106 protein-coding genes, 2 tRNA genes and 1 pseudogene (1 of these 109 only partly in view) are annotated in these 115343 nt (G+C 57.1%); 65 read left to right on the top strand and 44 right to left on the bottom strand.

Features of this window, described 5'->3' with window-relative positions; translation table 11 throughout:
- A protein-coding gene (locus tag ACP4CD_RS01900) for a competence/damage-inducible protein A (protein WP_426993190.1) crosses the window boundary here: on the bottom strand, nucleotides 1-550 show its beginning. Its footprint begins 671 nt before the window's first position; the window shows 550 of its 1221 coding nt (coding positions 1-550); its start codon is at nucleotides 548-550; the stop codon falls past the left edge of the window.
- Nucleotides 547-1461, bottom strand: coding sequence for an AEC family transporter (locus ACP4CD_RS01895; protein ID WP_426993188.1), 915 nt, complete (start codon nucleotides 1459-1461; stop codon nucleotides 547-549). The genes ACP4CD_RS01900 and ACP4CD_RS01895 overlap by 4 nt, the downstream gene beginning before the upstream one ends.
- Nucleotides 1462-1719: 258 nt before the next feature.
- Here ACP4CD_RS01895 and ACP4CD_RS01890 point away from each other — a divergent pair, with 258 nt between their 5' ends.
- Together ACP4CD_RS01890 and ACP4CD_RS01885 are read left to right on the top strand one after the other, a co-directional pair.
- Nucleotides 1720-2082 (top strand): NifB/NifX family molybdenum-iron cluster-binding protein, encoded by a 363-nt coding sequence (locus ACP4CD_RS01890; protein WP_064028632.1) that lies wholly within the window; start codon nucleotides 1720-1722, stop codon nucleotides 2080-2082.
- Complete coding sequence (locus ACP4CD_RS01885; RefSeq protein WP_064028630.1) at nucleotides 2079-2453, top strand: hypothetical protein; 375 nt, start codon at nucleotides 2079-2081, stop codon at nucleotides 2451-2453. The genes ACP4CD_RS01890 and ACP4CD_RS01885 overlap by 4 nt, the downstream gene beginning before the upstream one ends.
- Before the next feature lie 75 nt (nucleotides 2454-2528).
- On the opposite strand, the gene ACP4CD_RS01880 is transcribed toward ACP4CD_RS01885, so the two are convergent.
- Nucleotides 2529-3605 (bottom strand): PA0069 family radical SAM protein, encoded by a 1077-nt coding sequence (locus ACP4CD_RS01880; protein WP_426993187.1) that lies wholly within the window; start codon nucleotides 3603-3605, stop codon nucleotides 2529-2531.
- Nucleotides 3606-3974: 369 nt separating this feature from the next.
- Here ACP4CD_RS01880 and ACP4CD_RS01875 point away from each other — a divergent pair, with 369 nt between their 5' ends.
- The 8 genes from ACP4CD_RS01875 (at nucleotide 3975) to ACP4CD_RS01840 (ending at nucleotide 20561) form a co-directional block, all read left to right on the top strand.
- Complete coding sequence (locus ACP4CD_RS01875) at nucleotides 3975-6440, top strand: methyl-accepting chemotaxis protein (protein WP_426993185.1); 2466 nt, start codon at nucleotides 3975-3977, stop codon at nucleotides 6438-6440.
- An 824-nt stretch (nucleotides 6441-7264) separates the two neighbouring features.
- Nucleotides 7265-10084: a methyl-accepting chemotaxis protein gene (locus tag ACP4CD_RS01870; RefSeq protein WP_426993184.1), complete on the top strand. Its 2820-nt coding sequence runs from the start codon at nucleotides 7265-7267 to the stop codon at nucleotides 10082-10084.
- 520 nt (nucleotides 10085-10604) lie between these two features.
- Entirely contained in the window at nucleotides 10605-11201 is a 597-nt protein-coding gene (locus tag ACP4CD_RS01865) for a cytochrome c (RefSeq protein WP_071159302.1), read from the top strand.
- The gene (locus ACP4CD_RS01860; RefSeq protein ID WP_426993181.1) at nucleotides 11201-11404 is read left to right on the top strand and encodes a hypothetical protein; all 204 of its coding nucleotides are present in this window, start codon (nucleotides 11201-11203) and stop codon (nucleotides 11402-11404) included. Before ACP4CD_RS01865 ends, ACP4CD_RS01860 begins: the two co-directional genes overlap by 1 nt.
- Nucleotides 11401-12633 (top strand): DcaP family trimeric outer membrane transporter, encoded by a 1233-nt coding sequence (locus tag ACP4CD_RS01855; protein ID WP_426993179.1) that lies wholly within the window; start codon nucleotides 11401-11403, stop codon nucleotides 12631-12633. Before ACP4CD_RS01860 ends, ACP4CD_RS01855 begins: the two co-directional genes overlap by 4 nt.
- A gap of 201 nt (nucleotides 12634-12834) precedes the next feature.
- Nucleotides 12835-15039, top strand: coding sequence for a methyl-accepting chemotaxis protein (locus ACP4CD_RS01850; RefSeq protein ID WP_426993177.1), 2205 nt, complete (start codon nucleotides 12835-12837; stop codon nucleotides 15037-15039).
- Between the two features lie 243 nt (nucleotides 15040-15282).
- On the top strand, nucleotides 15283-18150 hold the full coding sequence (locus tag ACP4CD_RS01845) for a methyl-accepting chemotaxis protein (RefSeq protein WP_281020752.1): 2868 nt from the start codon (nucleotides 15283-15285) through the stop codon (nucleotides 18148-18150).
- Nucleotides 18151-18320: 170 nt separating this feature from the next.
- On the top strand, nucleotides 18321-20561 hold the full coding sequence (locus ACP4CD_RS01840) for a methyl-accepting chemotaxis protein (protein ID WP_426993175.1): 2241 nt from the start codon (nucleotides 18321-18323) through the stop codon (nucleotides 20559-20561).
- Nucleotides 20562-20850: 289 nt separating this feature from the next.
- On the opposite strand, the gene ACP4CD_RS01835 is transcribed toward ACP4CD_RS01840, so the two are convergent.
- Nucleotides 20851-20926, bottom strand: a tRNA-Phe gene (locus tag ACP4CD_RS01835).
- A gap of 202 nt (nucleotides 20927-21128) precedes the next feature.
- Here ACP4CD_RS01835 and ACP4CD_RS01830 point away from each other — a divergent pair.
- Together ACP4CD_RS01830 and dhaK are read left to right on the top strand one after the other, a co-directional pair.
- A complete protein-coding gene (locus ACP4CD_RS01830) occupies nucleotides 21129-21950 on the top strand; it encodes an HAD-IIA family hydrolase (protein ID WP_426993174.1) in 822 nt (273 codons plus the stop codon).
- A gap of 22 nt (nucleotides 21951-21972) precedes the next feature.
- Nucleotides 21973-22959, top strand: coding sequence for a dihydroxyacetone kinase subunit DhaK (gene dhaK, locus ACP4CD_RS01825; RefSeq protein WP_426993173.1), 987 nt, complete (start codon nucleotides 21973-21975; stop codon nucleotides 22957-22959).
- A 39-nt stretch (nucleotides 22960-22998) separates the two neighbouring features.
- Here dhaK and dhaL read toward each other — a convergent pair whose 3' ends face one another.
- Nucleotides 22999-23625, bottom strand: coding sequence for a dihydroxyacetone kinase subunit DhaL (dhaL, locus tag ACP4CD_RS01820; protein ID WP_313729879.1), 627 nt, complete (start codon nucleotides 23623-23625; stop codon nucleotides 22999-23001).
- Between the two features lie 138 nt (nucleotides 23626-23763).
- On the opposite strand from dhaL, the gene ACP4CD_RS01815 reads away from it, so the two are divergent.
- Nucleotides 23764-25572 carry a putative bifunctional diguanylate cyclase/phosphodiesterase gene (locus ACP4CD_RS01815; protein ID WP_064024441.1) on the top strand — a complete coding sequence of 603 codons (1809 nt, stop codon included), beginning with the start codon at nucleotides 23764-23766 and terminating at the stop codon, nucleotides 25570-25572.
- Nucleotides 25573-25576: 4 nt separating this feature from the next.
- Here the strand turns inward: ACP4CD_RS01815 and ACP4CD_RS01810 are convergent, their stop codons facing one another.
- Entirely contained in the window at nucleotides 25577-26092 is a 516-nt protein-coding gene (locus tag ACP4CD_RS01810; protein WP_231883520.1) for a hypothetical protein, read from the bottom strand.
- A 435-nt stretch (nucleotides 26093-26527) separates the two neighbouring features.
- Between ACP4CD_RS01810 and ACP4CD_RS01805 the strand changes: the two genes are divergently transcribed.
- The 5 genes from ACP4CD_RS01805 to mepA all read left to right on the top strand — a co-directional run bounded on the left by ACP4CD_RS01805 (nucleotide 26528) and on the right by mepA (nucleotide 33230).
- Nucleotides 26528-27700 carry an acetylornithine transaminase gene (locus ACP4CD_RS01805; protein WP_313729877.1) on the top strand — a complete coding sequence of 391 codons (1173 nt, stop codon included), beginning with the start codon at nucleotides 26528-26530 and terminating at the stop codon, nucleotides 27698-27700.
- Between the two features lie 6 nt (nucleotides 27701-27706).
- The gene (gene argF, locus ACP4CD_RS01800; RefSeq protein WP_064024447.1) at nucleotides 27707-28606 is read left to right on the top strand and encodes an ornithine carbamoyltransferase; all 900 of its coding nucleotides are present in this window, start codon (nucleotides 27707-27709) and stop codon (nucleotides 28604-28606) included.
- 47 nt (nucleotides 28607-28653) lie between these two features.
- Nucleotides 28654-29292 (top strand): TIGR04211 family SH3 domain-containing protein, encoded by a 639-nt coding sequence (locus tag ACP4CD_RS01795; protein ID WP_064024449.1) that lies wholly within the window; start codon nucleotides 28654-28656, stop codon nucleotides 29290-29292.
- A 336-nt stretch (nucleotides 29293-29628) separates the two neighbouring features.
- Nucleotides 29629-31479 (top strand): dihydroxy-acid dehydratase, encoded by a 1851-nt coding sequence (ilvD, locus tag ACP4CD_RS01790; RefSeq protein ID WP_426993171.1) that lies wholly within the window; start codon nucleotides 29629-29631, stop codon nucleotides 31477-31479.
- A gap of 893 nt (nucleotides 31480-32372) precedes the next feature.
- Nucleotides 32373-33230, top strand: coding sequence for a penicillin-insensitive murein endopeptidase (mepA, locus tag ACP4CD_RS01785; protein WP_426993170.1), 858 nt, complete (start codon nucleotides 32373-32375; stop codon nucleotides 33228-33230).
- 51 nt (nucleotides 33231-33281) lie between these two features.
- Here the strand turns inward: mepA and ACP4CD_RS01780 are convergent, their stop codons facing one another.
- A complete protein-coding gene (locus tag ACP4CD_RS01780; RefSeq protein WP_426993169.1) occupies nucleotides 33282-33560 on the bottom strand; it encodes a hypothetical protein in 279 nt (92 codons plus the stop codon).
- Between the two features lie 562 nt (nucleotides 33561-34122).
- On the opposite strand from ACP4CD_RS01780, the gene ACP4CD_RS01775 reads away from it, so the two are divergent.
- From ACP4CD_RS01775 to ACP4CD_RS01765, 3 genes and pseudogenes are all read left to right on the top strand, one after another.
- On the top strand, nucleotides 34123-34722 hold the full coding sequence (locus ACP4CD_RS01775) for a DMP19 family protein (protein WP_313730682.1): 600 nt from the start codon (nucleotides 34123-34125) through the stop codon (nucleotides 34720-34722).
- 139 nt (nucleotides 34723-34861) lie between these two features.
- Complete coding sequence (locus ACP4CD_RS01770; RefSeq protein WP_313730683.1) at nucleotides 34862-35116, top strand: hypothetical protein; 255 nt, start codon at nucleotides 34862-34864, stop codon at nucleotides 35114-35116.
- Nucleotides 35117-35648: 532 nt separating this feature from the next.
- Nucleotides 35649-37069 (top strand): annotated as a pseudogene (locus ACP4CD_RS01765) (Nramp family divalent metal transporter).
- Nucleotides 37070-37086: 17 nt separating this feature from the next.
- Here ACP4CD_RS01765 and ACP4CD_RS01760 read toward each other — a convergent pair.
- From ACP4CD_RS01760 to ACP4CD_RS01750, 3 genes are all read right to left on the bottom strand, one after another.
- Entirely contained in the window at nucleotides 37087-38214 is a 1128-nt protein-coding gene (locus tag ACP4CD_RS01760; RefSeq protein WP_426993166.1) for a methyl-accepting chemotaxis protein, read from the bottom strand.
- A gap of 220 nt (nucleotides 38215-38434) precedes the next feature.
- Nucleotides 38435-39493, bottom strand: coding sequence for a hydantoinase/oxoprolinase family protein (locus tag ACP4CD_RS01755; protein WP_426993164.1), 1059 nt, complete (start codon nucleotides 39491-39493; stop codon nucleotides 38435-38437).
- Between the two features lie 8 nt (nucleotides 39494-39501).
- On the bottom strand, nucleotides 39502-40491 hold the full coding sequence (locus ACP4CD_RS01750) for an ATP-grasp domain-containing protein (RefSeq protein ID WP_426993163.1): 990 nt from the start codon (nucleotides 40489-40491) through the stop codon (nucleotides 39502-39504).
- Between the two features lie 10 nt (nucleotides 40492-40501).
- Here ACP4CD_RS01750 and ACP4CD_RS01745 point away from each other — a divergent pair, with 10 nt between their 5' ends.
- Nucleotides 40502-41176, top strand: a complete 675-nt coding sequence (locus tag ACP4CD_RS01745) for a HisA/HisF-related TIM barrel protein (protein ID WP_168029853.1) — start codon at nucleotides 40502-40504, stop codon at nucleotides 41174-41176.
- A gap of 55 nt (nucleotides 41177-41231) precedes the next feature.
- Here ACP4CD_RS01745 and fae read toward each other — a convergent pair whose 3' ends face one another.
- The 5 genes from fae to ACP4CD_RS01720 all read right to left on the bottom strand — a co-directional run bounded on the left by fae (nucleotide 41232) and on the right by ACP4CD_RS01720 (nucleotide 45760).
- Nucleotides 41232-41747, bottom strand: a complete 516-nt coding sequence (gene fae / locus ACP4CD_RS01740) for a formaldehyde-activating enzyme (RefSeq protein ID WP_064024482.1) — start codon at nucleotides 41745-41747, stop codon at nucleotides 41232-41234.
- Between the two features lie 153 nt (nucleotides 41748-41900).
- Complete coding sequence (locus ACP4CD_RS01735; RefSeq protein ID WP_426993161.1) at nucleotides 41901-42707, bottom strand: triphosphoribosyl-dephospho-CoA synthase; 807 nt, start codon at nucleotides 42705-42707, stop codon at nucleotides 41901-41903.
- A gap of 1 nt (nucleotide 42708) precedes the next feature.
- Nucleotides 42709-43596, bottom strand: a complete 888-nt coding sequence (locus ACP4CD_RS01730) for an ATP-grasp domain-containing protein (protein ID WP_426993159.1) — start codon at nucleotides 43594-43596, stop codon at nucleotides 42709-42711.
- 69 nt (nucleotides 43597-43665) lie between these two features.
- Nucleotides 43666-44649, bottom strand: a complete 984-nt coding sequence (gene mch, locus ACP4CD_RS01725) for a methenyltetrahydromethanopterin cyclohydrolase (protein WP_426993157.1) — start codon at nucleotides 44647-44649, stop codon at nucleotides 43666-43668.
- Between the two features lie 4 nt (nucleotides 44650-44653).
- Complete coding sequence (locus tag ACP4CD_RS01720; RefSeq protein ID WP_426993155.1) at nucleotides 44654-45760, bottom strand: ATP-grasp domain-containing protein; 1107 nt, start codon at nucleotides 45758-45760, stop codon at nucleotides 44654-44656.
- 81 nt (nucleotides 45761-45841) lie between these two features.
- Here ACP4CD_RS01720 and ACP4CD_RS01715 point away from each other — a divergent pair.
- Together ACP4CD_RS01715 and ACP4CD_RS01710 are read left to right on the top strand one after the other, a co-directional pair.
- A tRNA-Ser gene (locus tag ACP4CD_RS01715) sits at nucleotides 45842-45932 on the top strand.
- Nucleotides 45933-46517: 585 nt separating this feature from the next.
- On the top strand, nucleotides 46518-46652 hold the full coding sequence (locus ACP4CD_RS01710) for a DUF1156 domain-containing protein (RefSeq protein WP_083385875.1): 135 nt from the start codon (nucleotides 46518-46520) through the stop codon (nucleotides 46650-46652).
- A gap of 297 nt (nucleotides 46653-46949) precedes the next feature.
- Here the strand turns inward: ACP4CD_RS01710 and ACP4CD_RS01705 are convergent, their stop codons facing one another.
- The 9 genes from ACP4CD_RS01705 to ACP4CD_RS01665 form a co-directional block, all read right to left on the bottom strand.
- Nucleotides 46950-49280, bottom strand: a complete 2331-nt coding sequence (locus ACP4CD_RS01705; RefSeq protein ID WP_071157586.1) for an MMPL family transporter — start codon at nucleotides 49278-49280, stop codon at nucleotides 46950-46952.
- On the bottom strand, nucleotides 49261-49821 hold the full coding sequence (locus ACP4CD_RS01700; protein WP_426993154.1) for an outer membrane lipoprotein carrier protein LolA: 561 nt from the start codon (nucleotides 49819-49821) through the stop codon (nucleotides 49261-49263). Before ACP4CD_RS01700 ends, ACP4CD_RS01705 begins: the two co-directional genes overlap by 20 nt.
- 8 nt (nucleotides 49822-49829) lie before the next feature.
- Complete coding sequence (locus ACP4CD_RS01695; protein ID WP_426993152.1) at nucleotides 49830-50261, bottom strand: acyl-CoA thioesterase; 432 nt, start codon at nucleotides 50259-50261, stop codon at nucleotides 49830-49832.
- Entirely contained in the window at nucleotides 50254-51783 is a 1530-nt protein-coding gene (locus tag ACP4CD_RS01690) for an HAL/PAL/TAL family ammonia-lyase (protein ID WP_426993150.1), read from the bottom strand. Before ACP4CD_RS01690 ends, ACP4CD_RS01695 begins: the two co-directional genes overlap by 8 nt.
- Before the next feature lie 42 nt (nucleotides 51784-51825).
- Complete coding sequence (locus tag ACP4CD_RS01685; RefSeq protein WP_426993148.1) at nucleotides 51826-52590, bottom strand: inositol monophosphatase family protein; 765 nt, start codon at nucleotides 52588-52590, stop codon at nucleotides 51826-51828.
- A gap of 73 nt (nucleotides 52591-52663) precedes the next feature.
- A complete protein-coding gene (locus ACP4CD_RS01680) occupies nucleotides 52664-53956 on the bottom strand; it encodes an ammonium transporter (protein WP_426993147.1) in 1293 nt (430 codons plus the stop codon).
- 129 nt (nucleotides 53957-54085) lie between these two features.
- The gene (locus ACP4CD_RS01675; RefSeq protein ID WP_064024330.1) at nucleotides 54086-54424 is read right to left on the bottom strand and encodes a P-II family nitrogen regulator; all 339 of its coding nucleotides are present in this window, start codon (nucleotides 54422-54424) and stop codon (nucleotides 54086-54088) included.
- 182 nt (nucleotides 54425-54606) lie between these two features.
- On the bottom strand, nucleotides 54607-56007 hold the full coding sequence (locus tag ACP4CD_RS01670) for an ammonium transporter (RefSeq protein ID WP_064024328.1): 1401 nt from the start codon (nucleotides 56005-56007) through the stop codon (nucleotides 54607-54609).
- Nucleotides 56008-56031: 24 nt separating this feature from the next.
- Nucleotides 56032-56370 (bottom strand): P-II family nitrogen regulator, encoded by a 339-nt coding sequence (locus ACP4CD_RS01665; protein ID WP_064024325.1) that lies wholly within the window; start codon nucleotides 56368-56370, stop codon nucleotides 56032-56034.
- Between the two features lie 410 nt (nucleotides 56371-56780).
- On the opposite strand from ACP4CD_RS01665, the gene ACP4CD_RS01660 reads away from it, so the two are divergent.
- The 7 genes from ACP4CD_RS01660 to ACP4CD_RS01630 all read left to right on the top strand — a co-directional run bounded on the left by ACP4CD_RS01660 (nucleotide 56781) and on the right by ACP4CD_RS01630 (nucleotide 65948).
- Complete coding sequence (locus tag ACP4CD_RS01660; protein ID WP_064024323.1) at nucleotides 56781-58103, top strand: porin; 1323 nt, start codon at nucleotides 56781-56783, stop codon at nucleotides 58101-58103.
- 147 nt (nucleotides 58104-58250) lie between these two features.
- Nucleotides 58251-59660, top strand: a complete 1410-nt coding sequence (gene glnA / locus ACP4CD_RS01655; RefSeq protein ID WP_064024321.1) for a glutamate--ammonia ligase — start codon at nucleotides 58251-58253, stop codon at nucleotides 59658-59660.
- Between the two features lie 107 nt (nucleotides 59661-59767).
- Nucleotides 59768-60547 (top strand): exodeoxyribonuclease III, encoded by a 780-nt coding sequence (locus ACP4CD_RS01650; protein ID WP_426993144.1) that lies wholly within the window; start codon nucleotides 59768-59770, stop codon nucleotides 60545-60547.
- An 857-nt stretch (nucleotides 60548-61404) separates the two neighbouring features.
- On the top strand, nucleotides 61405-62475 hold the full coding sequence (gene glnL / locus ACP4CD_RS01645) for a nitrogen regulation protein NR(II) (protein ID WP_168029751.1): 1071 nt from the start codon (nucleotides 61405-61407) through the stop codon (nucleotides 62473-62475).
- A 36-nt stretch (nucleotides 62476-62511) separates the two neighbouring features.
- Nucleotides 62512-63930 carry a nitrogen regulation protein NR(I) gene (ntrC, locus tag ACP4CD_RS01640; RefSeq protein ID WP_064024315.1) on the top strand — a complete coding sequence of 473 codons (1419 nt, stop codon included), beginning with the start codon at nucleotides 62512-62514 and terminating at the stop codon, nucleotides 63928-63930.
- Between the two features lie 141 nt (nucleotides 63931-64071).
- Nucleotides 64072-65322 (top strand): hypothetical protein, encoded by a 1251-nt coding sequence (locus ACP4CD_RS01635; protein WP_426993142.1) that lies wholly within the window; start codon nucleotides 64072-64074, stop codon nucleotides 65320-65322.
- 125 nt (nucleotides 65323-65447) lie between these two features.
- A complete protein-coding gene (locus ACP4CD_RS01630; RefSeq protein WP_064024311.1) occupies nucleotides 65448-65948 on the top strand; it encodes a hypothetical protein in 501 nt (166 codons plus the stop codon).
- A 1-nt stretch (nucleotide 65949) separates the two neighbouring features.
- Here ACP4CD_RS01630 and ACP4CD_RS01625 read toward each other — a convergent pair whose 3' ends face one another.
- The gene (locus ACP4CD_RS01625) at nucleotides 65950-66759 is read right to left on the bottom strand and encodes a DUF2066 domain-containing protein (protein WP_426993141.1); all 810 of its coding nucleotides are present in this window, start codon (nucleotides 66757-66759) and stop codon (nucleotides 65950-65952) included.
- Nucleotides 66760-66837: 78 nt separating this feature from the next.
- Here ACP4CD_RS01625 and purM point away from each other — a divergent pair, with 78 nt between their 5' ends.
- Nucleotides 66838-67881, top strand: a complete 1044-nt coding sequence (gene purM / locus ACP4CD_RS01620; RefSeq protein WP_426993139.1) for a phosphoribosylformylglycinamidine cyclo-ligase — start codon at nucleotides 66838-66840, stop codon at nucleotides 67879-67881.
- Nucleotides 67882-67917: 36 nt separating this feature from the next.
- Here the strand turns inward: purM and amrS are convergent, their stop codons facing one another.
- Nucleotides 67918-69000, bottom strand: coding sequence for an AmmeMemoRadiSam system radical SAM enzyme (gene amrS, locus ACP4CD_RS01615; RefSeq protein ID WP_426993137.1), 1083 nt, complete (start codon nucleotides 68998-69000; stop codon nucleotides 67918-67920).
- Nucleotides 69001-69140: 140 nt separating this feature from the next.
- Here amrS and amrB point away from each other — a divergent pair, with 140 nt between their 5' ends.
- From amrB to ACP4CD_RS01560, 11 genes are all read left to right on the top strand, one after another.
- Nucleotides 69141-69920, top strand: a complete 780-nt coding sequence (gene amrB / locus ACP4CD_RS01610) for an AmmeMemoRadiSam system protein B (protein ID WP_426993135.1) — start codon at nucleotides 69141-69143, stop codon at nucleotides 69918-69920.
- On the top strand, nucleotides 69907-70464 hold the full coding sequence (gene amrA / locus ACP4CD_RS01605; RefSeq protein WP_426993133.1) for an AmmeMemoRadiSam system protein A: 558 nt from the start codon (nucleotides 69907-69909) through the stop codon (nucleotides 70462-70464). Before amrB ends, amrA begins: the two co-directional genes overlap by 14 nt.
- Before the next feature lie 193 nt (nucleotides 70465-70657).
- Entirely contained in the window at nucleotides 70658-72124 is a 1467-nt protein-coding gene (zwf, locus tag ACP4CD_RS01600) for a glucose-6-phosphate dehydrogenase (protein ID WP_281020786.1), read from the top strand.
- Nucleotides 72125-72159: 35 nt separating this feature from the next.
- Complete coding sequence (gene pgl / locus ACP4CD_RS01595; protein WP_064024299.1) at nucleotides 72160-72870, top strand: 6-phosphogluconolactonase; 711 nt, start codon at nucleotides 72160-72162, stop codon at nucleotides 72868-72870.
- 42 nt (nucleotides 72871-72912) lie between these two features.
- A complete protein-coding gene (locus ACP4CD_RS01590; RefSeq protein ID WP_426993131.1) occupies nucleotides 72913-73275 on the top strand; it encodes a class I SAM-dependent methyltransferase in 363 nt (120 codons plus the stop codon).
- Nucleotides 73276-73298: 23 nt separating this feature from the next.
- Nucleotides 73299-73526, top strand: coding sequence for a hypothetical protein (locus ACP4CD_RS01585; protein ID WP_426993129.1), 228 nt, complete (start codon nucleotides 73299-73301; stop codon nucleotides 73524-73526).
- A 157-nt stretch (nucleotides 73527-73683) separates the two neighbouring features.
- A complete protein-coding gene (gene edd / locus ACP4CD_RS01580) occupies nucleotides 73684-75504 on the top strand; it encodes a phosphogluconate dehydratase (protein ID WP_426993127.1) in 1821 nt (606 codons plus the stop codon).
- A 36-nt stretch (nucleotides 75505-75540) separates the two neighbouring features.
- Nucleotides 75541-76170, top strand: coding sequence for a bifunctional 4-hydroxy-2-oxoglutarate aldolase/2-dehydro-3-deoxy-phosphogluconate aldolase (locus tag ACP4CD_RS01575; RefSeq protein WP_426993125.1), 630 nt, complete (start codon nucleotides 75541-75543; stop codon nucleotides 76168-76170).
- Nucleotides 76171-76207: 37 nt separating this feature from the next.
- Nucleotides 76208-77029 (top strand): class D beta-lactamase, encoded by an 822-nt coding sequence (gene blaOXA, locus ACP4CD_RS01570; protein WP_426993123.1) that lies wholly within the window; start codon nucleotides 76208-76210, stop codon nucleotides 77027-77029.
- Nucleotides 77026-77991, top strand: coding sequence for an alcohol dehydrogenase catalytic domain-containing protein (locus ACP4CD_RS01565; protein ID WP_426993122.1), 966 nt, complete (start codon nucleotides 77026-77028; stop codon nucleotides 77989-77991). The genes blaOXA and ACP4CD_RS01565 overlap by 4 nt, the downstream gene beginning before the upstream one ends.
- A 71-nt stretch (nucleotides 77992-78062) precedes the next feature.
- Nucleotides 78063-79136: an alkene reductase gene (locus ACP4CD_RS01560; protein WP_071157622.1), complete on the top strand. Its 1074-nt coding sequence runs from the start codon at nucleotides 78063-78065 to the stop codon at nucleotides 79134-79136.
- A 7-nt stretch (nucleotides 79137-79143) separates the two neighbouring features.
- Here the strand turns inward: ACP4CD_RS01560 and ACP4CD_RS01555 are convergent, their stop codons facing one another.
- The 3 genes from ACP4CD_RS01555 to ACP4CD_RS01545 are packed head-to-tail and all read right to left on the bottom strand — an operon-like array spanning nucleotide 79144 to nucleotide 81569.
- Nucleotides 79144-79947, bottom strand: coding sequence for an ATP-binding protein (locus ACP4CD_RS01555; RefSeq protein WP_426994649.1), 804 nt, complete (start codon nucleotides 79945-79947; stop codon nucleotides 79144-79146).
- A 13-nt stretch (nucleotides 79948-79960) separates the two neighbouring features.
- Nucleotides 79961-80962: a histidine kinase dimerization/phospho-acceptor domain-containing protein gene (locus ACP4CD_RS01550; protein ID WP_426993121.1), complete on the bottom strand. Its 1002-nt coding sequence runs from the start codon at nucleotides 80960-80962 to the stop codon at nucleotides 79961-79963.
- Nucleotides 80952-81569 (bottom strand): response regulator, encoded by a 618-nt coding sequence (locus tag ACP4CD_RS01545; RefSeq protein ID WP_426993119.1) that lies wholly within the window; start codon nucleotides 81567-81569, stop codon nucleotides 80952-80954. Before ACP4CD_RS01545 ends, ACP4CD_RS01550 begins: the two co-directional genes overlap by 11 nt.
- Nucleotides 81570-81881: 312 nt before the next feature.
- Between ACP4CD_RS01545 and ACP4CD_RS01540 the strand changes: the two genes are divergently transcribed.
- Nucleotides 81882-82598, top strand: coding sequence for a hypothetical protein (locus ACP4CD_RS01540; RefSeq protein ID WP_426993117.1), 717 nt, complete (start codon nucleotides 81882-81884; stop codon nucleotides 82596-82598).
- Nucleotides 82570-82923 carry a hypothetical protein gene (locus tag ACP4CD_RS01535; protein ID WP_426993115.1) on the top strand — a complete coding sequence of 118 codons (354 nt, stop codon included), beginning with the start codon at nucleotides 82570-82572 and terminating at the stop codon, nucleotides 82921-82923. Before ACP4CD_RS01540 ends, ACP4CD_RS01535 begins: the two co-directional genes overlap by 29 nt.
- A gap of 45 nt (nucleotides 82924-82968) precedes the next feature.
- Here ACP4CD_RS01535 and ppsA read toward each other — a convergent pair whose 3' ends face one another.
- The 7 genes from ppsA to ACP4CD_RS01500 all read right to left on the bottom strand — a co-directional run bounded on the left by ppsA (nucleotide 82969) and on the right by ACP4CD_RS01500 (nucleotide 91720).
- On the bottom strand, nucleotides 82969-85362 hold the full coding sequence (gene ppsA, locus ACP4CD_RS01530) for a phosphoenolpyruvate synthase (RefSeq protein ID WP_426993114.1): 2394 nt from the start codon (nucleotides 85360-85362) through the stop codon (nucleotides 82969-82971).
- A 279-nt stretch (nucleotides 85363-85641) separates the two neighbouring features.
- The gene (locus ACP4CD_RS01525; protein ID WP_426993112.1) at nucleotides 85642-86052 is read right to left on the bottom strand and encodes a general secretion pathway protein GspB; all 411 of its coding nucleotides are present in this window, start codon (nucleotides 86050-86052) and stop codon (nucleotides 85642-85644) included.
- Nucleotides 86028-88022, bottom strand: coding sequence for an AAA family ATPase (locus ACP4CD_RS01520; RefSeq protein ID WP_426993111.1), 1995 nt, complete (start codon nucleotides 88020-88022; stop codon nucleotides 86028-86030). Before ACP4CD_RS01520 ends, ACP4CD_RS01525 begins: the two co-directional genes overlap by 25 nt.
- A gap of 88 nt (nucleotides 88023-88110) precedes the next feature.
- Entirely contained in the window at nucleotides 88111-89619 is a 1509-nt protein-coding gene (locus ACP4CD_RS01515) for a P-loop NTPase fold protein (RefSeq protein WP_426993110.1), read from the bottom strand.
- The gene (locus ACP4CD_RS01510) at nucleotides 89574-90971 is read right to left on the bottom strand and encodes a P-loop NTPase fold protein (RefSeq protein ID WP_426993108.1); all 1398 of its coding nucleotides are present in this window, start codon (nucleotides 90969-90971) and stop codon (nucleotides 89574-89576) included. The genes ACP4CD_RS01515 and ACP4CD_RS01510 overlap by 46 nt, the downstream gene beginning before the upstream one ends.
- Nucleotides 90896-91456: a hypothetical protein gene (locus tag ACP4CD_RS01505; protein ID WP_426993107.1), complete on the bottom strand. Its 561-nt coding sequence runs from the start codon at nucleotides 91454-91456 to the stop codon at nucleotides 90896-90898. The genes ACP4CD_RS01510 and ACP4CD_RS01505 overlap by 76 nt, the downstream gene beginning before the upstream one ends.
- Before the next feature lie 45 nt (nucleotides 91457-91501).
- Complete coding sequence (locus tag ACP4CD_RS01500) at nucleotides 91502-91720, bottom strand: hypothetical protein (RefSeq protein ID WP_139306112.1); 219 nt, start codon at nucleotides 91718-91720, stop codon at nucleotides 91502-91504.
- Between the two features lie 113 nt (nucleotides 91721-91833).
- Here ACP4CD_RS01500 and gspE point away from each other — a divergent pair, with 113 nt between their 5' ends.
- The 19 genes from gspE to ACP4CD_RS01405 all read left to right on the top strand — a co-directional run bounded on the left by gspE (nucleotide 91834) and on the right by ACP4CD_RS01405 (nucleotide 106215).
- Entirely contained in the window at nucleotides 91834-93546 is a 1713-nt protein-coding gene (gene gspE, locus ACP4CD_RS01495) for a type II secretion system ATPase GspE (RefSeq protein WP_426993105.1), read from the top strand.
- A 53-nt stretch (nucleotides 93547-93599) separates the two neighbouring features.
- The gene (locus tag ACP4CD_RS01490; protein WP_281020799.1) at nucleotides 93600-93872 is read left to right on the top strand and encodes a BrnT family toxin; all 273 of its coding nucleotides are present in this window, start codon (nucleotides 93600-93602) and stop codon (nucleotides 93870-93872) included.
- Complete coding sequence (locus tag ACP4CD_RS01485; RefSeq protein ID WP_426993103.1) at nucleotides 93832-94101, top strand: BrnA antitoxin family protein; 270 nt, start codon at nucleotides 93832-93834, stop codon at nucleotides 94099-94101. Before ACP4CD_RS01490 ends, ACP4CD_RS01485 begins: the two co-directional genes overlap by 41 nt.
- A 477-nt stretch (nucleotides 94102-94578) precedes the next feature.
- The gene (locus tag ACP4CD_RS01480; protein ID WP_426993101.1) at nucleotides 94579-95277 is read left to right on the top strand and encodes a toll/interleukin-1 receptor domain-containing protein; all 699 of its coding nucleotides are present in this window, start codon (nucleotides 94579-94581) and stop codon (nucleotides 95275-95277) included.
- A 744-nt stretch (nucleotides 95278-96021) separates the two neighbouring features.
- Complete coding sequence (locus ACP4CD_RS01475; RefSeq protein WP_281020802.1) at nucleotides 96022-96426, top strand: BrnT family toxin; 405 nt, start codon at nucleotides 96022-96024, stop codon at nucleotides 96424-96426.
- Nucleotides 96426-96629, top strand: a complete 204-nt coding sequence (locus ACP4CD_RS01470) for a hypothetical protein (RefSeq protein ID WP_426993100.1) — start codon at nucleotides 96426-96428, stop codon at nucleotides 96627-96629. The genes ACP4CD_RS01475 and ACP4CD_RS01470 overlap by 1 nt, the downstream gene beginning before the upstream one ends.
- A 65-nt stretch (nucleotides 96630-96694) precedes the next feature.
- A complete protein-coding gene (locus ACP4CD_RS01465) occupies nucleotides 96695-96922 on the top strand; it encodes a hypothetical protein (RefSeq protein ID WP_071155534.1) in 228 nt (75 codons plus the stop codon).
- Entirely contained in the window at nucleotides 96919-97317 is a 399-nt protein-coding gene (locus ACP4CD_RS01460) for a type II toxin-antitoxin system VapC family toxin (protein WP_281020804.1), read from the top strand. The genes ACP4CD_RS01465 and ACP4CD_RS01460 overlap by 4 nt, the downstream gene beginning before the upstream one ends.
- Nucleotides 97318-97325: 8 nt before the next feature.
- Nucleotides 97326-98564 carry a type II secretion system F family protein gene (locus ACP4CD_RS01455; protein WP_426993098.1) on the top strand — a complete coding sequence of 413 codons (1239 nt, stop codon included), beginning with the start codon at nucleotides 97326-97328 and terminating at the stop codon, nucleotides 98562-98564.
- Complete coding sequence (gspG, locus tag ACP4CD_RS01450; RefSeq protein ID WP_064028101.1) at nucleotides 98561-98986, top strand: type II secretion system major pseudopilin GspG; 426 nt, start codon at nucleotides 98561-98563, stop codon at nucleotides 98984-98986. The genes ACP4CD_RS01455 and gspG overlap by 4 nt, the downstream gene beginning before the upstream one ends.
- On the top strand, nucleotides 98986-99477 hold the full coding sequence (locus tag ACP4CD_RS01445) for a GspH/FimT family pseudopilin (protein ID WP_426993097.1): 492 nt from the start codon (nucleotides 98986-98988) through the stop codon (nucleotides 99475-99477). Before gspG ends, ACP4CD_RS01445 begins: the two co-directional genes overlap by 1 nt.
- Nucleotides 99464-99880 carry a type IV pilus modification PilV family protein gene (locus tag ACP4CD_RS01440; protein ID WP_064028097.1) on the top strand — a complete coding sequence of 139 codons (417 nt, stop codon included), beginning with the start codon at nucleotides 99464-99466 and terminating at the stop codon, nucleotides 99878-99880. Before ACP4CD_RS01445 ends, ACP4CD_RS01440 begins: the two co-directional genes overlap by 14 nt.
- Before the next feature lie 5 nt (nucleotides 99881-99885).
- Nucleotides 99886-100599, top strand: coding sequence for a prepilin-type N-terminal cleavage/methylation domain-containing protein (locus ACP4CD_RS01435; protein ID WP_426993096.1), 714 nt, complete (start codon nucleotides 99886-99888; stop codon nucleotides 100597-100599).
- On the top strand, nucleotides 100583-101530 hold the full coding sequence (locus tag ACP4CD_RS01430) for a general secretion pathway protein GspK (protein WP_064028093.1): 948 nt from the start codon (nucleotides 100583-100585) through the stop codon (nucleotides 101528-101530). The genes ACP4CD_RS01435 and ACP4CD_RS01430 overlap by 17 nt, the downstream gene beginning before the upstream one ends.
- Nucleotides 101527-102711 (top strand): PilN domain-containing protein, encoded by a 1185-nt coding sequence (locus tag ACP4CD_RS01425; RefSeq protein WP_426993094.1) that lies wholly within the window; start codon nucleotides 101527-101529, stop codon nucleotides 102709-102711. Before ACP4CD_RS01430 ends, ACP4CD_RS01425 begins: the two co-directional genes overlap by 4 nt.
- Nucleotides 102704-103282, top strand: coding sequence for a type II secretion system protein GspM (gene gspM, locus ACP4CD_RS01420; protein ID WP_071155549.1), 579 nt, complete (start codon nucleotides 102704-102706; stop codon nucleotides 103280-103282). The genes ACP4CD_RS01425 and gspM overlap by 8 nt, the downstream gene beginning before the upstream one ends.
- Nucleotides 103279-103911 carry a hypothetical protein gene (locus ACP4CD_RS01415; RefSeq protein ID WP_071155551.1) on the top strand — a complete coding sequence of 211 codons (633 nt, stop codon included), beginning with the start codon at nucleotides 103279-103281 and terminating at the stop codon, nucleotides 103909-103911. The genes gspM and ACP4CD_RS01415 overlap by 4 nt, the downstream gene beginning before the upstream one ends.
- Nucleotides 103901-105916 (top strand): type II secretion system secretin GspD, encoded by a 2016-nt coding sequence (gene gspD, locus ACP4CD_RS01410; RefSeq protein ID WP_426993092.1) that lies wholly within the window; start codon nucleotides 103901-103903, stop codon nucleotides 105914-105916. Before ACP4CD_RS01415 ends, gspD begins: the two co-directional genes overlap by 11 nt.
- Nucleotides 105917-105924: 8 nt before the next feature.
- Complete coding sequence (locus ACP4CD_RS01405; RefSeq protein WP_426993091.1) at nucleotides 105925-106215, top strand: type II secretion system protein GspD; 291 nt, start codon at nucleotides 105925-105927, stop codon at nucleotides 106213-106215.
- Between the two features lie 72 nt (nucleotides 106216-106287).
- Here the strand turns inward: ACP4CD_RS01405 and nqrM are convergent, their stop codons facing one another.
- The 8 genes from nqrM to ACP4CD_RS01365 form a co-directional block, all read right to left on the bottom strand.
- Nucleotides 106288-106494, bottom strand: a complete 207-nt coding sequence (gene nqrM / locus ACP4CD_RS01400; protein ID WP_281020811.1) for a (Na+)-NQR maturation NqrM — start codon at nucleotides 106492-106494, stop codon at nucleotides 106288-106290.
- Between the two features lie 220 nt (nucleotides 106495-106714).
- Complete coding sequence (gene nqrF / locus ACP4CD_RS01395) at nucleotides 106715-107935, bottom strand: NADH:ubiquinone reductase (Na(+)-transporting) subunit F (protein ID WP_064028077.1); 1221 nt, start codon at nucleotides 107933-107935, stop codon at nucleotides 106715-106717.
- A 10-nt stretch (nucleotides 107936-107945) separates the two neighbouring features.
- Complete coding sequence (gene nqrE / locus ACP4CD_RS01390; protein ID WP_064028075.1) at nucleotides 107946-108554, bottom strand: NADH:ubiquinone reductase (Na(+)-transporting) subunit E; 609 nt, start codon at nucleotides 108552-108554, stop codon at nucleotides 107946-107948.
- Nucleotides 108554-109222: an NADH:ubiquinone reductase (Na(+)-transporting) subunit D gene (locus ACP4CD_RS01385; RefSeq protein WP_064028073.1), complete on the bottom strand. Its 669-nt coding sequence runs from the start codon at nucleotides 109220-109222 to the stop codon at nucleotides 108554-108556. Before ACP4CD_RS01385 ends, nqrE begins: the two co-directional genes overlap by 1 nt.
- An 8-nt stretch (nucleotides 109223-109230) precedes the next feature.
- A complete protein-coding gene (locus ACP4CD_RS01380; protein WP_064028071.1) occupies nucleotides 109231-110091 on the bottom strand; it encodes a Na(+)-translocating NADH-quinone reductase subunit C in 861 nt (286 codons plus the stop codon).
- Nucleotides 110084-111283 (bottom strand): NADH:ubiquinone reductase (Na(+)-transporting) subunit B, encoded by a 1200-nt coding sequence (locus tag ACP4CD_RS01375; protein WP_064028069.1) that lies wholly within the window; start codon nucleotides 111281-111283, stop codon nucleotides 110084-110086. The genes ACP4CD_RS01380 and ACP4CD_RS01375 overlap by 8 nt, the downstream gene beginning before the upstream one ends.
- Nucleotides 111284-112630: a Na(+)-translocating NADH-quinone reductase subunit A gene (locus ACP4CD_RS01370; protein WP_426993089.1), complete on the bottom strand. Its 1347-nt coding sequence runs from the start codon at nucleotides 112628-112630 to the stop codon at nucleotides 111284-111286.
- 190 nt (nucleotides 112631-112820) lie between these two features.
- Nucleotides 112821-113549, bottom strand: a complete 729-nt coding sequence (locus ACP4CD_RS01365) for a metallophosphoesterase (protein WP_426993087.1) — start codon at nucleotides 113547-113549, stop codon at nucleotides 112821-112823.
- 99 nt (nucleotides 113550-113648) lie between these two features.
- Here ACP4CD_RS01365 and ispG point away from each other — a divergent pair, with 99 nt between their 5' ends.
- Entirely contained in the window at nucleotides 113649-114869 is a 1221-nt protein-coding gene (ispG, locus tag ACP4CD_RS01360; RefSeq protein WP_071155563.1) for a flavodoxin-dependent (E)-4-hydroxy-3-methylbut-2-enyl-diphosphate synthase, read from the top strand.
- Nucleotides 114870-115343: the final 474 nt, after the last annotated feature.

The raw sequence follows: 115343 nt of genomic DNA, 5'->3' as shown, positions 1-115343 counted from the left end.
GCAACATCACCAAGCGATCCGGCAACAACCTGAAGCGTTGCTGCAACTGCCGCCCCACGTCGGCAAACAGCGTTTTCATTTCCATCGGTACGCCCGGCAAAAAAGCGAACCAACAACGGCCGATTTGCAACGCAAAACCCGGCGCGGTGCCGACCGGATTATCGATGCGCACCGCACCACGCGGCAAATACGCCTGTTTGCGGTTGGCGGCCGGCATGACCCGCTGCCGATTGGCGTAATAGCGTTCGATATGGCTCAGGGCTTGTTCGTCCAGCACCAGCGGCAAATCGGCGGCGATGCCGACCGCTTCGGCGGTCAAATCGTCGACGGTGGGTCCCAGACCGCCGGTGCAGACGCAACAATCGGCGCGGCCGGCGATCTCTCGAACCAACGCTACCAGATCCTCCAGTTTGTCGCCGACCGAGGTGTGCCTAGTCACGCTGAAACCCAGCTCCACCAAGCGTTGCGATAACCAGGCGGCGTTGCTGTCCACCACCTGGCCGGTGACGACTTCCTCGCCTTGCGAAAACACTTCTGCAATGGCCTTCATAACACCTCGAACCAAAACGGCAAACTAAACAAACTCAGTCCAGTCGTGACGGTCACCCCCGTGGCGTACAACGAACTATCCAGTTGGTAGCGGTCGCACAGCACCACGCCCAACACCATGCTCGGCATCGCGATATCCAAAATCGCCGCCGCCCGAAACGGATTTTCGAGCTGCAAGACATCCGCGATGTAAATGCCGGCCCACGGAAACCACATTAATTTAATAAGCACCACCGGCGGGATATAGGGCAGATTGCGCCACCTTACCGCTCGCCAACTCAAGGCCAATCCCAACGAAAAGATCATCAGCGGCGCCACCGCGGCCGACAGCATCGTCAGCAATCCGGCCAACCACAACGGTGCCGGCAGGTGATTCAAATTCAAAACCACCGCCAGCAAGGCCGCCCAAAACGGCGGCGCGTTAAAAAATCCCAGCCGGGACTTGGGCTGGTCAGTTTCGGCGGCGCCGTAGTGGCGCGCCAGCAGGATACCGACCGTGAACACCATCGGCGCCGCCGCGAACAAGTCCATCTGTATCACCACCGAGCGCGACCACCCGCCGTAGGCTTGCTCCAGCACCGGCAATCCCAGATAAGTCGTGTTCGGAAACGCCGCGGCAAGTATCATCGCACCGGTCTGGGGCCGCTGGAAACGGAGCAGCTTGGCGATCAACCCGCTGACGAAAACCGCCAACAAGATGCTGGAACAACCCAACAGGCTGAATTTCAACGACTGCCAGCCGATGTCGGCCTTCCACAGTACCTCCAGCACCATGGCCGGCAATAAAAAATAATAAACGACGCTGGTCAACACCAGCCGGGTTTGATCGGCCGCGAGTTTATTCGGGCACAGGACTCTCCAGGCCGCGCCGCACAGCATTAGCACGGTCATCTGGATCAAAGTGGTCGTCATTTAGGGATTTAGTTCGATGGGCAATGCCGGCAGTATAGGCAAAAACCCCTTCCGAATCGAACGCCGCAGCAACTTGTCGCAAACCCGACATTTGTCGAGACCGCCACGCGCCGGCACCCGGCAAACCTCGGCAAATCAGCATTCCCGCGCTTGGTATCGCTCTTGCTTAATCGCTAATAATTTGTGTACTCCCGGAATCGCCATGACAAACCGCCCAACTCACCGCCGCGCGACCACCTCGGCCCCTGGAGTTCGCCGATGAGCGCGACGCCGCTGCAAATCGCCGTCGCCACCAAGGACGGCATCTCTATCAACGAACATTTCGGTCACGCCAAACACTTTGCGATCTATCGCTTGACGCCGGACCATTGCGAGCACCTGGAAAGCCGCGACGTCGATCATTACTGCCACGGCCAACACGGCGATCAGAACGCGCTGGCCGGCATACTGGAAACCATCAAGGACTGCGACGCCGTGTTCGTGGCGCGCATCGGCGACGGCCCGACCGCCAAGGTGAACGCCATCGGCGTCGCGGCGGTCGCCGACTACGCCTATATGGCGGTCGAGGAGTCGTTACTCGATTACGCCAAACGGCTGGCCGCCGGCGAGGCCGTCGGATGACGCCGGAAACCGTTGCCGCCTGGGTGGCGGCGCACCCGCTGACCCCGCTGCATGTCGATTGCGCGGTGACGGTGATGCTGAAAATCATCGACGGCAAATGCAAAATGCGCGCCGACGAAAAAGTCGTGATGAGTTTGTTGTACGACCAAATCCGCGACCTGCCCGGTCAGTTGTTGGAGCCGGAGTTGCATGCATTGATCGCGACGGCCCGCGCCGCGCCGGACGACGAAGATCTGAAGAACCGAATCTACGAAAAGCGCTTGTTCGCCGAAACGGCGCTCTCCAGACCGGTGATGAAAGGCTTCAAGGCCATGCTTCGCGAGCAAGGGTTGTTGGAAAAACGCCAGAAAGACGAGGATGCGGACGCTTGATGCACCGAGCTTAACCTGGTTCTACCGTACCCGCCTCGAGCCTGCGCCATTGCCCGCAAGCCGCGCGACTAGCTTTCACTCGAAAAAGTCAAAACTCATCTGCCCGCCGGCCGCCGGCTTGCGGAATAAGTCGGTGCGGAGCGGCGGCAATCCGCGTTCCAGGCCGAGTTTTTTCCGGATTAACCCGAAGCGCTGCGCAATCAAATCGGCGTAGACACCCTCGCCGCGCAAACGCCGATGAAAGCTCGGGTCGTAGACCTTGCCGCCCCGGCTGTCGCGCACCCGGTTCATCACGTGCTCGGCCTTCAGCGGGTAATGCTCGCGCAACCATTCCTCGAATAAGTCGGCCACTTCCAGCGGCAGGCGCAGCAGAATGTATTCCGCGCTGATCGCTCCAGCCCGCTTCGCGGCCGCCACGATGGCTTCCAATTCGTAATCGGTCAACACCGGAATCAACGGCGCAACCATCACGCCGACCGGCACGCCGGCTTCGCTCAAACGAGTCAGCGTTTCCAAGCGGCGCTCGGGCGCGGCGGCGCGCGGCTCCAGCGTCCGCGCCAAGCGGCGATCCAGGGTCGTGATCGACAAGCACACCGACGCCAAGCCCTGGCCGGCCATCTCGGCCAGGATGTCGATATCCCGTTCGATCAGCGCCGATTTGGTGACGATGCCGACCGGATGCCGGGTTTCCCGCAGCACTTCCAAAATGTCGCGCATGGTGCGCTGGCGACGCTCCAGCGGCTGATAGGGATCGGTATTCGTGCCCAGCGCCAGCGGCGCGCAACGGTATTGGCGCTTGCCGAGTTCTTCGCGCAGCAACGTCGCGGCGTCGGGTTTGACCAGGATGCGGCTTTCGAAATCCAACCCCGGCGAATAGCCCAGATACGCGTGGGTCGGCCGCGCGAAACAATACACGCAACCGTGTTCGCAACCCCGGTACGGGTTGACGGAACGGTCGAACGGAATATCCGGCGAATCGTTATAGGTGATCACCGATTTGCTGGCATCGACGATGATTTCGGTCGCCAGCGGAGGCAAGTCGCCGTCCAAGCTCCCCCAGCCGTCGTCCTCGGCCTGGCTTCGTTGTTTTTCGTAGCGGCCGGCGGCATTGCTGACGGCACCGCGACCTTTGTGAATCAGAGGCTTGGACATGACAAAAACCAAAGGAAGAAGCGCGTGCGCGCCCTTCGATTCCGGACGGCCGGTCGTCTAGCGCGGCAAACGCTCGGTTGGGCGACTTCGTCTATCTTGGCAAACTTCGAACCGGCGCGCAAAGCATTTTCGGCCATCGAATTTCCACAGCGCTTAGGTGCGATCCTCCGGGTAACCGTTTCGAATTTGCCTACCCAAACTGGATAGCGACTCAAAATGGTCTAAGCTAATCCGAGAAAAACCGTAAGCCCCGGCCAAAGCCTAGCGTTTCGCGAAGCGCGGACAAATTTGATCGAACGCCCGCCCTACGGCCCGCGCCAGCGTCCCGCCCACATCTCAGATCCTAAACGACATCCAGGGAGAAACACCATGACTGTTAAACAGAGACTTTTACTCCTTTCGTCTTCCGCCATGCTGGGCTTGGTCGGACTGGCGCTGTTAGGCTATATCCAGCTCGCGAAAGTTTACGACGCGGCGAGTTATGCCGGCGTCAACACGGTACCGACCTATCGGATATTTTTCGAGATTCGAAAACAACTGGCCGATTTGAGGGAATATTCGTTGTTTCACGTCATCATCACCGATCCGGCCGGCATGGCGACATTGGAGCCGAAAATCGCCGAAGCCCGCGCGAAATTGGACGACACGTTTAAGCGCTATACCTTGGACGCCTGCAACGGCGCCAGTTGCCTTTCGGACGCCAAGGAACAGGCCATGCTCGACAACGTTAAATCGCTGTTGGCGGCGTACGATATTCCACGTCTAAAAGTTTTCGATTTCTCTAGGCAAAACCGCACCAAGGAGGCCGAGACGATCGTCAGAGAAGAATTGATGCCCGCCGTCAGGAAACTGCAGGACGCCATTCAGACGGAAATGGATTACAACTCCCAATTGGCCGACCAAGGAATGCTCGAAGCGAGCCGTATCCAGCAAAGCGCCACCAATACTTCGGTCGGCATCGCGGTACTGATCACACTGCTAGTTGGGATGATGAGCTGGATGATCATCCGCAATTTAATGCGCCAACTGGGCGGCGAACCGGACGCGGTCGCCGGACTGGCCAATCAAATCGCTGTCGGCGATCTCAGCGGCACCATCGTGTTACAAGCCGGCGATAACGCCAGCGTGATGGCCGCGATGAAGCACATGAGCGACACCATCAAAACGCTGCTGACCGCCATGGGCCAAATGGCCCAATCTCAAGAAGCCGGCGATATCGATGCCGTTGTCGATGCTGCTAAATTTCAAGGCAGTTTTAGAACCATGGCGCAAGGTGTCAACGACATGGTCGGCGCTCAAGTCGCGGTTACCCAAAAAGCCATGGGCGTATTCAAAAACTTCGGCCAAGGGGACTTCGAAGCCAATATCGAAAAGCAACCCGGCAAGCGTGCGTTTATCAACGAAGCGATTGAATTGGTACGCGGCAATCTGAAAAGTTTTATCGCCGACATGAACCGTATGGCCGGGCAGCACGACGCCGGCGAAATCGATTTCAAGATCGATACCGGCAAATTCCAAGGCGAATTCGCGACGATGGCTAAAGGCGTCAACGACATGGTCGGCGCCCACATCGCCGTCAACCAAAAAGCCATCGCCTGCTTCGAGCAATTCGGCCAAGGCAACCTGGATGCCGATATTGAAAAACTTCCCGGCAAACTGATCTTTATCAATAACGCCATCGATAAAATCCGCGCCAATTTGCGCGCGGTCATCGCCGATACCGATACCCTGATCAAAGCCGCCGCCGAGGGCCGCCTGGACGTCCGCGCCGACGCCGCCAAGCACCAAGGCGACTTCCGCAGATTGGTTCAAGGCATCAACGACATCATCGACGGCATCGTGCTGCCGGTTAACGAAGCCATCGAAGTACTAACCTTGGTCGAACAAGGCGATCTGACCCGCGCCGTGAAAGGCAACTATCGCGGTCAACTCGGCGAATTCAAGGACACCGTCAACAACACGCTGGCCAAACTATCGCAAACCATCGCCGAAGTGGTTTCGGCCGCCAATCAGTTAGGCAACGCCTCCGAACAAATCCAGTCCACCTCGCAAGCCTTGTCGCAAGCCGCCAGCGAACAAGCCGCGGGCGTCGAGGAAACCAGCGCCAGCATCGAGGAAATGGCCGCCAGCATCGGCCAGAACGCCGAAAACGCCAAGGTCACCGACGGCATGGCCACCAAAGCCTCGCAGGAAGCGGTCGAGGGCGGCGCCGCCGTCAAGCAAACCGTCGAGGCGATGAAAAGCATCGCCGGCAAGATCGGCATCATCGACGACATCGCCTATCAAACCAATATGCTGGCTTTGAACGCCGCGATCGAGGCCGCCAGGGCCGGCGATCACGGCAAGGGCTTCGCGGTAGTCGCCGCCGAGGTACGCAAACTGGCCGAGCGCAGTCAGATCGCCGCCCAGGAAATCGGCCAATTGGCCGAAACCAGCGTCAGCACCGCCGAAAGCGCCGGCCGCTTGCTGGACGCCATCGTGCCCAGCATCGCCAAAACCTCCGATCTGGTGCAGGAAATCGCCGCCGCTTCCCAGGAACAGTCGGCCGGCGTCAGCCAAGTCAATACCGCGATGAATCAAATGAACCAAATCACCCAGCAAAACGCCGCCGCCAGTGAAGAATTGGCTTCCACCGCCGAGGAAATGACCGGCCAGGCCGAGCAATTGCAAGGCTTGATGAGTTTCTTCAAGATCAGCGGCGCGACGGGCAACACCGGCGGCGGGCAACGCCGAACCGCTCATTCTACAACCCAAGCCAAGATCAAACACGCACCCACCAACCCGAACGACCCGACCCACCTGGATTTGAATCTGCATCAATTCGAACGGTTCTAGGTTCGCCCGCGAATAAGTAAAACGCCGTTACAATGCGCTGCTTTTACCCCGGCACGAAAAGCCGGGGTAAAAGCCCCTCAACCGGCTTAATCGACTGACGATGAATGTCGTGAGGCACAACGTGCGGACATGCCGTTGTCGGAACCGCCCATGATCGCGACCAACGCCGCCCCCACGCACTGACTTACTTTTCCGAGACGATCCCCGGCGGCGGTTTCAAAATCGTTCGCCCGGCAGCTCCGCGCAGCTAATCGCCAAGCGGGCTCGCGGCCTCGTATCTCCGAGGGTCTTCGCTACACCACAGACGCCCCTGATCGATAGTCGGCGTCTAAGTTATCAACTCCATCGCCAAACATAACAGCAAACTATACCGCGTAGATTTAACGCTGGCCTCAAATTCCTCAACATCGAATACATTCGCCGGAAACGACAATAGCCCAACGCTGGACTCACTCAAATACCGAGGACACCGGCAACCCAATTTTTTCATCAACCACATGTAAAACAATTGATTTTTTTCATTAACGAAACTAGTTACTCCGAGCAAACGCCGCACTTTCGCGGCACCACGTGGAGCGCTGGGCAATAAGTAGCTCGCTAACTCACCACACTTTAGCTAACGCGTAAAAAGATTATTTTTTTGAACCCCATGGCATAGCGCATGATAATAGGCTATAGATATTTAGCGCAAAACAAGGCATTCTAAAATGCCGCACCCGACAAGCTATCCGGCGACCTCGGTCCAGCAGGCTCAAAGAACACGGGGTCCGTCATGGAACGGCCGGCCGAATCAAGTCAGGGAAGCTCAACATCGGGAGGTCCACATGTCCATCGTACAACGCATGTCGCTTTTGATCGGAATCGCTTTACTAGGCCTGTCCAGTCTGGCGGGCGTCAGTTATCAACAATTGGATAGTGTCTTTACGGCCGCCAACTACGCCAACGCCAATAGCGTGCCCTCGCTGATTGCGCTGAATCGCCAATTCAAAACCTTCGGCCAAGTTCGAGCCAGACTTTATCGGCACGTATCGAATACCGATCCGGACAAGATCGACGAATTAAATCAATCGATAACCGAGGCACTCAGCGCATTCGAAACCAGCCTGAAGCAGTACGACGCTCTGGTATCCGACGCCGAGGACAAGCGCCTGTACACCGCTAACCTCGCGGCCTTCGAAAAATACCGGGCCGGCGTCGAGACCGTTTTGGCGCTGTCCAAGCAAAACCGTAAGGACCAAGCGCTAGCGGCGCTGGAGCAAATGACGCCGATCGCCGCGACGCTCCAAGATGCACTCGAACAGCAAGGCCAATATAACGGCAATCTGGCCGAACAAAGTGCCGGCCAAGCCAAGGACATCAAAGCCCACGCCTCGATATGGCTAGCGGTCATCGCACTACTGGCGTTGGCGACGATCGCACTATTAGGCTGGTTTGTGACCCGCAAACTGAGCCGCCAATTGGGCGGCGAACCGGACGAAGTCGCTCGATTGGCGGGCAGGATAGCCGTCGGCGATCTGAGCGGCGAGATTCGGATTGACGCCACCGATACCGCCAGCGTCATGGCTGCGATGAAACATATGAGCGACACGATTAAATCCCTGCTGGCCGACATGAACCGGATGGCCGCCGAACACGAGCAAGGCAATATCGACGCGGTCGTCGACAGCCAACGCTTTCAAGGCAGCTTTCGACAAATGGCGCAAGGCGTCAACGACATGGTATCTGGGCATATCGCCGTCAAGAAGAAAGCGATGGCGGTGTTCAAGGCCTTCGGCGAAGGCGATTTCGACGCCCCGATGGAGCGCTTGCCCGGTAAGAAAGTCTTCATCAACGACACGATAGAACTGGTGCGCGGCAATCTGAAAGCCGTGATGGCGGACACCAATACGCTGATCAGCGCCGCCGCCGAAGGCCGCTTGGACGCGCGCGCCGATGCCGGCCGGCATAAAGGCGACTTCAATAAACTGGTGCAAGGCATCAACCAAATCTTGGATGCCATTTTGATCCCGATCGGCGAAGGCAACCGCGTTCTTAGCCTGATTCGCGGCGGCGACCTGCGCCAACGCGTCGAGATCGCTTGCAAGGGCGACCACGACAAAATGAAACAAGCCGTCAACGGCGTGCATGCCTGGCTGTCCGATCTGATCGCCTACGTCACTAAACTGGCGAACGGCGACATGAGCGCGGAAATGGCGAAGGCCTCCAGCGACGATCAAATACACGAGTGGCTGATGCTACTCAAGCACAACATTCAGGCGCTGGTCACCGACGCCAACAAGCTATCGCAAGCCGCCGTCGAAGGCCGTTTGGCCACCCGCGCCGACGCCACCCAGCACCAAGGCGATTTCCGCAAGATCGTCGAAGGCGTCAACGACACGCTGGACGCGGTGATCGGCCCGCTCAACGTCGCCGCCGACTACGTCGATAACATCGCCAAGGGTAATATCCCGGCCAAAATCACCGACACCTATCACGGCGATTTCAACATTCTGAAAAACAACCTGAACACCTGCATAGACGCCGTGAACGCCTTGGTCGCGGATGCCAACAAACTGTCGCAAGCCGCCGTCGAAGGCCGCTTGGCAACCCGCGCCGACGCCACCCAGCACCAAGGCGATTTCCGTAAAATCGTCGAGGGCGTCAACCAAACCTTGGACGGCGTCATCCTGCCGATCAACGAAGTCGTCGAGGTGCTGCGGCTGGTCGAACAAGGCGACCTGACCCGTCCGGTCAAAGGCAATTACCAAGGCCAATTGGGCGAATTCAAGGATACCGTCAACAACACCATCGCGAAATTGTCGCAAACCATCGCCGAAGTGGTCGCCGCCGCCGAACAACTGGGTACCGCGTCCAAGCAAGTCAGCGCCACGTCGCAGTCGCTGTCGCAAGCGTCCAGCGAACAAGCCGCCAGCGTCGAGGAAACCTGCGCCAGCATCGAACAAATGGCGTCCAGCATCAATCAGAATGCCGATAACGCCAAGGTCACCGACGGCATGGCGACCAAGGCCTCGCAAGAAGCCAACGAGGGCGGCGAGGCGGTCAAGCAAACCGTCGTGGCCATGCGAGACATCGCCAGTAAAATCGGCATCATCGACGACATTGCCTACCAAACCAACATGCTGGCGCTGAATGCCGCCATCGAAGCGGCCCGGGCCGGAGACCACGGTAAGGGCTTCGCGGTGGTCGCCGCCGAAGTACGCAAACTGGCGGAACGAAGTCAGATCGCGGCCCAGGAAATCGGCAAGCTCGCCGAAACCAGCGTCAATACCGCGGAAAGTGCCGGTAAGCTGCTGGATTCCATTGTACCCAGCATCGCCAAAACCTCCGATTTGGTGCAGGAAATCGCCGCCGCCTCGCAGGAACAATCGGCCGGCGTTAGCCAAGTCAATACCGCGATGAATCAGATGAACCAAATCACCCAACAGAACGCCTCCGCCAGCGAGGAGCTGGCCTCCACCGCCGAGGAGATGACCAGCCAATCCTTACAACTGCAAAATCTGATGAGTTTTTTCAAAATTGCCCGCGCCGCCGGACAAATTAACCCAGTCCGCGCGCCGGAACATCGCAAATCGAGCATGCCGCGCGACCTCCCCGAACACGCCGCGAGCGGCACCGTGGATTTGCACCAATTTCAGCACTTTTAAACGACCAAACGCTTAATCCAGCCTAACCGTGAACGCTGGACTGCCCGCCGCCCATCCCGCGGCGGGCCGTCGTTCGATTCCATCACGTGCTCGCGACGGTCTCACCAACACGCAGACCTGGTAAAGCGGGCTAGAGCCCGGTTTGATAACCATCGACAGCTCGGACTCAACACCCATCTGCTCCGCTAAAACGACCTCCGGATACTAGCGTATGACCATTCCGGGGACTTTCAAACGCCCCTCCGAGTCCAGCCTCGAGACCGCGAATCACCGAATCGTCAGCCACAAGCATCCCCACTCGCGTAGGCTTGGCGGAGGCTTAGATACCAGCCGACAGGGCGCCTTTGGCAACCCTACGTTCGGCGACGTTTCCAGCGCCAGCCGATTTGCGGCAAATTCCGTTCTACACTTATGGAATTACCGATCAAGCCCCTTCTACGCCTGACCGACAGGCTGGAAGACCGGCTTACTCCGGCGGCTTTCAAACCGAGCCCGCCATCCATACCAGGAGACATTCCACATGCCATTGCCCACCCTCGCTAAGCTGAATGCAACCGCTTTCACGGTACCGCCTGCCCTGGGCACCGCGTTTGCCGTGGCGCCATCAGCACGATCGCGAGCGCGGGCGTCGTCCCGGCGCTACGCGGCAAACGCGCTGCTCGCCTTGGCGTTGACAGCCTGCGGTAGCGGCGGACAGCGACCGGCGCCGCCAAAATTGATCGACACCGGCAAACCGGCCCTGCACGCCATCGACAGCCAAGACCTGCGGCAGTCGATGCAACGCATGCATAACTTGATGTACGAACGCAATTTGACCGAGCACGAGATGGACAACCAACGCCGCGAAGCCCTCTCTCGCGTGCAACAAGCGGCGGAAGGCGTCGAGCACGCTCTGGCGGCGATGCGTCTAGCCATGCCAAACCTGCATCTTGAATCGGACGAACAAAAAGTCTTCGCTTCGCTGGCGGATAAACTGCTGATCCAGGCCGGGCAACTGAAATCCCAAGCGCAAACCTTGCAGATCGACGCGATTCCAACCACGTTGGAAGCCATTTCGGCAACCTGTACGTCCTGCCACGAGTTGTTCCGCGACTTCAAGAAACCGGGAGGCCAATAATGCGTAGCCATCCTCGCCTGCTCCTCACCATCGCTACCGGCGTATTTCCGCTAGCCGCGACAGCGGCCGACGATGTGCGCGCCTTGTTGCGGCAACTCGGCGACCAAGTCGCCGAACTCAAGCAACACGCCGATCAAGCCGATGCCAGAATCCGCGAACTGGAAACCCGCTTGGCCGCCGAGCAACAAAAAACCGGCAATTGACGACCCAATCCCCGCCGGCGGCGAATGGCGTCGTCGCCGTTTCGGCCAGTCCCGTCGCCAACCCTATCGAAGCGAAGCCGGAAACCAAGCCGCCGGTCACGTTGGGCGATACCAAGGGCACCTTTAAGATACCCGGCACCGACACCTCGCTGGGCTTCGGCGGCTTCGTAAAACTGGACGTCAACGAAAACAGCGTCAGCGCGCCCTCGTTTGGCGACCAATATTTGTCCATCTCGAATATTCCGGTATCGCATCGCGGCGAGGACAGTCAACTAGCGTTCAACGCCAGGGAAAGCCGCTTCTGGTTCAAATCGTTCACACCCAGCGCTTGGGGCGATATCAACACCTACCTGGAACTGGATCTGTACGGGGCCGCCGCCAGCTATACGCCCCGATTGCGCCATGCCTACGGATCGTTCGGCAATTTCCTGGCCGGCCAAACCTGGACCACGTTTTTAAACGAATTGGCGGCACCGGACACTTTGGATAATGCCGGCCCGGTCGGTCTCGCTAAATTTCGCCAACCGCTAGTGCGTTGGACCCAGCCGTTTAAATTGGCCGGCGAGAGCTTGGATTTGCAACTGGCGGCCGAATCCCCCAACAGCACGCTGTGGACCGGCAGCGGCTGGAGTCCGGCGCTCGGTACGCTGACCTACGACAACCTCACCACCACCGGCGACGATCGCTATCCGGACCTGATCGCCAAACTGGTCTACAAACCGGACTGGGGCAATCTATCGTTGGCGGCGATGGGCCGGCAGATTCGCAATGCCAACAATACCAGTGGCGCGGCGCGAGAAGCTTGGGGCGGCGGCGTCAGCCTGGCCGGCAAAATCGATGTCTTCGAACTCGACAATATCCGCTTCACGCTGAATTACGGCAACGCGATAGGCCGTTATTCTTCGGTCAACCGTCTGGAAGACGCCGCTCTGGATTCGGCCGGCAATCTGCATTTGGTCAATGTCTACAGCGCCGTGACGGCCTACCAACATTGGTGGAGCAACACCTGGCGCAGCAGCTTCGCCTACGGTTTCGAGCAAGCCGACCAGCCCGATTTCGTGGCCGCGACGATGACTCGCCAAGCCCAATCGGTACACGCCAACTTGCTGTGGAGTCCGTTGCCGCAAGCCACCTTGGGCATTGAATACCTGTACGGCAGCCGCGAATTGATCGACGGCCGCAACGGTAACATCAGCCGGGCCATGTTCTCGGCCAAATACAATTTTTAAACTTTGCCGGATACGGGCAAAGTTAGCGGTTTCGCTCCGCTAATTCCTTGCTTTTCGTCTAGGCTTAGATTAACCGGGATCGTCGTGCGGATTTAGCCGACAAGCCAATTCGCTCGACGTCATCGAACACTCATTCGCCGAAGGTTTCAAATTCGGCATCAACAAAACCGACATGTCGATTCAATCTTTACGGAGGAGCCAATGTTTAACAACATGAAAATCGCGGTAAAACTGGGGCTTAGCTTTGGAGTCGTGTTGCTCCTGCTGGGCGCTATCGTGTGGGTAGGGATCGCCAATATGGGCAATTTGGCCGAAACCACCCGCTCCATTGTGGAAGAAGATTTCGTCAAGGTGAAATACGCCAGCGACATGGTCGAAAACACCCTGGATAACGGCCGGCTGATGCGCAATATGTTACTGACCGACGACGAAAGCAAACTTCAGGAAATGAAGCGGGATGCTCAGACCAATCGCGACGAGAACAAAACCATACTCGCCAAATTGGATGCCTTGATCCAATCCGAGAAGGGCCGCGCGCTGCTCGAGGCTGTCGGCAACCAGCGCAATCTGCTCTCGTCGAAATACGACACGTTTTACAGTCTGCTCGCCGACAAGACCAAGGGTAAGACCGCCGCCACCGAATTTCTATTGAAAGACTGGGCACCTAACAACACCGCCTACGTGACCGCAGTGAAAGCGGTAAACGATTTCCAAAACGAAAGGATGAAACAGGCCTATAAAGATGCCGACGATTTGTACGACAGCAGCAAAACCATCATGTTTGGCGTCGCGCTGGTCGCGTTGCTGATTAGCCTACTGATTGCCTGGTTTGTGACGAGAGGACTGATTCGCCAACTGGGCGGCGAACCGGGCGATGTGGCCGCGCTGGCCAACCGAGTCGCGATCGGCGATCTTAGCAGTGAAATCCGCTTGGCCGCCGGCGATACCACTAGCGTGATGGCCGCGATGAAGCATATGAGCGACACCATCAAAGTCCTACTGACCGACATGGACCATATGGCTCGCGAACACGACAAGGGCGAAATCGACGCCATCGTCGACGGCGGCAAATTTCAAGGCAGTTTTAGGACCATGGCCCAAGGCGTCAACGACATGGTCGGCGCCCATATCGCGGTCAAGAAAAAAGCCATGGCGGTATTCAAAGAGTTTGGCAACGGCAATTTCGAAGCCGACATCGAAAAACTGCCCGGCAAAAAAGCGTTTATCAACGAAGCCGTCGATCTGGTACGCACGAACTTGAAGGCCGTCATCGCCGATACCGATACCTTGATCAAAGCCGCCGCCGAGGGCCGCCTGGACGTCCGCGCCGACGCCGGCAAGCACCAAGGCGACTTCCGCAGATTGGTGCAGGGCATCAACGACATCATCGACGGCATCGTGTTGCCGGTTAACGAAGCGGTGGAAGTGTTGGGTCTGGTCGAGCAAGGGGATTTGACGCGAACCGTCAAAGGCAACTATCAAGGCCAACTCGGCGAATTCAAGGACACCGTCAACAATACCATCGCCAAACTGTCCGAGACCATCGCCGAGGTCGTCTCCGCGACCAATCAGTTAAGCAACGCTTCCGAACAAATCCAATCCACCTCGCAAGCCTTGTCGCAAGCCGCCAGCGAACAAGCCGCCGGCGTCGAGGAAACCAGCGCCAGCATTGAGGAAATGGCCGCCAGCATCGGCCAGAACGCCGAAAACGCCAAGGTCACCGACGGCATGGCCACCAAGGCCTCGCAGGAAGCGGTCGAGGGCGGCGCGGCTGTCAAACAAACCGTCGAGGCGATGAAAAGCATCGCCGGCAAAATCGGCATCATCGACGACATCGCCTATCAAACCAATATGCTGGCCCTGAACGCCGCTATCGAGGCCGCCAGGGCCGGCGACCACGGCAAAGGGTTCGCGGTGGTCGCCGCCGAGGTGCGCAAGCTGGCCGAGCGCAGTCAGATCGCCGCCCAGGAAATCGGCCAATTGGCCGAAACCAGCGTCAGCACCGCCGAAAGCGCCGGCCGCTTGCTGGACGCCATCGTGCCCAGCATCGCCAAAACCTCCGATCTGGTGCAGGAAATCGCCGCCGCCTCGCAGGAACAATCAGCCGGCGTCAGCCAAGTCAATACCGCGATGAATCAGATGAACCAAATCACCCAGCAAAACGCCGCCGCCAGTGAAGAATTGGCTTCCACCGCCGAGGAAATGACCGGTCAGGCCGAGCAATTGCAAAGTTTGATGAGCTTTTTTAAGATCGCCAACGCCGGCGGCCAACGTCGCGTCAGCACTTCCCACGGCGGCCATGCGCCTCACGCCAAACCGGGGGTTATCAAACTCGGCCCGACGCCAGCCCGCCACCACGATCAAGCCGGCTTGGATTTGGAAATGCAGCATTTCGAGCGCTTCTAGCTCGCCTCGCCTCCCCCGGCACGGCTTTCGATCCGGATATCAGCGAGTTCGAACGTATTCGAGCCGACCCGACAGCGCTTACGCGACCGCATCGGCCAACGTTTGGAAGGCGATTGTCGATCTAAAAACAAAACCGGCAACTAGCGAGCCTTACTTAACCACTCGCTCCAGGCACGGCATACGGTGAATCAACGCCGGACTATGGTTCGGCATCTTCTTCAACTCAGTTGGGAGAATTTAACCATGATAAGCACAATTAAAGGGCGTTTGACGAGTTTAATCGTTTTCATGGCCTTGCTGGCTGTCGCGGTGGGTGGTAGCGGATTGCTAGGCATCAACGCGGTCGTCGAGTCGATGGACAACACCTACCGCGGCAAAGTCGTTCCCGGCCAATTATTGGCCAAAATGCTGCAACTGAATAACGACAACCGCACCAACATCATGCTGGCACTGCAACACGATCCAGCCTCGCCGCACGCCAAACTGCACGATCATCCGCTCAGCCTGCACATCGAAGCGACCGAAACCAATCGCAAGCAAATGGCTGATTTGCTCGATGAATACCAAAAACTGCCGATCGGCCCGGAAGAAAAAGCTTTGCTCGACCAATATCTGAGCGCCCGCGACGTTTACCGGCAAAACGCCAGTAACCCCGCATGGGACGCGATCAAAGCCGGGAATTTCGAACTAGGCCATCGTTTGTTATTGACTCAAGTCAATCCTGAATTCAAAAAGTTACAGGCGATCGGGGAACAACTGTTATCGCGCACGCTAAAACTGACGGAAGCGGCCAATCAGTCCGCGGAACAAAGTAGCGCTAACTTACAAAATACGATGCTGGCCGGCACATTGTTATCGATCGGGATTGGTTTTTATCTCGCTTGGCGTTTAGCGAATTCGCTATTACGACAATTAGGCGCGGAGCCGGGCGAGGCTGTCGGCGTTGCCCAACGCATAGCCGTCGGCGACCTCTCCTACCCTTTCCAACTGCAACACGACGATCGGGACAGTTTGATGGCCGAGATGAAAAACATGAGCGACACCATCAAGCACATGTTGGAACAAATGGCCTGGATGTCGAGCGAACACGAAAAGGGCGACATTGATGTCATGGTAGATACCGATCGCTTCCAAGGCAGTTTCAAGGCCATGGCGCAAGGGGTTAACGACATGGTCAACGCTCACATCGACGTCAAGAAAAAAGCCATGAAGGTGTTTACGGCCTTCGGTCAAGGCGATTTCAACGCCGATATCGAGAGACTGCCCGGTAAAAAAGTATTCATCAATGAAACCGTCGACTTGGTACGCGGCAACTTGCAAGGCTTCATCGCCGATATGAATCACATGTCCGAGGAACACGAGAAAGGCGATATCGATGTGGTGATGGCGGTTGAAAAATACCAAGGCGATTTTCGCAAAATGGCACAAGGCGTCAACGATATGGTCAACGCCCACATTGACGTAAAGAAGAAAGCCATGGCCGTGTTTAAAGCCTTTGGGGAAGGCAATTACGACGCTGATATGGCGAAATTGCCGGGTAAAAAAGCCTTTATCAACACCACCGTCGACTTGGTGCGCGAGAACCTGCGTCGCTTCGCGGAAGCGGCGCGGGAGTCCGCAACCATCAAGGCTACGTTGGATAACGCCTCGATCAACGTGATGTTGGCCGACAACGACGGCGTGATTCGCTATCTGAACAAATCCACCATGGCCTTGATGCGCCGCTCGGAGCCGGAAATGCGCAAGTTGTTTAGCGATTTTGCGGCGGACAATATTCTCGGTCGGAATTTCGATGTATTCCATCGGAATCCCGCCCATCAACGCAATTTGTTAGCCCATCTAACCAGTCCGCATGTTGTGCAAATCGAGGTGGGAAACTTGATCTTCCGGCTAACGGCCAGCCCCTCCTACGACAACGAGGGGCGGCGGAGCGGATCGATGATCGAATGGCTGGAGCGTTCGGCGGAAGTCAACGCCGAACGGGAAATATCCCAAGTTGTCGAAGCCGCGGTAGCCGGCGATTTTCGACCAATTAGCGTTGCCGACAAACAGGGCTTCTTAAAAAACGTCGCCGAAGGCATCAATCAGATCACCGATACGGTCAATGTGGCGTTTCAGGACACGATAGAAATGGCCCAAGCCCTGGAAAATGGCGATCTAACTCGCACGATTAACCGCGATTACCAAGGCGTCTACGATCAAGTCAAACAAAGTCTCAACAATACCGTCATCAAGCTGTCGCAAACCATCGGCGAGGTCAGAGAGGCCACCGACCAACTCGGCAACGCCTCGCAGCAAATCAGCGGTACCTCGCAGTCCTTGTCGCAAGCCGCCAGCGAACAAGCCGCCGGCGTCGAGGAAACCAGCGCCAGCATCGAGCAAATGGCGGCCAGCATCGGCCAAAACGCCGAAAACGCCAAGATCACCGACGGCATGGCCACCAAAGCCTCGCAGGAAGCGGTCGAGGGCGGCGCGGCCGTCAAGCAAACCGTCGAGGCGATGAAAAGCATCGCCGGCAAAATCGGCATCATCGACGACATCGCCTATCAAACCAATATGCTGGCCCTGAACGCCGCTATCGAGGCCGCCAGGGCCGGCGACCACGGCAAAGGCTTCGCGGTAGTCGCCGCCGAGGTGCGCAAACTGGCCGAGCGCAGTCAGATCGCCGCCCAGGAGATCGGCCAATTGGCCGAAACCAGCGTCAGCACCGCCGAAAGCGCCGGCCGTTTGCTGGACGCCATCGTGCCCAGCATCGCTAAAACCTCCGATCTGGTGCAGGAAATCGCCGCCGCTTCCCAGGAACAGTCGGCCGGCGTCAGCCAAGTCAATAACGCGATGAATCAGATGAACCAAATCACCCAGCAAAATGCCGCCGCCAGCGAGGAACTGGCCGCCACCGCCGAGGAAATGACCAGCCAGGCCGAGCAATTGCAAAGTTTGATGAGCTTTTTTAAGATCGCCAGTTCCGGCGGTCGGCATCGTTCAGGCGTTTCTCACGGCGGCCACGCGCATCACGCCAAACCTGGGGTTATCAAACTCGGCCCGACGCCAGCCCGCCACCACGATCCAACGGGCTTGGATCTAGAATTGCAGCATTTCGAGCGATTTTAAAATCCACTGTGGCGCAACGCGCTTAGAGCGCTACCGCCTCGCCGTCCGAATCCGTCCGAGCCGGGCGGTCGGGCGGCGACTTTAAGCCGTCGGCATCTTGAGCGTCTGGGAAATCATCGATTACAACCGGCTAGCAGCAATGCGGACGATGCCGCACATCAGGAGCCAGCATGAACACTGATCCCTTTGCAATCCTAGCCCAGCCTAACGGCAATTTTCAATCCGAACGGCATCGCTTCAGTTTACGCGCGGCGGGGATTCGCTTGCTGTTGCTACTGAGTCTGGTCGGCGCCGCACAAATCACGGTCAGCTTCCGGATTGCCGACAACATTGCCGAGTTCAACAGGCAAGCCGAGCATGCCACCGATGCGGTAGATCGCGCGCATTTGCTCCAATACCACATTTCGCAAATTCAGCAATATCTAACCGACATCAGTGCGACCGGCGACGAAGAAGGCTTCGACGACGCCAAGCGGCATGCCGAGGAAAGCCGGCGTTTGTTGAATGAAATATTATTACTGCTTCCGCAAAGTAACGCCGCCGTAAACGAAATCCGCGAAAAATTGGAGCGTTTTTACGATGTGGGTATCGAAATGGCCCGCGTATATCTTACCGAAGGCAAGGTAGCCGGTAATCGCGCGATGAAGCAACCGGATACCGGTTTCGACGCTCGATCCAACACACTGATAGAGAGTTTGGACATATTAAGTCGTCCTTTGGAACGGCAAGCCGATTCGGCAAAAAACCAATTGAATATCGAAGTTTCGCAAATGCGGCGGTGGTCGACGGCGTTAAATCTGCTTAGTTTGCTCGCGGTTATTGGTTTGTGCCTGCAAGGCTTTCGGCAACTGTGGAACTGCCTCGGCGGCGAGCCTGAAGTCGTCGCTGAATTGGCCAACGGTATCGCCACGGGCGACTTGAATCAATCCGTTAAGCTTCGCGCCAACGACAACTCGAGCGTGATGGCGGCGATGCTGCATATGAGCAACACCATTAAAGCCTTGCTGGCAGCGATGGATCATATGTCCAGCGAACACCAAAAAGGCGATATCGATGTCATGGTGGACGCTACCCGATTCAAGGGTGGATTTAAAACCATGGCGCAAGGCGTCAACGAGATGGTGAGCGCCCACATTGCCGTCAAGAAACAAGCCATGGCCTGCATCCAATTATTCGGCGAAGGCAACTTGGATGCGCCGCTGGAACGATTTCCCGGCAAAAAAGCCTTCATCAACGACACTGTCGAACAGTTGCGCGGAAACTTGAAACAAATTGTCGGAGAAATCCGAGACATCGTCTCGGCGGCCAACCGAGGCGACTTTAGCGTCAAGATGGATATTACCGGTAAAGCCGGTTTCACTAAGGAGTTGTCGGAACTGCTGAATCAGCTATCCGGAACCGTGGACATCGCCTTCAAGGATACGATTGACGTGGCTGAAGCCATGGAACAAGGCAACCTGACCAAAACCGTCACCCGCCAATATCAAGGCGCATACGATCAGGTCAAGCAAAGCCTCAACAACACCGTCGCCAAGCTCTCCCAAACCATTACAGACGTGGTTTCGGCCGCCGATCAAATAAGCAGCGCCTCCGAACAAATCCAATCCACGTCTCAATCGCTGTCGCAAGCGTCCAGCGAGCAAGCCGCCGGTGTCGAGGAAACCAGCGCCAGCATCGAGCAAATGGCCGCCAGCATCGGCCGGAACGCCGAAAACGCCAAGGTCACCGACGGCATGGCCGCCAAAGCCTCGCAGGAAGCGGTCGAGGGCGGCGCCGCCGTCAAGCAAACCGTCGAGGCGATGAAAAGCATCGCCGGCAAAATCGGCATCATCGACGACATCGCCTATCAAACCAATATGCTGGCCCTGAACGCCGCCATCGAGGCCGCCAGGGCCGGCGATCACGGCAAGGGCTTCGCGGTGGTGGCCGCCGAGGTACGCAAACTGGCCGAGCGCAGTCAGATCGCCGCCCAGGAAATCGGCCTATTGGCCGAAACCAGCGTCAGCACCGCCGAAAGCGCCGGCCGCTTGCTGGACGCCATCGTGCCCAGCATCGCCAAAACCTCCGCTCTGGTGCAGGAAATCGCCGCCGCCTCGCAAGAACAATCGGCCGGCGTCGCCCAAGTCAATACCGCGATGAATCAGATGAACCAAATCACCCAGCAAAACGCCGCCGCCAGTGAAGAATTGGCTTCCACCGCCGAGGAAATGACCGGCCAGGCCGAGCAATTACAAAGTTTGATGAGCTTTTTTAAGATCGCCAGTTCCGGCGGCCAACGTCGCGCCAGCACTTCTCACCGCGGCCACGCACCTCACGCCAAACCCACGGCCACCAAGCGCGGAGCGGCGCCAAGCCGTCGCCACGATGCGACCGGCTTGGCGCCGGAATTGCCGTATTTCGAGCGTTTTTAGAAAGAAATAGCGGAAGGGCGATGCAACAATACGTCCTGCTATTGGCACCCAGCCAGTGGGCTAAATTTGGGCTTCTGGCAGACGCCGACCGGCAGCTCCGTTTGGGGAAGCCGCCGGTCGGCTCAAGATTCGTTCGGCAAAAACCGTCATGTACCCTGTCATCCAGGTGTAAACCAAGTCGTAACATTTCGCGCGGAATCCGGCGTTCGGCAAGGAAAACACCCAGCCGAAACCGGCAGGTCGCAGGAAATAAAAAAGGCCTTGCATTGCTGCAAGGCCTTGGTATTCGTGGTGCCCAAGGACAGAATCGAACTGTCGACACGAGGATTTTCAGTCCTCTGCTCTACCGACTGAGCTACCTGGGCGTCAAGAGCCGCGCATTAAACTAGGTTATCGGCGGCAAGTCAAGAAAAAACGCAGTTCCCAGCTAAACTGGACAGACGAGCAACGATTATGCAATTCTGTGCCGCCACGCGTGCCGCAGCCCCGCCCGGCGTCTCAAGGGCCGAACCATCCCGGTTTGCCAGGCCCCGGCAAATTAAAAAAATTAAAAAGACCGAGACTTTTATGCAAGCATTTACCGACATACGCGCGCTGATCATCGATATGGACGGCGTACTCTGGCACGGCGACCAGCCGCAAGCCGGCCTGACCGACTTTTTCGAAACCTTGCGCGACCTGGCACTGCCGTTTATTTTGGCGACCAACAACGCCAGCATGACCGCCGAGCAATACGTCGCCAAATTGGCAAAAATGGGCGTTGCGGTGGCCGAGCGAGAAATTCTGACCTCGGGGATGGCCACCGCTTTGTATTTGTCGCAGCGCTACGATCCCCAAACCACCCGCGCCTACGCGATCGGCGGCACCGGCACCTGGAAACCTCTGCAAGATCTGGGCTTTACGCTAACCGGCCTCTACGAAACCGCACCCGACCAACACGCGCATTTGGTGGTTTGCGGCATGGACCGGGAAATCAGTTGGGACAAACTGGCGACCGCGACCCTCAACCTGCGAGCCGGCGCGCATTTCATCGGCACCAACGGCGACATATCGTTGCCGACCGAGCACGGCATCACCCACGGCAACGGCGCGATCCTGGCGGCGCTGACCGCCGCAACCGGCATCCAACCGATGATTATCGGCAAGCCGGAGCCCATCATCTACCGGCAAGCCATCGAGTTGCTCGGCGCGCCGCTGGCGCAGACCATCGCGATCGGAGACCGCTTGGACACCGACATCCTCGGTGCGGTGCGCACCGGTATTCGCAGCTTGATGGTTCTAACCGGGGTATCCAGCGAAAAAGACGTGGAAGCCACCGACTACGGCCCGACCTGGGTAGTGCCCGATATCCGCGACGTAACCCGCATGCTGCGCGAGCTGGCCGGTTAAATCCAACACGAACGGAACAACCATGAAAAAGTTCATCGATAGCCCGGACAGCTTGTTGACCACCAGTTTGCGCGGCTTCGCCAAGGCCCACGCCGACATCGTCGACCTGAACGAAACCCCGCATTTCGTGCGTCGCAAGCACCTTAAGCCCGGCAAGGTAGCGCTGATTTCGGGCGGCGGCTCCGGCCACGAGCCCTTGCATAGCGGCTTCGTCGGATTCGGCATGCTGGACGCCGCCTGTCCAGGCCAGGTGTTCACCTCGCCGACGCCGGATCAAATGATCGCCGCCGCTCAGGCCGTCGACGGCGGTGCCGGTGTGTTGTTCATCGTCAAAAATTACGCCGGCGACGTGATGAATTTCGAAATGGCTAGCGAGATGCTGGACCTCCCCAACGCCAGCGTGCTGATCAACGACGACATTTCCCTGCCCAAGACCCACGCCATTGGTCGACGCGGCGTGGCCGGCACCAGCATCGTCGAGAAAGTCGTCGGCGCGGCGGCCGAGCAAGGCTACGATCTGGCGGCTTGCAAAGCCTTGGGCGAACGGGTCGTTTCGGCCACCGCCTCGCTGGGCGTCGCGCTGACCAGTTGCACGGTACCGGCCTTGGGCCATCCAACCTTTACCCTTGGCGACGACGAAATCGAGATGGGTGTCGGCATCCACGGCGAGCGCGGCCGCGAAACCGTCAAACTGGCCGACGCCAGCCACATCGTCGCCGAATTGACCCAGCATCTATTCGACGAGTTACGGCCGGCCGCCGGCCAAAACGTGCTGTTGCACGTCAACGGCTTTGGCGGTACGCCATTGATCGAATTGCATTTGCTATACGAGTTGGCTCACGCACGGTGCGGCGAACGCGGATTGACCGTGCAACGCTCGCTGGTCGGCAATTTCACAACCTCGCTGGACATGGCCGGCGCCTCGCTAACGCTGACCGTGCTGGACGAGGAAATGCTGAAACTGTGGGACGCGCCGGTCAATACCGCCGCGTTGCGCTGGGGCTGTTGAGGAAACGCTGTCAAATCAAGATTCGACGCCCCACCTGAATTAAGCCGTTTTCAACACCCTGGCCACCGCCGCGACGATCAATTGCGCGGTTTTGGCGCCGGCATCGATATGGCCCAGACTACGCTCGCCCAAGAACGACGCCCTGCCCTTGGTCGCCAGCATATCGCGGGTAGCTTCGACGCCGGCCGCCGCGACTTGGCAAAGATGATCCAGCAATTCGTCCAGCGATTTGCCGGCTTCGGCATCCTGTTGCAAGGCCTGCGCCACCGGCACCCAAACGTCCAGCATCGTTTTTTCGCCGACATCGGCCTTGCCGCGTTGTTTGACCGCCTCGACGGCGGCCGCGAACGCCGCCGCGAAGCCGGACACAGAGCTATCCCGACTGTGTTTATGCAGCGCAATGAACAAGGTCGCGTACAACGAGCCCGACGCGCCGCCGACCGCCGCCATCACCGTCATGCCGATTTTTTGCCAGGCCGCCGGCCAATCCAGCGGCGCGATCGCGTCGGCCTGCTCGGCCAAGGCCTGCAAGCCGCGTTGCAGGTTGAAAACGTGATCGCCGTCGCCTATCGCCTGATCCAACTCGGTAACAGCCTCGGCGTTGGCAGCGATGTCGGCCTGAACGGCGCGGATCAATGGGGGAAAAATCGCGGGACTGATGGTCATGGGACAACTCCTGCATAGGCAACAACAGGCGCGGAGCATAGCCAAGCCGCCCTCGCCTGTCCAGTCCGCGCCGCGTCATAAAACCGTAACGCCGCCCTCGTATACTGGGCCGTCGTCGCCCCTGCCCATGCGTGCCTCATGCTGTTTCCGATTCATTCCATCGAACTCGCCCTCAACGACGCCCGCAAACATCGGCAAGACCAAACCCTAGACGAAACGCCGGGCCAAACCGCGACGGTCAAACGCCTGCTGAGCCATGTCGAACCGATCGCCTGGAACAGCCGTTGCGTCGATGTGCTCGATCACTTCATCCGCCACGAAGATTTGCCGGCGGTCGCCATCGTTGACGCCGAACAGATGCCGGTCGGCATTATGGACCGAGGCCGGATCATTGAAATTTTTCTGCGGCCGTTCGCCCGCGATTTGCTGTACAAAAAGCGCATCGCCGAAATCATGGACGCCAACCCCATCGTGGTCGACATCAACGCCGGCATCGATGACGTGGCGCGGATCATTATCGATGCCGGGATGCGCCACATGGTTAACGGCTTCATCATTCTGCGCGACGGCGCTTACGCCGGCATGGCGACCGGCCACGCGCTGCTGGAGGAAATCACCCAGCGCAAACAGCGCGATCTGTACTTGCTGGCCCATTACGATCAACTGACCGGCCTACCGAACCGCCTGCTGTTCAAGGACAGACTGGAGACTGCCTGCCGTGGCGCGCTGCGGGGTGGGCGGATGCTGGGGCTGATTTTCGTCGATTTGGACCGCTTTAAATACATCAACGACAGCCTGGGTCACAGCGTCGGCGACCGCCTGCTGCAAACCGTGGCCGAGCGACTGACCCAGTGCGTCCGCCATAGCGACACCGTGTCGCGGCTAGGCGGCGACGAATTCGTCATTATCTTGCCGAATCTGGATGGCGAAACCGCCGCGACCACCGTTGCCGACCATATCGTCGCCGCGCTGGACCAGCCGATGCCGGTTTACGACCACGCCTTGCAGGTCACCGCCAGCATGGGCATCGTCTTGTATCCGCTGCACGACAGCTCGGCCGAAGGCTTGATCCGCAAGGCCGACGCCGCGATGTACCAAGCCAAGCAACTTGGACGCAATCGCTATGCGCTGTACTCCGAACATTTCGACGACGGCTTGCGGGAACGCATGCTACTGGAAGCCGAATTGCGCGGCGCGCTCGGCAACGGTGAATTTTCGCTGCACTATCAACCGCAAATTCAGCTGAGCGACCAGCGGGTCGTCGGCGTCGAAGCCTTGCTGCGCTGGCAGCATGCCACGTTGGGCGCGATTTCGCCGGCCGAATTCATTCCGATCGCCGAGGAAACCGGCCAAATTCACGACATAGGCGACTGGGTGCTGCGCCAGGCCTGCCGGCAACACCTGAGCTGGATCGCTGCCGGCCTGCCCGCGCTGCGGATGTCGGTCAATATTTCGGCGAAGCAATTCGAACAGCCCGGTTTCGCGGGACGAGTCGCGCAGTTGATCGCGGAAACCGGCATGATTCCCGAACACCTGGAGCTGGAACTGACCGAGGGCGCGGTGATGACCCACGCCGACCGCGCCGCGCAAACTCTGGGCGAATTGCGGAGCTTGGGGGTCAAACTCGCCATTGACGACTTCGGCACCGGCTATTCCAGTCTGAGTTATCTACGCACCTTCCCGATCAACAAAATCAAGATCGACCAATCGTTTATCCGCGATATCGAAAACACGCCGGCCAACGAAGCTATCGTCAAGGCGATCATCGCGCTGGGCAATAGCCTGGGCCTGGAAACCATCGCCGAGGGCGTTGAAAATCTGGCCGAACTGGAATGCGTTAAAAGCCATCAATGCCACGAAGTACAGGGCTACCACTTCGCCAGACCGTTGGCGCCGGGCGACTTCGTGACTTGGCACCGGGAATTCCTCGGAACTGCGGCGGCGTGAGCAATCAGTCGACCGCGCCGTCGTCCGGATCGCCTTCCACCGGGCGGGGAGCGGGAATTTCGCCGTCGCGGAAGTGGTATTTTTCGCGCAGATAAGCGAACAACCAGGCATAGGTATCGGGCTGGCGTTGGGCGGCCGCGTCCGGCATTTGTTGCAAGCGCTGCCTAACCGCATGCAAAGGCAACAGCAGCAGTTCGATGTCGGCCATCGCCACGAATTTGTTAGGATCGGGCGTGCGACTATTGAAGATCTTGAACAGTTGATGCTTGTTCAAACCCAGTTGACTGTTGATCTCGTCCTTGAATTCCAGGAATAAGGGCAACAAATCGCTGCCGACACAGGTATCGTCGTGCAACTTATGCAAGCGGTGCAATAAATGATAAACCGCGAAGCGGTACAGCTCGGACTCCCGGACAAACAAGCGCGCCGCCGTCGAGCGCACCGCGATCCGGTCGAAATTGTTCAGCCGTATCGATACGATGTGTTTCTTATCGTCGAGGAGGTAGTCGTTGTCGTTCAATGCAAGTCCCTTGTTGGCGTCTGTTCGAAAACCAACCGCTGAGCCTAAATGCAGACGACTTTAATCCATCAATGTTACAGGTTTATAACAACTCTCATATATCGGACATTTTCGGAGTGCGCTCGCCCGACCGTCCGGCGCTAGAGCTAAGACTAAGCCCATCCACGTATCGACTCCGCTCCGCGCGCGCCGCAAATGCCGTTGGGAAACCGCTTGGCGACACGCCCCGCGGCCCGCGCCGAACCAAGTCAAAACGACCGATCCGGAACAGATTGCTCCGCTTCGCCCCGCCGCTACGACTCGCCGCGCTAACCCGGCGCAACCGGCAATGTTCCCGACCGGCGAATCAGGCATTGCATAGCAGACCTCAAAAAATATAATCGCGCGCTTTTTTTAAAGAAAACCTCTTTCCATTTGACGATAGCGAATCCGCCCATGACTAGTCACCTGATGCCGACCTATGCTCGCCAATCCGTCACCTTCGCACGCGGCGAAGGTGCTTGGTTGTGGGACAGTACCGGCCGACGCTATCTCGACGCCGTCGCCGGCATCGCGGTGTGCAGCCTCGGTCACGCCCACCCGGCGGTGGCCGACGCGCTGTGCGCGCAAAGCCGGACCCTGCTGCATACGTCCAACCTGTACGGCGTCGGCCTACAAGCTCAGCTGGCCGACCGGCTGGCGGAATTGAGCGGCATGGATAACGTATTTTTCAGCAACTCCGGCGCCGAAGCCAACGAAGCGGCGTTGAAGATCGCCCGCAAATACGGCCACCAAAAAGGCATCGACGAACCGGTGGTGCTGACGATGGAAAAAAGCTTTCACGGCCGGACGATGGGCACGCTGAGCGCGACCGGGAACACCAAGATCAAACAGGGCTTCGCGCCGCTACTGGCCGGATTTCGCCACGTGGCTTACAACGACGTTCCAGCCATAGAAGCCGAGTTGGCGGCGGACGCCAATATCGTCGCGATCATGGTGGAACCGGTGCAAGGCGAAGGCGGCGTCAACATTCCCGCGCCCGACTATCTGAACCGGATACGCGAGCTGTGCGACCGCCACGATCTGCTGATGATACTCGACGAGATCCAAACCGGCGTCGGCCGTACCGGCCGCTTCCTGGCCTATCAACACAACGGTATCTTGCCCGACGTTTGCACGATGGCCAAAGCCTTGGGCAACGGCGTGCCGATCGGCGCCTGTCTGGCGCGCGGCAAGGCGGCCGATGTATTGACGGCCGGCAACCACGGCTCGACCTTCGGCGGCAATCCGCTGGCCTGCGCGGCGGCGTTGGCGGTGCTGGACACATTGACCGGCAGCGGCCTGCTCGATAGCGTCGAAGCCAAGGGCGCGCAAATTCACGCGGCGCTGAGCCAGGCGCTGGCCGGGAATTCGCATGTCGCCGCGATTCGTCACAAAGGTTTGATGATCGGCGTCGAATTGGATCGTCCCTGCGGCGAACTGGTCGGCATGGCTCTCGAACAAGGCGTATTGATCAACGTCACCGCCGACAACACGATACGTTTACTGCCGCCGTTCGTGATCGACGACGCGCAAATCGCCATGCTGACCGGGACTTTGTCGGCACTCATACAGGAATTCAGCAGGTAATCCACGATGCAACCGAGACACTTCACCAGTTTGCTGGATCTGTCCAGCGCCGAACTCCGCGCCCTGATCCACAGAGCCATCGCGCTCAAGCAACACCGCGATCCCGATTACCAGCCGCTGAAAGGCAAAGTGCTGGCGATGATTTTCGAAAAGTCCTCGACCCGCACCCGGATTTCCTTTGAGGCCGGCATGGCCCAGTTCGGCGGCACCGCGCTGTTCCTGTCGCCGCGCGATACCCAATTGGGCCGCGGCGAACCACTGGAAGACAGCGCCAGAGTCATTTCCAGCATGGTGGACTGCATCATGCTGCGCACTCACAAACACGAAACCGTCACGACGTTTGCCCAATATTCGCGGGTACCGGTCATCAACGGCTTAACCGACCTGAAGCATCCCTGTCAATTGCTGGCGGACATGCAAACCTACTTCGAGCAACGCGGCGACATCGCCGGCAAAACCGTGACCTGGATCGGCGACGGCAACAATATGTGCCATTCCTATATTAACGCCGCCCGCCAGTTCGACTTCCAATTGCACATCGCCTGCCCGTTCGATTACCGACCGAACCAAGCCATCGTCGATGCCGCCGGCCAGCGCGTGGCGTTTTTCGAAAGCCCCGAGCTGGCCGCCGCCGGTGCCGATCTGGTCGTCACCGACGTCTGGGCCAGCATGGGTCAGGAAGAGGAACAAAAACATCGCGAAGTCGCCTTTCGAGATTTTCAAGTCAACGCCGACGTGATGGCGGCCGCGCATGCCGACGCGCTATTCATGCATTGCTTGCCGGCCCATCGCGGCGAGGAAGTCAGTGCCGAGGTCATCGACGGTCCGCAAAGCGTGGTTTTTCAAGAGGCGGAGAATCGCTTGCACGCCCAAAAGGCCTTGCTGGAATTTCTCATCGGCCGATAATTTCGCTAAAATCGCCGGCTTGCGTTAGACCAACCTTGAGAGCCACTGTGAAAAAAACCCTTGCCTACCTCTCCGCCTGCCTGTTGTTTAGCGGTATCGCCGAAGCTCGAACGGCCTACGTCACCGATAAAGTCGAAGTACCGTTGCGTAGCGGCGAGAGCGAGCGCACCAAAATCGTCAAAATGCTGGAGAACGGCGCATTGGTCACCGTGTTGCAGGAAAGCACCGAGAACGGCTATACCTACATCCAGACCAACAACGGTGCCGAAGGCTTTATTCTTAGCCGCTACCTGACCGGCGAACCCAGCGCGCGCGGCCAGCTCGAAGCCGCCAACAAAAAGTTGGAGGCCTTGACCGAGGAAAACAAACAACTGAAATCGGCGCAGGCCGGCAGCCTGGAAATCGGCAAGGAACGCGACAAACTCAGCGCCGACCTTAGCGAATTGCAACAAACCGCCGCCAATGCGATCCAATTGAAGCAGCAACGCGATCAGCTTCAAGAACGCGTCGTCAGCGTCGAACGCGAACTGCAACAGTTAAAACGCGAAAACCAGGCCTTGGCGGACAGTACCAACCAAGATTGGTTTTTGTACGGCGGTGGCCTGTCCTTGTTCGGCGTGCTGCTCGGCTTTATTCTGCCCAAACTCAGCTGGCGGCGCCGTTCCAGCGGTTGGGACACGTTTTAGTCCGTTTGCCCTTGCACGCGGAATCGCAAACGGGCACCGAACCGACCGAGGCTGGGCCGAACGCGGCGAAGCGCATCGTTGGCAATCGATGCATTCGTTGATGCGCTTCGCTTCACTCGGCACGTCCTTGATTGTTTTGATTTTATCCGGCTGTTAATTCTACTTTGTCAGATTAAGCAACGCCGTCATGCCCGCCGGGATGCGGGCATCCAGTGCCATGGATGGCAAGCTTCGATCCGTCCGTGAAGTCTGGATTTCGGCAATCCCCGCCGAAATGACGAGCACTACCGAGAATCCAGCAAGGTAGAATTAAGGCCTTTCTTTTTTGGAACCACCATGCCTAGCTATCGTTCACGCACTACCACCCACGGCCGCAACATGGCCGGCGCCCGCTCGCTGTGGCGCGCCACCGGCATGAAAGACGGCGATTTCGACAAACCCATCATCGCCATCGCCAATTCCTTCACTCAGTTCGTCCCCGGCCACGTGCATTTGAAGGACCTGGGTCAATTGGTGGCGCGCGAGATCGAACTCGCTGGCGGCGTCGCCAAGGAATTCAACACCATCGCCGTCGACGACGGCATCGCGATGGGCCATGACGGCATGCTGTACAGCCTACCCAGCCGCGACTTGATCGCCGACAGCGTCGAGTACATGGTCAATGCCCATTGCGCCGATGCCATCGTCTGCATTTCCAACTGCGACAAAATCACCCCCGGCATGTTGATGGCGGCGATGCGCATCAATATCCCGGTGATCTTCGTGTCCGGCGGCCCGATGGAAGCCGGCAAGACCAAACTGGCCGGATCGGACGACATCAAAAAATTGGATCTGATCGACGCGATGGTGATGGCGGCCGACAGCAAAGTCTCCGACGCCGACTTGGCGGCGGTGGAACGCTCGGCCTGCCCGACTTGCGGCTCCTGCTCCGGCATGTTCACCGCCAACTCGATGAACTGCCTGACCGAGGCGCTGGGCTTGTCGTTGCCGGGTAACGGCACCGTGGTCGCCACTCACGCCGATCGCGAACAATTGTTCAAACAAGCCGGCCGCCGCATCGTCGAACTGGCCAAGCAGTATTACGAACAAGGCGACGAATCGGTATTGCCGCGCTCGGTGGGTTTCAAAGCCTTCGAAAACGCGATTGCCTTGGACATCGCGATGGGCGGCTCGACCAACACCATCCTGCATTTGCTGGCCGTCGCGCAAGAAGCCGGCATTGCTTTCACGATGGCCGACATCGATCGGATGTCCCGCACGGTGCCGCAGTTGTGCAAGGTCGCGCCCAACACCAACAAATACCACATCGAGGATGTACACCGCGCCGGCGGCATCATGGCGATTCTGGCCGAATTGAACCGGGCCGGTAAACTGCATACCGACGTGCCGACCGTCCACGCCAAAACCCTGGGCGACGCGCTGGCTGAGTGGGATGTGGTGGCGAATCCGAGCGATGCGGTCAAAACTTTCTATATGGCCGGTCCCGCCGGCATCCCGTCGCAAGTCGCGTTCAGCCAGGATACCCGCTGGCCCAGCCTGGACACCGACCGCGCCGAAGGCTGCATCCGTTCCTTCGAGCACGCCTTCAGTCAGGAAGGCGGCCTGGCGGTGCTGTACGGCAACATCGCGCTGGACGGTTGCGTCGTCAAAACCGCCGGCGTCGACGACAGCCTGCTGGTGTTCGAAGGCAACGCCCACGTGGTCGAATCGCAAGACGAAGCCGTGGAAAACATCCTGGCCGACAAAGTCGTCGCCGGCGATGTCGTCGTCGTGCGCTACGAAGGCCCCAAAGGCGGCCCCGGCATGCAGGAAATGCTGTATCCGACCAGCTACATCAAGTCCAAGGGCCTGGGCAAGGCCTGCGCGTTGTTGACCGACGGCCGCTTTTCCGGCGGCACCTCCGGCTTGTCGATCGGCCACTGTTCGCCGGAAGCGGCGGCCGGCGGCGCGATCGGCCTGGTGCGCAACGGCGACCGTATCCGCATCGACATTCCCAATCGGACAATCAATGTATTGCTGTCCGACGAGGAACTGGCCCAACGCCGCGCCGAACAGGACCAACTGGGCTGGAAACCGGCCAAGCCGCGTTCTCGCAAGGTATCGGTCGCCCTAAAGGCCTACGCTCATTTCGCCACCTCGGCCGACAAGGGCGCGGTACGGGATTTGTCCAAACTCGGGGACGACTGAGCCAACACACCAACGCGACCCGGCCAACTCAAGCCTCACTGCCGGGATCCGCCCCACGGCCATCCGTCCGGCACGAAGGGCGGCGATCGATCGTCGATTAAGCGCTTGCCGCGCCGTAGGCCGACGTTAATCCTGTGTTTGCGAAGTCTCCGATGCGAGGACTTGGCCGGCTCTGTGATCGGCTTTTTGGGGATAGTGGTCCCATGTCCACCGGATCGAGCGTTATCTCTAACGATACTGGTGTTTTGAATAACATCGATCCGACCAAAACCGGAGTCTGGGTTGGTTCGAACCTCGCCATTTTAATGTAAGCACACAGCATTTCAGTTCGAACGCATCGGGTTCTGGTTCGCACAGGCGCCGTTGTCCGTTGAACGAGCATCACTCTCGGCCGAACAAGCAAGGTTGCATGTTGAACCAGCACATTTCTCGATTGAACAGGCAGCGTTTGCTGTTCAAAGGACAATCTTCTCCATTAAACACTCGCCACTCTCTGTTGAACAGGCAACGTTCTGCAACGAACAGGGAACGATGCCTGTTCAAACCGGACGACACGACATTAAACGGAGAAACGCCGGCGTCGCGGAGCGAACCGTGTCTGTTTGGGATAGAACGTTCTCTCTTTGAGTGGGTCCGATGCTTGTCAAATCAAGACAGGCCGGTGTTTGACATAGAAGTGTGCCAGTTGGCGGCGGATCGCTGCTTGTTGAAACAAGAACGCTCGATGTTCAAGCGGGATCGTTGCACCTCGGTCGGTCAGGCGAGGCGTTTCGGGAGAAATCCGGAAAAAACTCGGCGGAACCGGGGACCCATCGGCAATGCCTGGCGTGCCGAAAACCCTTTACCCCGCCGGCTGGTTTAAAATGCCGGGACTGTTTACCGCCGGCTATCTTATGTTCTCGATTCGTGCTTTCCTAACTTTACTATCCGCTGTATCGGTTTTCGCCGCGCCCGGCGCCGCCGGCTCCAGCGCCGCCGACTGGGCGGCGGTCAAAGCGCCTTCGTCGCGTCCCGCCGGGAGTTTCAGCATCGGCTCGTATACCAACGGCTGTATCGCCGGCGCGGCAAGCTTGCCGCTCCAAGGGCCGGGTTATCAGGTGATGCGCCTGTCCCGGCAACGCTATTACGGCCATGCCGAACTGATCGGCTTCATCCAAGCGCTCGGCCAAACCGCACGCGACCGCCAGCTTGGTAGCTTGTTGATCGGCGATTTAGGACAAGCTCGCGGCGGCCCGACGCTCAGCGGCCACCGTAGCCACCAATCCGGCCTGGACGTGGATATATGGTTTTTGCTTTCGGAACAAGCCGACCGGCGCGTATTGTCCGCCGAGGAACGGGAAACGTGGAGCGCGCCGTCGGTGGTGGATATGCGCGCGTATCGCATCGACCGGCGCGCCTGGTCGCCCAAGCACGCCCAAGTCTTGGAAGCGGCGGCGCAACGTCCGGAGGTGGACCGCATTTTCGTGCATCCGACCGTCAAACAAAACTTGTGCGACGCCAAACAGTCCGGTGCCGGCGGCTGGCTGCGCAAGATTCGACCTTGGTGGAAGCACGACGATCATTTTCACGTGCGTTTGAAATGCCCTGCCGACAATCCGGCATGCCAAGGCCAGGAGCCATTGCCGGCGGGCGACGGCTGCGACGCCAGTCTGGCTTGGTGGTTTACCGAGGAAGCCAAAACGCCGGCGCCAGGCCCGGTTTCCGTCCCACCGCCGTTACCGGCCTTGTGCGAGCAATTGTTACGGGAATAATCCTGGAAAGAGCGGTTGGCGTATGGATGCCTAATCCCGCTCGCCCTTCGATCAGTAGCGATAACGAAAATTACACTCGCCGGTCAATCGGCTGCTCAACGCATTGTTGTCCACGCCGTACTGATTAACGTCGACCTCGCAACCCAGGTTCACCGGCCGGGGTTTGGATTTCTGCAACGGCAGCAATTCGTCGGCGGTTTGCGGCGACGACTGACCGGCTTGCGCGGCCGCGTCGAACTTCGCCAAGCCGGCTTCGGATAAGGTCAGTACCAGTTTATCCGAGCTGTCCGCGTATCCGGGTTCCGCAACGATCAATATTCCGCAGACCACACCCAGTAATCCGCACCTTCCAAAAAGACAGTCCACTTCTTCATGGCTACCTCCCGATTTCCGGCGACGCTGTCGGTGCGCCGCCATACTTCGCGCCGGCGCGTATCGCGTCGCCGGCGACCTTCGCCAAGGATTTGGCGATCACCCTTGGACAGCAGGAAAAATGCCAAGTTGCGGATAGGCTAAGCTCCGACGACGCCGGCATTTCGCAAGTATCGGTAAGTTTAGTCGAGTTCCCGAAAAGTGACGCCGATCACAGTTCACGGGGTTTGCGACCATCAACGTCGCCGGATATGCCGCGAGTGTATATTCCGAACAAAACCACCGCTGATTCCGACTTCAAAACCGCCAGGCATTCCGGTCGCAAAGCCGCCACCGATTCCAATCCAAAGTCGGCCATCGATTACCAAACGATTCTGCCAGTAGTGAATGACGGCTTTCGACCCATTGCGGTCCATCGCTTAGTTTGATCCAATGGCGGCTAATTGATCATTACCGGCCATTATTTGTAGTCGCCGATGATATACATAAATCGTCTAATTACTAGTTAGAAGTCCACACTATGTCAGACCGTGTTCCTTGCCCAGCCTGCGGAGCGCCCATTCTTCTTTCTACCGCAGAAAAGAACGGCGGCCTTTGTATGCCCTGCAAAGGTGGATATCGGAAAAGTATTGATGCATCGAAAATCAGGTACGAGCAAGACAAGAGATTCCGAGAAAGTTCTGAACACAAACACTGGCAATGGCTTGTCGATCAAGTCCATAACACAGAAACTGGTTTTTCAGGTTTATCTCATGGGAACCAACTTTACTTCGCAACAAACTTGGTGAGCGGCGAGGTATACAACGGCGGCTTTGATCAATACTTTCACAACAGTTCGGCTGATTACTTTAGGTTTGCCGTTGAGGGGTTAATGGCAATAGGTGCATCAAAAAGTCTCGCCCTCCTGACGGAAGCGAAGAAAATGTTTTTTGGAGACGCTGAGGTTCCTTCCGATACCTGCGAACGGCGTAGTATTCTGCGTGCTACGGATAGTGAAGCTCAAGTCAAACGAGATAAAGAACTGGATGTTCTTGATCGAGCATTTTGGGCAGACCCTGACAAACTTGGTAAGCGCATGAGTCAATTCGCAAAAGACAATGAACTACATAAAAACTTCTAACCTTACGTTCAAGTTGGCTCTCTCCGGTCGCAGGGACGCGCCTTCGGCCCACGGCTAGCGTTACTATATGGACTCTCTTAGGCGACAAATGCATCTCCGCGAAGCAATAGCTAGATTGAGTGACTGGCCAGAGATGGCCATGATTTTTGCCGAGCGAATTGGTGGCGAGTTTCGACCAGAGTCAGGAGCCGTCGTGCTTGAGCTTTCCGAGAGCGAACTTAGTCGTCCGGTGCGTGAGGTCGCGGCAGAGAGAGCGCCAGGCATGGAGTATTTTTTAGAGGTTTTCGTCGCGCTTGAGGTTGTTGAGGGGATGCGATTGAGTCAGCCACACCAAGAGTTAACCATTGAGCAGATTGTTGAGAGAGTCATTTATTATGGCGAGTATGACGCCTAACCATTCGCGGCAGCGAACGTCGACTGGCCATCGCAGTGCATTCGACGCGTCTCGGGGCCTCCGCCGCCAAGCCTGGCTTGTTGAACGACAGCTTTCTGTAATACAGCCGCCATGCACTGAAATACTTGAGTGTCTCTGATTGGCCGAACCCAGCCTTCATCCGAATAAATATCTGTAGGCGCCAATGGTGATTTTGTAGTTGGAATCCCTGGCCGACATTGGATTGAAACCGGTGGCGGTTTTCAATCGGAATCGGTGGTTGGTTTGGGGTGGAATATGCCGCGAGGCTACCCCATCACGGGAATGAAAAAATCGGGACTAAGTCCCCTCCTACACCCAGGCTTCGGATACCCCGGAGAACATGACTTCGCCTGCGTTGGAAACCGCTCAAACCGTGGCCGGTCCGAATCGGACCGGCCACGGTTTGAGCGGTTTTGTAACGGCCGATGCTCCGCTAGCGACAAGCCGGACTTGCCAAATTCCGGCGAATTTGCGGAAATGACCGGCTTTTGACAGCACTCAATTCCGTCCAATGAACAAAACTCCGTTAGATGCTCTTCCTCGCCGCGCCATTCCGGCTTTTCCCGGTTGGTGGGCCGCGTTGGGACCCGGCGTGGTCTGGATGGCGCTGGCGCAAGGCAGCGGCGAGCTGATCTGGTGGCCGTACATGATCGCCAAGTACGGTTTGACCTTTCTTTGGCTGTTGGTGCCGGCTTGCTTGTTGCAGTATCCGTTGAATCTGGAGATCGGCCGCTACACCCTGCTGACCGGCGAAAGCATCTTTCACGGCTTCATTCGTTTGAACCGCCGGCTCGGCATCTTTTTGTGGCTGTTGATGTCGGTATCGTTTTTTGGTTCGGCGCGTTCGCATCGGCCGGCGGCACCGCGATGGCCGAATTGACGCATTGGCCGGACGGCTGGAGCCAACGCGAGCAAAGTCTGTTTTGGGGCTATTTATCCATCGCGGTGTTTCTGGCGGCGATCCTGGCCAGCGGCGTCGTTTACACCTTGATCGAACGCTTCATGAAGCTGGTGGCGGTGGTCACCGTGGTCGGTTTATTGTCGGCCTGCCTGCAAAGCGACGTGACGGCCACGCTGCCGGAATTCGCGCGCGGCTTGCTGGGCCCGACGGCGGCGATGACGCGGCCTTGGGAAGCCGGCGACGCCAGCAAGTTATTGACGGCGATCACCTTTGCCGGCCTGGGCGGCTTCTGGATTTTATTTTATTCGTACTGGCTACGCGACAAAGGCGCCGGCATGGCCTCCTGGGTTGGCCGGATTACCGGTTTGGGCGGTAGCGAGGAAGCGGTACTCAGCGACGGCTTTCTGCCGCGAGACGAGCCCGAGAGTGCCGAGCGTTGGCAAACCTGGCGGCGTTTTCTAAGTGCCGATATTTTGGTCGGGATTCTCGGAAACTTGCTGACAACCTTGATGACCTGCCTGCTGGCTTACGCCTTACTGTTCCCCAAGGGCTTGCTACCCCAAGAATACGAACTGGCCGTCGTGCAAAGCCAGTTCTTCGCGGTCAGCTGGGGCGAAATCGGCAGACTGTTGTTTCTGGTGGTGGCCGCGGCATTTTTGACCGACACCTGGTTGGCCACCGCCGATGCGGTCAGCCGTATCCAGGCCGACATCGTATTAACGCTGTTTCCAGCCGCGCAACGCTGGTCGGCGCGGCGTTGGTACTATCTGTTTCTGGGTTTGTTAACGCTGATTACCTGCTTCACGATGCAGTTGGACGCGCCCGGCCCGCTAATATTGACCAGCGCCGTGATAGGCTTCGCCGGCACCATCCTGTTTCCGCCGCTACTGTATTGGCTGAATCACCGCCTGCTGCCGCCGCATTTGCCGGCTTGGGCCAAACCCCGCCGCCGGCCTTGGCTGCTGGCGGTCAGCTTTGCGGTTTATTTGACCTTGGCCTTTCTGTATTTACGAAGCGTGCTGGGGTTTTGAGGATCTACGGCGGCGGCTCAATGGGCTTTGCATAACACGCCGGCATCGACCTCGGCGCTGTGGGCGATTTTCTCCAGATTGCTGAGCACATCCAAACTGGCCTGTTCCATCCGCCCCACCGAGGCCAGCATGGTTTGGTCGTCGCCGGCGGCATGGGCCGTCAAGGCTTTCAGCGCCGCCTGATGCACGGTCATGTGCGGTTGCTCGATTTCCGAATAACCTGGGAGTTTGGAAAAACAGGCCCGACCTTCGCCCTGATAGTACCATTTGCCCAAACGGCATTCGGTGTGTTCGGCAAAGTCCCGAATCGTCTTCGACGACAAGCGGAACAACACTTTGTAGACTTCGAACTTGTAAATCAAATGGTCCAATTTGGCCAATTCGCAGAAACTGCGCAGCGACGAAGCCGCCACCACTTTTTCCATCGTCACCGAAAAGTCCAACAGCTCGCGCATCGTGCCGGTCGCGCGTTGACCTTCCTCGCTATACGTTCTAGCGTGGTCCGCCAACTGGCTCATTTGCTCGCGGGTACCGCCGCTGGCGTTGCGGATGGATTCGGCCAGCGCCGATATTTTATTGGTCGCTTCGGCGGTACGTTGCGCCAGGGTGCGCACTTCGTCCGCCACCACAGCGAAACCGCGCCCTTGCTCGCCGGCGCGAGCGGACTCGATCGACGCATTCAGCGCCAATAAATTGGTTTGATCGGCGATGTCGCGAATTAATTTGACCACGCCGATGATTTCCCGCGAACTTTGATCCAGCGAGCCTGCTTGTTCGGCGGCATGGCTGGAACCGTCGGCCAATTCGACCAAGTTGTGGGAAATCCGCTTAATGGCCTCGCTGCTGGTAATCGAGATGCCCTGGGCTTCGATGGCATTGTCTTTTTCGTCGCGCAGCCGGTTGGCCAAGGTTAGCAGACTGGTCTGCATATTCAGCAAGGATTGGCCGAAGTTCTGCAAATGGGAAATAGTGCCTAAATCGCGCTGGTGCGCCGCTTGCAGTGCCATGTTGCCGGCGTGCGCCTGCTGTAACGCAAGACGCGACTGCTCCAACTCATCGGTCTGCTGTTGAATTTGCCGGTTAGCATCGGCCAATTGCAGCTTGAGTTCTTCCAATTCGCGATTTTTCCAAAGAAACGAGAGCATTACCCCAACCCATTTTTGTCATTTTTTAATTACAGCGATTTAAAATTCATCCGTTCGCCGCGCGTGTAGTTTAGTCGATATACCTTAACGGATGGCTTGATAAATTGAGTGATTAAGCCTAGAAATACTTCCATCCTTTTTGTAAGCATATTCTTACGTTTTGATTTTCTCAATCGGCCACAGGTGCAGCGCCGCCCAGAAATTGTAAACGGTCGCGACTTTAAGGTTGTCCGGCATGCCGACGCCGATCCGCTAACAATGCCACCGCGACCGCCGGTGCGCAATCGGCGGCATCCAAGCGCGAACACTCGCCGTTTGGCTTCGCCAGCAACTCCGAAAAATCTCGGTACGCGTATCCCAAGTCATCGGCAATCTCCCTGATCAAAAACCGGCCGACGCCGGCGCCAACCCAAACCGGCAGTCGGGTGGCGCGTTGCATTTGCGCGAGCGAAGCGCGAGTCAGCTTTTGCTTTTGCACGTCCTTCAAGCGGGCGGCGAACGCCTGCCACAGCGGCCAATCGGCTTCGACAAAATCGTATCCGGTCAATCTGGACAAGCGTCTGGCGCTGGCTTGCGGCGTTTTTTCGGCACCGTCGGCGCTCTCGGTTTGATCGTGGTGCTCCTGCAAATCGCCGGTTACCCGGTATATATCGGCGGTTGTCGCAAAATGCTCGGCCATCAGACCTTGTTGCCGCCCGTTGAATTCGGCCGTGTCGGCAAGCGCCATCACCGAGGTACGAACGACACCGGTATAGAGCAATTCGCCGGAAATCAAACGCTGATAATCGGTATAGCCTTCGATTCGCGGACAACCGTTTTCAATCAGCAACAGGTCGGTCGTGGTACTGCCGATATCGACGAACAAGGCATCCGGCAATTGCTCCGCCAGCCAAAATACGCTGGCCAGCCAGTTGGCAGAGGCGATGGCCAGCGTATCGGCCGGCGCGACGTCCGCTCCGCCGATAAAGCCGGCCCGTCCGGCAAACACCTCGATCCGATCGTAACCAAAGCGCTGGCCGACGGTAGCGACGATGGCTCGCACGCCTTGTTCGCGACTGGCGAATCCGTCCGCCAATTCGCCGGTCATCGTCACCGCGTGGCGATAATCGGCCAAACCGTAGGCCTGGTCCAGTTCAGCCAGTACCGCGGCCAGGTAATCGCAGCCCTTCCAAAGCGGGCATGGCCGTTGCTCGACCTTGTTCAATCCGCCGTATTCGTCCAATAACGCCAATTTGACGTGGGCGCCGCCAATGTCCCATCCCGCAATACGTTGAGCCATGAATCCGTTTAATGATTGAAAATAATATCGACAGTTTGGCTATCGGTTTGAAAACTTTCCGGCACGCCGTCGAGGCAACGCAACACCTGTTCGGCGACATTGATACCAATGGCTTGACCGACGCCGGCATAGGAACTGGTCAAACGCGGATTGATTTCCAACAATTGACCGCCGCCGTCGGCGGTTTCCAGCCAATCCACCCCAACGTAGCCGAACAAACCCGGCAAACCGACCACCAATTGATCCAGCCATCCCTGGTACAGGGACCGCGACGCAACCGCGACATTCACCCGACAACCGCGCAACGCGAAGCCGCCATCGACCACCTCGATCAGTTGGCGATTGACGCTCAGCAACCACGCTCGCCCGCCGGCAAACAACGCGGACAAGCTGGAAGGTCTACCTTCGCAATAGGGCTGGACCACATAACGCATCGGATCGGAGCAGCGATTGCGCCAATCGGAAAATTGCTCGGTAGTCAGTAACCGAGCGCCCTCGCAACCAACGCCATCGACGGGCTTGACCACCAAGCGTCCGCGCCAATCGGCGAAATCGTCGACGAGGCTTCGGGTCGGCACGGCCGGTAAGCCTAGCGTGCAAAACACTCGGTAGCTCGCCAGCTTATCCGCGCAAACCGCCAGCGTGGCGGGGTCGGACAACAGGGTCGGAGTCCGGTTGGCGGCGGCGATCTCGGCGAGGGTATGCAGAATGCCGTCGGTCTCCGGCGCGATCGGCCAAAAGCAATCCGTGGCATTCAACAGCTTGGGCAGAATGGTGCGGATGTCCGGATGGTTAACGCGCACGACCTCCGCTTCGGTCAATACATTGGAGGGTTGGCAGCGGCTATCGAGCATCACCGTCAACTCAATACCGGGCAAGGCCTTCAGTTCGTGCAGTAATGCCTGTAACATCTGCCCGCCCTCGGCCGCCAAGCCGGCCGGCAAAGACTGACCGGCAAAACCGCCGCCGGTGATATATTCGAACACCAAAATTTTCATGGTCGGTGCGATGCAGGTTATTCCGGTAATCGATTTAAAGGACGGCGAAGTAGTGTTGGCTGCCGGCGGCGACCGTAGCCGCTATCGGCCTGTACATCCGCAATCGTCGATCTGCGAAGCCAGCGAGCCGATCGCCGTGGTCGAGGCATTTCTAAATCTGCATGCCTTTACGACCTTTTACATCGCGGACCTAGACGCCATCGAGGCTCGCGGCAGCCACAGCCGCGAGATTCTAAAGCTAGCCGAAACCTTCCCGGATCTGACGTTCTGGATCGACGACGGCGGCCCGGCCGTCGCCATTCCGTCTCGCGGAAATCTGCGGCCGGTGGTCGGTACCGAATCGCAAAGCCAAGCCTTCGATTTGTCCGGCGGCTCGGCCATTCTATCCTTGGATTTCAAACACCAGCGCGCGCTGGGCGACCCTGGCTGGCAGAGGTTTACGAACTACTGGCCGGAAACCGTCATAGCGATGACCTTGGATAAGGTCGGTGGTCATGGCGGTCCCGACTGCGCTTTGTTAAGCGAATTGCAGATCCGCCATCCGAACCGGTGCTTCGTGGCCGCCGGCGGCGTGCGTAACCGCGACGATTTGCGCCGGCTGGCCGAAATCGGCGTGCGCGCCGCATTGGTAGCCAGCGCCTTACATAACGGTGCGCTCACCGGCAAGGACCTGGAAAACCTTTAGACAAAAAAATACCCCGGCAAGCCGGGGTATTTTTAACAACCTTCGCGTCTTAAACTTAAACGTTGTTAGCAGCAAATGGGTGTTTTGCACCAGATTTGGCAGCGACGACTTCTTTTGCAGTCGGAGTGCCGGCAACAGCGCGCTCAATCGCTTCTTTAGTCGCTTTGTAGTTGAATTCTTCGATTTTTGCGTCGTCTTCAGCCAACCAGTGGATGAATACGCCAACAGAAATGAACAAGTCATCAGCTTCGTCAGCAGGGATAGTACCGTCTTCAACAGAGTCGGCAACAGCCATTGCAACAGCGCGTTGAGCAGGTCCGAACATTTGAACGGCTTGTTTAGAACCTTTGATGGTCACTTTGTTGAACAAGATGGTCGCTGGTTTAACCATCAGGTTAGGAGCGACAACCGCCAACAGAGTAGAGAAACCGTCTTTGTTGTTGGTCAGAGCGTTTGCAAAAGCAGTTTCAGCCGCGGAACCGCGTGGGCCGATGATCAAGTCGATGTGGGCAATTTCGTTGCCTTCGCCAACCAAAGATTCACCAACGCGTAAGTTATTGATTTTAGCCATTTTAAATTTATCCCCTTAAGATAAGATTGAACCAAAAAATAGACACTGTTATGTCCTTAAATTGTCGTTTCGGTCTAGGTCCGTCTATCAACGGTTAGCCGCTTGTACCGCTAACCAATTGTTCCAGAAGCACCACGAGCACGGTTGCGACCGTCAGGTCCGCGGTCGTGCCTGGGTTGATTTTTTTGCCTTGAAAGTTTTATCCAATTCATATAGAACCGGCATCAACTTGTCAGGCGCGAAGGCTGCCTGCAAAGCTCTTTCGAGCTCGACCATTTCCCCCTTAATCCACTCTGTGTATTGCTGTCCATACTTTCGCTCGACATGACTATCGGGAAACCGGGCCAATATCGCAGCATACACCGCCAACGCCGACCAGCCGAAATCGCCAGACAAAACGAAAGCACGATTATATCGTAAAACCGAAAAATCAAAAACGTCTTTAAACCGATTAACGTATTGCGCGGCGATTAAATCGCGCTCGGCGGCGTAGTCCATTGCTTCCAACAGGGTCACATTCGGCGCGTCGCGAACATCGTGGGCATCCGATGTCCCCAATCCGCCCGGCGCAGCCAGCTCGATAGCCCGAAACACCCACTCCGCGTCGGATTTCGTGGTGTTTTCCAATACTCGAGACAGCGCGGCGCGCAAAGAGTCGCCGGCCGCCAAGCCGGCCGTGGCCTGCAACACCGGCGCGCATAGCAAAATAATCCCCAAATTGGTGTTGCAATTGACAGCCTGACGGGTCGCGGCGACCGCGTGATAGATTTTTTCGCCCAAGCTGAAGTCTGGATTCGTGATCGGCGCCCGGCTGACTTGGGCGCTAATCCGAAAGTCGTCGACCGTCATATCGTGCGCGGAACTGTAAATGCTGACGTTACCCGGCTTGAATGCCTGCAATTCGATCTCGCAGGCTTGGCTATAAGCCTCCATCAAAGACTGGCGATCGATAACGGCCATCTCAATGCAAATAACGTTCAACCAAATCGCTGGCCAAACAAGCGGCGACATCGATATCGCAGACGCTTTGCAAACCCTTCCAAGCCGGTACGCTATTGACTTCTATCACTCGGTAACAACCCTCGGCGTCGTGAATGATATCGACACCGGCGTAGTCCATGCGGAGAGTTTCGGTCGCCGCGACCGCCAAGGCCGCCAAAGCCTCGTCCAATTCGATGCATTCGCAGGTAGCGCCCCGCGCCACGTTGTTCAACCAGGAAATCCCGCGCCGCCGCATGCCGGCTACCGCACGACCGTTGACGACAAAGACCCGAATATCCGAGTAACCGTCGCCGTCACACTCGATAAAACGTTGCAGATAATAAATGCCGCCACTGCCGGTCAACCACAACAAGTCGGTGGATTTTTCGATGCGGCGAATGCCCTCGCCTTGCGAACCGAACAAGGGCTTGCTGATCAGAAAATGACCGTCGCGCAACTCCTGTTCCGCAACCGCCAGCGCCTGTTCGCGGTCGCGAGTCACCCAGGTGGTGGCGGTAGGCAGACCGGCCTGTTGTAGTAAAAAGCTGGTCATGCCTTTGTCGACGCTACGTTCGACCGCCCCGGCGTCGTTGTACACCGGCACGCCGGCAATTTTCAGCGCGTGCAAGATATCCAGGTAAAACACCACTTCTTCCAGCGAACCGCCCGGCACGCCGCGCACGAACACCGCGCGCGGCAAGCGATCAGGGTAGCCGGGCAACGCGATCGGCAGACCCGAGTTGGTCAATTGGAAACTGCATGCCGTGAGTGACACGAAGTCGGCGGAATAGCCCAGACCGGCGAAAGCGTGGGTCAATTGCTTGCCATGCCAGCCGGGGTCGTCAGTGATAATCGCGATTCGATGCAAAATAATTTAAGGACGTAAAAAACGGAAACGCGGCTAGAAGCCGCGTTGGTAGAACGAAAGGAAAAACGCTTAGAAGCCGAAAGACAGGTCCAACAGCGCGTTATCCAGTTGGCCGGCCCGGAAACTTTTGCCGGAGTCGACCGCCGTGACGATCACGCTGGCCGGACTGAACAACATCGCGTCGATTTTGAAAAAATCGTATTCGTAAGCCTTGAAAATCTCGGCAAACGGTTTGCCGTAATCTTTCGACGTGGAACTGGGCAACTCTTTAGCCAGTTTTTCGGCGGCTTCGTCACTACCTTTGACGAACAAATGGACTTGACCGGCAAACAAAATCGCATCGTTGGTACGTCCCATCGCTTTGACGAAATTCGGATGCGGCGGGCAAATCGGCGCGCTACCGGAACCGTCGACGATGTTTTCCAGTGGGAAGTGCAAGGCATGAGCCTTGTGCATCGCCACTTCCAAAACCCGGCCGACAACTTGCACACCGCCGGCCAGACTACTGGTCGGCGTGACAATGATGGTCAAGGCTGACGGCGCCAGACCGCACGCGGCTGCAACCTTCTCGACGATTTCGAGCGGTGGGACCGCATCGTTTTCGATTACCAGAACCGCGCGCTCGGCGGCATCCCGATATTCCAGCTCTTTGTACAGTTCTTCGACCGGTTCGACCACGCCGTCCTTGATCTTGGTGGCAAGCGCCCGCGCCGGGCCGGAGCCTAAAGCGTAATACTTGCCGTGCGACAAACTCCATCCCGCATACTGGCTACCCAGACAGGACAACACCGGATTGGTGGCGTGAACATTGATCGTCAGTGGCCAGTGCGCGGTATAGGAACTCTGCGAGATCGTCGCGGTACCCATGCCGCCCATGCAGATCTCGGTGATGATTCGTCCGGCTTCCAAGCCGCCGGGCACATTGATGCCGGCGTCGATGATCGTGCAACCGTTTTCCAAGCGCTCGACGCCCAAGCGCAGTTTGTCGGCGTTATCCAACAACGTTTGAACCAAGGGCTGGGTGAGTTTATTGACGCTTGCCTGATATTGCATGAGATTAACGACCTGTTTCCAATAATGTTCCGAGAATATGTAACCGGCGGCGTAATTGCAGCATCGCCAGGCCCGAATTTTTACCGGCGGCCATAATACTGCATATCGGCTGGCCCGCGCCAATAAAAGCGCCGCCCGGCGGCCTGTCCGCGACCCAGTCCGGCCAGCAGAAATTGTCGGCAATACGCAGATTCCGGTCAGCGAACACGTTACGCATCGCTCTCGACATCGGTGCCGAAGCAACGGTATCCAGCGGCAACCCGCGACTTCCGCGCAGATGCGACACCAACAAATCGTCGCCGTAAAGCTGAGCGCTGGCCGACACGCGGGCATTTAGCTCCAATACCTGAAAACCGTCGGGCACCCGCATAAAATCCAGGCTGTTCAGACCGCGCAAACCGTATTCAGCCGTTAATTGGGCCACGACTGTTCGCAAGGCTTGCGCCACCTGACTCGGTATCGGCACCGAGCCGACGACACCGGCAAACACAAATTCAAAGTCCGGACCTAAATTCGCCCGCCATTGCCGATTCCATCCCACCACCAGCGCCGACTCGCCATTGGCAACGAACAACGCCGACATCGCGATGCCGTCGACGTAACGTTGCCAATACCCCTCGCCGCTCGCATCCCGCCGCTCCGACTCCATCAATCTGGCGACGCCCAAACCGCCCTCGCCTCGCCAAGGCTTGCGCAACCATTCGCCCGCCTCGGTCGGCGCCTGGAAAACAACCTGAGGATAAGGTATCGCCAGTCGCGTCAGCAACGCAAAAAAATCCCGTTTATCCTGCAACCGGCAAAAAGTATCGGCCTGGTTGCCGAGCAATCGCCAATCCCGCGCCAGCTTCATCAAACTATCCGGATGCGTTTCAAAGCCGCTCCCGTACAAGACGTCGGCAATCCGGAAGCGCCCACGGGCGTTAATTACCGCGAGCTTGATGTCGTCCCAGGCCAATGAACGCACCCGATAAGTTTGATTTGCGATTTGCCGGGTATCGTCATCGGCAAAGCAATCGACGGCGACCACCTCGAAGCCGGCCCGGACCGCCAAAGCCGCCAACATCCGCGCCGATTTTGCAATTACCAACAAACACTTAGAAAATTCCGCCACCGCGATTCGAGTCCGTATCGTCATCAAGCCGCAAAAAATACTAGATTTCGAAAAAAACTTCTGGTTAAATACGCGGCTCATGGAGAGCTGGCTGAGCGGTCGAAAGCGGCGGTCTTGAAAACCGTTGAGGGCTTATACCCCTCCTGGGGTTCGAATCCCTAGCTCTCCGCCATAATTCAATGGCTTGCGCTATACTAAACCGGCTTCACGGCCGGTTTTTTTATGCCTGAATGGGGAAACGTTTCCCTATTGATAGCCTTAGTATCCAATTTCCAGCGACTAAAAACGCCTTCCCCAGCGACCACGATGCCGGCATTGCGGCGTAACCTTTCCCGCACGCCGCGAAAATAAGCTTGGCGCCGCGTTCACGATATAGCGCCAAATCCGTTGGATAGCAGACTGTATTTGTCAATTTGCGTTGGCTACACCGGTCTAGGGGTCGGCACCCCGTCAACGATGAACTCCGTTGCCCTGTTTCTCGGTGCCGGCATGGCACGGCGTTAATAAGTCAGCTCGGCACCATTCGCCATTCTCAGGCATTTTTTGGCATTGCGGAACAGACTCGTGCATCTCTGGCAATCTCAATGATGGACAACTGGTCGCGGAAAACCATCCGCCTGATTTTGGCGTAAAAGATCATGGTTGCCACCCTCTAAGCACCTGTCTGATGTTTGGACAGGACAGGCTAATAGCCTGTGGCCCATTTTCAGCCGGAATTTACCGATCTACATAGTCAATTTTCAACCGGTATCAACATATGTTTCCAATTAAAACAAACGAAGTCGAATCGCCGCTCGATAAGATTAACGAAGCGGCAGCTCGCGAGAAATCGATTCGGCATGGGCATCTTAGTAACCCTTACCGGCAGCTAAAAGTAACGCCATTGATTTGAACAGAAAATCGACGATTTAAAGTGAAACCCCGGTTATGGTTCAGACGGCTAACTAGAGTTGGCAATCCGTCGTTATATGCCTGACGCCGAGTTTTTAGTTTCAGTCGGGAATGCGGCCGTTCGTGGTTGCTCTATCGATATATTCCATGATTGAAGCGCCGACTTGGGCGACGGAATCTAGGCGTGCAGCCAAACCCGCTCGTATTTGACCGATCGTCAAAGACTGTCGCGCGGAGTCCCAGCACTCTTTCGACTCGTCAGCTGATTCCATCGACAAAATCGGCCGAACCCAAACCGTTAAGCCCGGCGCGGCCGCGCGCTGAAACCAACCAGCGGCGCCAGTAAAAATGCGGTGGTGATGCCGACCGCCAGGGTCAGGCCAAAGGCGTGGACGATGGCGGTCGAGCTGAGCGCCAGGAGTCCGTAGGCCAGCAAGGTGCTGAAGGCGGACAGCGTGACGGCGAGTCCGGTCGAGTCGCGCCGTTCGCTGCCGGCCAGATGAAAGAACACCGCATAATCGACGCCGACTTCCAGCACCAACATCAGCGCGAACAGGTTGAACAAGGTAAACAATTCGCCGCGCCAACCCAATATCGCCAAGGCCATCGCCATTGCGACGGCCGGCACAGCCATGACCTGCAAACCGCTGCGCCAGCCCAATTTAAAGACCAGCGCGGCCAGCAACAGGCCGCACACGCCCAACAACAAGCCGGTGACCATCGCGCGGTAGCGGGCGAATAGCGCCGACATTTGCCCGGCCTGATCCACCCAGGCCACCCCTGGCAGGTTTTGCAGCGCGGCGAGGCCGGCCAGATCGGCAACGCCGCTCAATGCCACCACGCTACGGCAGGCACCAACATCGCAACCCAGCCACAGGCCGCGCTGACCGGGATCGGCGGCGGCCAGCCAATCTGCCAGCGGCAAGACCCTTGCCTCGGCGGCGACGAATTGGCGGGCTTCCTCGGCGGCGGCTTGGGTGCTGAAGCCCAAGCCCGTCATATAGGTTTTCAATCTGACGGTGTCGTACAGCGTGGTTTGCAGCAAGCGGTAATCGGCGCGCTGCCGCTCCGGATCGGGCCAAGCCGCGCTCAGTGCGTCGTAGCCCGCCAATCCGCCCTGCCCGCGAATGCCGTTTAAACCGGCCAGCAGCCGACGTTCGTTGGCGAGCCATTCTGTTTGATCGGCGCCACTGACCAGAAAAAACTGACTGTCGTGGCCGATCGCCAGCACTTGCTTGAGTTTGGCGTCGGCGGCCAGCAAACTGGTCGGAGCCGATTGCAACAGGCGCACGTCGTCCTTGGGCTGTAATTGGGACAAGCCGCCGACCAGCAAGATCGCCAGGCCTAGCGCCAGCGCGACTCGATGGCGGTTAAGCCAACCCGGCCAGATTTGCTGCCAATAACGGGTCAACCGTAACACGGCCGGCCGATGCGGCATGCGAAAGCCACCCAGCAAGCACGGAAACACCGCGACGACAGTCAGCCACGACACGATCAAACCGATCGCCGAAAACGCGGCGATTTCTCGCAAGCCCGGAAACGGCGACCAGCCCAAACCGGCGTAGCCCAGCAAGCTGGTCAACAGGCCGAAGCCGATGCCGGGCAGCACATAGGCCAAGCCCTGGCGCGGCGTCCAATCCGGCAAGCCCATGCCGTCGCAAAAAAAATGCAGCGCATAATCGACAACGACCCCGACCAGGCTGGAACCGAACACCAGCGTCAGAATATGCAGCTTGCCGAACAGTTGCAGGCTCAATACCCAGGCCGCGAACAAGCCGGCGGCGACCGCCAGGCAAGACAGCAGCAAGGGCCGTAGTCCGCGGAATGCGGCCCAGAGCAAGATCACTAAGCCTAACGTCGATCCGCCGCCGATCAGCGACATCTCCTGCTGAGCGCTATGCGAGCCATGGGCGGTAAACAACGGCATGCCGGTCGCCAGCAACTCCCCGCCCTGCTCGGCGACTTGCCCGGTCAGACGCTGGTTGAGAGCCAACAAGGTGTCCAGTTTATCCAGTTTCAGGTCGCTGTCGGGCCATTCGCCCATCAGCAGGGCCCAGTAGCGGCCGTCGCGCTTGATCAGCGGTACGCCTTGGTGCAGGCTGGCCGCCAACGGCTGCCGGGCTCGCAGATAGCGGTTGAACAGTAGCCAGGGATCGCGTTCCAAGCCGGCGGTCTGCAATTGGCCGACCGGACTGTACAGCCAGGACAGATTTTCGGCGGCGATTTTGGCAGGATCTTGGCTGAGGGTTTGCCGGGTGGCGTCGTCCAATAACTGATAGCGATAGTCAAACCAACGCCGATAGGCCGGCGCCGCGACGTCCGCCGTGCGTTCCAACGGCAGACTAGCGAATAAGCCGCTGGTCGTCAGCTCGCCGTGGACTTGCCGGATCGCGGCGACGGCTTGATCGGCGCTGGTCGCGCCGACCAGCCAAATCAGCTTGCCTTGGATTTGCCGATTCCGCGCGGCAATGGCCTCGGCCACGTCCGGGCGTTGTTCCGCGACCGGCAGCAAGGCCATGAAACCGGTTTCCAGCCAATCCCGCGACCAGTCGCGCGCCGCCTGCCAGGCCAGCGCGCTCATCGCCAGACACCAAATCAGCGCATACAGCCTAGGGCGATAAACGTTCAAATTCGGCCGCCTGTGCCGGGGTCAGTTGGGCCGGATGGCTGATGTGTTCGAAGACGGTACTGGAGCGGTTGCCGCCGCTTTCCAGTATATCGAAGCCGCGCAAGTCGCTATCGCCGGACAGTACCAGTTCGGCGACGATCTTGGCGAGCAGCGGGTCCTTGGGTAGGAACTGCAAGCGCCAACTCCGGGCCTGGACGCTGCCTTGAATCTCGAAGTCCGCCCGCAATCGAGCGAAGTCGCCGCCCAACAGTGCCGGTATCAATTGGCCGAAACTGGGCGGCAGGGCTTGCTCGCCCTGCTCGGAAATCATCCGGTCTCCGCCGATCAATACCGTCGAGGCGACCGGGCTGACGGTATTCCAGATCACGCCGCCGCTTTGGGCGTAAACGAATTCGCCTTCCGACACCAAAGGTTGTTGCAGGAAGGCCAGTTGCTTGGTTTGCCGAAAATGGCCGACCGCGATCGGCTCGGGTTGCAGTATCGCCCGGACTTGGTCCAACACGTCGTCGGCCCATGCCGGCGGCACGAGCAACATCAGCATTACCAGGCTCAGTCGGAACACGGCGACACCAAGCCCAATTTGGCGAGCAGCACCGGCGGCGATTGCCAACACAGCTCGCCGCTGTTTAAATCGACGGCCACCTGCACGCTACAGCCCTTGGTCAAGCGATCACCGCTGGCCTGGTCGAGGATCAGGTAATCAATTTTCAAGCGGTGCTCCCATTCGCTCAAACGGGCTCTGACCAGCACCCTCTGACCAAAGCGGGCCGGTTTGACGTAGCGGATGCGTATATCCACCAGCGGCCAGGCGAAGCCGGAGTCCCGCATTTGCGGATAGTTGTAGGCTATCTTGTCCAACAGCGCGCAGCGCGCCACTTCGAAATATTTGCAATAGTGGCCGTGCCAGGCCACGGCCATCATGTCGACATCGTGAAACGGGATATCGATGGCGACTTCGGCTTCCAGCACGGACTTAGTCATATAAAGACCAGCGCTGGCTGCGTATCGCGTCGAGACAGGCCCGCAATTCGCCGTCCAAGGCCCGGTCCTCGGTCAGCGGCGCGACCAGACGGCGCAGATCGGCGCAGGTGTCGCTCAACGGCTCGGACAACAGCGCGCCGCCGCGCAATTCCACGGCTTGCACGCTGGCCAGCAATGCCGCCGCCGCCACCTGCTCGGTCAATTCCACGATGCGCAAGCAGTCGCGGGCGGCAATCGTGCCCATGCTGACCTTGTCCTGGTTATGGCATTCGGTGGATCGGGAGAACACGCTGGCCGGCATCGTCAATTTCAAGGCTTCGGCAGTCCAGGCCGACGCGGCGATTTGCACGGCCTTGAAACCGTGATTGAGCGGCGCCCGTTCACCGGCCTCGCCCGCCAGATTGGCCGGCAGGCCGTGATTGAATTTGGGATCGACCAGTTGCGCCAATTGCCTGTCCAGCAAATCGGCGATGTTGGCGACGGCGGTTTTCAAGGTGTCCATCGCCAACGCGATATGGCCGCCGTAAAAATGCCCGCCGTGCAACACGTGCTCGTCGTCGGCATCAATCAGCGGATTATCGTTGGCGCTGTTCAGCTCGGTTTCTATCATTTGCCGCAACCAAGGCAAGGCGTCTTCCAACACCCCAATCACATGCGGCGCACAGCGTAGCGAATAGCGATCCTGCAAGCGGCTGTCGTTGCGCGGCATTTCGGCATGCCATTGCAAATCGGTGCGAATCCGCGCCGCGACCTTGGCCTGACCGGGATGCGGCTTGAGTTGGAACAATTTGGCGTCGAAATGGTAGGCGTTGCCTTGTATTGCGGTGACCGCCAGGCTGGTGATGCGCGCGGCCAGCCGGGACAGATATTCGGCGCGGCCGAAAGCCAGACAGGCCAGACCGGTCATCGCCGCCGTGCCGTTCATGATCGCCAAGGCTTCCTTGGGCTGGAAGGTCAGCGGTGCAATGCCCAGTTCCGCGTAGACCTCGGCAACCGGCCGGCGCCGATGTTGGTACAGCACGTCGCGCTCGCCGGCCAGCACGGCGGCCAGATAGGACAGCGGCGTCAGATCGCCGCTGGCGCCGACCGAACCTTCTTGCGGGATCAACGGCAGAATGTCGCGGCGCAGCAATAAAGTCAGGTGTTGCAATAACCGATAGCGAACGCCGGAGTAGCCCCGCGCCAAACTGGTCAGGCGGGCGACCAAAATGGCGCGGGTTTGCTCCGGATCGAAATCCTCGCCCAAACCGCAACCGTGAAAGCGGTACAAACGCACCGGCAGTTGTCCGACCAATTCGACCGGCACCGCGACGGTACACGAATCGCCGTAGCCGGTGGTGACGCCGTAGACGCAACCTTCCTCGGTCAGCAAGGTATCGACGAAACCGGCGCCGCGATCGATGCGGGCGATAAATTCCGCCGCCTCGCTCAGCACTGCGGCGGCCGTGCCGCGCGCTATACCGATCACGGCCTCGATGCTCAGCGGCGTGCCGTCGAAAATCACCGCCGCCGGTTTAGTCATCGCCAAGCACCGTCAAAAAACAGGAGTTAGTGTCGTCAGCCATTACATCAACGGCAAAAGCTGATCGAGAATTTTGCCGTTCGTGGCCAATATCTGCTTGGGAAACACGCCGGGATTGCCCTGAAAATCGGTCAGCGTGCCGCCGGCTTCTAGAACGACCAATGCCCCGCCAGCCACGTCGTACAAATTCAATTCCTGTTCCCAGAACGCATCGACCTGACCGTCGGCCACCGTGCATAAATCCAATGCCGCCGAACCCATTCGACGCTGGCCGGTGGTCGCCTGGGCGATGCGGCAGAAGCGAGGCAGGTTGTTGTCCGGCAAATACTGGCGCAAACAGGCGAAGCCGGTCGACACCATGCTGGCGGCCAGACTGGTCTCGTCGGACACCCGGATCGGCTTGCCGTTTTTCCAGGCACCTTGGCCTTTAGCCGCGCAGTAGTAGTCGTCCAGAGCCGGGCCGTACACCGCGCCGACTACCAATTCGCCGGCAATTTCCAAGGCCACGCTGACGCCCCAAAAATACTGGCCTTTCGAAAACGAATGGGTACCGTCGATCGGATCGACGATCCAGCGCTGGTTTTGGTTGGCGGTTTGGCCGCTCTCCTCGCCCCAGAAGCCGTATTCCGGCCATTTTTCGGTCAAGGCCTGTTTCAGATAATGTTCGACCGCGACATCGGCCTCGGTGACCAGATCGCGTGCGCTTTTTTTGCTGACGGCCAATTGGTCCAGATCGTTGAAATAAGTCATCGCAATCGCGCCGGCGGCGCGCACGATGGTTTCCAGTTCGGAAAGTGGGATAGGCATGAATTTCCACTGAGGTTGATGAAAACGGGCGGAGTCGGTCTCCGCCCGCTCGAGCCGGCAAACGCTGGCGTAGTTATAGATTGTGGTAACCGGTTTCTTCGTGCAGCGCGATGTCGAGACCTTCGACTTCTTCGTCTTCGCTGACCCGCAATCCGATGGTTTTGTCGAGCAGCTTCAAAACCAGATAGCTGAACGCGGCGCTCCAAACGATGGTCACCAACACCGCCAGCGCTTGCACGCCGACTTGCTCGGCGATGCTGACACCGTTCAGCCCCAAGCCGCCGAAACTTTCCGCCGCGAACACACCGGTCAAAATGGAGCCGACGCAGCCGCCGACGCCATGCACCGGAAACACGTCCAGCGAATCGTCGATTTTCAAGCCACGCTTGACGTATTGCGTCGCATAAAAGCAAACGATACCGGCAACAATGCCGATGACCAGACCGCCGATCGGACCGACAAAACCCGAAGCCGGCGTAATGGTGCCTAAACCGGCCACCATGCCGGTGACGATGCCCAACACACTGGGTTTGCCGAAGCGGCGCCATTCGATGGTCATCCAGGTCAGCGAACCGGCGGCGGCGGCGATATGAGTCACCGCGATCGCCATGCCGGCGCTACCGTCGGCCTTCAGGGCGCTGCCGCCGTTGAAGCCAAACCAGCCGAACCACAGCATGCCGGCGCCGGTGACGACCATCGTCATGTTATGCGGCGGCATGGCCACGGTCGGAAAACCTTTCCGGTTGCCGATAACCAAGGCCGAGACCAGGGACGCCACGCCGGCGTTGACGTGAATCACGATCCCGCCGGCGAAGTCCTTGGCACCCAGCGCGGCCAGCCAGCCGTTACCCCACATCCAATGGCAAATCGGCATATAGACGACGATCAGCCATAAAGCGCTGAACCAGAGCATCGCCGAAAACTTCATCCGTTCGGCGAACGCGCCGACGATCAAGGCCGGCGTGATAATCGCGAAGGTCATTTGAAACATGAAATACACGGTTTCCGGAATATCGCCGATCAAATTAGCGATACCCATGTCCGGCAGGAACAATTTGCTCGTGCCACCCAGCCACGGTTGCCAGTCGCCGCCGTCGGCGAATACCAGACTGTACACGCCTGCCAACCATAACAACGACACCAGACAAGTAATTGCAAAACACTGCATCAAAACCGATAGCACGTTTTTGCTACGGACCAAGCCGCCGTAAAATAGCGACAAGCCGGGTATCGTCATGAACAACACCAGAGCGGTGGATGTAAGCACCCAGGCGGTGTTGGCTTGATTGATGCCCTCCGCGCACGCGGCGGCGGGCCAGATGAACAACGGTGCTGTGAGTGCGAAGACTCTTTTTGTTATTGTCATTTTTGTTGAATTTTTGCTAGGTCAATTTTTGGAGAACCAGAAACGACAAAATCGCCCTGGCCCGCGAATCGTCTTCGCGAACCAGGGCGATTGAAATGTTCGCCCAGCAATAAAACCCGCTGGGAAAATCTAAATCGCGTCTTCCCCGGTTTCTCCGGTTCTGATTCGGATAATTTGTTCGAGACTGCTGACGAAGATCTTGCCGTCGCCGATTTTTCCGGTGTTGGCGGCTTTGACGATCGCCTCGACGGCCCGGTCGACCACATTGTCGGCCACGGCTATCTCCAGCTTCACTTTGGGCAAGAAATCAACCACATATTCGGCACCCCGATAAAGCTCGGTGTGGCCTTTTTGCCGTCCAAAACCTTTGACCTCGGTGGCGGTCACGCCGGCCACGCCGATCTCGGACAAGGCTTCCCTGACGTCGTCCAGTTTGAACGGTTTGATAATCGCTGTAATGAGTTTCATGCTATCCCCAAATTCGAATGAATAATTTGCTGTGTCGGAAGGCTACCGCCAATCATAAATAATTCCAGGCTAACCTACAATTTACCGGCTCAAGCACCGGAAAGGTGCTTTTAATGATAGCAAAAACGGACCGCCCTGACCGACGGTCCGTTTTTTCCTTGATAATCAGCAATCTCGATAGCTTAAATGTGATAAGCCGTTTCGCCGTGCTCGGTCACGTCCAAACCTTCGCGCTCGGTCGCTTCGTTGACGCGCAGACCCACCGCCACGTCGGCGATTTTGAATGCCACGAACGATGCAATGCCGGACCAGACAATCGCGACACCCACGCCCCAGGCTTGGCTGGTGACTTGCGTCAACATGTCGTATTCCGCTACCGCGTTGGCGACATAATCCCACACGCCGGTACCGCCCAGTGCCGGGCTGGCGACAATGCCGGTCCCCAAGGCGCCGACGATGCCGCCAACACCGTGTACGCCGAAGGCGTCCAACGAGTCGTCATAGTTCAGCGCATGTTTCAAGCGAGTCACCGACCAGAAGCACACCGCACCGACGACGAAGCCCAGCGCGATGGAGCCCATCGGCCCCGCCCAACCGCAAGCCGGGGTAATGGCAACCAGACCGGCAACCGCACCCGAAGTCGCGCCCAACATGCTGGGCTTGCCGCGCACCAGCCATTCCATGACCATCCAGGACAAGGTCGCGGCCGCGGCAGCCAGCAGCGTGTTAACGAAAACCAATGCGGCCAGACCGTTGGCTTCCAAGTTGGAACCGGCGTTGAAACCGAACCAACCGATCCACAGCAACGAAGCGCCGATCATGTTCATCGTTACGCTATGCGGCGCGATGAATTCCTTGCCATAGCCGATGCGTTTGCCGATCAGCAGACAGCCGACCAAACCGGCCATGCCGGCGTTGATATGCACAACGGTGCCGCCTGCGAAGTCCAGCGCGCCTTTTTGGAACAAGAAACCGGCCGTTGCTCCCGCTGCTTCGGCTGCGGTCGCGTCTGTATATGCGTCCGGACCGGCCCAGTACCAAACCATGTGCGCCATCGGTAAATAACAAATGCTGAACCAGATTACCGTAAACAACAGCACCGCCGAGAACTTCACGCGCTCGGCGAAGGCGCCGATTATTAGCGCCGGAGTAATCGCCGAAAAGGTCAGCTGAAAAGCGACATAAATGTATTCCGGCACGTACACGCCCTTGCTAAAGGTCGCCGCCATCGAATCCGGCGTGATACCGGACAGAAAGGCCTTGCTGAAACCGCCAAAAAACGCGTTGCCTTCGGTAAACGCCACGCTATACCCGTAAACCGCCCACAAAATGGCCGATAACGAAAAGATCACGAACACTTGCATCAGAATCGACAACATATTTTTGGCTCGCACCATGCCGCCGTAAAACAATGCCAAACCGGGAATGACCATCAACGCGACCAATACCGTGGCAACGATCATCCAGGCAGTATCGCCCTTGTTCACGGTGGCTTGAACGGCCGGTGCCGCCGCTTCTTCCGCGCCGGCGATCCCCGAGAAGCCCAACAGCGCCAACAGCGCCATGCCTGCTACATATCTCATTTGCTTAGTCCCCATGGTCTAGGTTTAAAGTGCTTCTTCGCCGGATTCGCCGGTTCTGATCCGGACGACCTGCTCCAAATTAGTCACGAAAATCTTGCCGTCGCCGATCTTTCCGGTATTGGCGACTTTTACGATGGCTTCCACCGCCTGATCCAGCAACGCGTCGGCCACTGCCACCTCGATTTTGGCCTTGGGCAGAAAATCCACGACGTATTCAGCGCCGCGATACAGTTCGGTGTGGCCTTTTTGCCTGCCGAATCCCTTAACCTCGGTTACCGTCACACCGGAAACGCCGATATCCGATAACGCTTCCCGCACGTCATCGAGCTTGAACGGTTTTACAACCGCTGTTATCAGTTTCATAGTTCAACACCTCGTTGCTTGAGTTAGTAAATTCCCAACTCAGCCAAAGCAGAATACATGCCAGTATTTATATCCATGTTTTTTAAGCATAATTTGCTTAAAACATTAAAATCCCTCAGAGAATCGCACCCAGATGGTGCGAAGGTTAATGTAGCGCACCATTTCCAAACAAATGCTCACTAAAAATGTTAAGCAAACACGCTAAGTGGCGCTAAACTAAGCATTAGCTTGCAGGACCGCTATCGCGACCACCCAAGCACCACGACAGTGCAAACAACGATTTTTGCACCAAATCCACTCAAAAATACCTGGCCAACGCCCGCTATCTCCTTGATTTCCAAAGCATGAGACTTGGCCTAAAAACTGCTTAATAAACTTTCGAGTACCAACTAGAAAAGGGGAATACCATCATGAAACACCACTTCCAATCTCGCCGAACTTACGTTGCTGGCATTTTGGCGCTATGCAGCGCTTCGGCCGGCGCCGAGAGCTGGACGGAAGCCTCCGGCCTGCTCGGAGCCGCGGGCATAGACCCGAATGAAGCTAAATTCATGAAAGATCACAATCTGAAAATCGGCGGTTGGCTGGAAACCAGTGTCGGCGCAAACATGAGCGGCAGCCATGGCGACGGCTTCAACGGTCCGGTCACGTTTAACGACCGTACCGGCGAAGTTCAACTGAATCAACTGTATCTTTATCTGCAAAAAGCAGTCACCGTAAGCGGCGACAGCTTCGATATCGGCGGCAGAGTGGACTTCATGTACGGCACCGATGCCATTTTTACGCAAGCGTACGGCACTGCCGCCGCGGACAACCGCGGCAATTGGGACCTGTATCTCACCGAACGCGGCGAGCGCTTTTATAGCATTGCCCTGCCGCAAGCCTATGCGGAATTGAACCTGCCATTCGGTAACGGCGTTGATGTGAAAATCGGTCACTTTTACACCATCATCGGTTATGAAGTGGTCACATCACCGGACAACTTTTTCGTCACCAAGCCTTACACGATGCAATATGGCGAACCGTTCACCCACACCGGCGTGTTGGCTAGCTATGCCATCAACAGTAATTGGAGCGTATCCGGTGGCGCGGTCACCGGCAGCCAGACCGGTGGCTGGGACGGTAATTTCGATAGAGGACTCGGTAACTGGGCTTGGCTGGGTGGCGTCACTTGGACCAGCGACGACGCAGGCACCTCGCTAGCAGTAACTTCAACAGCCGGCCATCAAGCGGAAAATAACAGCTCGGCGTGGTCCATGTATAGCGTCGTCGGCAAACACAACTTCACCGATAAACTGCACTACATCATCCAGCACGATCACGGCTTCGCCGACAACGTTGCCGCGGCAACCGGACCAGACGCGGAGTGGTACGGCATCAACCAGTACCTGATCTACGACGTAAATGACAAGCTTTCCGGCGGCCTGCGCGCGGAATGGTTCCGCGACCACAACGGTTTCCGGGTTAACGGACCGGGCCGCTGCTACGCCGCTTCAAGCAATTTGGGCTCAGCTAACTTTGCATGCCCGAACGGCCCTTACGCCAACGGCAATTACACCTACGAAGGCAGCGGCTACTACGCAGTTACAGCCGGCCTGAGTTACAAACCCGCCAAATGGTTGAACTTGCGTCCAAACATTCGCTACGACTTCACCGATAAAACAAAGGCCTTCGACAACGGCCAAGGCCGCAATCAGTTGCTTTTCACAGCGGACGTAGTGGTTACGTTCTAATTGCGACCGATTAGATATTAAGATCAGCTTCCGAGACCAACCCTCTCGGAAGCTTTGATTTTTATAGCTCTTACTACCATTTGATGCTATCGTAGCTAGCCTTTTACAACCCAAACAAAATAACTATCCACTAGGAGAATTTGGCCGATGTCAGTAGATCACGTACTCAAATTAATCCAAGAAAACGACGTTAAATTCGTCGATTTCCGTTTTTGCGACACTCGCGGCAAAGAGCAGCACGTCACCTTCCCTGCGCACACCATCGACGAAGACACTTTCGAAGAAGGCAATATGTTTGACGGTTCGTCAATCGCGGGCTGGAAACACATCAACGAATCGGACATGATTCTGATGCCGGACGCCAGCACTGCTAAAATCGACCCCTTCTTCGACGACAAAACCCTGATCTTGCGTTGCGACATTATCGAACCTAAGGACATGCAAGGTTACGCGCGCGATCCGCGCTCGATTGCAAAACGCGCCGAAGCCTATATGCAGTCCACCGGCATCGCAGACACCGCGCTGTTTGGTCCTGAAAACGAATTCTTCATTTTCGACGACGTACGTTGGAGCACCGGCATGGGCGGCTGCTCTTATCAAATCGACTCCGAGGAAGCCGGCTGGAACTCGGCGAAAGTCTACGAAAACGGCAACATTGGCCATCGCCCTGGTATCAAAGGCGGCTACTTCCCGGTTCCGCCGGTCGACTCTTTCCAAGACATGCGTTCGGCTATGTGTTTGGTTCTGGAAGAAATGGGCCAAACCGTCGAAGTCCACCACCATGAAGTAGCGACTGCGGGTCAGTGCGAAATCGGCGCTAAATTCAACACGCTGGTTAAAAAAGCCGACGAAGTGTTGGAACTGAAATACGTGGTCGCCAATATCGCCCACGCTTACGGCAAAACCGCGACCTTCATGCCGAAACCGCTGGTCGGGGACAACGGTAGCGGCATGCACGTTCACCAATCGCTGGCGAAAGGCGGTGTTAACCTGTTTACCGGCAATCTGTACGGCGGCCTGTCCGAAACCGCGCTGTATTATATCGGCGGCATCATCAAACACGCTAAAGCCTTGAACGCGATCACCAACGCTTCAACCAACAGTTACAAACGTCTGGTTCCAGGATTCGAAGCGCCGGTTATGTTGGCTTACTCCGCTCGCAACCGTTCGGCTTCGATCCGTATTCCGTACGTTAACAACCCTAAAGGTCGTCGTATCGAAGTACGTTTCCCGGACTCAACCGCTAACCCTTACTTGGCATTCTCCGCCATGTTGATGGCCGGTCTTGACGGTATCCAAAACAAAATTCACCCAGGTGAAGCGATGGATAAAGACTTGTACGACTTGCCGCCGGAAGAGGAAAAAGCCATTCCGCAAGTCTCGTTCTCTCTGGACGAAGCATTAGCCGCACTGGATGCCGACCGCGAGTTCCTGACCCGGGGCGGCGTTTTCACCGACGACGTCATCGACGGCTACATCGAGCTGAAAAAACAAGACGTTACCCGTCTGCGCATGAGCACTCACCCTGTTGAGCTGGACATGTACTACAGCTTGTAAGAGGTAGGACTGTTTCTGACAGTCCCGCACCTTTCCAGAACCCCGCAAGTTGCAAAGCTTCGCGGGGTTTTTTGTTTCGACAGACCCTTCAACTATTTGAACGTCTTATGCGGATCATTTCGATCAACCTTAACGGCATTCGCTCCGCCGACCGCAAAGGCTTTTATGATTGGCTATACGCGCAAAATGCCGACTTTGTATGCTTGCAGGAGTTAAAGGCTCAAGCCGCCGACCTAACAGCAACCATGGCGAATCCCACCGGATATCACGGTTATTTTCATTACGCGGAGAAAAAAGGTTACAGCGGCGTTGGCATCTACAGCAAACTTCCCGCTGAAACGATCATCACCGGCCTTGGCTACGCCGATATTGACAGCGAAGGCCGTTATCTGGAAATCCGAGTCAAAAACCTGTCCGTGATTTCACTCTATTTGCCCTCGGGATCGAGCGGCGAACAACGCCAAGCGATCAAATTCAGCGTTATGGACCGCTTATACCCCCATTTGGCGCAACTTCGGGCCAGCGGGCGACACGTTATCGTCTGTGGCGACTGGAATATCGCTCATCAGGCCATCGATTTGAAAAACTGGAGAGGCAATCAAAAGAACTCCGGCTTCCTTCCCGAAGAAAGGGCCTGGATCGGAAAGATTCTTGGCGAGCAAGGTTGGGTCGACGTCCACCGATACTTGGAACCCGACGCTACCGAGTCCTGCTATACATGGTGGAGCAATCGCGGCCAAGCTTGGACTAAAAACGTAGGTTGGCGCATCGATTACCAGATTGCCACTCCAACGCTGGCAAATACCGCCAGTAAGGTCTCGGTCTACAAACTCGAACGCTTCAGCGATCACGCACCCCTGATTGTCGATTATGCACTCGCGCTTTGAAGCCACGCGGACATCCGGCTGACACCTGCTTTGTTAGACCGGGCGGCCCACAATTAAAACGATCGCCAGAACGAACCACGTTGGTGCATTGCTCAACCTATTACGCACTAAACAAGCTCGGCCGATGCCAGGCGTTCGTCTCTAAAGGTAGCTAGTGGGGCGACTGTTTGTTTAGCTTTAGTAGGGAGATACCCGAGCCGATGGTGGCTTACCGCATTTTCGCGTCGACGGCGGCCATTTAGTGTTATAACCCAAACCAACGCACCAAAATTGTGCTTTTTGGCTAATTCGGAATTTCCGTTCGCGCTTCGCCGCAACGAACTCGGCAACATTAGCATTGCCCTTGAGCTTCAGCACCACTGTCACTAGACTCGTTGAATTTAGCGGGTCCTAATCACCAACAATGTAGAGACCGGCGAAGACAGCAGTTGTTAAGGATTCACCCTGATTTCAAGCCATCGAAGATCCCGCGATTTGCAGAAAACCGCGCTAAATTGCAAATCGTCCCTGAGTTTTGGTTAGCAAATCACCGCAACAAATGGTTGGGTACAAGTTATTTAGGGATTTGACCTTGCACTTCTCAACTGCTCGAGCTTAGCGGTCTTTGCCTATCCGTTGCAAAGTCGATTTCGATCCCAGACACCCGAGAGCAAAAAACGCTGGTATTTGGTGCGCAAGCGACGCCGGTATTTAATGAATATCGACCACATTAACGGGCCGATAAACTCCTCAAACGCAATACTTGGAACCCATGCACCACTTGGCCACTCACCTGATCATTACCCTCACATTCTTGATCCGGATATGGCTCGTATATTGCTGTATAAACGTAGCCGACAGGAGAATCCAATAACACCGTGTACAAAAAAATCCTCGATCACCTGAACGAAGCCATCCTGATGTTCGACAGGGATTTACTGCTGACCTACATTAATCCGGCCGGCGAAATGCTGTTCGCCGATAGCGCTAAGCATTTGCTCGGCAATCCGGCCCAGAAGCTTTTTAAAATCGGACATCACGGCTTGTTTACCGATTTGATGCAGCGCCTACATCAGCACGAACCGTTGGTTGACAGAGAATTGATACTGGAGCGGATGAGCCAATCGATCACCGTCAATCTTAGTGCCACGCCGTTACTGGAAGACGGTCAGTTGAACGAAATCCTGATCGAGCTTCAGCAAGTCGACAGGCATTTACGTATTACCAAAGAGGAGCAACTGCTGGCGCAGCAAAATACCAGCCGGATGTTGGTGCGCGGACTGGCGCACGAAATCAAGAACCCGCTGGGCGGACTTCGCGGCGCGGCTCAACTGCTGGATTTGGAATTGCACGACCCGGAACTGAAGGAATATACCCAGATCATCATTGCCGAATCGGACCGTTTGCAAGAGCTTATGGACAAGATGCTGGGACCCAATAAACCGGCCCATAAAAGTTTGTTGAACATCCACGAAATATTGGAGCGTGTTCGTCAGCTGGTCGCCGTGGAAGCAGGTAATAACATCAGCCTGGAAACCGATTACGACCCCAGCATTCCCGAACTGTTCGCCGACAAAAACCAGTTGATCCAGGCCCTGCTGAACATCGTCCGCAACGCCATTCAAGCGATTCAGACCTCGGGCCGAATCACATTGAAAACCCGGATTCGCCGCCACATGACGATAGGCCGTAAACGCTACCGGCTGGCGGTGAAGATCGACGTCATCGACAACGGCCCGGGCATCAAACCCGAGTTAATGGGACAGATTTTTTACCCGATGATTACCGGACGGGCCGAAGGTACCGGCTTGGGCCTGTCCATCGCCCAATCGTTGATTAACCAACACAGCGGCTTAATCGAATGCGAAAGCGAGCCGGGCAATACCGTATTCTCTATTTATTTACCGTTAGCCGATAATCTTGGCAAAAAAGCATCGAATCGAAATTGATGCCATCATCTTAATATTGAGTTTTGGAGAAATCTCATGCCACTGCCAGATAAGGTCTGGATTGTCGATGACGACAAATCGATACGTTGGGTGTTGGAAAAAGCCCTGCAAAAGGCCAGCATCGTCACGCGCTGCTTCGCCAACGCCGCCGATTTGTTGAAAGAGCTATCCAAGGAATTGCCGCATGTTTTGATTACCGATATCCGCATGCCGGGCATGGACGGCTTCGAACTGTTGCGCAAGGTACAGCACGACCATCCTAATCTGCCGGTCATCATCATGACGGCGCATTCGGATTTGGAAAGCGCGGTATCGGCCTTTCACGGCGGTGCATTCGAGTATTTACCCAAGCCGTTCGATGTCAACGAAGTGGTCGAGACGGTACAACGCGCTTGCATTCACAGCAAGCAGTTGCAAAACGACGTCGCTCAAGAGCCTCCAGTCAACGAAGAGACCCCTGAGATCATCGGTGAAGCGCCTGCGATGCAGGAAGTGTTCCGAGCCATAGGCAGACTCGCGCGCTCGCACATCACCGTCTTGATCAACGGCGAATCCGGCACGGGCAAGGAACTGGTCGCTCGGGCTTTACACCGGCACAGTCCACGCGCCGAGCAGCCTTTCATCGCGCTGAATATGGCGGCGATTCCGAAAGACCTGATGGAATCGGAACTCTTCGGCCACGAAAAAGGCGCGTTTACCGGAGCCCAGGCCCGGCGCATCGGCCGTTTCGAGCAAGCCAATCACGGCACGTTGTTTCTCGATGAAATCGGCGACATGCCCGCCGATATGCAAACCCGTTTGCTACGGGTATTGGCGGACAACGAATTTTATCCGGTCGGCGCGCATTCGCCGGTTAAGGTCAATGTCCGTATCATTGCCGCCACCCACCAAAATTTGGAGTTATTGGTTGCCCAGGGACGCTTTCGCGAGGATTTATTTCACCGGCTGAACGTTATCCGCATCCACATCCCACCACTGCGTGAACGTCGGCAGGACATCGGCTTGTTGATGCGGCATTTTCTATACCAAAGCGCCAAGGAACTGGGTACTGAGGTCAAATCCTTGAAACCCGAGGCGGAGGCCTTCCTAAGTAATTTGAAGTGGCCCGGCAATGTCCGTCAACTGGAAAACACCTGCCGCTGGTTGACGGTCATGGCATCGGGCCGCGAAATTCATATCGAGGATTTGCCGCCAGAACTGATGCAAACCGCTACCGAGACCGCCGGCGAAGTCGAGCGAGGTGACTGGGAGAGCCAGTTTCGTTCCTGGGTCAAGCAACAACTCAACGCCGGCAAGGTCGACATCGCCAAGCAAGCCATTCCTTCGGTGGAAACCCTGCTGATCGAATCGGCGCTGACTCACACCCACGGCCGCAAACACGAAGCGGCTCAATTGCTAGGATACGGCCGCAATACGCTGACCCGAAAAATCAAGGAATTGGACATCAAGGAATAATTCGCTTCCCGCGTCCGGGCGCCCCGTTTACAGGGTCGCCCACCCTTCCCTACCAGGAATTTTTATCCGTTTAAATGTCGTCGGTGTATACTCCGCCCGATCGATCAACCTCTAGCCACTTATAAAAAAGGTTCACAGCACATGGCGGACAAAACGGCAAGTAAATACCTGATAAACCTAGAAAAACAATTCGCGGCAGCCGACCCGGTCCTGCAAAAAACCGCAAGATTGTTCCAGGAATTGGACCAAATCGAATTCGACATGGGGCTGATCGACTCTGAGGAAAGCACCGCCCGCAAAACCACTTGGTGGCCGGTTATCAGTACGCTGGGTGGTTACTCACCGGCCAAATCGGACTTCCTGGCCCGATACCTCAACTCGCCGCTGCACACCGTTCGCCACAAATTCACAGTCTTGCAATACACGCCGCAAGCCGCCGGCGCCACGCTGCCGGGTACCGCGCTGGACGCCGATCACCGCCTGCCCTTTTACAGAATCGGCCAAGCCATGGAACAAGTCCTGCCCGGCGAGGGCGGCAAACTCAATGGCCATCTGGAGCTGGTGACGGTCAATAGCTCTAAATTGAAAGGCAAGCTGGTTATCGACACGCCGGTGCTGAGCAATACCACCGAAAATGCCGTCACCGCGATGCTGCGCAAATACGTACTGGATATTTCCGATCTGGTACTGGTGTTCACCGACCTGTTCGAAGCCGATGCCGAGCTGAACAAGGCCGCTCTGACCGAAATCGTTGCTCAGCAAGATTCCAATAAATTCGTATTCGTGATCGATCACTCCGAAATCGGCCTGGACCCCGCCAAAAGCCAGGATATCGCCAATGCTTGGCAACGCCGCTTGGCCGAACTGGGCATACACACCGGCCAGTTCGTGGTGTTGAGCCAAAACAGCGACGGCGCCGCGCTCGACCAGCGTATCGCCAACTTGGCAAGCGACCGTTCCTACCGGGTATTGGCCACCCTGCAGGATAGCATCCGAGCCATCGACGATGTGATTCTGCCGGAAGTCGAAGCCTCGCTGACCACTTGGAAAGAACGCTGCAACGCGACGACGCTGATCGTGCTCGGCTTCATCATCATGCTGGCGCTGTTCGCCGAAATCGCCGTCGGCATTCTGGAACTGATCTTCGACCCCATTATCGGCCCGGCTATCGCCATCGCGCTGATCGCGCTGCTGACTCCGATGCATCTGATCGTCAGCCGAGTACACGCCAAGTTCATCGTTAAACAATTGCACAAACGCCAAAAACAATTGAATCTGACCGAAGATCTGGCGGCACTATTCGAAAAGAGCCAAAGCTTCTGGCGCATGCTGTTACCGATCACCGATCCGGTCGGCAAAAACAAAAAAACCGCAAGAAGCTGGCCGGTTTGATCGAGCAAAGCAAGGATCTGGTACAGGCGCTGAACGACCAATTTAGCCATACCCAGCAGGAGTATCGGCACGACTTGGACGCCTACGCCTTCGAGGAACGCTAAACCCGCCACGGTCCCGCCGCCATGGAACTGATCAGATACTATCTCCCGCTGTGCTGGCTCAATGTTTCCGCGCTGGAACTGCCCAGTTCGACACGCTTTTTCAAGTACAACATTTATTTCTATTTCGGCATGGTGTTTTTCATCAAATTCAACATGTCGGACGACTTGGAAACTGTCTTCGAAGTCCTGATCGAAACCGGGCTGACCTTGGGATTTATCGCGTTAGTCCTGGGTTTGAACGGTACTTTTCGCACTTACGTTCAGGTAGCCAGCGCCATCTTGTTCTGCGAAAACCTGGTAGGCATTTTTCTGGTACCCATCGTATTTTGGGTCACTGTCGCCGAGGACGCGCTGAGCTATTCGGCGTTGGCGGTATTTTTCCTCTGGGATATGCTGATGATCGCCCAAATCTTTAAGGACGTGTTGCTGATCAACCGGCCGGCGTCGCTGGTGATGTCACTGTTCTATTTTCTGTCCAGTTACGGCGGCGCTTACGGGATTTACAGCCTAATAGCCGGCTGACTCAAGGCTTCACGCCGTAATAATTGGAAAGCACATCGTAAGCCCCCTGGGCGGCGGCTACCGCCGTCGCTTTCAACGGCTGACAAGGACTGTTCCACTGTTTGATCTTGCCGTCGAAATAAAACGCCCACTCGCCCTGCCAGCATTCGCCTTTTTCGACGATGCGCCCCGCCATGACCGATGTCACTTCATAACGAGCCGAAGCCGCCAACAAACCGCGAGAGTCGGCGCTCAACACTTGGCTGACCGTGATTCTTTGTTGTTCCTCCAGGTCCAGCATCGGAAAAATCATCGGAATGCCTTTGACCTTCGCCGCGAACGCCAGCGCACTCTCCAGCTCCGGCATGGTATCCGCGTTGTAAAACTGACGATTGCCGCCCTGATCGACGACTAGCCACACCAACGTTTCCGGGCGGATCTCGCTCCAGATACCGACATGGCTATCGCGCATCACTTGCATCACCTGATCCTCATCGAACTCGATCCGCGCCAAACGGGCCTCGGTATCCGGCGATTCGTCCGCGGAAATCAGCGAAAATTGGAATTGCTTGACATAGTTCTGCGCGCCAGTCAGCGCCTGTTGCACCGCCGGAATCTTGGAAATATCTTCGGACACCAGCACGCGGCTCAATACAGCGTACAAGCCTTGCTTGATCACCTGTGTCCTATCCTCGGCGGATTGACCACGCGCCACCAACTCGATCTCGTACAAGCCCTTAACCTCGACCGCTTCGGCAAACGGCACAGCCAGTAGACCCGTTAAAACCATGGCCACCGCGGCCCGTCCGGCCTTCTTAAATGCTTCGCTCACTAGCCCACCCTGACAATGTCACATTTCGAATATAGTACAATATCGGTCGATTCCATCTTAACTTTAAAGAGGCCAACCTTGAGCGAACAACCCACTGACCGCCTGGATTACAAAAGCGCCGGCGTCGATATCGAAGCCGGAAACGCCTTGGTCGATCGCATCAAACCCATCGCCGCCAAAACCCGCAACGCCGGCGTGATGGCGGGGCTGGGCGGCTTCGGTTCGCTGTTCGAACTGCCGCTGGACCGCTATCAACAGCCGGTGCTGGTTTCCGGCACCGACGGCGTCGGCACCAAATTGAAATTGGCGCTGGACACCGGCATTCACAACTCGGTCGGCATCGATCTGGTCGCGATGTGCGTCAACGATATTATCGTGCAAGGCGCCGAACCGCTGTTTTTCCTGGATTATTTCGCGACCGGCAAACTCGACGTCGATACCGCCGCCAGCGTGATCGAAGGCATAGGCCTGGGTTGCGAGCAGGCCGGCGCGGCGCTGGTCGGCGGCGAAACCGCCGAAATGCCCGGCATGTACGCTGACGGCGATTACGATTTAGCCGGCTTCTGCGTCGGCATCGTCGAAAAGTCCCGCATCATCGACGGTAGCCAAGTCCAAGCCGGCGACAAATTGATCGCGCTGGCCTCGTCCGGCCCACATTCCAACGGCTATTCGCTGATCCGCAAAATCGTCGCGCGTAGCGGCTTGACCTGGACCGACACCGTCAACGGCAAACCGCTGGGCGAAACGCTGCTGACGCCGACCCGCATCTACGTCAAACCCTTGCTCGAATTACTGAAGTCCGTCCCTGTACATGCGATGGCGCATATTACCGGCGGCGGCATTACCGAAAACCTGCCTAGAGTTTTGCCGAACGGTCTGAATGCCTCAATCGATCTGGCTAGCTGGCATTTCCCGGCGATTTTTCAATGGTTGCAACAACAAGGCAACGTAGCGCTGGAGGATATGCTGGTCACCTTCAACTGCGGGGTCGGCATGATCGTTTGCGTGGCGGCGGCCGACGAAGCCGCGACCTTGGAAATTCTCGGCCGGCAAGGCGAAACCGCGTTTACGATCGGTGAAATCGTCGCCGGCGACGGCAAGCCCGGCGTCGTTTACCGCTAACCTCGCCATCGGCCGGCGCGCTTATCACCGGCCGATTTAAATGCTAACCCCGATCCGTTTCGCGCCCCAATCGCCGGGCGCCGCTTCGAACAAACCGGCGCAAGCAGTGCCGCAGAATCGGCAGCCTCCGGCTGCATTCAGATTCCAATCCGACAACACATACCAGTCCCGGCCTATCAGCATTTCGCCACACTGGTGGCAGTACGTGCTTTCGGCGGCCTTATCGTGCACGTTGCCGACATAGGCGTAACGAACGCCATTTTTGGTCGCGATCTGCCTGGCCCGTAACAAGGTAGATAACGGCGTACGCGGCTTGTCGGTCATTTTCCAATCGGGATGGAAGGCGGTGAAATGCATCGGCACCTCCGGCCCCAAATGTTCGAACACCCATTGGGTCATCGCCTCCAATTCGGCTTCGCTATCGTTTTCGTCGGGAATCAGCAAGGTCGTCAATTCCAGCCAAACCTGGGTTTCGTGCCGCAAATACAATAAGGTATCCAAGACTGCTTGCAAATGACCGCCGGTGACTTTGTGGTAGAACCTTTCGCTGAAGGCTTTCAGGTCAACATTAGCGGCATCCATGTATCGGTAAAACTCAACGCGCGGCTCCGGGCATACATAGCCCGCCGTTACCGCGACCGATTTCAGACCGAGGTCGCGGCAAGCTTGCGCGGTATCGATCGCGTACTCGTGGAAAATCACCGGGTCGTTATAGGTGTAAGCCACGCTCCGGCAGCCATGGGCCAAAGCGGCGTTGGCTATAGCCTCCGGCGCGGCGCGGCGCGTCAAGGTATCCATCTCACGGGATTTACTGATGTCCCAATTCTGACAAAACTTGCAAGCCAGATTGCACCCGGCGGTACCGAACGACAGTACCGGCGAGCCCGGCAAAAAGTGATTCAGCGGTTTTTTTTCGATGGGATCAACCGCGAAGCCGCTGGAGCGGCCGTAGCTGGTCATCACGATGCGGCTATCCAGATTTTGCCGCACAAAGCACAAGCCACGCTGGCTTTCATGCAATTTGCAAAAACGCGGGCACAGATCGCACTGGACGCGACCGTCGTCGAGCGCGTGCCAATAGTTGGTGGCGACGGTATCGCCGCCAAGGAATGTCGTCATCGCCGTTCTCCTTGAACCCCAATCGAAAACCACTGTCGGTAGCAGGCTATACTGAGTATCGCAAGCCTGAAACACGGCTCAATCCGCTTCGGCGCCTTGCCCCGTCTGATCGTATCAATAACAGTTACAAGGATCAGCCCATGAACAGAAAACCCGCGGTGGCCGGCCGCTTTTACCCGGCCGATCCCCTACAATTGCGCGACGCGGTGGACAACTATCTGCGCGCGGCCGTTCCAAGCGGCAATGTACCCAAGGCCATCATCGTCCCTCATGCCGGTTACATCTATTCCGCTCCGGTCGCCGCCACCGCTTACGCGCGCTTGGCACCCGCCGCCGAGCGGGTCCGCAGGGTCGTGTTGATCGGCCCGTCGCACCAAGTCGCTTTTCGCGGTTTGGCGGTCAGTCGCGCTCACGCCTATAGTACACCGCTGGGCGATGTCGAAGTCGATCGCGATGCGATAGCCCAATTACTGCAATTGCCGTTCGTGGAGTACGTCGAACAGGCCCATACCCTCGAACACAGCCTAGAAGTGCATCTACCCTTTTTGCAAGAAGTATTTCGCGACTTCAAGCTCGTTCCCATCGTCGCCGGCGAAGCGGAACCCGCCCAGGTCGCCAGCCTGCTGAAATTACTCTGGGGTGGCGACGAAACCTTGTTGGTGATCAGTTCCGACCTGAGCCATTACCACGATTACGCGACCGCGCAACGCCTAGACCGCGACACCAGCCGCCTGATCGAAGCACTACGCTACGAGGAAATCGTCGGCGACGCCGCTTGCGGCCGGGTCGGCGTCAACGGCTTGTTAAAACTCCTGCGCGACACGGGACGGTCGATCAAGACCATCGATTTGCGCAACTCCGGCGATACCGCCGGCGACAAAGCCAGAGTCGTGGGTTACGGTGCCTATGTTGTTGAATGACGTCGAACGCGGCTGCTTGCTGACCCTGGCGAGGGCATCCATTGCCCACGGCCTCGCGCATGGCCGGCCGTTGCCGGTCAATCTGGCGGATTATCCCGCCAAATTGACCGAGTCGGCGGCGACTTTCGTGACACTGGAACTGGCCGGTCAGCTGCGCGGTTGCATTGGCCGGCTGGAAGCCGCGCGGCCGTTGGCCGAGGATGTCGCCGAGAACGCCTATGCCGCCGCCTTCCGCGATTCGCGTTTTCCACCGGTCACCGCGGCGGAATCGGCGCGACTTAGCCTGCATATTTCGGTATTGAGTCCATCCGAACCGCTCTATTTCGCATCCGAAACGGACCTGCTCGGCCAACTTCGGCCCGGCATCGACGGTCTGATTCTAAGCGAAGGCGGCAGGCGCGGTACTTTTCTACCCTCGGTTTGGGAGGATCTGCCGGACCCAGCCGAATTTTTGCGACATCTAAAACGCAAAGCAGGCCTGCCGGCCGATTACTGGTCGAGCACGGTGAAAATCCAGCGCTATTCCACCGAAATGTTCGGCTGAAACGCCCCGGCCGACGCACCGATAAACCCAGAGAAATCGGCACCTCCAGCCGAAAGCCTTGTTTGGCGCCGGCCTGAGCCATTATAATGGGTGCATTTTCGCCACGATGCGCGGCCGGCTGATTCAGATCGACAAGCCGAGTCGAACGCTGGGTCGGTCGGCGGCCACATTCTCTTGGTTTTCGGTACCCTCAATGAAAAACAATTCCTATAAACCCTGCGACTTGGTGATCTACGGCGCGCTGGGCGATTTGTCGAAACGCAAATTGCTGATCTCGTTATACCGTCTAGAGAAATCCAATCTATTGGAACCCGACACCCGCATCATCGGCGTCGACAGACTGGAAGAAACCAGCGCCGGCTTCGTCGAAATTGCCCACAAAAGCCTGGTCGCTTTTTTGCATAACACGATCAACGAAGAAATCTGGCAGCGCTTTTCACAACGCCTGTCGTATCTGAAAATCGACCTGACCCAACCCGACCAATACCGCCAATTGAACAATGCGGTCGACGCCGAAAAGCGGGTGATGGTCAATTATTTCGCGGTCGCGCCGTTTCTGTTCAAGAACATCTGCCAGGGCCTGCATAGTTGCGGCGTGCTGACGCCCGAATCCCGGATGGTGATGGAAAAACCGATAGGCCACGATTTGAAATCTTCCAAGGAAATCAACGATGTCGTCGCCGATGTCTTCCACGAGGATCAGGTCTACCGCATCGACCATTACCTGGGCAAGGAGACCGTGCTCAACCTGCTGGCGTTGCGTTTCGCCAATTCGATCTTCACGACCAACTGGAATCACAACACGATAGACCACATTCAAATCACGGTCGGCGAAGACATCGGTATCGAAGGCCGCTGGGAATACTTCGACAAGACCGGTCAGCTCCGCGACATGCTGCAGAACCATTTACTGCAAATCCTGACCTTCGTGGCGATGGAGCCGCCGGCCGACTTGTCGGCGGAAAGCATACATATGGAAAAGATCAAGGTATTGAAATCGTTGCGGCCGATCACGGTCCGCAATGTCGAGGAAAAAACCGTGCGCGGCCAATACACGGCCGGCTTCATCAAAGGCTCGGCGGTACCGGGGTATCTCGAGGAAGACGGTGCCAACAAGGAAAGTACCACCGAAAGCTTCGTGGCGATTCGGGTCGACATCGATAACTGGCGTTGGGCCGGCGTGCCGTTTTACATGCGGACCGGCAAGCGCATGCCCAACAAACGCACCGAAATCGTAGTCAATTTCAAGCAGTTGCCGCACAACATCTTCAAGGACAGCTTCCGCGAACTACCGGCCAACAAGCTGGTCATCCACTTGCAGCCCAACGAAGGCGTGGACGTGGTGATGCTGAACAAAGTGCCCGGTATCGACGGCAACATCAAATTACAGCAAACCAAGCTGGACTTGAGCTTTTCGGAAACCTTCAAGAAGAACAGCATCTTCGGCGGTTACGAAAAGCTGATTCTGGAAGCCCTGCGCGGCAATCCGACGCTGTTTTTAAGCCGCGAGGAAATCGAACAGGCCTGGACCTGGGTCGACTCGATCCAGGACGCCTGGGCCCATAGCCATAGCGCTCCGAAATCCTATCCGGCAGGCAGTTGGGGGCCGATCGCTTCGGTCGCGCTGCTGGCCCGCGACGGCCGCGCCTGGGAAGAATAATTACACGCACCGCACCCATCGAGAGTTTTAAGATCATGGTTAGAGAATTCTTTTTTGAAAACCGCACCCACCTGCTGACCGCGCTGTCGGCCGAATGTCAGGACGTTCTGGCCGAGGGTATTAGCAAACACGGTCTGGCCACGTTGTTGGTTTCCGGCGGCACGACACCGGCGCCGCTTTACGAAGCCTTGTCCAAAGCCGACATGAACTGGAAAAAAATCCGGATCGGCCTCGTCGACGAGCGCTGGGTCGACGACCAACACGCCGCCAGCAATGAAGCGCTGATTCGCCGCAGCCTGTTAATCAATAACGCCAAAAACGTCGAGTTCGTCGGTATGAAAAACGCCGCCGCGACCGCCGCCGCCGGCCAAGCCGAAACCGAAACCCGTTATCGCGGCCTGCCCAATCCGTTCACGCTGGCGATCGTCGGCATGGGCGCGGACGGCCACACCGCCTCGCTGTTCCCTCATGCCGAAGGCCTGGCCGATGCGCTGCGCGAGGATAACGACCAACTGACGGCGGCGATCACCGCGACAGCCAGCGACATTACCGGTCCCAACACCGAGCGCATGACGCTGACCCGCAATGCCTTACTGAACACCGACCGCATCATTATCCTGTTTACCGGCGAGGACAAATTGGCGATCTTCGGCAAGGCACAACAGAACGGCCCGGTCGAAGACATGCCGATCCGGGCGCTGTTGCACCAAGATAAAGTGCCCGTGGAGTTGTATTGGGCGCCGTAACCTGAAAAACTGCAATCCGAGAAACCAGCCAAGGGGCGACCGGTGTATAGTAAAAATCTGAAAAGCGCTGCGTTTTTGATTTTGAAGGCCGTCATGACCAAGCCGATTGCCCGGTTCGCCCCCAGCTGGTGCCTTAAGCAAACCGCTCTAACCGGTCTAGGTAAAGACGAAGACTCCAGCGCCGATATCGCCGATTACTTTTTCACCTGGGTCGCCGACGACGGATTGTCGGGAAAAACCGCCCGCTACGATGTCATTATTTCGCGCGCGGTATTGGAACACGTCGATCAGCTGGACGCCACGTTTCTGGATATTCGGCAAGCGCTACGCGCCGACGGGGTTTCGCTACGCAAAGTCGACTTAAAAAGCCATGGGCTGGAGCCCTATCCGCCGTTTGATTTTTAAGTTGACCGACTGGGCTGTATCGGATGACGTATTCCCGTAAAGGCTTGCCGAATCGCCGGCGAGTGGATAAGTGCCGGCGAGCCACCGGTTTGGCTACCAAAAAACTGCGCCTGGTAGAGGCTCTGGATTTGGATTTGGATTTGGAAGCGGTCAACGCGATCAGACCCCACCTTGCCTCCGAATTTCGCGATTTAGAACCGAGCTTGCTCGGCTGGCAACGTTTTTGGATAGAACCGACCAACAGCGCTTGAACCGGAGGGCGTGGCCACCCGTCGTGCTGACTTCTGTTTAGACCCAGCCATTTCCGCTGCTCGCTCGGTACCAATTCCAAAGCGAAAGCAGTCGGGCTTCATATGCGGCTGACCTTGAGATTCCGTTAAACGTTTATTTTCCGACCAGGACACCACGATGCATCCCACACTCGAAAAAGTCACGCAAACCATCATCGAACGCAGTCGCGACAGCCGCGGCGCCTATTTGTCCCGTCTGGAAGCCGCCGTCGACCAAGGCCCACACCGCGCCAAACTGGCCTGCGGCAATCTGGCTCACGGCTTCGCGGCCTGCGCCGGCGGCGAAAAGGAAGACTTGGCCGGTTCGCAAAAACCCAATGTCGGCATCATTTCGGCGTACAACGACATGCTGTCCGCCCACGAACCCTATAAGGACTTTCCGGCATTGATCAAACAAGCCGTGCGCGATGCCGGCGGCGTCGCCCAATTCGCCGGCGGCGTGCCGGCCATGTGCGACGGCGTCACCCAAGGCCAACCCGGCATGGAGTTGTCGCTGTTCAGCCGGGACGTGATTGCAATGAGCACCGCGATCGGCCTCAGCCACAACATGTTCGACGCCGCCCTGTATCTCGGTGTATGCGACAAGATCGTCCCCGGCCTGTTGATCGGCGCGCTGAGTTTCGGTCATCTGCCGGCGGTATTCGTACCGGCCGGCCCAATGCCCAGCGGCCTCCCGAACAAGGAAAAGGTCCGCATTCGCCAACTCTATGCCGAAGGCAAGGTCGGCCGCAAGGAGTTGCTGGAATCCGAGTCGCAGTCCTACCACAGCCCCGGCACCTGCACCTTTTACGGCACCGCCAACAGCAATCAGATGATGGTCGAGATCATGGGCCTGCACTTGCCCGGCAGCTCCTTCATCAATCCTTACACGCCGCTACGCGACGAGTTGACCAAGGCCGCCGCCAAGCAAGTCTTGAAATTCACCGCGGCCGGCAACGACTTCAGACCGATAGGCCACGCCATCGATGAAAAGGCCATCGTCAACGCGCTGATCGGCCTGTTGGCCACCGGCGGATCGACCAATCACACGATACATTTGATCGCGATCGCCCGCGCCGCCGGCGTGATTATCAACTGGGACGACTTCGACAAGCTGTCGAAAATCATCCCGCTGCTAGCCAAGATCTATCCCAACGGCTCGGCCGACGTCAACCACTTCCAAGCGGCTGGCGGCATGGGCGTTTTGATCGCCGAACTGCTGTGCAACGGCCTGCTGCACGGCGACATCCTGACGATAGGCGACGAACGCGGCATGGCGCAATACAGCCGGGAACCGAAGCTGACCGAGGCCGGACTGCGCTGGGAAGCAGGGCCGGCGAGCTCGCAGGACGATGCGGTCATTTCCACGGTCGGCCAGCCCTTCCAACCGACCGGCGGCCTGAACGTGATGCACGGCAACCTCGGCCGCGGCGTCTCGAAGATCTCGGCGGTCGCCGAGCAACATCAAGTCGTCACGGCGCCGGCGGTGGTCTTCGACGACCAGGACGACGTGGTCGCGGCCTTCAAACGCGGCGAGTTGGAGAAAGACTGCATCGTGGTGTTGCGCTTCCAAGGACCGAAAGCCAACGGCATGCCTGAATTGCACAAACTGACGCCGCCGCTGGGCGTATTGCAGGACAAAGGCTTCAAAGTGGCCCTGATCACGGACGGCCGCATGTCCGGTGCCTCCGGAAAAGTGCCATCGGCGATTCACATGTGCCCGGAATGCCTGGACGGCGGTCCGCTGGCCAAGGTCCGCGACGGCGACGTCATCGTTTTGAACACGCAGACCGGCGAAGTCAACGTCCAGGTCGATCCGGCGGAATTCGAGGCCAGGGTCGCCGCCGCCAATTCGGCGAAGGGCCACCACTTCGGCATGGGCCGGGAATTGTTCGGCGGCTTCCGGGCCCACGCCTCGTCCGCCGAAACCGGCGCGACCAACTTGTTTTACGTCGATTAACACAATAACAACAAACCAACCTACAGGATTAAAACCATGACCGTAAGCATCCAAGAAGTCATGACCACCTCGCCGGTAATGCCGGTCATGGTCATCAACCATCTCAAAAGCGCCGTTCCGCTGGCAAAAGCGCTGGTCGACGGCGGACTGAAAGTACTGGAAATCACGTTGCGCACCCCGGTGGCGCTGGATGCGATTCGCCGCATCAAGGCCGAAGTCCCCGGCGCGATCGTCGGCGCCGGCACCATCATCAATGTGCAAACCCTGCACGCCGCGATCGAAGCCGGTGCCGAATTCATCGTCAGCCCCGGCGTCACCGAAACCTTGTTGGACGCCGCGTTGGAAACCAGCGTGCCGCTGCTGCCCGGCATCATCACGCCGAGCGAAGTGATGCGCTTGTTGGACCGAGGCATTACCGCGATGAAATTCTTTCCGGCCGAAGCCGCCGGCGGCATTCCGATGTTGAAATCGATCGGCGGTCCGCTGCCGCAAGTCACGTTCTGCCCAACCGGTGGGGTCAATCCGAAAAACGCCCCGGAATATTTGGCCTTGAGCAATGTCGCCTGCGTCGGCGGCTCATGGATGGCGCCGGCCGATCTGGTCGATGCCGGCGACTGGGCGGAAATCACTCGCCGCGCCGCCGTTGCGGCCCAATTGAAAAACTAAGACATTTTCTCCGCCAGGGACGGCGACAAGACGGCGCTTGGCGGCGCCAACGGTATTTTTCCCCAAATTGTCCATCGTGTTGAAAACCGCCCTGCTTTGTCTACTCGCCGTTTGGCCGTCGCTCAGCCGCGCCGACGATCCCAGCTTGGCGGCTTTATTCGCGGAACGCCAGCTGACCGGTACCCTGATCATCGCCACCGCGGACGGCAGCCAACGCTACGTCCACAACGACGCCCGCGCCGGCCAACGCTACGCAAGTGCATCGACGTTCAAGATCCTCAATACCCTGATCGCCCTGGAAGAAGGCGCCATCGACAGCAACGAAGTGCTGAAATGGGACGGCGTCGCGCGGTCGTTGCCGGACTGGAACCGCGACCACACCCTGGCCAGCGCGTTCAAGACCTCCTGCGTCTGGTGCTATCAGGTTATTGCGCGTCGGATCGGCGGACAGGCCTACCGCGACTATCTGGACGACATCGGTTACGGCCGTTTGGCGTCCGGCTTTAGTCCCACCGAATTCTGGTTGAACGGCGATCTGCAAATCAGCGCGGCGGAACAAATCGAATTCCTGAAGAAATTGCAAAGCCGCGCACTACCGTTCGCCGACGAGCACTTTGAAACCTTGCGGAACATCATGCTGGTGGAACGCACGCCGACCTACGCATTGCGCGCCAAAACCGGCTGGGCGGCGCGCGGCCAGCCACAAATCGGTTGGTATGTCGGCAGCCTCGAAACCGCTGCGGCGACTTGGTTGTTTGCGTTGAATATCGACCTACGCTCCGAACAAGACCTGCCGTTGCGAGCCCAACTGCTCCGCGCCGCGTTGCGAGCCAAGGGTATCGCCGATTTGCCGCCATGACGATGCAAGCCTTGCTGCTGGACCGGGAGTTGAGTTACCGGACCGACCGACCGATCCCAAAACCGGAAGCCGGCGAAGCATTGATTGAAATGCGCCTGGCAGGCATCTGCGCGACCGACCTGGAATTAGCCCACGGTTACGCCGGTTTTACCGGCATTCTAGGCCACGAATTCGTCGGACAAGTGGTCGAGGTCGCCGATGCGAACGACCGCCATTGGCTGGGCAGTCGGGTGGTCGGCTCGATTAACATCGGCTGCCGCCAATGTCCGACCTGTCTGACGACGGGACCTTCGCATTGTCCGACCCGACGGGTGCTGGGCATCCGCGCTAAAGACGGCGCCTTCGCGGATTTCTTCACGTTGCCGGTCGCGAATTTATTCCGACTGCCGGACCATGTCGCCGACGAAGCGGCTGTGTTCGCCGAGCCGCTGGCCGCGGCCTTGCGGGTCGTCGAGCAATTGCAAGACCTGCCGCGCGGCGAGGTCGGCGTACTCGGACCGGGCCGGCTCGGCCTGCTGATCGGCCGAGTATTGGCACTGGCCGGCCATCGCGTCACGATGCTCGGCCGTAACGAAACCTCGCTAACGCAGCCCAGGCGCTGGGGCTTGCAGGCCGGATTGGCCGCCGAGTTTCCAGAGAGCGGTTTTTCCTGCGTCGTCGATGCCAGCGGTACCGCCAGCGGCTTCGCGGCAGCCTTGCGCCTATTGCGCGCGCAAGGCTGTTTAGTCCTTAAATCCACCTTCGTCGCCGATCACCCCATCGATCTCAGCCCGCTGGTCGTCAAGGAAATCCGTTTGCTGGGATCGCGATGCGGCCGTTTCGAGCCCGCCCTGGACAGACTAAGCGCCGGCGACATCGCCGTCGAGACGTTGATAGACGGCGTTTTTCCGCTCAGTGCCGGCACGGCGGCGTTCGCCACGGCGGCTCGACCGGGGGTACGGAAGATTCTCCTGAAACGTTAATCGGTCGACGGTAAACACCGGCAACTCCGCTAGACTTACCGACTTTTTCAGGACAACCTCGAGGTTGAACGATGACCGAGACCTTATTTTCGCCGCTGGCCTTGGGCGAGTTGGCGTTGCCCAACCGTATCGTGATGGCACCGCTGACGCGCTGCCGGGCCGACGCGGATAACGCGCCGCATCAACTGCACGCGCTGTATTACGCCCAACGCGCCAGTGCCGGACTCATCGTCAGCGAAGCCAGTCAAATCGTTCCCGAAGGTCAGGGTTATCCGGCCACGCCGGGTATTCATAGTTCGGAACAAATTCGAGGTTGGCGGCAAGTGACCGCCTGCGTCCACGCCGCCGGCGGCCGGATGTTTCTACAGCTTTGGCACGTCGGCCGGGTCTCCCATCCCTGTTATCAACCGGACGGTAAACTGCCGGTCGCGCCGTCGGCCCTCGCACCGTCCGGCATGGTCGGTACGCCAAGCGGCCCGCAACCGTTTGTTATTCCGCGCGCGCTGGAAATCGGCGAGTTGCCCGCTATCGCCGCCGCTTACGCTCAAGCCACCCGCAATGCGATGCAGGCCGGTTTCGATGGGGTTGAAATTCACGCCGCCAACGGTTATTTGCTCGATCAATTTCTGCGCGACGCTAGCAACCAACGCCAGGACGGCTACGGCGGCAGCGTCGATAATCGGATGCGTCTTTTGAACGAAGTCGTCGATGCCGTAACCGCCGTGGTCGGTAAAGACAAAGTCGGCGTGCGCATTTCCCCGGAAAACAGTTTTAACGACATGCGCGACAGCGATCCGCAATTTTTGTTCGACGCCGTTGCCGCCGAGCTGGCCGGCAGAATTGGCTATCTGCATGTCGTCGAAGGCGAAGACCGACTCAATCGCTCGTCGAACTTCGACTACTCGGCGCTGAGGCGTCTGTTTGGCGGCGTGTACGTTGCCGCTTGCCACTACACCGCCACCCGAGCGGCCAGCGCGGTCGCGGACGGCCGCGCCGATCTGGTCGCCTTCGGCCGCGCCTACATCGCCAACCCCGATCTGGTGACCCGCCTACAACTAGGTCTGGCGCTGAACGCGCCGGATTCCGAGCATTTTTACGGCGGCGATTGGCGCGGTTACACCGACTATCCGCTCGCCAGCCGATGATTGCGCGCTAGTCGCGTTGCCGCATCGCCGCCGACGGCAAGGCTCGGCTGACCGCGTCGTACAATACGTCGGCGACGATGGGCTTTTGCAAAAGCGGGAATCCCGCGACACGTACCGGCGCCAAGGCCTCGAGCCCAGTCTCGCCGGTCACCACCAAAACCGGAAACTCGCCGTGACGGCCGCGTAAACGCCAAACCAGCGCCAAGCCTTGCTCGCCTTCGGCCAAGCGTAAATCCACAATCAATAAATCCGGCCGGCCAACATCGGAAAACAACGCGTCGGCCACGCGCGCCGATGCCGCCGTTTCGACTCGGCAACCCCAGCCTTGCAGCAAAATGCGCATCGCTTCCAAAATGTCCGCCTCGTCGTCCACCACGTAAATCCGTTTGCCGCTTACTCCTGATACATCGGCGTCCACGTTGACCGGCCTTGGTTCATTGCCGGTCGCCAAGGTCCGAAAGCGCAGGGTGACCCGGGTGCCGACACCCGACTCGGAAGCCAGGGCCATGTCGGCACCGATCAATTCGCACAAACGCTGGACGATCGTCAAACCCAAGCCGACACCGTGTTGCTGATCGCGGCCGGGATTGTCCAATTGGTAAAATTCCTCGAAAACCCGGGTCAATTCGCCGGGCGGAATGCCGCGTCCGGTATCGGCGATCTCCAACACCGCCCACTCGTCTCGCCGCGCGGTCGACACCACCACTTCGCCCTGCTCGGTGTATTTGATGGCGTTATCGAGCAAATTGCGGACGATGCGGGCAATCGCCACCGGATCGTCGAACAACCTGACCTGTCCCAGACACCGCACCAAGCGCAACGACTTATCGCCGGCCGTCGAATTCCGAGCAGACCTCGGCCGCCAATCGATCCAGCGAAATTCGCCGCAGTTCCGGCACGTATTGGTCCGCCGACAAGCGCGACAAATCCAGCAAGCCGTGCAGCAACCCGCCCAAATTGCGTACCAGACGATCGATATTGCCCGCCACCTCCGGCAAGGCCTCCGCGTCGGGATTGGCGACCAAGACCGCGCTATACACCGACAGTGCGTGCAAAGGCTGACGCAAGTCGTGACTGGCGGCGGCCAGCACCCGCGCCCTGGCTCGCGACGATGCCTCGGCCCGCGTCACGGCTGCCCTGACTTCGGCATTCAGTTGTTGCAAATCCGCCAACGTGCGATCCCGCTCGCGCCGAATCGCCACCGAACGACGCAACAACTGTTCGCCATCACCGGCCACGCTGACGATGAAAGACCAGTACAGCGTAGTCAAACCGGCGACTACTAGGCTTTGCTCGGGATATTGAACGGCCCAGCAGACCGCGGTCGGCACCATGATCAGTAGCGAATACGCGGCCAAAATCCGCGGTGACGACACCGCCACCGACACGCCGGCGGCCGGCATCGCAAACAGCACGATCACAAGCAAGGCTCGATCCGGCAACGGCATATTCGGTATGAACAGCCACGCGCTCAAGCCCACCGTCGCACCGACACCGGCCGCCAAACCGATAAAAACCCGGTGGATAGTCGCCGGGTCGGCGCTCGGCGCCATCCGCAGCACCCTGACGGCGTAAAGGGCTCGGCCGCACTCCGCGCCAACCGTCAACAGACTCCAGCCCACCAGCCAGCTCCACGATGTCGAGCGGTATGCCAACAGCACCACCCCCAAGGCCAATAAAGACTGGACCCAGGACAAGCGCAACAACATCCTGGCGTGCAAGCCTATCAACTCGCGCAAAACCTCGCGTTCAAATTCAGCGCTGTCGGCATCTTCCAAACTGACCGCAGCCTCGCGCCCGAACCGGCGTCGCCAGTCAGCTTTCACTGGGCAACAACCGCAGTCGGCCGGTCTTGATCACGGCTTCGGTGCGATTATGCACGTCCAGCGCCTTGAACAACGCAGCGATGTAGTCCTTGACGGTATGCTCGGACAAACCCAGATCACGAGCGATGGATTTGGTCGGCAAACCACGGCACAGACCTCGCAAAACATCGCGTTGGCGCGGCGACAAATTAATCGGCGCCCAATCGCCATCGCTCACCGCCATCGCCGCCGGCAAATACACCGCGCCAGCCATCACGTACTTAAGCGCTTCGGCCAACACATCCGGCGCCGAACTTTTCGGTATAAAACTCATCGCGCCGGCATTGATACACGCCCTGACCGTCGCCGGTTCGTCGCTGGCGGTCACCACGACCACGGCGACGTCCGAGGCGACCGCTTTGATGTCGGCGACCGCCGCCAACCCGTCCTCGCCGCGCAAACTTAAATCCAACAAACATAAACGAAGGTCGGCGTGCTCGGCAGCGACGGCCAAGGCCTCGGCGATCGTCCCCGCTTCGAAGACTGTTACCGAACGGTCCAAGGCTTGCAACAACAAACGCAGGCCGGCTCGAAATAACGCATGGTCGTCAAGTAACAGAATTTTCATCGGTAGCCTTCCAAGGAAAATAACGGCTTTTATACTGAGCCAATTTTTAGCGATCGACAATATCCCCCCATCTGGCGGAATTGCGGTCGGGCATTCAGGCTGAGTACACTGCCCACCGGCTTCAATGCCCCTCTGCTAAAGCGCTAACCGCACTCAGAGTGGGACGAGCCAAGACCGGGAAATCCGTCCAGCCAATTCGTCGTCCGCTTGCCGGAGACAAACCGATTTCCAACACGACCCACAACGTCCTCGAGTCCCGCGAGGCCGGACTTTGTCCGGTTAACGGGGCCGTCCCCAACCTGGAGAAAACCGATGTTCCAAGCTCGTTACTCAGCCCAGATCAGTCTGGCCCTATGGGTGCTTAACAGCGCCCCAAGCTTCGCCGCGCCTTTGAATCCTAACGACTTTGCTTCGTTGGGCAGCCTGTCGCTCACCCAGACCGTTGGCGATTATCTTTTCGATACCGGCAACGGCACACCGGTTCTGAAAGCACCGGACGGCTCGGTGTTGTACAGCGGCGTTGTCAGCGGCGTTGTCAGCGGCGATATCGCCGTGTTCAATTTCGATTCGGTGTCTATCGCCAGTCAGGTGACGGTCAAGGCCACCGGGACATTGTCGTTGGGCTTGCTGTCGCTGAGCAGCATTCAACTGAACGGCAATTTGAACGCCAACGGCTTCAACGCGAATAACGGCACGCCCGGCGAGGGCGGAGCCGGCGGCGGGCGCGGCGGCGCGGCGCCTTTCGGGGCCGGCGAGGGTAGCGGCGGCGGAATCGGCAAGGGCGGCTTGCCCGGCTTCGGCGACGGTGGCGGCTTCGGCGGTCACGGCGGCAACGGCTTCGGCGATGTCGGCGGCATTGCCTACGGCGATCTGCATCTGAAACTGGAAGGCGGTAGCGGCGGGCGGTGCGTCGGCCAATTTGTTCGGCAGCGTCGCCGGCGGTGGCGGCGGCGGCGCGATCGAACTAGGTGCGTTGTCGTCCATCGATTTCGGCGGCGGTTTGCTGACCGCCACAGGCGGCGACGGTAGCGGCGGTACCGCGCTGCTGGGCGGCGGCGGCTCGGGCGGCGGTTTGTTGTTACACGCGCCGACGATTTCGTTTACCGGCAACACCACGGTCAGCGCCGACGGCGGCGGCGCTTTCGGCGGCGGCGGCCGGATATTGTTTCTGAGCGACAGCGGCGGTTTAAGCGGCGAAATCACCCATCTGTCGGTCAATCCGGCACCAACCGGCGGCGCCGTCGCCGGCGTCATCGAATACGGCAAACTGTCCGCGGTGCCGGTACCGGCCTCCGCTTGGCTGATGCTCAGCGCGCTGACCGGATACTTGGGCCTGCGGCGCAAGGCCGCATAAACCGCGTTCGCCCGCCGCCGAGTCGACCGGCCTCGGTGGCGACCGCTAGCGCCCCAAACGTTGCTCCAGCGCCAACACCCGCTGGGTGGTTTCCAGCACGGTATCGGGATTCAAGCTCATCGAGTCGATGCCGATTTCAACCAAATATTCGGCCATCTCCGGATAATCCGACGGTGCCTGACCGCACAAACCGGAATGGCGGCCGTTGCGGCGGGCGCCTTCGACGGCCAGCCGGATCATGGTTTTGACGCCGGGATCGCGCTCGTCGAAGTCGTTGGCAACGATTTCCGAATCGCGGTCCACGCCGAGAGTGAGTTGGGTCAAGTCGTTGGAGCCGATCGAAAACCCGTCGAACAGTTTGGCGAATTCGTCGATCAGAATCACGTTGTTGGGAATCTCGCACATCACGTAGATTTCCAAGCCATTTTCGCCGCGCTTGAGGCCGTGCCGCGCCATGCTCTCCAACACCCGCTCCGCTTCGCCGATGCGCCGACAAAACGGAATCATCAGGACAACATTGGTCAATCCCATGCCGTCCCGCACCCGTTTCATCGCCGCGCATTCCAATGCAAAGCCTTCCGCGTAAGCCGGATGCACGTAGCGCGCGGCACCGCGAAAACCGATCATCGGATTGGCCTCTTCGCCCTCGAACCAGCGTCCGCCCAACAGCGTCGCATATTCGTTGGTCTTGAAATCCGACATCCGCACGACGACCGGCTTCGGATAGAATGCCGCGCCTATCGTGCCCACCCCTTCCGCCAGCCGCTCGACAAAAAAGTCTTCCGGCTTGGCGTAAGCTTCGGTCAGCGCTTGCAATTTGACCAACTCCTCGGCGTCCCGAACCTTATCGGGATGGATCAAAGCCAAGGGATGGGCCTTGATGTATTCGGTAATGATGAATTCCATCCGCGCCAAACCAACCCCGTCGTTCGGCAAAAAGCTGTGCTTGAAGGCCAATTCCGGATTGCCGAGATTCAACATGATCTTGGTTTTCGGCCGCCGCAGCTGGGCCAGATCGGTATGGCTGACCTCGAAACCGACTTTTCCGCGATACACCTTGCCGGCATCGCCTTCGGCGCAACTGACCGTGACCTCGCTGCCGCTGGAAATTGCGCTGGTCGCGTTTTCGCAGCCGATCACCGCCGGCACCCCCAACTCGCGGGCAATGATCGCCGCGTGACAGGTCCGCCCGCCCCGGTTGGTGACGATGGCGGCGGCGGTTTTCATCACCGGCTCCCAATCCGGCGTGGTCATGTCGGCCACCAACACTTCGCCGGGTTTGAAGGTCGACAACTTAGCCACGTGGTCTATCACTCGCGCGGTGCCGGCCGCGATCTTGCCGCCAACCGCGTGGCCGCGCGCGATCACCTCCCCCGCTTCGGTGAGACGATACTGTTCCAACACATGACCGGCTTTTTGCGAGGCCACGGTTTCCGGGCGGGCCTGGACGATGTACAAGCAGCCGTCCAAACCGTCCTTGGCCCATTCCATATCCATCGGCCGGCCATAGTGGTTTTCGATTTTGATCGCGTAATCGGCCAGTTCCAGCACTTCGGCGTCGGCGATGCAATAGCGGCGCCGCTCGTCGTTAGCGGTCGCGATATTGCGGACCGGCTCGCGGGTACGGCCGTCACTATACACCATCTTGATTTTCTTCGCGCCCAGATTGCGCCGCAGCACCGCTCGATAGCCTTGCGCGAATGTCGGTTTGTGCACGTAGAACTCGTCAGGATCGACGGCGCCCTGCACCACGTTTTCGCCCAAACCGTAAGCGCCGGTGATAAATACCACATCTTGGAAACCGGACTCGGTATCCAGCGAAAACATCACGCCGCTGGCCGCCAAATCGGAGCGCACCATTTTCATCACGCCGATCGACAAACTGATCTTGAAATGATCGAAGCCCTGGTCGATACGGTAATGAATGGCCCGGTCGGTGAACAAACTGGCAAAGCAGCGCTGACAGGCATCCAGCAAGGCCTGACCGCCGCGAATGTTCAAATAAGTATCCTGCTGGCCGGCAAAGCTGGCGGTCGGCAAGTCTTCGGCGGTCGCCGAACTGCGCACCGCAACGCTCAAGTCAGCCCCGTACTCCTGTTGCAATCGGGCGAAAGCTCGGTGGATCTCGGCCTGCAAATCGGCCGGCAACGGGGCCGCGTAAACCAGATCGCGCGCCAGTTGGGCGCGGCGAGCCAGGTCGGCGACGTCGTCGGCGTCCACGTCGTCCAGCAGTTCGTGTAAACGCGGCCAGATCCCGGCTTGATCCAGTACGTAGCGATAAGCCTCGGCGGTAATCGCGAAGCCGTTGGGGACGCGGATACCCTGGCCGGCGAGTTCGCGATACATTTCTCCCAACGACGCGTTTTTGCCGCCGACCAGCGGGATGTCGCGGATGGTCAACTCGTTAAACCAGCGGATGTATTGATAAGCTTCCGACATGAGACGCTCCTTGACTGTGGTTATCGTGATTACGCCGACTGTCCGGCCGGCCGTCTTGGTTTGGGCTCTGAAATACTGGGATTCGGCGCTCGAACCCGAAGCCGCTCAACCCGACCGAACTTTCGGCCGTTTCCGAGTCCGCGCCGCTGGCTAAGCAAGCGACTATCGGCATACGCCGTTCACAAGCTTCGACAGTTCGCGAAGCGGATCGGTCCCTACTTGAATATAGTCTAAATGCGGTCCCGGCGACGATCAGACGGACCCGCCGGCGCGCGCCGGTTAGCGCTTGATTTTGAACACGCGCTCGCGATAACGCACGACGATGCCATCCTCCTGGATTTCCCGCAATTCGACCTGATCCTTGATGGTCTGGCCGGGCACGTATTTGACCATCTCTATCATCACGAAGCGCTCGGCCGGCGTGGCCGAGTAACTGTAGACATTGATCGGCAGGCTGGGTAGCGATTGGCGCAGCGCCGGCGGTAAATCGTCCAGTGTGTCCAACCCGCTTTTTGGCCGCGGCGGCGCGGCGGCCGGCGCAATCGCGGCGACGGCGGCTACCGCCGGAACGGCCGGTTTCGGCGCGGGGACAGCCGGCGCCTCAGGTTCCGGCGCCGAATCCTCGCGTGCCGGCTCGGCCACTACCACCGGCTTCGGCGCGGCGGTTACTTTTGGAGGTTCGGGGGCCATTTTCTTGGCCGCGCCGGCCTTATCCGCCACGCTGCTTGCCGCAACCGTCCGTGGCGGCGGATCGGCTTTCGGCGCCGACGGCCGTTTCCGTTCCGGCTTGCCGGTCTGGCCGGCCGACACCGGTTCGGATTCCGCGTCGGCCGCGGCGCCCGGTTTGCCGCGATGGGTTGAACGGCCTCCGGCTTGCCCGGTGCAAAGCCCAGGAAATACGTCAAAATAGCCGCGTTCAGCAATACCAATGCGACAACGATTTTGGCGATGCTCTGTCTCGCGGGGGTGGGTTGCACCGCAATCCTGGCCGCGACCGTATCCGGCTGTAGCGCTTGCCGCTCCTGCTCGGATTTACGCAATGCGTTTAAGATGTAAGACATATCGATAAGACTAGCGGGGTTGATGTCCAAATGGGCCGAATCCTCCGCCCCACTCCGGTTCTGCAACTGGATCAAGGTACGCGCGCCGGCGATGCCGTCCGGCGTCAATTGCTGCTGGCGTTGAAATGCCAGTAGTTGGGTTTTTAACGCGTCGTCGAAAAGCTGCGGATCGCCGCCGGCGGGAACCTCGGCGACTTTGCCGATCTGTCGGCGCAACCATACGACATCGGCGGATTTTTGCGGCGGCGCGATTTCGGTCAAGCCCGGCCGTGGTGGCCGCCACAGCAACAGATAATTTCCGTCCCACAGCGTCAGCAGCTCGACCAGCGGGAAGGACTTGTCGCCGTTAATCCGGACCTCCGCGCGGCTCGGGTCGGCGCCGGTTAACAGCACGTAGCGCTTTTGGCCCCGCGTATCGTTCAACACCAACAGCGCCGGACGGTCGAGGCGTATCAATTCCCGCCAGCTCGCCTTGCCCGATAAGCAACTCAAACCCAACGTAGCGATCGAGTCGCAATTAACCGGTGTATCGGTCGTCGGCTTTTGCCGCCAAATCCGCAGTAGTTCGGCTAACGCGACATCCGGAGACGCCGGCGCCTCATCGAGCCATTCCTGGAAAGCCGGCGCGAGCGGCTTGGCCTCGACCGGCGGCGGCGCCACGACGGCCGCCGCCGATAGCGCAAGCGGCTTGGCGGTTTCGACAATAGGCCGATCCGTCCACCAAACGTAGCCCCCCGCCGCGACACTGAGTGCCAACGTCGCGGCGGCCGCCACGTAGCGCTTTACCGCTGCTCGCCGGGGCCCCAAGGTTTCGCTGGCGGCGCGGACGATGATCGCCGGACCGATCTGGCGGGTATTGGTCGCGTAAGCGCCTAGCAAGGCTCGGTCGCACAAGATGTTGATCAAGCGCGGCACGCCGGCGGAATACCGGTAAATTTTGCGAATGGCCGCGGCCTGAAACAAACGATGGCTACCGTGGCAAACCCGCAAACGGTGCAAGATGTAGGCACGGGTTTCGTCCAGCGACAGCGGACCCAAATGATAACGCGCGGTTATCCGTTGATTGAGCTGGCGCAGTTCTTGGCGAGCCAACATTTGGTTCAACTCGGGCTGGCCGACCAGAATAATCTGCAGCAATTTGGCTTTGCTGGTTTCCAGATTGGTCAGCAGCCGAATCTGCTCCAGTACCTCCAGACTCAAATTCTGAGCTTCGTCGATCAGCAGCACGCTGCGCCGACCTTCGGCGTACGCAGCCAATAGATAAGCATTGATGGCATCGATTAAACTCTTCGCACTCAGACTTGCATGGGCGATACCCAATTCGTCGCATATCGTCGCCAATAATTCGACGGCGGTCAGTTTGGGATTCAGGATCAACGCGATATCGACGTTATCGGGTAGCTGTTGCAACAAGCAGTGGCACAAGGTGGTTTTGCCGGTGCCGACTTCGCCGGTCAAGGCCACGAAACCGCCGCCCTGATTGATGCCGTACAGCAGATGCGCCAAACCTTCCTGATGGCGCTCGCTCATGTACATGAACCGCGGATCGGGCGAGATCGAGAACGGTAGTTCGCTGAAATTGAAATATGGCTGGTACAAGGTTTTGACGGCTCGACGATAGGTTGGCCGGATGCTAATGCAAAGCTCGGCAAATTGCACTCAAATTGCGCTCCGGCGGACGACCGGCCTACATCCCCGTACCCGACCGAAAGCTAAAGCGCGCCACCAGCGGTGCCCAGTGCTTCAATTCTCGCAAGTCTGTCGGCTGCGTCGTTCGGTAGGCGGTCAATGCGCCAAGCACGTACTTAGCCTCGTTAGCGTAAATCAGGCTGCGCAGGTAGTCGTCGAACAACTGGAAAGCGTCCTCGTCGCGATGCTCGTCCAAAAAGCGCAGCATGTCCAGCGAACTGCGCGGCGCTCCGGTGACCAAGGCCAACAGCGTCATCGCGGTCCGGTATTCGCCGTTGGCGCCGTGTTCTAAAACAAAGGTTTCCCGCTCCAAGGCATCGATCGAGGCTTTCAAGATTCGGTAGGTATTGACGAAGCGCTTCAGCCGACGCGGCGACTTGCCGACCGCGCCCGCCAGGCGCAGCATGTAATTGCGTTCCTCGGCGGCGATGTCCAACAGTTCCGCCCCTTTCGGCGTTGGTGAGGGCTGAGCCTTGGCCGCGTCGAGGTGAGCCGCTTGCGACGTCGCGGCCTGTTGATCGGCGGCCGGCAAGTCCGCGGGCTTCTGCTCCGCGGCGTTATGCCCAGATTCGACACCGGCTTGGCCGACCGGCGCCGGCAACAATTCGAAAATCAGATTGCGGCTGGCTTGTTCTTCCATCGGCGGCAACCAAAACGGAATCTGAAAGATTTTTTCCAAATAATCGAGCGCGGTCGCGCCGTCAATGTCGGCTCGGCTAAGCGCCGTCGGCGTGGTCTGGCATTGTTCGTCGCCCGGCGTCAAATGGTTGGGGTATTTTTCGGCCAACGATCGGGCCGCCCAGCGAATGTCCACGCCGACCACGACCACGAACAACTCGAAGGCCAGCATCAGGTGAATTGCTTCCAGCACCGCCACGACGCGATCGCTGGGACAACGGTCCAAGTCGTCGATATACAACACGATCCGATCGATGGGTTCCGGCGTGGTCGGTGCGGACTCGGACTCCCTGCGCATTTGCTTCATCAGATCGCTCAAGGTTTGGAAGTCGGCGCGGATGGCCGCGACAATACCAAGATATTGCTCGTAGTTCCTGCCGCTGAGGCGTTGCTCCACCAACCGGGCGATGCGTTGCGCCGACCGGCTTTCCGCGACGGCTTGCTCGGCTTGTTCGACGTTTTGTATTGCCATCAGCAGCGAGGCTTCCGCATCGGCCAGCTTGGCCTGAGATTGCCGAAAGGCTTCCTCGGCAGACAGGAGATCGGCTTGATTTTCCAAGTGTTTGGCGGCGAGCCGGCGGTCTAACTCACCGCTCAAATTATCGAATTGATTCAAGCCCTCGGACACTGTTTTCAAATGGCGTTTCGCCCAAGCGATTGCCATCCCGCCGACCGCGCCCAATTCCGCAAGCAAGGTCGATAGCATGGCCCAAGCATCGCCTATCCAGTCTCGAAAAACCGTAGCGAACAATGAGACGACCAGTACCAGAATCGCCACTATCGTCAGTTTACGAAATTCATTTTTGAAATCGGCGCGCGCGACAACCAACGCAAAGCCGACCGCACTTTGCCGGTTGCCGAGCGACTGTCGCGCACGATGTCCATCAGCGCGCTCACGGTTTGCCGGCCTTCCCGAATGTCTTGGCGAATGCCGCGATACCCCAGATAATCTTCGGCCAAGACCAGCAAACGCCCCAGGTTTTGGTCCGTGATCACTTCGGCGTTGACCGCCGCGACGACATCGACAGCGCTTAGCGCCCGCACTTTTTCGGCTTCCAGTCTGGCCTGTCGCCGAACCGCTTGCAGCGCATTATTGCGATCGTCTTGTTCGCCACGTGCTCGGTTAAGCCGATTCTCGGCCTCCGCTCTGGCCTCTTTAGCCAAGTTTAAATCCTGCTGCACCGAGGCCAAAACATCGGACGCGTCACTCGGGCCAAGCAGCGCTTTATTTAACTCCTGGAAAATGGTCTGAACCAGACTGGCCCATAAGTCTTGCTCCGCGTAATGCCAGGCATTGAAACGGATCGACAGGATTCGCCGGCAAAACAGACGCTTGCCGTCCGGCCCGAGCGTGGAATTGGCGCACAGCCGCTCGGTTTGCTCGCTGATCAAGCGCATGAAAAAGCTCTTGCCGGCACCCCAATCGCCGAAAATGCCGATCGACAACGGCGGTCTGACCTGTTCGGCGGCCACGACCACCGCGAACGCGGTCGCATAACGCGCGACATCCAGCTTGTCGATGCCGGCGTCGGCCGAGTCCGAGCTATAGCCGGCGATGGTCGGCGGCGTGGTACCGATCAAGTGAAAGCGCCATTGCAAGCCGTCGTCATTGACCCAGCGCCGGGTAAAGTCGCCCAAGACTCGATTACGCAGCAACGGTAGGCTGACACCTACCCGCTTCAGTGTTTTATTGGCCGTCGAATCCGGCGAGACCAACAGCGAGGCGATAATGTGGCGGACACCGATGATTTCGGTTCCGCTAATCGCCCGCGCCAGCGTCCGCGCTCGATCCAAAATATTCTTGAAGCCGTGCGTCGCCGAAAAAGAGCTGCCGCTACCGGCGAACGGGGAATCGACGGTCGTCAGCGTTCGAGGCTCGCCGATTTTTAGCGGGATAGCGACCAGTTCGGCGAAGGTCGCGCAATCAGGCACTTCGCGCAGGGACACCAGCAGATCGAGCAAACTTGCCGAGGAAAATAGCGGCGGCGAGTGGCTCGCTATCGTTTGTTCCAACGTGCGCAGCAATTGCACGGCTTGGGTATCGAATGCATAGCCACCCAAGAATTGTCCCGATGGTTGTAAATCGTCGGCATCCAGATACCCGCTCAACACCTGCGCCCAACCGCCAAACTCCGCCTGATAATGATCGCGTATGTATTCGGCGAACCGGCTTCGCCACACCTCGGCTTCGAAACCCCATTCTTGGTGCAGCTGATGATTGTGGCCCGGCGGATTCCGAAAAAATACGCGGCCAGCACGTGGCGGGTCGCCAGCGGCGCGTCGCCGGCGCAACCGGTTTCCAAAGCCAGGGTGTGCGCCTCTTGCAGCACGGTCCGCGCCGAAATGCTAATCGCGACTTTCCGCGACGCGGCCGGCCGGCCGTTACGGACGTATTCCAGAATCGGCTCGCGTTGCGCCTCGGTCAGGCGCCGCTGCCGGTAGAGGTTTTCGACCGCAACGCCGCCACGCTGAATTTGGGCTTGCAACCAGACCGATAGCGCATCGCCGTTCCATAACAAGCCGATCAGTAACGAGGTGTAGCTGATGTTGGCATCGTCTTCGGAAACGTCGCCGATATGGGCGGCAATTTCCAAGGCCTTTTGCAATTCCGAATCGGCGGAGAAACCCAATTCGGCCATCCAGTTTTCGCCGCTGTTTGCGCTCATGACGGACCCTGGTTTTGAGGAAGGTGTAGACCAGCTTACCGCCGGTTAGCGAGGACTTTGGGTCTCGGTCGCCTCGCGACGCTCGCGCTGATAGCGGTCGTAGTCGGGGCGTTTTTCGCAATCGTCAGCCATCGCCTTTTGGCACTGCATCTGCCTGGCATTGCTGAGCGCATGGTAACCCATCCGCTGTGCCCAATCGCTCGAACAGCCGCCGGCCGCGACCGCCGCGACGGTCAATAGCCCGGCTCTCATTCCATTCGTCATCGTTATTTTCCTTCGGCATGGCGCCGTGACGCGTTGCGGTAATAATCGGCAGCCAGACTCAGTGGAAAATCGCTACAATGCCGGCCACACGGTTTTAGTTTACGGCACCGACGATGGACATGGAAATCGCAAATCGACCCGAAAAATACGCGGCTTTTCTGAGCCTGCTCAAACACCACGGCAAGCTGTCCGACAGCGACTTGAGCAAGGTTCGGCGCATGCAGAAAACCTCGCTGGACGACTCGCTGCCCCAGCTGTTGATCAAGCTCGGCATGTGCTCGGACGCCGACGTCGCCAATTGCTTCGCTCAGACCAGTGGCCTGCCCAAGGTCGCCGGCGAACAATACCCGCCGCAATCGCCGCTGCCTGAGCTCATTTCCCGGCGCTTTCTCAAGCAATACCACGTCGCAGGCCTGGAAGCCGGCGAAGACGCCGTCACCGTCGCGGTGCTGGATCCGGAAGACGACTACGTCGCTCAAGCCCTGCAACTGGCGACTGGCAAGCCGGTTGCGCTGAAAATAGGCCAAATGTCCGACATCGACGCCGCGCTGGAACTGCAATACGGCGAAGGCAAATCGCAAATGGACCAACTGCTGGACGGCCTGACCAGCGAAGAAGAAAACAGCGAAGACCTGGAACATCTAAAAGATCTGGCCAGCGAAGCGCCCATCATCAAAATGGTCAACTTCATCCTGCAAAAAGCCGTCGAAAGCCGGGCCTCGGACGTACACATCGAACCGTTCGAGCAAAGCCTGAAAGTGCGTTTGCGCATCGACGGCGTGTTGCAGGACATCGACTCGCCGCCGGTGGCCTCCACCGCCGCGGTGCTGTCGCGGATCAAAATTATGGCGAAACTGAACATCGCCGAACGCCGCCTACCCCAGGACGGCCGGATCAAATTGCAAATGATCGGCAAGGAACTGGACCTGCGGGTCTCGACGATCCCGACGCTGTACGGCGAAAGCGTGGTGATCCGTTTGCTGGACAAGGAAAACGCGGTCCTGGATTTTAAAACCCTGGGTTTCGTCGGCAAGCAGGCCGAGCGTTTCATGGAGGTCCTGGCGCAACCGCACGGCATTATTTTGATTACCGGTCCGACCGGTAGCGGTAAATCCACGTCCTTGTACGCCGCGCTGAAAACTCTGAACACCTCCGAGCGCAAGATCATCACCGTCGAGGACCCGGTCGAGTACCAACTGGAAGGCATCAACCAGATTCAAGCCAAACCGCAAATCGGCCTGACTTTCGCGTCGGCGCTGCGCTCCATCGTCCGACAGGACCCGGATGTGATTATGATCGGCGAGATGCGCGACCTGGAAACCGCCAAGATCGCGGTGCAATCCGCGCTGACCGGCCACTTGGTACTGTCCACACTGCATACCAACGATGCCGCCGCCGGCGTCACCCGCTTACAGGACATGGGTCTGGAGGAATATCTGCTTAGCTCGACGATCAACGGCATTCTGGCTCAACGCCTAGTTCGCCGATTGTGCCCCGTTTGTAAGCAAGCTCATCCGGCCTCCGACACGCTGATCGAAGAAATGAAACTGCGGCAGTGGCAGCCAAGCGGCGAAATCCTGCTGCACAAACCGGTCGGCTGCCCGACCTGCAACGGCATCGGCTACAAGGGCCGACTGGCGATCATCGAGTTCTTGACGATGACCGACACGATCCGCAAGCAAATCATGAAACACGAGGAAGCTTTTGTGATCCAGCAATCCGCGATCGCCGAAGGCATGCAAACCATGTACGAAGACGGCGTCGGCAAAGCCTTACAGGGCACGACCACGCTGGAGGAAGTGTTAAGGGTGACGACGGAGGCTTGATGTTCGCTACTATTGCTTGACAGGCATCATTTAACGTAACGACAATAAATCCCATGTGGATTGAATTTGATCCCGTTAAGCGCCAGAAAACCTTGCTGGAACGCGAACTGGATTTTGCTCGCGCGGCGGAAGTATTCCGTGGCCGGCATTTTACCGCGGAAGACGCGCGGGAAGACTATACCGAAGCGCGCTATATCACCGTCGGCAAACTCGACGAACGAATGGTGGTCATAGTCTGGACACCGCGCGGCGAAGCCCGCCGAATCATCAGTATGAGAAAAGCCAATGAACGCGAACAAAACCGATATGCCAGCCGACTGGATTGATCCCGACGATGCGCCGGAACTCGATGACCAATTTTTCGAGCGAGCCGACGAGTTTGCGGGCAGCCAACTGGTGCGCCGAGGCCGCCCCACCATTGCCAGCCCCAAACGCACGCTCACGGTGCGATATGACGCCGAAGTGATAGAAGCCTTTAAAGCGACGGGCAAAGGCTGGCAGACTCGGATGAACGATGCGTTGAAGGATTGGCTGAAAACGCATTCGCCAGCGTAAAGAAGCTCCGTTAAAACGCATATCCCGATTTCGGCTAGAAATGTGGGTGAGTAACGCTTTTCTGCCCACCGATCGGACACCAGCTTTAATTTCGCGTGGGCACTAAAACGTGCCCACCCTTGGCTGGAGGAAGCGTTAAGGGTGACGACCAAGGCGTAATTAGATTACATAAAGTCGTTGTGTGGATTTATTGAAAATAGTCAATTGTGGATTGGCAAAATTCGACCCAAGGCGGAAGTTCGTGTATTTATCTTGAATGCCGGTTTAAAATTTAAATCCGCCATTCAAATAATAAAAATTGTAGGGTGGATAAGCGAAGCGCCATCCACCTATTTGCGTTCCTATGGAGGATGGCGCTTCGCTTATCCACCCTACGACCCTAAATCCTTATAACACGTCGCTCAAAGGGATGCTCCGCGTTGCTACACGCCCCTTAGCTTGGCGTAAAACTCCTCACTATTGGTACATGGATAAATAATGTCGAATTCAACAAAAAATGCCATAACACTATTTTATTCTTATTCTCACAAGGACGAAGAAATAAGAAATGAATTGGACAAACACTTATCTATATTAAAACGCCAAGGTGTAATCTCCGAATGGTACGACAGAAAAATATCAGGAGGAACCGAGTGGGAGTCTGAAATCGATCAGCAACTTCAGTCGGCTAGTATTATTCTATTACTGATTAGCTCTGATTTTCTTGCCTCAGATTATTGTTATGGAAAAGAATTGAAAATTGCAATGGAACGCCACGAAAGTGGACAAGCACGAGTCATTCCAATAATTATACGTTCGGTTGATTGGAATCAAGCCCCATTTGGAAAATTGCAAGCCCTCCCAAAAGATGCAAAACCAGTTAAAAGCTGGAATGACGTAGACGAAGCCTTTACAAATATTGCACAAGGTATCCGAACGGCTATTGATGAAATAAAGGTAAGACCAGTTGCCAAAGAAACCACAACGGACATTTCTGCCTTAGTTAAAAAGTTTAAGCTACGTCCAAAAAAATACGCAGGAACGGAAATTATTGCAGACATAAAGCTAAAAGATAAGCTCGAAGCTATTTCTACACATGAAGCCGATAGTTTCAATTTATCTTTAGGAGATGCCATTTTTCGGATATTCACATTCACAAACCCAGATATTAAGAATATCGAAAAAATTTATGCCTAAGGTAAAATTGCTGATTGGCTAGAAAATGCAATTTCTGACGATTATAGAATTAGGCTGCGTTTTTTATTTAGTGCCGATATTTACGAAGATCGACACCCTATAACAGGGGAACCAATAGTAACATCATCTTGCTTGACTGGATATAGACTAATTGAAGTAATTGATGTAACAAAAAATGAAAAAAGTGTCTAATTTAATACTCCAGCGGACGCTGCTAACACTCCTCCGCTGAGCTTCGCGTTATGCGGCAGATTTCGACTTTCTTGCGGACGTACATTGAAATCTTTGAATGTCACAAAGTGGCCGATTGTGCCAAGTGGGAACCAAAAGAATAAAACAGCTTCTCGAATTCAGCTAACACCAAAAATTATTACCGATCAATTTGATCCTATTCTCGAGTCGGATAGCCATCTATTGTTATTGGAAGAATATCTATAAACCATGAAAAGCATTCAAAAGGAAAATCCGGATATTTTTCATGATGGCGATTAAGTGCAGATTTTACATTTATCGGAGACGTAGCCATGTTACAAAACCAATTGATCGAAATAACAAAACAAATTCCCGATGAAATTGCCAGGCGAGCTGCTTTTTAGAACGAAATTTTTGGAAATGCGATAGGCACCGATTGGTAAAATGACCCTAACTCACCGGAGGTAATATGTATGCCGCAATTAAAGGCATTTACAAAAACGGCCAAGCCCGGTAGGGTGGGCACGGCTTTTTGTGCCCACGAGGGTTGCAATGGTGGGCAAATTTGCCCACCCTACATCTGCAAAAGCATTTAACCGGACGATCAATAATTTAAAGGGCTGTCCGCTTTTGGCCGATTGTGCTCAGCCACTCCCAATTAAAAAAGCATTTCAAATGAAATTCGAATGGGATGAAAACAAAAACCAGGGCAATATCCGCAAGCACGGCGTCGATTTTCGTCAGGCGGTGTATGTGTTTGCCGATCCTTTCGCTTTAAGCATGCCGGATGACGAACACTCGGACGATGAAGAGCGTTGGCTGTTGTTGGGCAAAAATCTGAACGAACAAATATTGCTGGTGGTCCATACTTTTCGTTACGATGACATGATTCGTATTATTTCGGCCCGAAAAGCCACCCAAAACGAAAAAGCCACTTATACCCGGAGGGCAAAATAATGAAAGACGAATATGACTTTTCTAATGCCGAGCAAGGTAAGTTTTATGTTCCTTTGGAAGACATTCAAATACCGATTTATCTGGACCGGGACATCGCTCTTTATCTCTCGGAAAAATGTCAATCAAACCCTGAAAACTTGCAGTTATTAGTCAACGACTTACTAAGAAAAGATATTGAAATTGCCAGGCGAGTTGCTTTGTAGAGCGGAAATTTTTTGAAATGCGATAGGCACCGATTGGTAAAAGGCCCCAACTCACCGGAGGTAATATGTATACCGCAATTAAAGGCATTTACGAAAACGGCCAAGTCATACTTGAAGAAACCCCGCCCACCAATACGAAGTCGAAAGTAGTTGTTATGTTTCTTACCGAAGAACAAACTGTAGCTAAACCTGTCCATCGAGGGGTAAAGATCGGTAGCCTGGCGGGAAAGGGGTATAGCATTCCCGATGATTTTAACGAGCCACTGGATGACCTAAAGGATTACATGTGGTGAGTTATCTCATAGACACGCAGATTTTGATATGGACCTTGGTGGCGCCAAACAAACTCGCGCAACAAGTTAAAAATGCGTTAGAAAACGAAGCGATATTTATCAGTCAGATAAGTTTCTTTGAAATCGCCATCAAGCAAAAGCTGGGGAAACTGCCGGAGCTTGATCTTACTATCGATCAACTGACGAACTTTATCGAACGCGATGGTTTTAATCTGCTCGGCGTTCAAAACCGACACATCGATGCCTACGCGGAAATACCATTATTAGCCAACCACCGCGACCCATTCGATAGGCTATTGTTAGCTACTGCCTTTAGCGAAAACATGCCGATTATTTCCGCCGACGAGAATTTTGCCTTATACCCACCGCAAATCCAGCTCATTGCCAATCGCTAAACCATTCCATGCCTTTATATTCCTACAAAGCCGTCAACAATCAGGGTCTCGCCGAGGAAGGCGTGCGCGATGCCGCCGACGAGCAGGCCCTGTTGCTGGAACTGCAAAATCAGGGTTTGATTCCGATCCGCGTCGAAGCGGCCAAGGACAAGACCTTTCTCGGGTTCAAGCTGAAAACCGCCGGCGTGCGCCTGTCCGCCAAAGAAATCGGCATGCTGACCGCCGAATTGGCGACGCTGCTGGAATCCGGCCTGCCGCTAGACCGCTCGCTGACGATCTTGCTGCAACTGACCGAGGATAAGCCCAAGCTCAACAAGCTGACCGCCGACGTACTGGACAAGGTCAAGGGCGGCAAGGCGTTGGCCGACGCACTGGAAAGCCAGACCGGCGTGTTTTCCAAGTTTTATCTGAACATGATCCGCGCCGGCGAGTTGGGCGGCAATCTGGGCGGCGTATTGCAGCGGCTGGCCGAGTATATGGAGCGAGCCCAAGAGTTGAAGGATACCGTCAGCACCGCGCTGATTTACCCGGCGGTGTTGCTGGTGATGTCGCTGGCGTCGCTGTTCGTGATGTTGACCTTCGTCGTGCCGCAGTTCAAGGAAATGTTCGATAGCGCCGGCCAGGCCTTGCCGGTGCCCACGCAAATCGTGGTCGGGCTGGCCGAGTTCCTGCAAAGCTATTGGTGGCTGTTGTTGCTGGGCATCGCCGCGACGGTGCAATATTTCAAATCCCAGCTCGGCGCGCCGGCCAGCAAGAAGGTCTGGGACGGCCGGTTTTTAAAAGCCCCGCTGGTCGGCGAAATCGTGTTGACGATGGAGGTCGCCAGCTTCAGCCGTACCTTCGGCACCTTGTTGGGCAACGGCGTGTCGATTTTAAAGTCGCTGGTCATCGTTCGGGAAACCGTCGGCAACACGGTGTTGGCCGAATCGCTGGATTATGCCGAGACCCAATTGAAACAGGGCCGAACTTTATCCGAGGCGCTCAGTCAACAAAGCCTGTTTCCCAAACTCGCCGTGCAAATGATTAAAATGGGCGAGGAAACCGGCCGGCTGGAAGAAATGCTGATGCGGGTGGCCGGCATTTACGACAAACAATTAAAACAAACGATACAACGCATGCTGGCCTTGCTAGAACCGGCGTTGATTATCTCGTTGGGCCTGATGATAGGCGGCATCATCGTCTCGATTTTGCTGGCGATTCTCAGCGTCAACGATCTGGCTTTTAATCCACGGAGAGACACGCGATGACACACACGATACGCCGCCAACGCGGCTTTACGCTGCTGGAACTGTTGGTGGTATTGGGCATTATCGCCATGCTGGCCGGCATCGTCGGCCCGCAGGTCATGAAACACATGGGCGCCTCCAAAACCAAGGCGGCCAGGGTGCAAATCGAGGATCTGGCGGCGGCGCTGGACATGTACAAGCTGGACGAGGGCCGTTATCCGACCCAACAACAAGGTTTGCTGGCGCTGATCGAAAAACCGTCCGACGCCAAGCGCTGGAACGGCCCCTATCTGCGTAAGGAAAAGATTCCGCAAGACCCTTGGAACGTCGATTATCACTACGTCTTCCCCGGCCAACACGGCAAGTTCGATTTGTTCAGCTACGGCGCCGACGAGAAAGAGGGCGGCGAAGGCGAGGAACAAGACATCAATAGCTGGGAATAATGACCCGGCCGCCCCGCCCCGCCGCCGCGCGAGGCTTCACGTTGATCGAGATGGCGATCGTGTTGCTGGTCGCCGTGCTCGGTTTCGCGGTGCTAGGCAACAATATCGCTTCCGGCAACCACGCCACCAAGCTGCAGGCCGTGGCACGCGACATCGCTTCAGCGCTGCGCTATGCCCACGGTCAAGCCCTGCTGACCGGCAAAACCGCGGCGGTCACGATCAGTCTGGCCGACAACAGCTACCGAGTCGACCATCGCGACAAGACTTATGCATTCGCCGAAGACATCGACGTGTCGCTGGTGGTTGCCGAGGAGGAATTCGCCGACGGCGAGCAAGGCAGCATCCGCTTCTTCGGCGACGGTTCCTCGACTGGCGGCCGCATCACGCTGGAATGGGGCAATCTGTCCAAACGCATCGACGTGAACTGGATTACCGGCGAAGTCGCCATTTCGGCCGCCGAACCCGACCTGCTCGACCATGCGACGGCTTGACGGATTTTCGCTGCTGGAAATTTTAGTCGCCTTTTCGATCATGGCGATCGCGCTGACTATCGTATTGCGGGTATTCGGCAACGGCGTCAACCACGCGGGAATCGCCGAGGAATACACGATCGCGGTGCAAATCGCCGAGTCGCTGATGGCCCGCACCGGCGTCGAAACCGCGCTGGAGCCGGGCGAACTGGACGGCAACGAAGGCGAACGCTTCGATTGGCGGGTCAGCGTCCAACCAGTGCAAAACAGCGGCGGCGTTCGCGAAAGTCTGCGCAAGCTGGCCGATGGCGACCAGGAACCGGCCGCGCGACTGATGCGAGTCAACGTCACCGTAGCCTGGGGCGACGACGAGCAGCGCCGCACTGTTGAACTCGATACCTTAAAACTGACCACCGCTCAATAGCCGGCATGGACCGCCCGATTCGAAACGGCTTTACCCTAATCGAAATGTTGATCGCGATGACGCTGCTCAGCGTCATCGTCGCGCTGCTGTTCGCCAGTCTGCGCATTGCCGCCGAGAGCTGGAACGTCGGCGAAGCCAAGCTGACCGAGGTCAACCAGAAAGCCGTGGTCTATCAGTTTTTCAGACGCCATCTCAGCGGCATCAAACCGGTGCCGGCACCGACCGAAGACAACGAGTCATCGCCGACCGGTCTGAGAACCGACACCCCCGACGCCGCCAATCAAACCGCCGAGACGCTGGCCTTCGAAGGCCGTCCGCACGCGATTCGTTTCGTCGCGGCGCTGCCTTCGGCTTCGGCCCGTAAGGGCTTACAGACGTTTACCGTCGATACCGACCCTGATAGTTCGTCGGTGATTCGGGTTTCGCTGGTACCTTACGGCCAATTGCCCGACGCCGCGGCAGAGGCCACGGTCCTACTGAATAATGTCGAGGACTTTGAGTTGGCCTATTACGGCACCAACGCGGAAACCGATAAAACCGCCTGGCACGAGCAATGGATTAACGCCGAGCAACTGCCGTTGCTGATTAAGGTCCGCATCGTCTTGCGAGACCACAGTTTCTGGCCCGACATGATCTTTCCGGTCAGAATCAATGCCAGACCGACGCTGACCGCGCCGCCCGCCAATACCGAGAGCGTGGACGATGCCAACCCGAATTAATCGGCAATCCGGCTTCGCGCTGGTCATCGTCATCTGGATTTTGACCTTGCTGAGCATCATGGCCGGCAGTTTTGCATTAAGCATGCGCCGCGAAAGTAGCGTCAGTTATGCGCTGCACAAAAACGCCGAAGCGATGGCGATCGCCGAAAGCGGCATCAATCTGGCTATTTTCAGGCTGCAACAAACCGACAAGGAGCAGCGCTGGCTATCGGACGGCAGCGTTTATCAGGTCCCGACCGTGGACGGCGTCACGCGCATCAAGATTCTCGCCGAATCCGGCAAGGTAGACATCAACGCCGGTAAGGAGGAACTGCTGCAAGCCGTGATTGCCGGCGCGACCAGCGACGAGAAGGAACAAGCTCGCTTGGTGGACGCGATCGTCGATTGGCGCGATGCCGACGACGAGCCGCGTCAACACGGCGCGGAACGCAAGGAATATCAGCAGGCCGGTTTGCGGCAGCGCCCCGGCAATCGACCGTTCCAGTCCGTCGAAGAACTGCAACAGGTGATCGGCATCGACGCTGAATTGCTGGAACGCCTGCGGCCCTGGCTAACCGTGTATTCGGAACAAGCCGAAGTGGATTTCAAGGTTGCCGATCCGAAGCTGTTGCAAATCATCGGCGCCGATCTGAAAGAACGCAATGTTCATGATGTATACTTGGACAATCGTTTGGCGGCTCAGTCGTCGGACCAGGAAGACACCGGCGAAACCGGCGAGGACAGCGGAATCGCCGAGAACCAGGCTTTTACCATCACGGTGGAAACCCGGATTGGCGAAGACGCCGGCGCTGGCCTCGAAGCAGTCATTAAGTTTCAGAATCAGAACCCGGATGAGCCTCCTATAAAAATCCTGGATTGGCACCCTCGGCAAGACGCGTTGTCGTTATTCGACTCGGCTATGGAATCCCAGCTAATTTTTGTTCAAGAATGAATTTACAAGCGACAATCGATTTTGACCTGCGGCGGTTTTTCCGCTGGTGGAGCAAAGAGCTGAGCTACTGGATACCCGCTCCGGTGCTGGCCTTATTAAGCGACCGCAGCGGCTATCTGATTTTCGCCGAAACCCCAGCCGGCATGACCGCGACGTTTCGCCGCGCCCTCGACCCCGATCAGCCTCCCCTCTTCAGTAAAACCCTGAATCGCGACAACCCCGATGCCTATCGGGAGTTGCTGGCGCAACAACCGGAACTGCAAAAAGCCGACACGCTGCTCAGGCTGGAAGCGGGCCAGGGTCTGACCAAAACCATTTATCTACCGCTGGCCGCCCAGGAAAACCTGGCGCAAGTGGTCGGTTTCGAGCTGGACCGGTACACGCCGTTCAAGGCCGACGCGGTGTATTTCGCCAACTTACCTTTGGGGAAAACCGATTCGGGCCAACTACGGGTTCAGTTGGTGCTCACGCCGCGACCGGTACTGGATCGCCTGCTGGAACAGTTGCAGAGTTGGGGCGTGCAACCCAGCGGCGTCGATTACGCCGAGGCGTTACCCGCTGAAGGTATCACGGCGGATTACAATCTATTGCCGGAACGTTTCCAACCGCGCGGCAACCGCTTGTCGCAATCGCTGCACTGGCTTTTGAACGCATTGTTTGCGCTATTGTTGCTGGCCGCGACAATTTGGCCGGTTTGGCGGGAAGGTGAAGCGGTCGAGCGTTTAAAGGCCAGCATTAAAACATTGGAAAAGGAAACCCGGCTGATTGAGGGCCAACAACAGGAAATCGAGGCGGTGCGGAGCAAGACTCAACGCTTGATCGACCTGAAAACTCAAACCCCCTCGCTAATCGAAGTGCTCAACGAGCTCAGCAAGTTATTGAAAGACGACACCTGGCTCACCCACTTTCAGTACACCGACAAGCACTTGCAGGTTCAGGGCCAGTCGCCGGCCGCGTCCGCGTTGATCGGCATCTTGGAAGCATCGCCCTATTTCGCCAACGTGGCCTTCGTATCGCCATTGACTCAGGATAAGAACACCGGCCGGGAACGCTTTCAAATCAGCATGGATGTCGCCGCCGTCGCCGAAACCGAACCCTCGGAAGCAGCCGATACCGCCGAGGAAACCGACACCGATGCGAATCCGGCCGATGACAACGGGTCAGGGACGGCGAATGAGTAATCCGCGTTATCAACGTTGGTTGGCTCTAGGGCTGTTGATCGGCGTCGTCTTGACATTGCTGTTTGCGATTCTGCTGCCCTTGTTGAATCAATGGTTGGATTATCGCGACCAAAAAAGCGATTTGTTATTCCGCCTGCAACGCCAACAAGCCGTTGCCGCTCGCAAACAAGGCGTAGCCGACAATTTGCAAGCCTTGCAGCAGCAATTCGAAGAGCAGGATTACTTCTCGAACAGCACGACCGAGGCCTTGGCGTCCGCCGAGCTGCAAAACGCGATCAAGACGGCCGTCACCGAAGCCGGCGGCCAGCTCACCAGCACGCAGGGGCTGCCGGGCAAAGCCGAAAACGAATTCGTCCGAATTTCAGTGAAGGTGCGCATGGTGTCCTCGATAGACGCACTGCGCCACGTGTTGCACAGCATTGAGTCTTCGGTACCGCTGCTGGTCATAGATCAACTGGACATTACCCCGGTTCGCGGGGCCCGCAATCGCGGCACCAACAAAATAGACCCCAGCACCCAACTCAACGTCAGTTTTCAAGTGGTCAGTTTCATGCGAGCCAAATCCTCATGAACCAAAAACTATTGAAACTGCAATTGATAGGCTGCGGCCTGGCAAGTTTAACGCTGGCCGCCGAGTGGACTTACGGCAATCTTGCCTGGAACGAGTTGCTCAAGGCCTTGGAGCCGCCCGTGCCGGCTGAATTTCAAAGCGAGGAATTGCCGGAACTGCCGGAGCGCCAACGCTCGTTGGAGAATTTCGCCGAAATCGTCGATCGCCCGGTGTTTATCGAAGGCCGCCGGCCGATTGCGGATACCGCGACATCCGATGCGACCGCCGGACCGGACCTGGGCCAGATCGACGATTGGGCCTTAGTCGGCATCTACAACAAAGACCGGAATCCGATCGCACTGTTCAGCAAACGCAACGAAGCCAAAAAATTTCAAAAGCTCAACGAATCGCAAAGCATTTCCGGCTGGACGCTTAAACAGATACTGGCCGACCGGGTTGTGCTGACCCAAGCCGGCCAGGAAAAAGCCGTCGCGTTACGTAAGCCTAGACCGCAAACCAAACCGCCGGTGCCGGGCAGGCCCCCCGTGCCGCCGAGACCGGCGCAACCGCCAGCCGCCATGCAGCCGCCCCCGAAACCCAACGAACCATCTCCGCCCGTTGAAAATGTCGAGAACATCAATGACAACTAGTAAATTCACTCTTACGCCGGTCGTGGCGTTAGCGCTGTCGATGACAGGTTGCGAGTTTATCGGTCCGCAATTCCATCAGAAACTGCCATTGGCCGACGTCAAACCCGCGTCCGGCGATCAATTATCGCTACCGGAGTTGTCCAACGAAGCCGATAAGAACGCTGAAAACAAAGTCACCAAGGTCGAGTTGTTCCCGAACGGCGAACCCGTCATCAACGCCCAAGCCAACACCACGTCCGAACCGAAAAAGTCGGTCGGCAAAGGCGAATACAGCTTGAATTTCGACGACGCGGATCTTGGTGAAGTAGCCAAGGTGATACTGGGCGATATCTTGAATCGCAACTATACGATCAGTCCGCAAGTCACCGGCAAAGTCACGCTACAGACCTCGAAACCACTCAGCAAGGAAGAATTGATTCCGACCCTGGAAATGCTGCTGAGCCTAAACAATGCCGCGCTTTCGACGCTGGACGGGGTTTATTTGATCAAGCCATCCAACGAAGCTATTTACAGCAGCTCGATCAACTCTCTGTCGGGTTCGAAAATGCCCAACGGTTATCAGGTCCGCATCATTCCGGTCAAAAACGTCGCCGCCGCCGAACTGGGCGAAATACTGAAACCCTTGTTGCCGGAAAAAGCGCTACTGCATGTCGACGCCAATCGCAATCTGCTGATGGTGGCCGGTTCCGGCGCCGAGCTGGGGCGGGTCATGGATGTGGTCAACACCTTCGATACCGATATTTTGAAAGGCCGTTCGTTCGCGCTGTTCACGCCGGCCCACGTCAGCGCCGGCAAAGTCATTGACGAGTTGGATCAAATCTTCAACCACAAACAAGAGAAGGACAAGGGCGGCGATTCCAGCTTTTTCCGTTTCATCGAAATCGAACGCCTGAACGCGATTCTAGCCATCACTCATCAGGCGCATTACTTAAAAGACATCGAAAACTGGATCTTGCGGCTAGATAGGATCAATCCGGCGGCGGCCGGCGGCGTGAACGTCTACCGGGCGCAGCATGTCAGTGCTTCAGACTTGGCGGAAACGCTAAGCGGGATATTCGGAAACGGTTCCGGCCAACGCAGTTCGAAAGCCTCCATTGCCTCCGGCCGAAAAAGCATGTCGGCCAGCAATCGGTCGTCTTCCAGCAGCAGCGGAACCGGCGCCTCTAGCAGCACAACCGGCACGGGTACCAGCTCCAGTAGCAGCAGCCGCAGTGGCGGCGACAGCGAGCGCACGCTCAGCGACCGCAACCAAGACCGCAATCGTAGCAGCGGCGCGAGCGGCAGCGTCGGTTCGGTACTGGGTAACGCCTCTACCGCCGGCTCGAGTAACAACGACATGCCCAACGTCAAAATCATCCCCGACGATGGCAATAACGCACTGATTATCGTCGCAAACTCAGAGGAATACTCCAAAATCCTCAGAGTTATAAAACAATTGGACGTGTTACCTCTGCAGGTGATGATCGATGCGACAATTGTCGAAGTCACATTGAAAGACGACTTGCAGTACGGCATCCAATGGTATTTACAACACGAGAACGGCGGGACCAATATCGCTTCTGGCGGAGCGGACAATGGGCTGATTAGTTCCGGCACGTTGACCGACATCGCCAAAGGTATTGGAACCGGTGGTTTTTCTTACGCTTTTTCGAGCGGTTCCAAGGACATCAACGCTGTCCTAAAAGCTGGCGCCACCAACAACAATATCAACGTCATCTCATCACCTTCGCTAATGGTTTTAAATAATCAGGAGGCTTCGATCAAGGTCGGCGATTCGGTTCCAATCTTGACGAGCACCACCACTTTCACGACCGGTACAGCTACCAGTAACAATATTCAAATGGTGGATACCGGCGTTAACCTCGCCGTTCGGCCAAGAGTCAACTCGGGCGGATTGGTGTTAATGGATATATTGCAAAGCGTCAATCAAGCCATCCCAACAACTGGTACGGGTGGGACCGGCACATCCACCATCAATTCGCCGACGATTCAAAAAGAGAAATAGAAACCAGCGTGGTGGTGCAGAGTGGAGAAACTATCGTGTTGGGTGGCTTGATCAAAGAAAATAACGACTATAGCCGCTTCGGCGTACCGCTGCTGCATGAAATTCCATTAGTGGGTCCGCTATTTGGCAGCACTACCCGCAATAAGGATAAGACCGAATTAGTCGTACTTCTAACCCCTCGCGTGATGAAAAGTCGTATAGATGCTCAAGACGTCACACACGAATTTAGACGGAAACTATCGGGAATCTATAGGGAACCGGACACGATTAACATAGAAGTTGAAGAAGAAACCCAGTAGGAACTGGAGTTTGCTTTGCCCCTCTTAGCGCGCTTAAGCGGGGCAATGATCTCAAGATTCAAATCGCTTCTATCAGCTTTTCAGAGCGGCATCATCAGAATGAGCTAATCTCGCCTGCTCGGCCTCCAACAGTTTGCGCTTGTCGCACTTCTCGGTGCAGATGCAATTGCCGGTACCGCCGCAAGAGCCTTTGATCGCGTGCCGACCGAATATCACGCCGATCGCCATGACCGCGATCACGACCAGCATAAACACGAAAGTTACTAAAAAATACGTCATGGATGTCCTCTAATTCAATATGACGGTTGAAAATACGTCTGATCGATAGATCGTCAAAAACAGAAATAGTTACAGTATCGGCCAAAATAGGTGTAGCGACTACGGCAATTGAAGCCGATTCATACTAAAACCTGATTCCCGCCAAAATCAACCATCGTCACAAAAAAAACGAGGAGAAATCCTAAGATCGCTCCCCGTTCCCGACCGGCAAAAGACCGATTTAGCCGCCGAAGTCGTCCAGGAAGATGTTTTCCCTGTCTACACCGTTAGCCAACAGCATGTTGATCACCGACGAGTTCATGATCGGAGGACCGCACATGTAGAACTCGCAGTCTTCCGGCGCCGGATGGTTCTTGATGAACTCTTCGAACAACACGTTGTGAATGAAGCCGGTGTAACCGGTCCATTCGTCTTCCGGCAACGGATCGGACAGAGCCACGTGCCATTGGAAGTTGTCGTTCTCGCGTTGCAGCATGTCGAAATCTTCGACGTAGAACATTTCCCGCTTGCTGCGCGCGCCATACCAGAACGTGATTTTGCGTTTGGATTTCAACCGACGCAGCTGGTCGAAAATGTGCGAACGCATCGGTGCCATACCGGCACCACCGCCGATGAAGACCATTTCGGCATCGGTATCCTTGGCGAAAAATTCTCCGTAAGGACCTGAAACCCAAACTTGATCGCCCGGCTTCAAATTAAAGATGAAAGAAGACATGATGCCTGGCGGAATACCGTCCGGCGCGCCCGGCGGCGGCGTGGCGATCCGCACGTTCAACATAATCTCTTTTTCTTCCGGATAGGAAGCCATCGAGTAGGCCCGCAAGGTCGGCTCTTTTACGTCGGAAACATAGCGCCAAAGATTGAATTTATCCCAATCCGGTCGGTATTCCTCGGCGACATCCATATCGGCGTACTTGGACACGTGCGGCGGACATTCGATTTGAATGTAACCACCCGCGCGGTAATTGATCGCTTCGCCTTCCGGCAATTGCAATACCAACTCTTTAATAAACGTCGCGACGTTGTCGTTGGACTTGACGGTGCAAAGCCATTTTTTGACGCCGAATACGCTGTCCTCGACTTCTACCGCCATATTGGTTTTCACCGCGACCTGGCACGCCAGACGCTCGCCGTGAGCCGCTTCGCGCTTGGTAATGTGCGACAGCTCGGTCGGCAGAATATCGCCGCCGCCGCTATGCACTTTCACCTTGCATTGGCCGCAAGAACCGCCGCCGCCGCAAGCGGACGAAACGAACAATTGGTTGTCGGACAGCGCATTCAACAATTTCGAACCGGCCGGCACGTGAATCTTCTTCTCGTTGTTGATCAGAATTTCCACATCCCCGGCGGCCACCAGTTTGCTTTTCGCGCCGATGATCATAAACACCAGCGCAATCACGATAGCCGTGAAGAAAATAACCCCTAATGCAATTTCTAGCATTACGATACCCTTACAATTGAATTCCAGAGAACGCCATAAAGCCCAAAGACATCAAGCCGGCGGTAATGAAGGTGATACCCAGGCCTTGCAGGGCCGCCGGCACGTCGCTGTATTTCAGCTTCTCGCGAACGCCAGCCATCAACGTAATGGCCAAGGCCCAACCGAAGCCGGAACCGATACCGTAGGTCACACTCTCACCGAAGTTGTAGTCGCGCTCGATCATAAACAAGCTACCGGCCAAAATCGCGCAGTTCACGGTAATCAAAGGCAGGAAGATACCCAATGCGTTGTAGAGCGCCGGGAAGAACTTATCCAACGTCATCTCCAGAATCTGCACGATCGCGGCGATCATGCCGATACAACTGAGCAGACTAAGAAAACTCAAGTCCACGCCGGTAATGCCAATCCAGGCCAAGGCATCTTCCTTCAACAAGGTTTGATAGATGAACTGATTCGCGGGTACGGTCAAGGTTTGTACCACCATAACCGCGATGCCCAGACCCATCGCCGTTGAGATCTTCTTGGACACCGCCAAGAAGGTACACATCCCCAGGAAGAACGATAACGCCAGGTTTTCGATGAAAACCGCTTTAACAAATAAGCTGATATAGGCTTCCATTAGTGATGCCCTCCTTCACCGTGAGCAATAGCCATGATTTTGAACTCGTTGTGTTCGACTTGTTTCGGCTTCCAGGTGCGGAAAGCCCAAATAATCAAACCGATCACGAAGAACGCGCTGGGCGGCAACAGCATCAAACCGTTCGGTACGTACCAACCGCCATCTTTGACCAACGGTAATACTTCGATACCCAACAATTTGCCGGAACCCAGCGTTTCGCGGACCAAGGCGACCAGAATCAAAATCAAGCTGTAGCCGGCGCCGTTGCCGATACCGTCGATAAAGCTTTGCAGCGGCGGATTTTTCATCGCATACGCTTCGGCGCGGCCCATGACGATACAGTTGGTGATGATCAAACCGACGAACACCGACAGTTTTTTACTAACATCGAACGCGAAGGCTTTCAACAACTGATCGACCACGATCACCAGCGAAGCGATGATGATCATCTGTACGATGATACGGATGCTGCTCGGCGTGTGCTGGCGCACGGCGCTGATCGCCGCGCTGGAACACGCGGTAACCGAGGTCAAGGCCAACGCCATAATCAGCGAGGTCGACATTTGCGAGGTCACCGCCAGCGCCGAACAAACGCCGAGTACCTGCAAGGTAATCGGGTTGTTATCGACCAATGGTTCGAATAATACTTTTTTAGTTTCTTTGTCCATGACGACTCCTAACCGTTTGACTTGATTTTGTTCAGGTACGGCGCGAAACCTTCCGGTCCCATCCAGTACAGGATCAAATTGCTGACGCCGCGGCTGGTCAAGGTGGCGCCGGCCAGGCCGTCGACTTTGTTGACCGCATCCGGACGACTGGTATCGACCGTGCCTTTAACCAGAGTCAAAGCCACTTCGCCGTTATCGCCGTAGACTTTCTTGCCTTTCCACAATGCCCGCCAGTTGGGGTTAACCACCTCGCCGCCCAGACCCGGTGTTTCGCCTTGGTCATAGAGGTTGATGCTTTGCACGGTTTGGCCGTCGGCTTCCAGCGCCAGGAACCCGTACATCGTAGACCACAAGCCGTAGCCGTTAATCGGCAGAATGATGGATTGCAATTTACCGGCGTCCTTCACCAAAAACACCTTAGCAACCTTGGCTTTCATCCGAATGCTGGCGATGTCTTTCTCGACCGGAATCACTTCATTGGTTGCCGGGTCCTTGGCTGCCTTGCGTTGGTCGTATTCGTCAACGTCGCCGTCAACGTATTCGCCGGTCGCCAGATCGACCAATTTGGCTTCGATTCTGTCCTTGAAGGCCGCATCGATGTTGGTATCGTTTTCCAACAAACCGGCGACATCGAGAATGTTTTTCTTCATGTCCAGGGCTTTGTTATGCGACTGCAACGGACGCAATGCGACAGTGGCCATAGACACCAACACCGCGCAGACCAAACACAGGGCCAACGCGACATTGATGGTTTTTTCCAAACTGTCGTTGCTCAGCGCTAGGATACGGTCGGCATAAACTCTGAACTGCTCGTAATATTTACAGAGCTGCTCGTTATACTTGCAGGTTTTTTTCTCGGCATTAAGCATGGCGTTTAATCCTTCTTCTGATATTCGCTTGGACGACAAAGTAATCAATCAACGGCGCAAACATGTTGGAGAAAAGAATTGCAAGCATCACGCCTTCCGGGAACGCCGGGTTTACGACCCGAATGATGACGATCATCACACCGATCAAGATGCCGTAAATCCAGCGGCCGGTATCGGTATTGGCGGCGGAAACGGGATCGGTGGCCATATAAACGGTACCGAACGCAAAACCGCCCAACACCATGTGCCAATACCAGGGAATCGCGAACATCGGATTGGTATTGCTGCCGACCACGTTCAGTAAAGTGGACATCGCGATCATGCCGATCAACACGCCCGCCATGATCCGGTAAGATGCGACGCGGGTGTATAGCAGGAAGGCCGCGCCCAGCAGACAGGCCAAGGTCGAGGTTTCACCCATCGAACCGGGAATGAAGCCCAAGAAGGCTTGGAACCAGCCGAAACTGGCTTTGATCGCGTCCAAGCCACCGGCGGAAGCCAGCGACAACGCAGTGGCGCCGCTATAACCGTCAACCGCGACCCACACCGAGTCACCGGAAATCGAAGCCGGATAGGCGAAGAACAGGAAGGCCCGGCCGGTCAAGGCTGGGTTCAGGAAGTTTTTACCGGTACCGCCGAACACCTCTTTGCCCAACACGATACCGAAGGAGATACCCAACGCCACTTGCCACAAAGGCATGTCCGGCGGCAGAATCAACGTGTAAAGCATCGACGAAACCAGGAAGCCTTCGTTGACTTCGTGCTTACGAACGGTGGCGAACAACACTTCCCAAACGCCGCCCACGGCCAGCGTGGTGAAATAGATCGGGAAGAAGTACAGCATGCCGTGCACCAGGCACGATAAGGGGTTGTACGGGTTGTAACCGAACAAGACCATAGGGAAGCGGCGCCAGTTGTCGATCGCTTCGACACCCATCGCCTTCATCGCCAAATTAGCCTGATAACCGGTGTTGTACCACGCCATCAATATGCAGAACGCCGTGGCGATCACCACGAAGGTCATGGTCCGTTTCAGGTCGTTTCCGTCCCGAACGTGGGTTTTACCGCGCGTTACATCGGACGGCGTGTAGATAAAAGTATCCACCATCTCGTAGAGACCGTAGTACTTTTCGAACTTGCCGCCTTTTGTAAAATGCGGCTCTATGCTATCTAATAAGTCTCTAGCCGACATTTATCCTTCCTTCTCGATTTTAGTTAAATTAGCTCTAAGCACCGGCGCGAAATCATGCTTACCGGGATCGACAAAGGTGAACAGGGAAACATCTTCCTCATTCAACTCCAGACAACCCAAGGCTTGCGCGGTATCGGTGTCGCCGACCACAATGGCTTTCAGTAACGGCGTCGCCAAAATATCCATCGGCATTACGCTCTCGTAAACGCCGACCGGCACGATGGCCCGGTTACTGCCGTTCTTATCGGTTGTTAACGGAAACAAACGGCCATCTTTGCGATCCTTGCTGGACACATAAACGTTCATCGCCGAATATTTGTCCTTGCCGGCCACTATCCAGCCGAAGAATTCGCGATCGCGACCTTCTTTCAGTGCCGAAACTTGCAGACTGTAGGCGCTCAAATACGCCAACGCACCGGCGGCTTCGTGGCCATACAGCACCGAACCGGAAATCACGCGATTTTCAACGTCCTGCAATTCGCCGGCGACTAAGTCTTCCAGATTCGCACCGACACGGGTACGCACCAACCGCGGATTTTTAACGGTAGGTCCGGCTAGCGATACGACTCTTTCGACATTCAATTTGCCGGTCGTGAACAAGGCGCCGATCGCCATCACCGCTTGATAGTCGATATGCCAGACCGATTTATGACCGTTAACCGGATCGAGGAAGTGGATGTGAGTGCTGGGCAATCCGGCCGGATGCGGGCCGGCGAATTCCGCGACCTGAACCGCGCCGTTGCTTGGCACGTCCGCGCCGCTGGCTTTACACAAATAAGTCTTGCCGGCGGTCAGTTTGGCGATCACGGTCAAACCGTTCAGAAAGTCGGCCGCCCGGTCTTTAATCACCACGACCGGGTCCGCGGCCAAGGGCCGGGTGTCTATCGCGGTAACGAAGATAGCGCTCGGCGCGCTGTCGGCGGCAGGAACTTTGCCGTAGGGGCGAGTCAGGAAAGAAGTCCAAAGGCCGGAAGCCAACAGATTTTCCTTGACTTGATCGGCGGACAAGCCGGCCAGCGCCGCCTCGTCATAACTGGCGAAGCTTTCTTGTTGATTGCCGCTCAGTTCGATCACTACCGACAATAACACTCGGCGATCGCCGCGATTGACGGCCTTGACCACGCCGGCTCCCGGCGAGGTAAAGTTGACGCTGGGGTTTTGCTTATCAACGAACAAAGCTTGGCCCAACTTGACTTTATCCCCTTCGGCAACCAGCATTTTTGGCTTTAGGCCGACATAATCGCAGCCCAAAAGCGCTACCGACTTGATGCCGTTACCGTCACTTATTTTCTGTTCGGGTCCACCCGTAATGGGCAAGTCCAAACCTTTTTTTAATGTAAATTGCATAGTAGATACGCCTACTCTCCAGACAGATTGCAGCAAAAGCCCGCCGGAAAAAACTCCAACCCCACCGGGCACTTCAAGACATAAAACCGCGTCATTACATCACAACTTATCGGCTTTCTCAACGAGAAATCCTCAGTCGCGACGCCGCCTGCAGCCCCGGTTAACGCATGAAGTTAGGCGTTTTTTGGCTTCAAATTTCGATGGTTTTATTGATATCGAATCCCTCAACGGTTTTACGCCCTAGATAGCCGCGGGTATTACTGAGGATGCGCGCGTCGGCGATACGATAGTCGCCCAAATTGTGAACATGGCCGTGAAACCAAGCAGCGATCTCGTACTCGTGAAACAAAGGTTTCAAATCGTTGCAATAGGCCAATCGCTTTAGAACTTTGGGCGAACCTATCCAGCTCCATTCGGTAGGCGCGTGATGCGTGACAACGACGGTTTTTCCGGCGTAGGGTTCGGCCAAACGCGCTTCCAGCCAGCTCTTGGCATCGGCATGCAAGGCCGAAAACTGATAGGGCGAGAACGCCTGATCCTCAAAGCTGATCCGGCGAAAATCGTTGAGGGTTTTCTGCAGCGCATTCGCTTTTTCGTCGCCTTCGGAAAACAGATCAGTCCAGAGCGTGCAGCCAATAAAGCGTACACCCTGGAACACAAACTGATCTTTTTCCAGAAAATGAATCTGGCTGCCCGCGCATTCCCGGCGCAACATTTCCAGCACCTGGCGATACTCGTAGCCATAAAACTCATGGTTGCCCGCGACGTAGATCACCGGTTTATTCAAAGCCTTCAACCAAACCACGCCTTGGTCGAAAACGCCAATGTCGCCCGCCGCCACGATAATGTCCGCGTCGGTTTCCGGCGCCGCCTGCTCGCCGAATTCCAAATGCACGTCGGAAAAATAATTGATCAACACAAATTAACTCTTGACTATTGGCGTTGGGTTATAATTTTAAGACCGAGTAAAACGCTTGGTATTTTTCCAAACAACTTCGATTTCTTGCAAAACATTTCTATGTCCATAAGTCCCAGAAAGCACACTCAACAGGTTTTGGTTGGCAACGTCAGAGTCGGCGGCGGCGCTCCGATTGTAGTCCAATCCATGACCAACACGGATACTACCGATGTTGCGGGAAGCGTACAGCAGATTATGGAATTGGCGACCGCCGGGTCGGAATTGGTCAGGATCACCGTCAACACCGAGGAAGCCGCCAAGGCCGTCCCGGAAATCGTTAACCAGCTCGAGCAAAAAGGGTTTTCGGTACCGATTATCGGCGACTTCCATTTCAACGGCCACAAATTATTGGAAAAATATCCGGACTGCGCCCAGGCCCTAGCCAAATACCGAATCAATCCCGGCAACGTGGGCAAGGGTAAAGCCCGCGATCCGCAATTCCAACAAATGATCGAATTCGCAATCCAGTACAACAAACCGGTACGGATCGGCGTTAACGGCGGTAGTCTGGATCAGGCGGTGCTAACCCGCCTTCTCGATGAAAACCGCCAACTGGCGGAGCCTAAGGAGTTACCGGCCATCACTCGCGAAGCCATCGTGCTATCCGCGTTGGAAAGCGCCGCCAAGGCTCAAGAGCTGGGCCTGGGCAAGGACAAAATCATTCTTTCCTGCAAAATCAGTGATGTGCAGGAATTAATCAGCATTTACCAAGACCTGTCCGAGCGTTGCGACTATGCCTTGCATTTAGGTCTGACCGAAGCCGGCATGGGCTCCAAGGGTATTGTCGCCTCGTCGGCGGCACTGGGTATACTGATGCAACAAGGCATCGGCGATACGATCCGTATTTCGCTAACGCCGGAACCCGGCGCCGCCCGCACCAAGGAAGTCGTCGTGGCTCAGGAGATTCTGCAGACGATGGGCTTCCGCTCGTTTACGCCGATGGTCACTGCTTGCCCCGGTTGCGGCCGCACCACCAGCGACTATTTCCAAAGACTGGCCCAAGATATTCAAGGCTATTTGCGCGACCAAATGCCGCTCTGGAAAAACAAGTATCAAGGCGTCGAAGAGATGAAAGTCGCGGTGATGGGCTGCGTCGTCAATGGACCGGGCGAAAGCAAGAACGCGAATATCGGCATCAGCTTGCCGGGCACCGGAGAAACGCCGGTCGCGCCGGTATTCGAAGACGGCGTTAAAACCGTGACGTTAAAAGGCGATAACATTGCCGGCGAGTTTCAGGAATTGGTCGAGCGCTACATCGAAAGCCATTACAGCGCGCACTAATTCTTTTCTTTGGCAACAGCCGACGAGAGCTCCCCCATCTCGTCGGTTACCCGCCGCGCATTTCCTTAATGCCGGCGCACGTGCCTATCATCTGGGCATTCAAAAGAAGAGCTGTCGTTAAGCGGCCTTAAAGCGATCCGCGGCCACATCCTCGGCCTCCGCTTGATACCATTCCTTAAAATCGATAGGTAGCTCCATCACCGGACCGGTGACGCAAAATCTCAACATGCCGTCCGTTGCGACATAGATTCCGCCACTAATGCAATCTTCCCTGAGTCTTTGAGTGCTTACACTAAGCGAGGTATTCATGACGATCCGCTGTAATTGACTTGCGGGCGACTGTAGACAAGCTTTCTTAACGCTCTCTTAACTATCCGGTTGCGGCGGCGAGACCAGTTTCGGCGGATAGCGCTTACAAGCAGAATATCTAGTTGCGCAATACAGTCGTAAGTTACGACTCGCCCGATTCTCCCG

This window comes from Methylomonas stagni (assembly GCF_050154735.1).
Taxonomy (GTDB): Bacteria; Pseudomonadota; Gammaproteobacteria; order Methylococcales; family Methylomonadaceae; genus Methylomonas; species Methylomonas koyamae_A.
The sequence above is the reverse complement of the archived record's forward strand: the minus strand, read 5'-3'. Positions and strand labels throughout refer to the sequence as shown.

Bases quoted from the DNA above. Each gene is read 5' to 3' on its own strand.
- gspE (WP_426993105.1), top strand. From the start codon at position 91,834: ATGGACATGGAAATCGCAAATCGACCCGAAAAATACGCGGCTTTTCTG.
- ACP4CD_RS01670 (WP_064024328.1), bottom strand. From the start codon at position 56,007: ATGAGATATGTAGCAGGCATGGCGCTGTTGGCGCTGTTGGGCTTCTCG.
- ACP4CD_RS01695 (WP_426993152.1), bottom strand. From the start codon at position 50,261: ATGACTAAGTCCGTGCTGGAAGCCGAAGTCGCCATCGATATCCCGTTT.
- ACP4CD_RS01480 (WP_426993101.1), top strand. From the start codon at position 94,579: ATGTCGAATTCAACAAAAAATGCCATAACACTATTTTATTCTTATTCT.
- ACP4CD_RS01385 (WP_064028073.1), bottom strand. From the start codon at position 109,222: ATGGACAAAGAAACTAAAAAAGTATTATTCGAACCATTGGTCGATAAC.
- nqrF (WP_064028077.1), bottom strand. From the start codon at position 107,935: ATGCTAGAAATTGCATTAGGGGTTATTTTCTTCACGGCTATCGTGATT.
- ACP4CD_RS01430 (WP_064028093.1), top strand. From the start codon at position 100,583: ATGCCAACCCGAATTAATCGGCAATCCGGCTTCGCGCTGGTCATCGTC.
- ACP4CD_RS01525 (WP_426993112.1), bottom strand. From the start codon at position 86,052: ATGGCCCCCGAACCTCCAAAAGTAACCGCCGCGCCGAAGCCGGTGGTA.
- ACP4CD_RS01500 (WP_139306112.1), bottom strand. From the start codon at position 91,720: ATGACGAATGGAATGAGAGCCGGGCTATTGACCGTCGCGGCGGTCGCG.
- amrS (WP_426993137.1), bottom strand. From the start codon at position 69,000: ATGACGACATTCCTTGGCGGCGATACCGTCGCCACCAACTATTGGCAC.
- ACP4CD_RS01675 (WP_064024330.1), bottom strand. From the start codon at position 54,424: ATGAAACTCATTACAGCGATTATCAAACCGTTCAAACTGGACGACGTC.
- ACP4CD_RS01665 (WP_064024325.1), bottom strand. From the start codon at position 56,370: ATGAAACTGATAACAGCGGTTGTAAAACCGTTCAAGCTCGATGACGTG.
- ACP4CD_RS01585 (WP_426993129.1), top strand. From the start codon at position 73,299: ATGACGTATTCCCGTAAAGGCTTGCCGAATCGCCGGCGAGTGGATAAG.
- ACP4CD_RS01895 (WP_426993188.1), bottom strand. From the start codon at position 1,461: ATGACGACCACTTTGATCCAGATGACCGTGCTAATGCTGTGCGGCGCG.
- ACP4CD_RS01860 (WP_426993181.1), top strand. From the start codon at position 11,201: ATGCGTAGCCATCCTCGCCTGCTCCTCACCATCGCTACCGGCGTATTT.
- argF (WP_064024447.1), top strand. From the start codon at position 27,707: ATGCAACCGAGACACTTCACCAGTTTGCTGGATCTGTCCAGCGCCGAA.
- ACP4CD_RS01505 (WP_426993107.1), bottom strand. From the start codon at position 91,456: ATGAGCGCAAACAGCGGCGAAAACTGGATGGCCGAATTGGGTTTCTCC.
- ACP4CD_RS01885 (WP_064028630.1), top strand. From the start codon at position 2,079: ATGACGCCGGAAACCGTTGCCGCCTGGGTGGCGGCGCACCCGCTGACC.
- ACP4CD_RS01815 (WP_064024441.1), top strand. From the start codon at position 23,764: ATGCTGTTTCCGATTCATTCCATCGAACTCGCCCTCAACGACGCCCGC.
- ACP4CD_RS01700 (WP_426993154.1), bottom strand. From the start codon at position 49,821: ATGCTGATGTTGCTCGTGCCGCCGGCATGGGCCGACGACGTGTTGGAC.
- ACP4CD_RS01805 (WP_313729877.1), top strand. From the start codon at position 26,528: ATGACTAGTCACCTGATGCCGACCTATGCTCGCCAATCCGTCACCTTC.
- ACP4CD_RS01750 (WP_426993163.1), bottom strand. From the start codon at position 40,491: ATGAAAATTTTGGTGTTCGAATATATCACCGGCGGCGGTTTTGCCGGT.
- ACP4CD_RS01375 (WP_064028069.1), bottom strand. From the start codon at position 111,283: ATGTCGGCTAGAGACTTATTAGATAGCATAGAGCCGCATTTTACAAAA.
- ACP4CD_RS01540 (WP_426993117.1), top strand. From the start codon at position 81,882: ATGTTCCAAGCTCGTTACTCAGCCCAGATCAGTCTGGCCCTATGGGTG.
- ACP4CD_RS01755 (WP_426993164.1), bottom strand. From the start codon at position 39,493: ATGGCTCAACGTATTGCGGGATGGGACATTGGCGGCGCCCACGTCAAA.
- ACP4CD_RS01470 (WP_426993100.1), top strand. From the start codon at position 96,426: ATGAAAGACGAATATGACTTTTCTAATGCCGAGCAAGGTAAGTTTTAT.
- ACP4CD_RS01465 (WP_071155534.1), top strand. From the start codon at position 96,695: ATGTATACCGCAATTAAAGGCATTTACGAAAACGGCCAAGTCATACTT.
- ACP4CD_RS01490 (WP_281020799.1), top strand. From the start codon at position 93,600: ATGTGGATTGAATTTGATCCCGTTAAGCGCCAGAAAACCTTGCTGGAA.
- ACP4CD_RS01485 (WP_426993103.1), top strand. From the start codon at position 93,832: ATGAACGCGAACAAAACCGATATGCCAGCCGACTGGATTGATCCCGAC.
- ACP4CD_RS01435 (WP_426993096.1), top strand. From the start codon at position 99,886: ATGGACCGCCCGATTCGAAACGGCTTTACCCTAATCGAAATGTTGATC.
- ACP4CD_RS01635 (WP_426993142.1), top strand. From the start codon at position 64,072: ATGGCGGACAAAACGGCAAGTAAATACCTGATAAACCTAGAAAAACAA.
- ACP4CD_RS01850 (WP_426993177.1), top strand. From the start codon at position 12,835: ATGTTTAACAACATGAAAATCGCGGTAAAACTGGGGCTTAGCTTTGGA.
- ACP4CD_RS01865 (WP_071159302.1), top strand. From the start codon at position 10,605: ATGCCATTGCCCACCCTCGCTAAGCTGAATGCAACCGCTTTCACGGTA.
- ACP4CD_RS01875 (WP_426993185.1), top strand. From the start codon at position 3,975: ATGACTGTTAAACAGAGACTTTTACTCCTTTCGTCTTCCGCCATGCTG.
- ntrC (WP_064024315.1), top strand. From the start codon at position 62,512: ATGCCACTGCCAGATAAGGTCTGGATTGTCGATGACGACAAATCGATA.
- ACP4CD_RS01545 (WP_426993119.1), bottom strand. From the start codon at position 81,569: ATGAAAATTCTGTTACTTGACGACCATGCGTTATTTCGAGCCGGCCTG.
- ACP4CD_RS01840 (WP_426993175.1), top strand. From the start codon at position 18,321: ATGAACACTGATCCCTTTGCAATCCTAGCCCAGCCTAACGGCAATTTT.
- zwf (WP_281020786.1), top strand. From the start codon at position 70,658: ATGAAAAACAATTCCTATAAACCCTGCGACTTGGTGATCTACGGCGCG.
- ppsA (WP_426993114.1), bottom strand. From the start codon at position 85,362: ATGTCGGAAGCTTATCAATACATCCGCTGGTTTAACGAGTTGACCATC.
- ACP4CD_RS01735 (WP_426993161.1), bottom strand. From the start codon at position 42,707: ATGGCCGTTATCGATCGCCAGTCTTTGATGGAGGCTTATAGCCAAGCC.
- ACP4CD_RS01880 (WP_426993187.1), bottom strand. From the start codon at position 3,605: ATGTCCAAGCCTCTGATTCACAAAGGTCGCGGTGCCGTCAGCAATGCC.
- ACP4CD_RS01710 (WP_083385875.1), top strand. From the start codon at position 46,518: ATGTTTCCAATTAAAACAAACGAAGTCGAATCGCCGCTCGATAAGATT.
- pgl (WP_064024299.1), top strand. From the start codon at position 72,160: ATGGTTAGAGAATTCTTTTTTGAAAACCGCACCCACCTGCTGACCGCG.
- ACP4CD_RS01760 (WP_426993166.1), bottom strand. From the start codon at position 38,214: ATGCTCTCGTTTCTTTGGAAAAATCGCGAATTGGAAGAACTCAAGCTG.
- ACP4CD_RS01690 (WP_426993150.1), bottom strand. From the start codon at position 51,783: ATGACTAAACCGGCGGCGGTGATTTTCGACGGCACGCCGCTGAGCATC.
- ACP4CD_RS01845 (WP_281020752.1), top strand. From the start codon at position 15,283: ATGATAAGCACAATTAAAGGGCGTTTGACGAGTTTAATCGTTTTCATG.
- ACP4CD_RS01890 (WP_064028632.1), top strand. From the start codon at position 1,720: ATGAGCGCGACGCCGCTGCAAATCGCCGTCGCCACCAAGGACGGCATC.
- amrA (WP_426993133.1), top strand. From the start codon at position 69,907: ATGTTGTTGAATGACGTCGAACGCGGCTGCTTGCTGACCCTGGCGAGG.
- ispG (WP_071155563.1), top strand. From the start codon at position 113,649: ATGTCCATAAGTCCCAGAAAGCACACTCAACAGGTTTTGGTTGGCAAC.
- ACP4CD_RS01775 (WP_313730682.1), top strand. From the start codon at position 34,123: ATGTCAGACCGTGTTCCTTGCCCAGCCTGCGGAGCGCCCATTCTTCTT.
- edd (WP_426993127.1), top strand. From the start codon at position 73,684: ATGCATCCCACACTCGAAAAAGTCACGCAAACCATCATCGAACGCAGT.
- dhaL (WP_313729879.1), bottom strand. From the start codon at position 23,625: ATGACCATCAGTCCCGCGATTTTTCCCCCATTGATCCGCGCCGTTCAG.
- ACP4CD_RS01475 (WP_281020802.1), top strand. From the start codon at position 96,022: ATGGTGGGCAAATTTGCCCACCCTACATCTGCAAAAGCATTTAACCGG.
- ACP4CD_RS01380 (WP_064028071.1), bottom strand. From the start codon at position 110,091: ATGCTTAATGCCGAGAAAAAAACCTGCAAGTATAACGAGCAGCTCTGT.
- gspD (WP_426993092.1), top strand. From the start codon at position 103,901: ATGACAACTAGTAAATTCACTCTTACGCCGGTCGTGGCGTTAGCGCTG.
- ACP4CD_RS01575 (WP_426993125.1), top strand. From the start codon at position 75,541: ATGACCGTAAGCATCCAAGAAGTCATGACCACCTCGCCGGTAATGCCG.
- ACP4CD_RS01560 (WP_071157622.1), top strand. From the start codon at position 78,063: ATGACCGAGACCTTATTTTCGCCGCTGGCCTTGGGCGAGTTGGCGTTG.
- ACP4CD_RS01745 (WP_168029853.1), top strand. From the start codon at position 40,502: ATGCAGGTTATTCCGGTAATCGATTTAAAGGACGGCGAAGTAGTGTTG.
- gspM (WP_071155549.1), top strand. From the start codon at position 102,704: ATGAGTAATCCGCGTTATCAACGTTGGTTGGCTCTAGGGCTGTTGATC.
- ACP4CD_RS01455 (WP_426993098.1), top strand. From the start codon at position 97,326: ATGCCTTTATATTCCTACAAAGCCGTCAACAATCAGGGTCTCGCCGAG.
- fae (WP_064024482.1), bottom strand. From the start codon at position 41,747: ATGGCTAAAATCAATAACTTACGCGTTGGTGAATCTTTGGTTGGCGAA.
- ACP4CD_RS01830 (WP_426993174.1), top strand. From the start codon at position 21,129: ATGCAAGCATTTACCGACATACGCGCGCTGATCATCGATATGGACGGC.
- mch (WP_426993157.1), bottom strand. From the start codon at position 44,649: ATGCAATATCAGGCAAGCGTCAATAAACTCACCCAGCCCTTGGTTCAA.
- ilvD (WP_426993171.1), top strand. From the start codon at position 29,629: ATGCCTAGCTATCGTTCACGCACTACCACCCACGGCCGCAACATGGCC.
- ACP4CD_RS01650 (WP_426993144.1), top strand. From the start codon at position 59,768: ATGCGGATCATTTCGATCAACCTTAACGGCATTCGCTCCGCCGACCGC.
- nqrE (WP_064028075.1), bottom strand. From the start codon at position 108,554: ATGGAAGCCTATATCAGCTTATTTGTTAAAGCGGTTTTCATCGAAAAC.
- ACP4CD_RS01415 (WP_071155551.1), top strand. From the start codon at position 103,279: ATGAACCAAAAACTATTGAAACTGCAATTGATAGGCTGCGGCCTGGCA.
- mepA (WP_426993170.1), top strand. From the start codon at position 32,373: ATGTTCTCGATTCGTGCTTTCCTAACTTTACTATCCGCTGTATCGGTT.
- ACP4CD_RS01445 (WP_426993097.1), top strand. From the start codon at position 98,986: ATGACCCGGCCGCCCCGCCCCGCCGCCGCGCGAGGCTTCACGTTGATC.
- ACP4CD_RS01770 (WP_313730683.1), top strand. From the start codon at position 34,862: ATGATTTTTGCCGAGCGAATTGGTGGCGAGTTTCGACCAGAGTCAGGA.
- amrB (WP_426993135.1), top strand. From the start codon at position 69,141: ATGAACAGAAAACCCGCGGTGGCCGGCCGCTTTTACCCGGCCGATCCC.
- dhaK (WP_426993173.1), top strand. From the start codon at position 21,973: ATGAAAAAGTTCATCGATAGCCCGGACAGCTTGTTGACCACCAGTTTG.
- ACP4CD_RS01630 (WP_064024311.1), top strand. From the start codon at position 65,448: ATGGAACTGATCAGATACTATCTCCCGCTGTGCTGGCTCAATGTTTCC.
- ACP4CD_RS01565 (WP_426993122.1), top strand. From the start codon at position 77,026: ATGACGATGCAAGCCTTGCTGCTGGACCGGGAGTTGAGTTACCGGACC.
- ACP4CD_RS01660 (WP_064024323.1), top strand. From the start codon at position 56,781: ATGAAACACCACTTCCAATCTCGCCGAACTTACGTTGCTGGCATTTTG.
- glnA (WP_064024321.1), top strand. From the start codon at position 58,251: ATGTCAGTAGATCACGTACTCAAATTAATCCAAGAAAACGACGTTAAA.
- ACP4CD_RS01870 (WP_426993184.1), top strand. From the start codon at position 7,265: ATGTCCATCGTACAACGCATGTCGCTTTTGATCGGAATCGCTTTACTA.
- ACP4CD_RS01685 (WP_426993148.1), bottom strand. From the start codon at position 52,590: ATGCCTATCCCACTTTCCGAACTGGAAACCATCGTGCGCGCCGCCGGC.
- gspG (WP_064028101.1), top strand. From the start codon at position 98,561: ATGACACACACGATACGCCGCCAACGCGGCTTTACGCTGCTGGAACTG.
- ACP4CD_RS01440 (WP_064028097.1), top strand. From the start codon at position 99,464: ATGCGACGGCTTGACGGATTTTCGCTGCTGGAAATTTTAGTCGCCTTT.
- ACP4CD_RS01680 (WP_426993147.1), bottom strand. From the start codon at position 53,956: ATGACAATAACAAAAAGAGTCTTCGCACTCACAGCACCGTTGTTCATC.
- ACP4CD_RS01425 (WP_426993094.1), top strand. From the start codon at position 101,527: ATGAATTTACAAGCGACAATCGATTTTGACCTGCGGCGGTTTTTCCGC.
- ACP4CD_RS01370 (WP_426993089.1), bottom strand. From the start codon at position 112,630: ATGCAATTTACATTAAAAAAAGGTTTGGACTTGCCCATTACGGGTGGA.
- nqrM (WP_281020811.1), bottom strand. From the start codon at position 106,494: ATGACGTATTTTTTAGTAACTTTCGTGTTTATGCTGGTCGTGATCGCG.